At 72.2% G+C, this 115,343-nt stretch carries 92 protein-coding genes and 2 pseudogenes (2 of these 94 only partly in view); 46 read left to right on the forward strand and 48 right to left on the reverse strand.

The genetic code is table 11. The features are described from left to right. Both ACH4VO_RS07250 and ACH4VO_RS07255 read right to left on the reverse strand, forming a co-directional pair. Window positions 1–329 carry the start of a SpoIIE family protein phosphatase gene (locus ACH4VO_RS07250; protein WP_360988892.1) on the reverse strand. The gene continues 2,377 nt to the left of window position 1, outside the view, so only the first 329 of its 2,706 coding nucleotides appear in the window; it begins with the start codon at window positions 327–329; its stop codon lies off the left edge, out of view. Between the two features lie 83 nt (window positions 330–412). Next, entirely contained in the window at window positions 413–1,177 is a 765-nt protein-coding gene (locus ACH4VO_RS07255; RefSeq protein ID WP_360988889.1) for a DUF2071 domain-containing protein, read from the reverse strand. Between the two features lie 672 nt (window positions 1,178–1,849). Here ACH4VO_RS07255 and ACH4VO_RS07260 point away from each other — a divergent pair. The 6 genes from ACH4VO_RS07260 (at window position 1,850) to ACH4VO_RS07285 (ending at window position 8,608) form a co-directional block, all read left to right on the forward strand. Next, on the forward strand, window positions 1,850–2,764 hold the full coding sequence (locus ACH4VO_RS07260; protein WP_360988886.1) for a diiron oxygenase: 915 nt from the start codon (window positions 1,850–1,852) through the stop codon (window positions 2,762–2,764). 9 nt (window positions 2,765–2,773) lie between these two features. Beyond that, window positions 2,774–4,423: an FAD-dependent oxidoreductase gene (locus ACH4VO_RS07265; RefSeq protein ID WP_360988883.1), complete on the forward strand. Its 1,650-nt coding sequence runs from the start codon at window positions 2,774–2,776 to the stop codon at window positions 4,421–4,423. 359 nt (window positions 4,424–4,782) lie between these two features. Then, on the forward strand, window positions 4,783–5,538 hold the full coding sequence (locus tag ACH4VO_RS07270) for a ZIP family zinc transporter (RefSeq protein ID WP_360988880.1): 756 nt from the start codon (window positions 4,783–4,785) through the stop codon (window positions 5,536–5,538). Between the two features lie 197 nt (window positions 5,539–5,735). Next, window positions 5,736–7,181 (forward strand): glyceraldehyde-3-phosphate dehydrogenase, encoded by a 1,446-nt coding sequence (locus tag ACH4VO_RS07275; RefSeq protein ID WP_360988877.1) that lies wholly within the window; start codon window positions 5,736–5,738, stop codon window positions 7,179–7,181. 229 nt (window positions 7,182–7,410) lie between these two features. Next, complete coding sequence (locus ACH4VO_RS07280; protein WP_360988874.1) at window positions 7,411–7,923, forward strand: hypothetical protein; 513 nt, start codon at window positions 7,411–7,413, stop codon at window positions 7,921–7,923. 112 nt (window positions 7,924–8,035) lie between these two features. Continuing rightward, a complete protein-coding gene (locus tag ACH4VO_RS07285; protein ID WP_360988871.1) occupies window positions 8,036–8,608 on the forward strand; it encodes a hypothetical protein in 573 nt (190 codons plus the stop codon). Between the two features lie 494 nt (window positions 8,609–9,102). Here ACH4VO_RS07285 and ACH4VO_RS07290 read toward each other — a convergent pair whose 3' ends face one another. After that, window positions 9,103–9,585: an MSMEG_6728 family protein gene (locus ACH4VO_RS07290; RefSeq protein ID WP_360988869.1), complete on the reverse strand. Its 483-nt coding sequence runs from the start codon at window positions 9,583–9,585 to the stop codon at window positions 9,103–9,105. 104 nt (window positions 9,586–9,689) lie between these two features. Here ACH4VO_RS07290 and argG point away from each other — a divergent pair, with 104 nt between their 5' ends. Beyond that, complete coding sequence (gene argG / locus ACH4VO_RS07295; protein ID WP_360988866.1) at window positions 9,690–11,141, forward strand: argininosuccinate synthase; 1,452 nt, start codon at window positions 9,690–9,692, stop codon at window positions 11,139–11,141. Between the two features lie 117 nt (window positions 11,142–11,258). Here argG and ppk2 read toward each other — a convergent pair whose 3' ends face one another. Continuing rightward, complete coding sequence (gene ppk2, locus ACH4VO_RS07300) at window positions 11,259–12,209, reverse strand: polyphosphate kinase 2 (RefSeq protein WP_360988863.1); 951 nt, start codon at window positions 12,207–12,209, stop codon at window positions 11,259–11,261. A gap of 222 nt (window positions 12,210–12,431) precedes the next feature. Between ppk2 and ACH4VO_RS07305 the strand changes: the two genes are divergently transcribed. The 5 genes from ACH4VO_RS07305 to argB all read left to right on the forward strand — a co-directional run bounded on the left by ACH4VO_RS07305 (window position 12,432) and on the right by argB (window position 20,760). After that, the gene (locus tag ACH4VO_RS07305) at window positions 12,432–14,642 is read left to right on the forward strand and encodes a helicase (protein WP_360989386.1); all 2,211 of its coding nucleotides are present in this window, start codon (window positions 12,432–12,434) and stop codon (window positions 14,640–14,642) included. A gap of 352 nt (window positions 14,643–14,994) precedes the next feature. Continuing rightward, window positions 14,995–15,534, forward strand: a complete 540-nt coding sequence (locus ACH4VO_RS07310) for a tellurite resistance TerB family protein (protein WP_360988860.1) — start codon at window positions 14,995–14,997, stop codon at window positions 15,532–15,534. 1,059 nt (window positions 15,535–16,593) lie between these two features. Continuing rightward, on the forward strand, window positions 16,594–18,033 hold the full coding sequence (locus tag ACH4VO_RS07315) for a glycosyltransferase (RefSeq protein WP_360988857.1): 1,440 nt from the start codon (window positions 16,594–16,596) through the stop codon (window positions 18,031–18,033). Between the two features lie 45 nt (window positions 18,034–18,078). After that, entirely contained in the window at window positions 18,079–19,644 is a 1,566-nt protein-coding gene (locus tag ACH4VO_RS07320) for a DUF6056 family protein (protein ID WP_360988854.1), read from the forward strand. A gap of 318 nt (window positions 19,645–19,962) precedes the next feature. Continuing rightward, complete coding sequence (gene argB / locus ACH4VO_RS07325) at window positions 19,963–20,760, forward strand: acetylglutamate kinase (RefSeq protein ID WP_398440903.1); 798 nt, start codon at window positions 19,963–19,965, stop codon at window positions 20,758–20,760. Between the two features lie 81 nt (window positions 20,761–20,841). Here the strand turns inward: argB and ACH4VO_RS07330 are convergent, their stop codons facing one another. Then, entirely contained in the window at window positions 20,842–21,357 is a 516-nt protein-coding gene (locus tag ACH4VO_RS07330) for a GNAT family N-acetyltransferase (protein ID WP_398440889.1), read from the reverse strand. 104 nt (window positions 21,358–21,461) lie between these two features. Next, window positions 21,462–21,674, reverse strand: coding sequence for an MbtH family protein (locus ACH4VO_RS07335; RefSeq protein WP_360988848.1), 213 nt, complete (start codon window positions 21,672–21,674; stop codon window positions 21,462–21,464). Between the two features lie 244 nt (window positions 21,675–21,918). Here ACH4VO_RS07335 and ACH4VO_RS07340 point away from each other — a divergent pair, with 244 nt between their 5' ends. After that, entirely contained in the window at window positions 21,919–23,031 is a 1,113-nt protein-coding gene (locus ACH4VO_RS07340; RefSeq protein ID WP_360988845.1) for an alpha/beta hydrolase-fold protein, read from the forward strand. A gap of 95 nt (window positions 23,032–23,126) precedes the next feature. Here ACH4VO_RS07340 and ACH4VO_RS07345 read toward each other — a convergent pair whose 3' ends face one another. The 8 genes from ACH4VO_RS07345 to ACH4VO_RS07380 form a co-directional block, all read right to left on the reverse strand. Continuing rightward, window positions 23,127–24,824, reverse strand: coding sequence for an ABC transporter ATP-binding protein (locus ACH4VO_RS07345; RefSeq protein WP_360988842.1), 1,698 nt, complete (start codon window positions 24,822–24,824; stop codon window positions 23,127–23,129). Then, on the reverse strand, window positions 24,814–35,820 hold the full coding sequence (locus ACH4VO_RS07350; RefSeq protein ID WP_398440890.1) for an amino acid adenylation domain-containing protein: 11,007 nt from the start codon (window positions 35,818–35,820) through the stop codon (window positions 24,814–24,816). The genes ACH4VO_RS07345 and ACH4VO_RS07350 overlap by 11 nt, the downstream gene beginning before the upstream one ends. A gap of 56 nt (window positions 35,821–35,876) precedes the next feature. Further along, the gene (locus ACH4VO_RS07355) at window positions 35,877–37,664 is read right to left on the reverse strand and encodes an ABC transporter ATP-binding protein (protein ID WP_360985042.1); all 1,788 of its coding nucleotides are present in this window, start codon (window positions 37,662–37,664) and stop codon (window positions 35,877–35,879) included. Window positions 37,665–37,707: 43 nt separating this feature from the next. Further along, the gene (locus tag ACH4VO_RS07360; protein WP_360985039.1) at window positions 37,708–38,757 is read right to left on the reverse strand and encodes an iron-siderophore ABC transporter substrate-binding protein; all 1,050 of its coding nucleotides are present in this window, start codon (window positions 38,755–38,757) and stop codon (window positions 37,708–37,710) included. 102 nt (window positions 38,758–38,859) lie between these two features. Further along, window positions 38,860–39,711 (reverse strand): ABC transporter ATP-binding protein, encoded by an 852-nt coding sequence (locus ACH4VO_RS07365; RefSeq protein ID WP_360985036.1) that lies wholly within the window; start codon window positions 39,709–39,711, stop codon window positions 38,860–38,862. Between the two features lie 42 nt (window positions 39,712–39,753). Continuing rightward, window positions 39,754–40,815 carry an iron ABC transporter permease gene (locus ACH4VO_RS07370; protein WP_360985096.1) on the reverse strand — a complete coding sequence of 354 codons (1,062 nt, stop codon included), beginning with the start codon at window positions 40,813–40,815 and terminating at the stop codon, window positions 39,754–39,756. 17 nt (window positions 40,816–40,832) lie between these two features. Then, window positions 40,833–41,891 carry an iron ABC transporter permease gene (locus tag ACH4VO_RS07375; RefSeq protein WP_360985033.1) on the reverse strand — a complete coding sequence of 353 codons (1,059 nt, stop codon included), beginning with the start codon at window positions 41,889–41,891 and terminating at the stop codon, window positions 40,833–40,835. A gap of 55 nt (window positions 41,892–41,946) precedes the next feature. Next, the gene (locus tag ACH4VO_RS07380; RefSeq protein WP_360985030.1) at window positions 41,947–43,353 is read right to left on the reverse strand and encodes a SidA/IucD/PvdA family monooxygenase; all 1,407 of its coding nucleotides are present in this window, start codon (window positions 43,351–43,353) and stop codon (window positions 41,947–41,949) included. A 251-nt stretch (window positions 43,354–43,604) separates the two neighbouring features. Between ACH4VO_RS07380 and ACH4VO_RS07385 the strand changes: the two genes are divergently transcribed. After that, window positions 43,605–44,549 (forward strand): methionyl-tRNA formyltransferase, encoded by a 945-nt coding sequence (locus ACH4VO_RS07385; RefSeq protein WP_360985027.1) that lies wholly within the window; start codon window positions 43,605–43,607, stop codon window positions 44,547–44,549. A gap of 541 nt (window positions 44,550–45,090) precedes the next feature. On the opposite strand, the gene ACH4VO_RS07390 is transcribed toward ACH4VO_RS07385, so the two are convergent. The 3 genes from ACH4VO_RS07390 to ACH4VO_RS07400 form a co-directional block, all read right to left on the reverse strand. Further along, window positions 45,091–46,356 carry a lectin gene (locus tag ACH4VO_RS07390; protein ID WP_360985024.1) on the reverse strand — a complete coding sequence of 422 codons (1,266 nt, stop codon included), beginning with the start codon at window positions 46,354–46,356 and terminating at the stop codon, window positions 45,091–45,093. 485 nt (window positions 46,357–46,841) lie between these two features. Continuing rightward, window positions 46,842–47,375, reverse strand: coding sequence for a DoxX family protein (locus tag ACH4VO_RS07395; protein ID WP_360985021.1), 534 nt, complete (start codon window positions 47,373–47,375; stop codon window positions 46,842–46,844). Window positions 47,376–47,979: 604 nt separating this feature from the next. Further along, window positions 47,980–48,168, reverse strand: a complete 189-nt coding sequence (locus tag ACH4VO_RS07400; protein WP_360985018.1) for a hypothetical protein — start codon at window positions 48,166–48,168, stop codon at window positions 47,980–47,982. A gap of 199 nt (window positions 48,169–48,367) precedes the next feature. On the opposite strand from ACH4VO_RS07400, the gene ACH4VO_RS07405 reads away from it, so the two are divergent. From ACH4VO_RS07405 to ACH4VO_RS07415, 3 genes are all read left to right on the forward strand, one after another. After that, window positions 48,368–49,174, forward strand: a complete 807-nt coding sequence (locus tag ACH4VO_RS07405; protein ID WP_360985015.1) for a protein phosphatase 2C domain-containing protein — start codon at window positions 48,368–48,370, stop codon at window positions 49,172–49,174. Next, on the forward strand, window positions 49,174–50,283 hold the full coding sequence (locus tag ACH4VO_RS07410) for a CapA family protein (protein WP_360985093.1): 1,110 nt from the start codon (window positions 49,174–49,176) through the stop codon (window positions 50,281–50,283). The genes ACH4VO_RS07405 and ACH4VO_RS07410 overlap by 1 nt, the downstream gene beginning before the upstream one ends. 207 nt (window positions 50,284–50,490) lie before the next feature. Further along, entirely contained in the window at window positions 50,491–51,021 is a 531-nt protein-coding gene (locus tag ACH4VO_RS07415; RefSeq protein WP_360985012.1) for a GNAT family protein, read from the forward strand. Window positions 51,022–51,084: 63 nt separating this feature from the next. On the opposite strand, the gene ACH4VO_RS07420 is transcribed toward ACH4VO_RS07415, so the two are convergent. The 3 genes from ACH4VO_RS07420 to ACH4VO_RS07430 form a co-directional block, all read right to left on the reverse strand. Next, window positions 51,085–53,211, reverse strand: a complete 2,127-nt coding sequence (locus ACH4VO_RS07420; RefSeq protein ID WP_360985090.1) for a heavy metal translocating P-type ATPase — start codon at window positions 53,209–53,211, stop codon at window positions 51,085–51,087. A gap of 449 nt (window positions 53,212–53,660) precedes the next feature. Continuing rightward, complete coding sequence (locus ACH4VO_RS07425; RefSeq protein ID WP_360985009.1) at window positions 53,661–54,692, reverse strand: alcohol dehydrogenase catalytic domain-containing protein; 1,032 nt, start codon at window positions 54,690–54,692, stop codon at window positions 53,661–53,663. Window positions 54,693–54,697: 5 nt separating this feature from the next. Next, on the reverse strand, window positions 54,698–57,406 hold the full coding sequence (locus ACH4VO_RS07430; RefSeq protein WP_360985006.1) for a cation-transporting P-type ATPase: 2,709 nt from the start codon (window positions 57,404–57,406) through the stop codon (window positions 54,698–54,700). 453 nt (window positions 57,407–57,859) lie between these two features. Between ACH4VO_RS07430 and ACH4VO_RS07435 the strand changes: the two genes are divergently transcribed. Together ACH4VO_RS07435 and ACH4VO_RS07440 are read left to right on the forward strand one after the other, a co-directional pair. After that, window positions 57,860–58,444 (forward strand): hypothetical protein, encoded by a 585-nt coding sequence (locus ACH4VO_RS07435; RefSeq protein ID WP_360985003.1) that lies wholly within the window; start codon window positions 57,860–57,862, stop codon window positions 58,442–58,444. A gap of 72 nt (window positions 58,445–58,516) precedes the next feature. Continuing rightward, the gene (locus ACH4VO_RS07440) at window positions 58,517–59,200 is read left to right on the forward strand and encodes a CBS domain-containing protein (RefSeq protein WP_360985000.1); all 684 of its coding nucleotides are present in this window, start codon (window positions 58,517–58,519) and stop codon (window positions 59,198–59,200) included. A 70-nt stretch (window positions 59,201–59,270) separates the two neighbouring features. Here the strand turns inward: ACH4VO_RS07440 and ACH4VO_RS07445 are convergent, their stop codons facing one another. Next, complete coding sequence (locus tag ACH4VO_RS07445; protein ID WP_360984997.1) at window positions 59,271–60,164, reverse strand: universal stress protein; 894 nt, start codon at window positions 60,162–60,164, stop codon at window positions 59,271–59,273. Window positions 60,165–60,449: 285 nt separating this feature from the next. Here ACH4VO_RS07445 and ACH4VO_RS07450 point away from each other — a divergent pair, with 285 nt between their 5' ends. From ACH4VO_RS07450 to ACH4VO_RS07460, 3 genes are read left to right on the forward strand one after another with little or no spacing between them, the layout of a single operon-like run. Then, window positions 60,450–61,811, forward strand: coding sequence for a nicotinate phosphoribosyltransferase (locus ACH4VO_RS07450; protein ID WP_360985087.1), 1,362 nt, complete (start codon window positions 60,450–60,452; stop codon window positions 61,809–61,811). 53 nt (window positions 61,812–61,864) lie between these two features. Further along, window positions 61,865–62,770, forward strand: a complete 906-nt coding sequence (locus ACH4VO_RS07455) for a universal stress protein (protein WP_360984994.1) — start codon at window positions 61,865–61,867, stop codon at window positions 62,768–62,770. Continuing rightward, window positions 62,770–63,768: an Acg family FMN-binding oxidoreductase gene (locus ACH4VO_RS07460; RefSeq protein ID WP_360984991.1), complete on the forward strand. Its 999-nt coding sequence runs from the start codon at window positions 62,770–62,772 to the stop codon at window positions 63,766–63,768. The genes ACH4VO_RS07455 and ACH4VO_RS07460 overlap by 1 nt, the downstream gene beginning before the upstream one ends. A 15-nt stretch (window positions 63,769–63,783) precedes the next feature. On the opposite strand, the gene ACH4VO_RS07465 is transcribed toward ACH4VO_RS07460, so the two are convergent. From ACH4VO_RS07465 to ACH4VO_RS07475, 3 genes are all read right to left on the reverse strand, one after another. After that, a complete protein-coding gene (locus ACH4VO_RS07465) occupies window positions 63,784–64,467 on the reverse strand; it encodes a pyridoxamine 5'-phosphate oxidase family protein (RefSeq protein WP_360984988.1) in 684 nt (227 codons plus the stop codon). 261 nt (window positions 64,468–64,728) lie between these two features. After that, on the reverse strand, window positions 64,729–67,422 hold the full coding sequence (gene ppdK / locus ACH4VO_RS07470) for a pyruvate, phosphate dikinase (protein ID WP_360984985.1): 2,694 nt from the start codon (window positions 67,420–67,422) through the stop codon (window positions 64,729–64,731). 63 nt (window positions 67,423–67,485) lie between these two features. Beyond that, window positions 67,486–68,361: a universal stress protein gene (locus tag ACH4VO_RS07475; protein ID WP_360984982.1), complete on the reverse strand. Its 876-nt coding sequence runs from the start codon at window positions 68,359–68,361 to the stop codon at window positions 67,486–67,488. Between the two features lie 272 nt (window positions 68,362–68,633). Between ACH4VO_RS07475 and ACH4VO_RS07480 the strand changes: the two genes are divergently transcribed. After that, on the forward strand, window positions 68,634–69,092 hold the full coding sequence (locus tag ACH4VO_RS07480; protein ID WP_360984979.1) for a universal stress protein: 459 nt from the start codon (window positions 68,634–68,636) through the stop codon (window positions 69,090–69,092). Window positions 69,093–69,202: 110 nt separating this feature from the next. On the opposite strand, the gene ACH4VO_RS07485 is transcribed toward ACH4VO_RS07480, so the two are convergent. The 3 genes from ACH4VO_RS07485 to ACH4VO_RS07495 all read right to left on the reverse strand — a co-directional run bounded on the left by ACH4VO_RS07485 (window position 69,203) and on the right by ACH4VO_RS07495 (window position 72,834). Further along, complete coding sequence (locus tag ACH4VO_RS07485) at window positions 69,203–69,874, reverse strand: CBS domain-containing protein (protein ID WP_360984976.1); 672 nt, start codon at window positions 69,872–69,874, stop codon at window positions 69,203–69,205. Continuing rightward, the gene (locus tag ACH4VO_RS07490; protein ID WP_360984973.1) at window positions 69,871–70,785 is read right to left on the reverse strand and encodes a universal stress protein; all 915 of its coding nucleotides are present in this window, start codon (window positions 70,783–70,785) and stop codon (window positions 69,871–69,873) included. The genes ACH4VO_RS07485 and ACH4VO_RS07490 overlap by 4 nt, the downstream gene beginning before the upstream one ends. A gap of 306 nt (window positions 70,786–71,091) precedes the next feature. Beyond that, window positions 71,092–72,834: a GAF domain-containing sensor histidine kinase gene (locus ACH4VO_RS07495; protein WP_360984970.1), complete on the reverse strand. Its 1,743-nt coding sequence runs from the start codon at window positions 72,832–72,834 to the stop codon at window positions 71,092–71,094. A 193-nt stretch (window positions 72,835–73,027) separates the two neighbouring features. Here ACH4VO_RS07495 and ACH4VO_RS07500 point away from each other — a divergent pair, with 193 nt between their 5' ends. After that, a complete protein-coding gene (locus tag ACH4VO_RS07500; RefSeq protein ID WP_360984967.1) occupies window positions 73,028–73,726 on the forward strand; it encodes a response regulator transcription factor in 699 nt (232 codons plus the stop codon). Between the two features lie 105 nt (window positions 73,727–73,831). Here ACH4VO_RS07500 and ACH4VO_RS07505 read toward each other — a convergent pair whose 3' ends face one another. From ACH4VO_RS07505 to ACH4VO_RS07525, 5 genes are all read right to left on the reverse strand, one after another. Next, window positions 73,832–74,902, reverse strand: coding sequence for an alcohol dehydrogenase catalytic domain-containing protein (locus ACH4VO_RS07505; RefSeq protein WP_360984964.1), 1,071 nt, complete (start codon window positions 74,900–74,902; stop codon window positions 73,832–73,834). A 229-nt stretch (window positions 74,903–75,131) separates the two neighbouring features. Beyond that, entirely contained in the window at window positions 75,132–75,530 is a 399-nt protein-coding gene (locus tag ACH4VO_RS07510) for a DUF302 domain-containing protein (RefSeq protein WP_360984961.1), read from the reverse strand. A gap of 307 nt (window positions 75,531–75,837) precedes the next feature. Beyond that, complete coding sequence (locus ACH4VO_RS07515) at window positions 75,838–76,605, reverse strand: FAD:protein FMN transferase (RefSeq protein ID WP_360984957.1); 768 nt, start codon at window positions 76,603–76,605, stop codon at window positions 75,838–75,840. After that, the gene (locus ACH4VO_RS07520; RefSeq protein ID WP_360984954.1) at window positions 76,598–77,026 is read right to left on the reverse strand and encodes an FMN-binding protein; all 429 of its coding nucleotides are present in this window, start codon (window positions 77,024–77,026) and stop codon (window positions 76,598–76,600) included. Before ACH4VO_RS07520 ends, ACH4VO_RS07515 begins: the two co-directional genes overlap by 8 nt. A gap of 11 nt (window positions 77,027–77,037) precedes the next feature. Next, a complete protein-coding gene (locus ACH4VO_RS07525; RefSeq protein ID WP_360984951.1) occupies window positions 77,038–78,402 on the reverse strand; it encodes a ferric reductase-like transmembrane domain-containing protein in 1,365 nt (454 codons plus the stop codon). A 171-nt stretch (window positions 78,403–78,573) separates the two neighbouring features. Here ACH4VO_RS07525 and ACH4VO_RS07530 point away from each other — a divergent pair, with 171 nt between their 5' ends. Beyond that, the gene (locus ACH4VO_RS07530; protein WP_360984948.1) at window positions 78,574–79,308 is read left to right on the forward strand and encodes a response regulator transcription factor; all 735 of its coding nucleotides are present in this window, start codon (window positions 78,574–78,576) and stop codon (window positions 79,306–79,308) included. After that, a complete protein-coding gene (locus ACH4VO_RS07535; RefSeq protein WP_360984946.1) occupies window positions 79,305–80,735 on the forward strand; it encodes a HAMP domain-containing sensor histidine kinase in 1,431 nt (476 codons plus the stop codon). The genes ACH4VO_RS07530 and ACH4VO_RS07535 overlap by 4 nt, the downstream gene beginning before the upstream one ends. 167 nt (window positions 80,736–80,902) lie before the next feature. On the opposite strand, the gene ACH4VO_RS07540 is transcribed toward ACH4VO_RS07535, so the two are convergent. Then, on the reverse strand, window positions 80,903–82,243 hold the full coding sequence (locus ACH4VO_RS07540; protein ID WP_360984943.1) for an MFS transporter: 1,341 nt from the start codon (window positions 82,241–82,243) through the stop codon (window positions 80,903–80,905). 288 nt (window positions 82,244–82,531) lie between these two features. On the opposite strand from ACH4VO_RS07540, the gene ACH4VO_RS07545 reads away from it, so the two are divergent. The 5 genes from ACH4VO_RS07545 (at window position 82,532) to ACH4VO_RS07565 (ending at window position 86,280) form a co-directional block, all read left to right on the forward strand. Next, window positions 82,532–82,846 carry a rhodanese-like domain-containing protein gene (locus ACH4VO_RS07545; RefSeq protein WP_360984940.1) on the forward strand — a complete coding sequence of 105 codons (315 nt, stop codon included), beginning with the start codon at window positions 82,532–82,534 and terminating at the stop codon, window positions 82,844–82,846. Window positions 82,847–82,956: 110 nt separating this feature from the next. Beyond that, the gene (locus ACH4VO_RS07550; protein WP_360984937.1) at window positions 82,957–84,348 is read left to right on the forward strand and encodes a rhodanese-like domain-containing protein; all 1,392 of its coding nucleotides are present in this window, start codon (window positions 82,957–82,959) and stop codon (window positions 84,346–84,348) included. Window positions 84,349–84,477: 129 nt separating this feature from the next. After that, complete coding sequence (locus ACH4VO_RS07555; protein ID WP_398440893.1) at window positions 84,478–85,059, forward strand: rhodanese-like domain-containing protein; 582 nt, start codon at window positions 84,478–84,480, stop codon at window positions 85,057–85,059. Further along, window positions 85,056–85,958, forward strand: a complete 903-nt coding sequence (locus ACH4VO_RS07560) for a sulfite exporter TauE/SafE family protein (protein WP_360984934.1) — start codon at window positions 85,056–85,058, stop codon at window positions 85,956–85,958. Before ACH4VO_RS07555 ends, ACH4VO_RS07560 begins: the two co-directional genes overlap by 4 nt. A gap of 58 nt (window positions 85,959–86,016) precedes the next feature. Next, a complete protein-coding gene (locus ACH4VO_RS07565; protein ID WP_069173986.1) occupies window positions 86,017–86,280 on the forward strand; it encodes a metal-sensitive transcriptional regulator in 264 nt (87 codons plus the stop codon). 86 nt (window positions 86,281–86,366) lie between these two features. Here ACH4VO_RS07565 and ACH4VO_RS07570 read toward each other — a convergent pair whose 3' ends face one another. The 4 genes from ACH4VO_RS07570 to ACH4VO_RS07585 all read right to left on the reverse strand — a co-directional run bounded on the left by ACH4VO_RS07570 (window position 86,367) and on the right by ACH4VO_RS07585 (window position 89,271). Continuing rightward, on the reverse strand, window positions 86,367–87,077 hold the full coding sequence (locus ACH4VO_RS07570; RefSeq protein ID WP_360984930.1) for a phenylalanine--tRNA ligase beta subunit-related protein: 711 nt from the start codon (window positions 87,075–87,077) through the stop codon (window positions 86,367–86,369). Window positions 87,078–87,638: 561 nt separating this feature from the next. Continuing rightward, entirely contained in the window at window positions 87,639–88,496 is an 858-nt protein-coding gene (locus ACH4VO_RS07575; protein ID WP_360984927.1) for an aldo/keto reductase, read from the reverse strand. Further along, window positions 88,493–88,927: a cupin domain-containing protein gene (locus ACH4VO_RS07580; RefSeq protein WP_360984924.1), complete on the reverse strand. Its 435-nt coding sequence runs from the start codon at window positions 88,925–88,927 to the stop codon at window positions 88,493–88,495. The genes ACH4VO_RS07575 and ACH4VO_RS07580 overlap by 4 nt, the downstream gene beginning before the upstream one ends. 71 nt (window positions 88,928–88,998) lie before the next feature. Then, window positions 88,999–89,271 (reverse strand): carboxymuconolactone decarboxylase family protein, encoded by a 273-nt coding sequence (locus ACH4VO_RS07585; RefSeq protein WP_360984921.1) that lies wholly within the window; start codon window positions 89,269–89,271, stop codon window positions 88,999–89,001. 228 nt (window positions 89,272–89,499) lie between these two features. On the opposite strand from ACH4VO_RS07585, the pseudogene ACH4VO_RS07590 reads away from it, so the two are divergent. Then, window positions 89,500–89,852 (forward strand): annotated as a pseudogene (locus ACH4VO_RS07590) (helix-turn-helix domain-containing protein); the annotation flags it as partial. Between the two features lie 40 nt (window positions 89,853–89,892). On the opposite strand, the gene ACH4VO_RS07595 reads toward ACH4VO_RS07590, so the two are convergent. Beyond that, window positions 89,893–90,768, reverse strand: coding sequence for a helix-turn-helix transcriptional regulator (locus ACH4VO_RS07595; RefSeq protein WP_398440894.1), 876 nt, complete (start codon window positions 90,766–90,768; stop codon window positions 89,893–89,895). A gap of 105 nt (window positions 90,769–90,873) precedes the next feature. Between ACH4VO_RS07595 and ACH4VO_RS07600 the strand changes: the two genes are divergently transcribed. Together ACH4VO_RS07600 and ACH4VO_RS07605 are read left to right on the forward strand one after the other, a co-directional pair. Further along, window positions 90,874–91,572, forward strand: a complete 699-nt coding sequence (locus ACH4VO_RS07600) for an SDR family NAD(P)-dependent oxidoreductase (protein ID WP_360984915.1) — start codon at window positions 90,874–90,876, stop codon at window positions 91,570–91,572. 96 nt (window positions 91,573–91,668) lie between these two features. After that, on the forward strand, window positions 91,669–92,484 hold the full coding sequence (locus ACH4VO_RS07605) for a DUF3592 domain-containing protein (RefSeq protein ID WP_360984912.1): 816 nt from the start codon (window positions 91,669–91,671) through the stop codon (window positions 92,482–92,484). Window positions 92,485–92,566: 82 nt separating this feature from the next. Here ACH4VO_RS07605 and ACH4VO_RS07610 read toward each other — a convergent pair whose 3' ends face one another. Both ACH4VO_RS07610 and ACH4VO_RS07615 read right to left on the reverse strand, forming a co-directional pair. Next, the gene (locus ACH4VO_RS07610; RefSeq protein WP_360984909.1) at window positions 92,567–92,800 is read right to left on the reverse strand and encodes a hypothetical protein; all 234 of its coding nucleotides are present in this window, start codon (window positions 92,798–92,800) and stop codon (window positions 92,567–92,569) included. Window positions 92,801–92,954: 154 nt separating this feature from the next. After that, window positions 92,955–93,104, reverse strand: a pseudogene (locus tag ACH4VO_RS07615) (IS3 family transposase); the annotation flags it as partial. Between the two features lie 117 nt (window positions 93,105–93,221). Between ACH4VO_RS07615 and ACH4VO_RS07620 the strand changes: the two are divergent. After that, on the forward strand, window positions 93,222–94,619 hold the full coding sequence (locus ACH4VO_RS07620; protein ID WP_360984906.1) for an MFS transporter: 1,398 nt from the start codon (window positions 93,222–93,224) through the stop codon (window positions 94,617–94,619). A 61-nt stretch (window positions 94,620–94,680) separates the two neighbouring features. On the opposite strand, the gene ACH4VO_RS07625 is transcribed toward ACH4VO_RS07620, so the two are convergent. From ACH4VO_RS07625 to ACH4VO_RS07640, 4 genes are all read right to left on the reverse strand, one after another. After that, window positions 94,681–95,160, reverse strand: coding sequence for an NUDIX domain-containing protein (locus ACH4VO_RS07625; RefSeq protein WP_360984903.1), 480 nt, complete (start codon window positions 95,158–95,160; stop codon window positions 94,681–94,683). 9 nt (window positions 95,161–95,169) lie between these two features. Continuing rightward, window positions 95,170–96,792 carry an apolipoprotein N-acyltransferase gene (lnt, locus tag ACH4VO_RS07630; RefSeq protein WP_360984900.1) on the reverse strand — a complete coding sequence of 541 codons (1,623 nt, stop codon included), beginning with the start codon at window positions 96,790–96,792 and terminating at the stop codon, window positions 95,170–95,172. Window positions 96,793–96,946: 154 nt separating this feature from the next. Next, window positions 96,947–97,522 (reverse strand): hypothetical protein, encoded by a 576-nt coding sequence (locus tag ACH4VO_RS07635; RefSeq protein ID WP_360985081.1) that lies wholly within the window; start codon window positions 97,520–97,522, stop codon window positions 96,947–96,949. A 71-nt stretch (window positions 97,523–97,593) separates the two neighbouring features. After that, entirely contained in the window at window positions 97,594–98,379 is a 786-nt protein-coding gene (locus tag ACH4VO_RS07640; RefSeq protein WP_360984897.1) for an aspartate/glutamate racemase family protein, read from the reverse strand. A 58-nt stretch (window positions 98,380–98,437) separates the two neighbouring features. Between ACH4VO_RS07640 and ACH4VO_RS07645 the strand changes: the two genes are divergently transcribed. Further along, window positions 98,438–99,619, forward strand: coding sequence for a glycosyltransferase (locus ACH4VO_RS07645; protein ID WP_360984893.1), 1,182 nt, complete (start codon window positions 98,438–98,440; stop codon window positions 99,617–99,619). An 18-nt stretch (window positions 99,620–99,637) separates the two neighbouring features. Here ACH4VO_RS07645 and ACH4VO_RS07650 read toward each other — a convergent pair whose 3' ends face one another. Both ACH4VO_RS07650 and ACH4VO_RS07655 read right to left on the reverse strand, forming a co-directional pair. Next, window positions 99,638–100,954, reverse strand: coding sequence for a TerD family protein (locus ACH4VO_RS07650; RefSeq protein ID WP_360984891.1), 1,317 nt, complete (start codon window positions 100,952–100,954; stop codon window positions 99,638–99,640). 367 nt (window positions 100,955–101,321) lie between these two features. After that, entirely contained in the window at window positions 101,322–102,035 is a 714-nt protein-coding gene (locus ACH4VO_RS07655; protein ID WP_360984888.1) for a hypothetical protein, read from the reverse strand. Window positions 102,036–103,099: 1,064 nt separating this feature from the next. Here ACH4VO_RS07655 and ACH4VO_RS07660 point away from each other — a divergent pair. The 4 genes from ACH4VO_RS07660 (at window position 103,100) to ACH4VO_RS07675 (ending at window position 108,023) form a co-directional block, all read left to right on the forward strand. Continuing rightward, complete coding sequence (locus ACH4VO_RS07660) at window positions 103,100–103,585, forward strand: DUF6643 family protein (protein WP_360984885.1); 486 nt, start codon at window positions 103,100–103,102, stop codon at window positions 103,583–103,585. A 46-nt stretch (window positions 103,586–103,631) separates the two neighbouring features. Then, window positions 103,632–104,456, forward strand: coding sequence for an MOSC N-terminal beta barrel domain-containing protein (locus tag ACH4VO_RS07665; RefSeq protein ID WP_360984882.1), 825 nt, complete (start codon window positions 103,632–103,634; stop codon window positions 104,454–104,456). A 267-nt stretch (window positions 104,457–104,723) separates the two neighbouring features. Then, window positions 104,724–105,362 carry a hypothetical protein gene (locus tag ACH4VO_RS07670; protein WP_398440895.1) on the forward strand — a complete coding sequence of 213 codons (639 nt, stop codon included), beginning with the start codon at window positions 104,724–104,726 and terminating at the stop codon, window positions 105,360–105,362. Window positions 105,363–105,587: 225 nt separating this feature from the next. Beyond that, on the forward strand, window positions 105,588–108,023 hold the full coding sequence (locus ACH4VO_RS07675; RefSeq protein WP_360984876.1) for a right-handed parallel beta-helix repeat-containing protein: 2,436 nt from the start codon (window positions 105,588–105,590) through the stop codon (window positions 108,021–108,023). On the opposite strand, the gene ACH4VO_RS07680 is transcribed toward ACH4VO_RS07675, so the two are convergent. Further along, window positions 107,993–110,452, reverse strand: coding sequence for a hypothetical protein (locus ACH4VO_RS07680; protein WP_360984873.1), 2,460 nt, complete (start codon window positions 110,450–110,452; stop codon window positions 107,993–107,995). The genes ACH4VO_RS07675 and ACH4VO_RS07680 overlap by 31 nt on opposite strands. A 194-nt stretch (window positions 110,453–110,646) precedes the next feature. Here ACH4VO_RS07680 and ACH4VO_RS07685 point away from each other — a divergent pair, with 194 nt between their 5' ends. Then, window positions 110,647–111,477 carry a DeoR/GlpR family DNA-binding transcription regulator gene (locus ACH4VO_RS07685; RefSeq protein ID WP_360984870.1) on the forward strand — a complete coding sequence of 277 codons (831 nt, stop codon included), beginning with the start codon at window positions 110,647–110,649 and terminating at the stop codon, window positions 111,475–111,477. A gap of 57 nt (window positions 111,478–111,534) precedes the next feature. Further along, a complete protein-coding gene (locus ACH4VO_RS07690) occupies window positions 111,535–111,969 on the forward strand; it encodes an SRPBCC family protein (protein ID WP_360984867.1) in 435 nt (144 codons plus the stop codon). A 54-nt stretch (window positions 111,970–112,023) separates the two neighbouring features. Here ACH4VO_RS07690 and ACH4VO_RS07695 read toward each other — a convergent pair whose 3' ends face one another. Further along, the gene (locus ACH4VO_RS07695; RefSeq protein ID WP_360984864.1) at window positions 112,024–113,157 is read right to left on the reverse strand and encodes a PLP-dependent cysteine synthase family protein; all 1,134 of its coding nucleotides are present in this window, start codon (window positions 113,155–113,157) and stop codon (window positions 112,024–112,026) included. Window positions 113,158–113,386: 229 nt separating this feature from the next. On the opposite strand from ACH4VO_RS07695, the gene ACH4VO_RS07700 reads away from it, so the two are divergent. The 4 genes from ACH4VO_RS07700 to ACH4VO_RS07715 all read left to right on the forward strand — a co-directional run. Beyond that, a complete protein-coding gene (locus ACH4VO_RS07700; RefSeq protein ID WP_360984861.1) occupies window positions 113,387–113,701 on the forward strand; it encodes a hypothetical protein in 315 nt (104 codons plus the stop codon). 218 nt (window positions 113,702–113,919) lie between these two features. Then, entirely contained in the window at window positions 113,920–114,444 is a 525-nt protein-coding gene (locus ACH4VO_RS07705; protein ID WP_360984858.1) for an ATP-binding protein, read from the forward strand. A 254-nt stretch (window positions 114,445–114,698) separates the two neighbouring features. Next, window positions 114,699–115,268: a TetR/AcrR family transcriptional regulator gene (locus tag ACH4VO_RS07710; protein WP_360984855.1), complete on the forward strand. Its 570-nt coding sequence runs from the start codon at window positions 114,699–114,701 to the stop codon at window positions 115,266–115,268. Between the two features lie 10 nt (window positions 115,269–115,278). Continuing rightward, window positions 115,279–115,343: the 5' portion of a DUF4865 family protein gene (locus ACH4VO_RS07715; RefSeq protein ID WP_360984852.1), read on the forward strand. It continues 529 nt past the right edge of the window; the window shows 65 of its 594 coding nt (coding positions 1–65); the start codon lies at window positions 115,279–115,281; its stop codon lies off the right edge, out of view.

Raw genomic sequence — 115,343 nt, forward strand, 5'->3', positions numbered from 1 at the left:
TGGGTGTAGCGGATGGCGTTCCGGTTCACCACGACGATGAAGTCGACGCCGGACCCCTTGCGGGCGGCTTCGGCCTTCGGCTGGAGGACCGCACTGGGATCGGGGCTCTTCAGCGCCGCTTCCATGCCGGGGGCGTTGGCGAAGGTCTCGGCCACGGCGACCGAGCGGTTGCGGGCCTCCCGCTCACTGTCGGCTCTGGACTGGAGCACGAGCGCGGCCATGGCGGCGGCCACGAGCAGCACCACGATCGCCACCTGCAGGAGAAAGACCTGACCAGCGACGGTTCTCATCGGGAGAAGCGAGCGCGGGCGGCCGTAGCGTCCGGCCATGCCCCCCTTTCTACACCCTCCTCCTACGGCGGGCGAACCGGTGCGTCCCACGTCTAGGGGCCGGTCCGTCCCGGCGCGAGGGGTCACGGGGTGGGGATACCCCCGGGGCGGGCGGGGCGGCCGAAGCGTACGGGTACTCCCGGGGAGTACAGGACACTCACCGGCTCGCCCACGGGTGCGGCGAGGCCCGCGGCGCTGACCAGGTTCTCGTCGCACTCGAGGAGCCGGGCCCGGTGCAGGGGCCAGCGGGGGTGGGTGTTCGGCATGTACATCTGCTGCCCGAAGAAAGTACTGTGCATGCCCCAGCGGGCGGTCAGGAAGTGGTCGAGCGGGCCGGGGGCGGTGACCGGGTCGCCGATCCGCAGCACGATCCGGCTGTGGGCACCGCGCGGCCCGGGCAGGCGCCGGCTGCTGGTGTAGGTGACGGTGCCGGCGCCGTGCCGGATCGACATGCGGGACCACACGTAGGGCAGCCGGAACAGGGTGCGCGCCACGGCCACGGGTATCAGCCGGGAGGCGTCCAGCGAACGGAAGACCACTCCGCGCCGCCCGTGGGAGTCCCGCGAGTACAGGCGGACGTTCGTCTCGGGGAAGGTGCCGAGATAGGGGACGCCGGGGAGCCGGAACCAGCCGACCCGGTGCATGCGGAAGGCGACGAGCCCGACGTAGGTGACGCCGTCCAGGGTGTCGGGCACCGTTCCGGCGGGAAGGAGCGGCGCCACGTCGGCGGGGTCGGCCGCCCAGTGCAGGAACGCCAGGTCCAGCCAGGACTGGGTCATCAGGGGGCTCAGCCCGGGATGGGGCGAGTCCGGGGTGATCTCCTGGGGCGGACGGAGCGGCGACGGCACTTCACCAGCATGGCAGAGCGGGCCCGGCCGTACCTGGCGGGGGTGCGCCGGGGGACGCGGGTGGCGTACGTCCGGAGGGCGGTCCGTACGCACGCCACCTCCCGGCTCCCTACTGGCGGGCGAGTCCGGTGTGCGTGACACCACGCACGGTCCGGCGCCGGACGAGCGCGAGGACGGCCAGGAGGGGCAGCCCCGCGAGCGCCGGCGAGCCATGATGCGCGCGTGGCACGCACCCTGGGGGACGGCTGGACGGGAGTGGCGTGGGCCCGTCGGCCCGCTCCCCGCCGACCGGGCGCCCGAAGGCGACCCGACGAGGAAAGGGGAGAACCCGCGAAGGATCGCGCGCAATTCCTACCGAGGGGTAGGCCCGTCGGCCTCCTTGCTATACCTTGCGTCTAATAAGCCGGGGGCAGGGCGCTGCCCCCAGTGGTCCACCGGAGGTGTCGGTCATGGCGGGCAGAGCGGGACGAGCACGGCACGGCACCGTGGGCGACGGCGTGAACAGCCGGGGCTGACCACCACCACCCTCTCCCGCACGGCGTTCCGCGGACGGCGGTCGTGTCACCGCGGCCCGCACACCTCCCGGCGCCCGGTCCGGAGCGCCCGGCCCGCCTCACCGTCCCACCCCCGCATTCGCTCGAAGGAACCGCACGCGAACCGAGGAGCCGCACCATGGCAAGCAGCACTGTCCGGCCGGACGCCCAGGACCGGCCCGAAGACCACGAAGTGGCCCGCCGCCTGCTCGACTCGGCGGCGACGCTGGCGTACGACCCCGCCACGGAGGTCGACTGGGAGTCTCCGCTGGACAAGGACTTCCACGGCGCCAGCCCCGAGTGGAGCACCCTGTACGGCACCGCGTACTGGCAGGAGATGAGCGAGGCCCAGCGCAGGGAACTGACCCGCCACGAGGCCGCGTCCGTGGCCAGCACGGGCATCTGGTTCGAGATGATCCTGCAGCAGATGGTGCTCCGCGACATCTACGCGAAGGACCCGACAGGGGCCGACGTGCAGTGGGCGCTGACCGAGATAGCCGAGGAGTGCCGGCACTCGATCATGTTCGCCCGCGGGGCGCAGAAGCTGGGTGCGCCCGCCTACCGGCCGCACCGGCTCGCGGTCGAGCTGGGGCGGGTCTTCAAGACGGTCGCCTTCGGCGAGGCGGCCTACGCGGCCATCCTGGTCGCGGAAGAGGTCCTCGACGTCATGCAGCGCGACTGGATGCGCGACGAGCGGGTCGTGCCGTTCGTACGGACCATCAACAACATCCATGTCGTCGAGGAGTCCCGGCACATGAAGTTCGCCCGCGCCGAGACGCGCCGGCACCTGAGCGGGGCCGGCCGGGTGCGGCGCCAGATCCACGCCCTCGTCATCGCGATCGCCTCCTACGTCATCGTGACCAGCATGGTCAACAAGAACGTGTACGCCGAGGCCGGACTCGACCGGAAACGGGCCCTCGCCGAGGCGAAGGCCAACGAGCACCACAAGTCGATGATGCGTTCGAGCTGTGCGGGGCTCATGGACTTCCTCGCCTCGGCCCGCCTGCTCACCAAGCCGGCGCTGATCTTCTACAAGCGTGCCCACCTGATCTGAGCGGACGACATGACCTACGCCATCACCCAGCCGTGCTGCAGCGACGCCACCTGCGTCGCGGTGTGCCCCGTCAACTGCATCCATCCGGCGCCCGGGGAGAAGGACTTCGGGAGCACGGAGATGCTGTACATCGACCCGAAGTCCTGCATCGACTGCGGGGCCTGCGCGGACGCCTGCCCGGTCGACGCGGTCTTCCCCGTGGACGGTCTGTCCGGGTCGCAGAGGGAGTACGGGCCCATCAACGCGGCGTACTTCGCCAGCCGGGAGCCCGCACCGGCCGACCACACTCCGAACTTCCACGCGTGGGGCGAACCGGCCTTCGACCGCAGCCTCCCCTCCGACTTCCCGCCGATCCGGGTCGCGGTGGTGGGCACGGGCCCGGCCGGCATGTACGCGGCCCAGGACCTGCTGCTGCACACCAGTGCCGAGGTGACCTTGATCGACCGGCTGCCCGTCGCGGGTGGGCTCGTACGCTACGGCGTGGCACCTGACCACCTGTCGACCAAGAAGGCGGGCGACGCCTTCGCCAGGTTCCACACCCACCCGCGCGTGCGCATGTGTCTCGGCCTCGACGTGGGAGGGGACATCACGCCGGAGGAACTCGCCGAGCACCACGACGCGGTCGTCTACGCCGTCGGCGCCTCCACCGGGCGCCGGCTCGGCATCCCGGGCGAGGACCTGGACGGCAGCCTCTCGGCGACCACGTTCGTCTCCTGGTACAACGCCCACCCCGAGACCCCGCCGGACACCGTCGTTCCGTCCACGGACCGGGTGGTCGTGGTCGGCAACGGCAACGTCGCCCTGGACGCGGCCCGCATCCTCGTGTCGGACCCGGACACGCTGGCCGGCAGCGACATCGCCGCCCACGCCCTCGACGCCCTGCGCTCCGGCGGGGTGCGCGAGGTGGTGGTGCTCGGCCGGCGGGGCCCGCAGGAAGCGGCGTACACCCGCTCCGAACTGCTGGCCCTCACGCACCTGCCCGGCGTCGAGCTGGTCGTCGACGACCACGACCCGCGGATCGGCGCGTCCGTCGACGCGGCCGGCGAGGGCGACAAGGCGGCGGTCCTGCGGGGAGTCACCCGCGAGCAGGTGGACTGGTCACGCGCCCCCGGGCCGGGCCGGCGGATCGTGTTCCGCTTCCACTCCGAAGCGGTGGAGCTGCTGGGCGAGGGCGGTGTGCGTGCCGTACGGGTCACGGGCGGGCCCACGGGGCCGGAGATCGCGGCAGGCATGGTGCTACGGGCCGTCGGCTACCGCGGGGTACCGGTCGCGGGGCTGCCGTTCGACGAGTCGACGGGCACCGTCCCGCACGAGGGCGGCCGCGTGACGGGCCGGCCCGGTACGTACGTCGTGGGATGGATCAAGCGGGGCCCTTCGGGTGGTATCGGCGCCAACCGCGTCTGCGCCGCCGAGACCGTCGGCACCCTGCTGGCCGACGCGGTGGAGGGCGCGCTGCCCATCCCCCGGCACGAGCCGAAGGCCTTCCGGCGGCTGGTGCGGCGCCGCACGCGTGCGGTCGTCGACGCCCGCGGCCTGGCGGAGATCGAGCGGGCCGAGCTGGCCAGGGGGCGCCTGGAAGGGCGGCCGCGGGTGAAGTTCGCGACGGTGGCGGAGCTGGTGGCGGCGTCGAAGGGCAACCGCCGGCGCCTCAGCCGCTGACACCGGGCTCCGGCCCCGCCGCCGTCCTCGTACCGGCCGAAGACCCGTGCCGCGACTCCCGGCGGGCGCGCGCCGAGAGCTACGGCACCTCGCCGCGTGGCCGGAGCGTCCGTCTCCCTCCCGAATGCGGACGTCCCCGCACCGCGCGACGCACCACATCCGACGTGGCGCGCTGATCCCACCGGACGCCACGGAACAGCTGCGAAGGCGGCGGGCGTTCCCGCCCGCGCCCCCGGGGAGTTCCGCGCCCGAGCAGCAGGGCAGGGGGTCCCGCCGGCCGCGGGCAGGTGTCCGCAGCCTGTGACAGATGCCGTTCGCCGCAGGACTGTGAGCGCGGCCGTACGGGGTACAGAGGCTGCATGAACGAAGTGACACAAGCAGGCCTGTGGGGGCTGGTGGCCGGATCGGCGCTGCTCCTCGGCGCCGCGGCCGGTTACGGCGTGCGCGTGCCGCAGTGGGTGATCGCTACCGTCATGGCCTTCGGGGCGGGCGTCCTGATCTCCGCCGTCTCCTTCGAACTGGTCGGGGAGGCGTACGACCAGGCGGGGCTGGCGCCCGCCGCCGTGGGGACGCTCGGCGGGGCCGTCGCCTACACGGCGGGGAACATGTGGCTGGCCCGCCGGGGGGCGCGTCACCGCAAGAGGTCGGGGCACGGGCAGGCTCAGCCGTCCGAGGCCGAGCAGGGCGGGTCCGGGCTGGCGCTCGCCCTGGGGGCGCTGCTCGACGGCGTGCCGGAGTCCGCGGTCATCGGGGTGAGCCTCCTCGACGGCGGTGCGGTGAGCCTGGTGACCGTGGCGGCCGTGTTCATCAGCAACGTGCCGGAGGGGCTGTCGAGCGCGGCCGGTATGCGGAAGGCCGGCCGCGGCAAGACGTACGTCTTCGGCGTCTGGGGGGTGATCGCCGCGACGTGCACCGTGTCCGCGGTCCTCGGCTACACCGTCGTCGGCGGTTTCTCACCGGCCGTGATCGCCGCGGTCACCGCCGTCGCGGCGGGGGCCATCCTCGCCATGATCGCGGACACGATGATTCCCGAGGCCTTCGAGGAGACGCACCTCGCCATGGGACTGATCATCGTCAGCGGCTTCCTGGTGTCCTTCGCACTGTCCCACGCCTGACGTGCCCGGCCCGGCGCCGGCCAGCCTGAGCTGCCCGTTCGGCCCGACCGACTCCCGTTACCCCTGCCCCCGCTCGGCTCCGGATCCGGCTCCGGGCGTCTTCGGCCCGGCCGGGGAACCACTCGGCAGGACCGTTCGAATGACCGGAATACCGAGGGGCTAACATATGAGCACCGCCTAGCTCGAAAGATGGACCTGTGACTGTCAACGAAGACGCGTTCACGAACTGGAAGAACCGCGAGGAGATCGCGGAGTCGATGATCCCGATCATCGGGAAGCTGCACCGGGAGCGGGATGTCACGGTGCTCCTCCACAGCCGGTCCTTGGTGAACAGGTCGGTGGTCAGCCTCCTGAAGATCCACCGGTTCGCCCGCCAGATAGCCGGTGAGGAACTTTCCGTCACGGAGACGCTGCCTTTCCTGCAGGCGCTCACCACCCTGGACCTCGGCCCGGCCCAGATCGACATCGGCATGCTCGCCGCCACCTACCGGTCCGACGGCCGCGGCCTCTCCGTCGCGGAGTTCACCGCCGAGGCGGTCGCCGGCGCCACGGGCGCCAACAAGATCGAGCGCCGGGAGCCGCGCGACGTCGTGCTCTACGGATTCGGCCGCATCGGCCGCCTCGTCGCCCGGCTGCTGATCGAGAAGGCCGGTTCCGGCAACGGCCTGCGGCTGCGCGCCATCGTCGTCCGCAGGGCGGCCGGGCAGGACCTGGTCAAGCGTGCCTCGCTGCTGCGCCGCGACTCCATCCACGGCCAGTTCCAGGGCACGATCACGGTCGACGAGGCGAACAGCCGGATCGTCGCCAACGGCAACGAGATCAAGGTGATCTACTCCGACGACCCGGCCTCGCTGGACTACACGGAGCACGGGATCAAGGACGCCATCCTCATCGACAACACCGGCAGGTGGCGCGACCGCGAGGGCCTGTCCCAGCACCTGCGCCCCGGGATCGCCAAGGTCGTGCTGACCGCGCCGGGCAAGGGTGACGTCCCCAACATCGTGCACGGCGTCAACCACGACACGATCAAGCCGGACGAGCAGATCCTGTCCTGCGCGTCCTGCACGACCAATGCCATCGTGCCGCCGCTGAAGGCGATGGACGACGAGTACGGCGTCCTGCGGGGCCACGTGGAGACCGTCCACTCGTTCACCAACGATCAGAACCTGCTGGACAATTACCACGCGTCCGACCGCCGTGGCCGTTCGGCGCCGCTGAACATGGTCATCACCGAGACCGGCGCCGCCTCCGCCGTCGCGAAGGCGCTGCCCGACCTCGACGCGAAGATCACCGGAAGCTCGATCCGCGTTCCCGTGCCGGACGTCTCGATCGCGATCCTCAATCTCCAGCTGGGCCGGGAGACCACCCGCGAGGACGTCCTCGACTACCTCCGCAACGTGTCGCTGACCTCGCCGCTCAAGCGGCAGATCGACTTCATCAGCGCCCCCGACGCCGTTTCGAGCGACTTCATCGGCTCGCGCCACGCCTCGATCGTCGACGCCGGCGCCACCAAGGTCGAGGGCGACAACGCGATCCTCTACCTCTGGTACGACAACGAGTTCGGCTACTCCTGCCAGGTCATCCGTGTCGTCCAGCACGTCTCGGGTGTCGAGTACCCCACCTACCCGGCGCCCGCTCTCTGAGCCCGCTCGCGGCCCTGCCGGCCGGTGTTCCGCCGGCAGGGTCCGCGTACGGCCGCGCGGCGTCGCCGCCGTCCCCCCACCTCGGCACAGCCCAGGCACGCCCGGCCCGCACCCCGGTCCCGCAGTGGCGGATGACACGACCCGTCTGTGGTGTGCGTCATGCGGGGTACGAAGACCCCGGGCGTAGCGTCGGCACCTCCGATTCCGTGGCGACTACGGGTGGCCGGCAGTGCACGTTGATCTCTCTCCGCTGATTTCCGCGACCGCGCAGTGGCTCACGCGCGCCTACCCGGCAGGCGGCGCCTTCTCCTCGGCACTGTCGGAGGCGCAGGCGCGGCAGGCCGTCACGGTCGCAGCCTGGCTGCGCTACCCGAGCGCGATGGACGCCGCTCTGGTCGCCATGGCCGGGCCGGGCGGCTCGGCCCGGCTCGACCGGGTGGCGGGCGCGTCGGGCTCGGAAGTGGTCCACCCGTGGTGTTCGTGGGTGGACGAGGTCGTGGCCAGCTGGGCCGCCTGCCTGCTCGCCCGTCCGGCGCTGGCCGAGGCCGCGGTGGCGGCGCTGGCCGACGGCGAGCACACGGCCGGCGGGCCGGTGGACTTCCGGCGCCTGGTCTCGCCCGACGTCCATGACCTCCAGGCGGCGGCCCTGCTGCGCCACCCCGACCTTCTGCAGCCGATAGCGGTCCTCCACCGGGCCGGTCTCCTCGACCGGCTCGGCCAGGACTCCGCCGTCGCCCACTGACCCGCGACGCCCGAGCCGGACCGGTGGCGTCCACGCGCGGCGCGGTCGCCTGTGCTCCGGGGTCGCGCCGTCGGTCCCGGCAACCTCCCAGGCCGGCCAGGCGGCCGGCGAAGTGGCCGGGACCGCCGCCGAACAGGCCAGGGCGGTGGCCGGTGAGGCGCGTCGGCAGGCCGGCAGCACGGTCCACGGTCTCAGGCAGCGCCTGAGGGACGAGGGCCAGGGGCAGACCGAACGCCTGGCCGGAGCGGTACGGCAGTGGGCCGACGACCTCGAAGGACTGGCGAGGGGGGCGCCGGGAGATTCCCCGGCCCGCAGCCTCACGGCCCGCACCGCGGACCAGGGCCACCGGGCCGCGGACTACCTCGCCGCCCACCGCCTCGACGGCATGCTGGGCGATCTGCAGGACTTCGGCCGCCGTCGGCCCGCCGCCTTCCTGGGCGGGGCGGTACCGGCCGGACTCGTCGTCGGCCGTCCGGGCAAGGCGGCCGCATCCACGGACGGCGGCGGGCCGACTGCGCACAGGGTCATGGGCGCCGCCTCGGACACGGGCGGCCACGCCGCCGGCCGGACACGGCAGGCGGCACACGCCGTACCGGAGGGCGCCGGGCAGCTGGGCGAGGCGGTGAAGCAGGCCCCCGGGAGGCGGTACGCCGGACCGAGGGCAATCCCCTGGCCGCCGGGCTGATCGCCTCCGGCGCGGGACTGCTGGCGGCCTCCCTCCTTCCGGGGTCCGACGCCGAGGAGCAGGCGGCGGGCCGGCTCTCCGAGCAGGCGAGCGGAGCGATCGAGCCGGTCAAGCAGGCCGCCGCCGAATCCGCGCCGAACGTGAGGGAGGACGCCACCGGGGCTGCCAGGCAGGCGGCGGAGCAGGTGGAGGAGACCACGGCGGACGCCGCCCGCACCCCCCGCGACGAGGGGCGGGCCAGGCCGGACAGGTCACCGACCAGGCCCGCGAGTCCGGACAGCAGCTGGCCGGCGAGGCCCGCAAGCAGGCCCCGGGCAACCCTTGGGGACCGATACGTCGATGCCGCGGGGCCCGGTGACGACCCGGGCTCCGCGGCATGCCCGGGGAGGGCGGGCCGCGGCGGGGATCCCCCGGGCCCCGCCCGGCGGCGTCCCTTCAGCGGGTCCGACGGGGATCTCCGGCGCGAGGGAGCGTGTTCTCGAGTACGGGGTGGATCAGCCCGGCCTCTGTTCGGGGTCGCGGTCCGATCCGGGCCAGACGTAGGGCATGTCGTCGGGTACGTCGGGAAAGCGGCCGCGGTAGAAGTCCGGGTCCTTCCGCAGCAGCGCCGACCGGTGACTGCGATGGAACTCCGGGACGCCGAGCCAGGACGGGAGCTCCCCCGCCGCGGCCAGCTCGTCCTGGCTCCGGACGGCCGCACCCGGGCGCCAGGCGCCGTAGTCCCGGGTCAGGGTGGCGGCGCATGTGTCGGAGCGCCCCTCCCCCGTCCACGCCGCGCAGATGTCCAGCCCGTACCGTACGAGCGCTTCCTCGTAGCCGGTCCACATGCGCACGGCCGGGTGCCGGCGCCAGCCGTAGCCCGGGACGGTCAGCCCGCGCAGCACCTGGAGCGCTTCCACCCGCTGTTTGCCGAGCCGTCGCGGGTCCAGGGTCACCGCCGATTCCGCGAAGGACGCGAAGGGGAGAAAAGTCTGCATATGACCTTCCTACCCCGTGCGGCCCCGCCCGCGGAGGCCCGCCAGCCCACGCCGCCACACCGGGCGACTTTGCATGATCATGCGATCTGGCGCATACTCTTCCTATGTCTAAGGTTCTCACCTCCCTGCCCACCGGCGAGCGCGTCGGCATCGCTTTCTCCGGCGGCCTCGACACCTCCGTCGCGGTCGCGTGGATGCGCGACAAGGGTGCCGTCCCGTGCACCTACACCGCCGACATCGGCCAGTACGACGAGCCCGACATCGCGTCGGTGCCCGGCCGCGCCACGGCGTACGGCGCCGAGATCGCGCGTCTGGTCGACTGCCGCACGGCGCTCGTCGAGGAAGGCCTGGCGGCGCTCACCTGCGGCGCGTTCCACATCCGCTCGGGCGGACGCGCGTACTTCAACACGACCCCGCTGGGCCGGGCCGTCACGGGCACCCTGCTGGTGCGGGCCATGCTCGAGGACGACGTGCAGATCTGGGGTGACGGATCGACGTTCAAGGGCAACGACATCGAGCGGTTCTACCGCTACGGGCTGCTCGCCAACCCGCACCTGCGCATCTACAAGCCGTGGCTCGACGCCGACTTCGTCTCCGAACTCGGTGGCCGCAAGGAGATGTCGGAGTGGCTGCTCGCCCACGGCCTCCCCTACCGGGACAGCACCGAGAAGGCGTACTCCACCGACGCCAACATCTGGGGCGCCACCCACGAGGCGAAGACGCTGGAGCACCTCGACACCGGTGTCGAGACGGTCGACCCGATCATGGGAGTGCGGTTCTGGGACCCCTCGGTCGAGATCGCCGCCGAGGACGTGACGATCGGCTTCGAGCAGGGCCGCCCGGTCACGATCAACGGCAAGGAGTTCGCCTCGCCGGTCGACCTGGTGATGGAGGCCAACGCCATCGGCGGCCGGCACGGCATGGGCATGTCCGACCAGATCGAGAACAGGATCATCGAGGCGAAGAGCCGCGGCATCTACGAGGCCCCGGGCATGGCACTCCTGCACGCCGTGTACGAGCGCCTGGTCAACGCGATCCACAACGAGGACACGGTCGCGCAGTACCACAACGAGGGCCGGCGCCTCGGCCGGCTCATGTACGAGGGCCGCTGGCTCGACCCGCAGGCCCTGATGGTCCGCGAGTCGCTGCAGCGGTGGGTGGGCGCGGCCGTCACCGGAGAGGTGACGCTGCGGCTGCGGCGCGGTGAGGACTACTCGGTCATGAACACCTCCGGCCCGGCGTTCAGCTACCACCCGGACAAGCTGTCCATGGAGCGCACCGACAACTCGGCCTTCGGCCCGGTCGACCGGATCGGCCAGCTCACCATGCGCAACCTCGACATCGCCGACTCCCGCGCGAAGCTGGAGCAGTACGCCGGTCTCGGGATCGTCGGCACCACCCACGCGGCGCTTCTCGGTGCCGCCCAGACCGACTCGACGAAGCTGATCGGCGAGATGCCCGAAGGCGGCGCCGAGGTCATCGCCTCCCGCGGCCCGGCCGAGGGCGACGCCGACCAGATGCTCGACCGCGCCGCGATGGAGTTCGGCACCGACTGACCCGGTCCGGCGTCCCGCACGCCACGGGGTACCGACGGCGTCGCCGCCTGTCCCCCACCCCCGGCACGAGAGCGCCCGGTGGCCGAACGGCCACCGGGCGCTCTCGCGGTCGCAGCCTCAGGGGTGCTCGCCCGGACCCTCGGCATGGGAGGCGAGGCGGGTCGGCGAGAGCGCCGTGTCCTCCTCACCCGGCTCCAACAGCGTGGCGGCGGCCCCGACGATCAGCGGGTCCGGCCTGCCGACGGCGTCCGGGTCCTTCGCCGCATAGTCGATCCGGGCGAGGATGCTGCGCATCGCTTCCAGACGGGCGCGGCGTTTGTCGTTGCTCTTCACCACCGTCCACGGCGCGTGCTGGGTGTCGGTGGCGCGGAACATGTCGATCTTCGCCGTGGTGTAGGCGTCCCAGCGGTCGAGGGAGTCGATGTCGGTCGGCGAGAGTTTCCACTGGCGTACGGGATCGACCTGGCGGATGGCGAAGCGCGTGCGCTGCTCGGCCTTGGAGACGGAGAACCAGAACTTCACCAGGATGATGCCGTCGTCGACGAGCATCTGCTCGAAGTCCGGCGCCTGACGGAGGAACAGTTCGTACTCGGCCTGGGTGCAGAACCCCATCACACGTTCGACGCCTGCCCGGTTGTACCAGGAGCGGTCGAAGAAGACGATCTCGCCCGGCGCCGGAAGATGGGCCACGTAACGCTGGAAGTACCACTGGCCACGCTCACGGTCCGTGGGCTTGTCCAGGGCGACGATGCGGGCGCCGCGCGGGTTGAGGCGTTCCGTGAAGCGCTGGATGGTGCCACCCTTCCCGGCCGCGTCCCGCCCCTCGCACACCACGACGATCCGCGCGCCGGTGTCCTTCGTCCAGCGCTGCAGCTTGAGCATCTCGATCTGGAGCACGCGCTTGACCCGCTCGTACTCCCTGCGGCTGACCTTGCGTTCGTACGGATAGTTCTCACGCCAGGTCTTGATCGGTTCGCCCGCCTCGTCGAGCAGGATCGGCTGCTCCGGCCTGCTCGCGTCGACGGTCAGACCGTCCAGCAGCTGCTTGCCCACCTGATCACGGTCCACGGAGCGGAGCCTTTCACTCGTTCGCCCGGCGCGCCACCCGGCGATCGGCGTCGCGCGGCCGCGCCGGACAGCGGAAATCCCCGGCCCGCACGTGCGGGTCGGGGATATCCTCGCGTATATTTGTTGTTTCTGTGCGCACACAAAGAAACCCCCGTGACGGGGGCCAACAAGGTTCACCATATCGGGCAGGGAGCCACTTTGTCAACCCGCGAAAATGCCGAACTGCAGGCGGAGCAGGAATTCGTCCGGCGGCTCCACGACCGTGTGGACGTGCTGCGCGGTACTGCCGCGCAGCAGGTGGAGGACGCGTTGACACCGGTCGGGACCGGTTCCCAGGCGCGCCTGGAACGCGATGTGCTCGTCGCCGAACGGTCGGGGCTGCTGGCCGCGCTGAATGCGGTGGACGGCTCACTGTGTTTCGGCCGGATCGACCTCTCCGACGGCACCGCACACCATATCGGCCGGGTCGGAATTCGGGAGGAAGGCACCGAGCACACGCCTCTTCTGATCGACTGGCGGGCACCGGTCGCCCGCCCCTTCTACCTCGCGACCGGATACACGCCCATGGGGCTGCGCCGGCGTCGGCACATCACCACCGAGGGCCGCCGGGTGACCGAGTTGCACGACGAGATCCTCGACCTCGGAGACCGCGAGCGCAGCGGTTTCGAGGACCCGAGCGGCGACGCCGTCCTGCTCGCCGCGCTCGGCGCCGCCCGCACGGGCCGCATGAGCGACATCGTGCGCACCATCCAGGCGGAGCAGGACCGCCTCATCCGCGCCCCGCACCGCGGTGTGCTCGTCGTGGAGGGCGGCCCCGGCACGGGCAAGACGGCCGTGGCACTGCACCGGGCCGCCTACCTGCTCTACGAGCACCGTGAACTGCTGGCCAAGCGTGCCGTCCTGGTGGTGGGCCCCAACCCGGCCTTCCTGCGCTACATCGGCGAGGTGCTGCCGGCGCTCGGCGAGACCGGCGTCATGCTGGCCACCCAGGCCGAGCTCTTCCCCGGGGTCCACGCCCGCGGTACGGACACGCCCCGCGCCGCCGCCGTCAAGGGCGGTGCGCACATGGCGGAGGCCCTCGCCCTCGCCGTACGCGACCGGCAGCGGCTGCCCGAGCCCGGTGCCCCGCTGGTCGTCCCGCACGACGACGGGGACCTCGTCCTGGACTGGGAGATCGCCTACGAGGCCCGGCAGGCGGCCCGCGACACGCACCTGCCGCACAATCTCGCCCGCCCGTACTTCGCCTTCCACGTCGTCGACGCCCTCACCGCGCAGCTCGCCGACCGCATCGGGGCCGACCCGTACGGGGGCCCCAACTTCCTCGGCCCCGACGACATCGCCCAGCTCGGCAAGGCCGTCGCCGCGAGCGAGGAGGTGCACGCCTGTGTCGCCGACCTGTGGCCCACGCTCACCGCGGAGGAGTTCCTCGGCGACTACCTGGCCGAGCCCGTGTACGTACCGGAGGAGGACGCCGACGCGATCCGGCGCCCGTCCGGGGACACGCAGTGGACCCCCGCCGACGTGCCGCTGCTCGACGAGGTGGCCGAACTGCTCGGCGTCGACGACAGTGCCGGACGGGCGGCCGCCGAGGCCGAGCGCCAGGAGCGGATCGCTTACGCGCAGGGGGTGCTGGAGCTGTCGCGCGGGTCGCAGACGTACGAGTTCGAGGACGAGGAGTCCGAGATCCTGTCCGCCCACGACATCGTCGACGCGGAGCGGATGGCGGAGTGGCACGGGGAGCCCGATCACCGCAGCGCGGCCGAGCGCGCCGCCGCCGACCGGACGTGGGCCTTCGGGCACATCATCGTCGACGAGGCCCAGGAGCTGTCCCCGATGGCCTGGCGGCTGCTGATGCGCCGGTCACCCACCCGGTCGCTGACCCTGGTCGGCGACCCCGCGCAGACCTCCGAGGAGGCCGGTGTCGGCTCGTGGGAGCGCATCCTGGAGCCGTACGTCGGTGACCGTTTCGAGCACGTGAGGCTCGGGGTCAACTACCGTACCCCTGCCGAGATCATGGAACTGGCCGCGAAGGTCGTCCGGGCCGCCGACCCCTCCTTCGAGCCGCCGGGCTCGGTGCGGTCCACCGGTGAGGTGCCGTGGACCCGGGACGCGGGGGCGGACCTGGCGGGCGCGGTGGCGCGCGCCGTCGAGGAGCTGACGCCCGGGGAGGGGCGCCTCGCGGTGATCGCACCGCGCGCTCTGCACGAGGAGATCGCCGCCCCGCTGCCTGGCGTCACGGCCGGGGCCGCGCCCGACCTCACCCTTCCGGTGGTGCTGCTCGACCCGCGCGAGGCCAAGGGGCTGGAGTTCGACAACGTGCTCGTCGTGGAGCCGGGCCGGTACGGGACCAGCGACCTGTACGTGGCGCTGACCCGGGCCACCCAGCGTCTCGGCATCGTCCACCGGGAGCCGCTGCCCGAAGCACTGCGCTGACGGAGGCCGGGCGCCCTGTGTCCTCGCCTGCGGCCGTCACCGTCAGGGCGGGGGCGTGGGACGCAGGACGGGGAGGGCGATGCGGTCGGCGCCGTGGCTCCCGGTCGATGAGCGGTTCTTCGCAGAACACGTCGCCGGGTTCGCCCACCGTGCCCCGCGCTGTGCGGGCGGAGGAGTGCGTTCGGTGTACAGCAGCAGCGCGCCTGCAGGGCTCTGAGCCGCCGGTCGAGGCGGGACGACGAGCTGCGGCTTTGCGGAACCTTTACCCGTGGTCGGTCGTTGGCCCGGTGGGTACGCGCGGACTCGCGCGGACCGCGACCGATGTATCGGACGACTACCGAGGTGACGTCACATGGCGGTGTGGGACCGGCTCAAGGACCAGGCCAGAACGCTGCAGCAGTCCTCCCAGGGCGGGAGCGGGCGGAGCGGACGCACCGGATCGGGCGGTGGTTCGCGCGCCCAGCTCGTCAGCACGTTGAAGACACAGCTCGGTTCCCTCAAGACCGAGCTGAAGAGCGGCGCGTACCGGGACGCGAGCATGGCGATGTGCGCGCTGGTCGCGGCGGCCGACGGGCACGTGGACCCGGCCGAGCGGCAGCACGTGGAATCGATGATCCTCAGCAACGACGTGCTGCGGAACTTCCCGCCCGAGCAGTTGACGCAGCGCTTCAACAAGCACGTGGACGCGCTGACGCGCACCTTCCCGCAGGGGAAGGCCGAGGCGATGCAGGACATCGCGAAGACCGTCAAGAAGCCCGCGGAGGCACGGGCGGTGATCCAGACCGGCATCGTCATCGCCGGGGCCGACGGGGACTTCTCACCGGCCGAGCACGCTGTCCTCGGGGAGGCGTGCATGGCGCTGAACCTCTCCCCTGAGGAGTTCCAGCTCTGACCACCTGGGCCCCGGGGCCGGTGCGTCTCCCCGACGACCCCGCAGTCGGCGGACTGCCGCGATGGCGGGGCCGGCCCCGGTGCGTTGCCTTCCACCCCGCCTCCGGCCGGTCCGGAGCACGACTTGGGCTCCCTGGGCCCGGCAGGGCGGCGGAGCCCGGCCGGCAGGGCCGTGCGGCGGGCCGGCAGGCCTCCGGGGCACGGCGCACGCAAGGCCCCGGACCTCGGCTTCCCTCAGGAGCGCGGGCTGCTCGACGGGCTCAGCGCCTCGCCGGTCAGCATGACCAACACGGGGAACGAGCCCGTCTTCGCCGACGCCACGCCGGCCCGCCGACGCGCCGATCGTCCTGACGGACAAGGTCTTCTCGGCCTACCTCCCGGTCGCCGACCGGGACCAGCCGGTGACCCGCTCCGTGGGCGTCCGGGTGCCGCACGGCACGGCGCCGGGAACGTACGGCCTGACCGTGGCCCGCGGCAAGCAGCGCGTCGTCGAGCCCCTCACCGTCGAAGCTGTGCCGGAGCCCGCCCCCGGAACGAACACGCCCACGCCCACGCGATCAGGATCACCACGGGACACCTCCCCGGTCGGCACGGCGCTCGCTCCTCAGTCACCCGGCAGCCGATCCCGGGCGGGCCCGCCTCGCAGGGAATGCCGGCGGCCCTCCCATGCCACCGTGACCGCGGCCCCCGCGGGACGCCGCTCGCCGCTCGCTGCGCGCCGCTCGCCGAGTCCGTGGGATGCGTCGCCCGGCGGATCACCGGAACCGCCACCGGTCCCCTCGCCGACCGGATGGTGACCGATGAACAACGACCGGCGCGCCACGGCGGTCCGCCGGCCCGGGAGGACGACGGCGCACGCCAGGGCACGCGTGTGCGCTGTTCGCATGAAAAGGAGGGACGTTTTCCGCGTCCGGCATCCGAGGTAGCGGTACGGACAGGCGGAGCCCCGCACAGTGGTCGGGGGCGCGGAACGGGACCACGCGGTCCGATGGGGGTCCGGGGGGGCCGGGGCGCTGCCGGTCACCAGGGACGGGCGTCAGCCGATGTCGGAGAGCGTGGAATGACTGCCTTTCAGCTGTCGGTCGTAGTGCCGTGTTTCAACGAGGCCGAGGCGATCGAGACCTTTCACGCCACGCTGCTCTCCGTCCTCGAACCCCTCGGGGACGGGCTGGAGATCTGCTACGTGGACGACGGCAGCAGCGACGGGACACGGCTGCTGCTGCACGGTTTCGCGGCAGCGGACGAACGCGTCCGGTACACCGCATTCAGCCGGAACTTCGGCAAGGAGGCCGCCATGCTGGCCGGACTCCGTATGTCCAGGGGGGCCGCGGTGGTGCTCATGGACGCGGACCTCCAGCATCCGCCCGAGCTCATCCCCCGCATGCTGGAACTGCACCGGCACGGATACGACCAGGTGATTCCCCGGCGCGACCGGCGGGGCGACGGGGTACTGCGCAACGCCCTCACCCACACCTACTACGCCCTGGTCCGCCGCTGCATGGACGTGGAGGTGATCGACGGTTCCGGGGACTTCCGGCTGCTGTCGCGGCGGGCTGTGGACAGCGTGCTCCTGCTGCCGGAGAGCAACCGCTTCTCGAAGGGGATCTTCTCCTGGATCGGCTTCGACACCGTCAGCTTCCGGTACCGCAACGGCGAGCGCGCGGCCGGGCAGTCGAAGTGGGGCAGCAGAAGACTGCTGAACTACGGCATCGACGGATTGCTCTCCTTCAACAACCGCCCGTTGCGTCTTGCCATCTACACCGGCTTCTGGGTCTTCTTCTCCGCCCTCGCCTACGCGCTGTGGACGGTCGTGAACGTCGCGCTGAACGGCGCCGAGACACCTGGTTACGCCACCCTCCTCACCGCAGTCGTGGCGCTGAGCGGAATTCAGCTGATGACGCTCGGCGTCATCGGCGAATACGTCGGCCGTATCTACCACGAGGCGAAACACCGCCCGCCGTACGTGGTGCGGGAGACCAGTGAGACGTGCCGTACGCTGCCGGCCGGACCCGAGCCGGCCGCACCGGGAGTCCTGAGCGAGCGCGCGGCCGGCCGGTCGCGCACCATGCGGCAGTTCGCGTCGTTCCTGTTGATCGGCTGCGCGAACACGGCGGTGTACCTGTCCGTCTACTACCTGCTGAACCGGTGGATGCCGTACCTGGCCGCTCATGTGGTGGGCTTCACGGTCAGCGTCATCGGCTCGTTCCTGCTCAACTCCTACATCACCGTGGGCACGAGGCCGACCTGGCGGGCCTTCGTGCGCTATCCCCTCTCCAGCGTGGTGAACCTCGTGGCCTCGGGCGTCCTGCTCTATCTCGCGGTCACCGGACTCGGCATGGACAAGAACCTCGCCGCCCTGGCCGCCGGGGTTCTGGTCACCCCGGTCTCCTTCCTGCTGGCCCGGTGGGCGATCACGTCGGGCCGGGCCGCCGGCGGCCCGCAGGACCGGCCGGCCGGCGCCCGGAACGAGCGGTCGATGAGCAAGTCCGACAGCATCTGAACGACGGCTCCGAAACCCCTCCCGCGACGAAAGGCGGTCCCGCACATGGGTGGCAGCGTCCCGGGAACAGCCGTTCCCGAACAACCGGAGGAGCAGGGACGGCCGAAGCGGAAGCGAGGACGACCGGACGGGGCAGGCCGTGGGGGCGACGAGGAGCGCCTCCCGCCGGGAGCGCGGAGCGGCCGTACGGACGCACGGCCGTGGACGGACCTCTGGAGGCCGGCCCTCGCGGTGCCGTTCCTCGTCCTGCTCGGCGCCGCCTCCTGGTTCGGGCGCTGGGTCCGTCCCGGCGCCGACGACTGGTGCTTCCTGCCCGTCGTACGGGACGAGGGCATCGCCGGTATCGTCGGCACGTTCTACCTGGAGGACAACGGCCGGATCGCGAACGGGCTGCTGGTGGGCGCGTACGCGGCGTTCGGGGTAGCCGGGCACCAGTGGTTCGCCCTGGTCACCGGCGCGCTGACGCTGGGTGTCCTCTGGGCGGTGACCGCCTCGGCACTGCGCAGGGCGGGCCTCACCGGGCCACGTGGCGCGGCCCTGCTGACCGCGTCCGTGGTCACCGCGCTCTTCCTCTTCGTGACGACCAACACCTACAAGACGTTCTACTGGCCCGCGGCCTCGGTCTCCCACACCCTGCCTCCTGTGCTCGCCTGCGCGGCGTTGCTCCCGCTCCTGTGGGCCCGTTCGCGCCGGGGCCGGATCGCCGCCGTGGGGGTGGCCCTGCTCGCGGGCCTGTTCATCGGCACCCTGTCGGAGGAGAGCGCGGTCGTCGTCCTGGTCGTCCTGTGCGCAACCATGCTGGTCGGCCGCCGTGTCTTCCCGGCCCGCGCCCGGCGGTTCGGTTGGGCGTGGTGTGCGGCGGGCATCGCCGGGACAGGGATCGGGGCGCTCGTCCTGCTCACCTCACCAGGCTCCCGGGCCCGGCGGGAGCGGTACGGTGCGCAGGACTCCACCCTGCTCTCCCCCGACTCGCTCATCGGGTCGCTGCGCGGGTTCGGAGAGATCATCGTCACAGTGGGCTCGACCTGGCAGTACCTCGGCGCGCTGGCCGTCGGGCTCCTGCTGGGCCCGGCCGTCCGCCGCTCCGACGGGCAGCCGCCGGGCGCGCCGGCGCACCGGTTCCTGATCGGTGCCACGGGCGTGCTCGCGCTGCTCGTCTCCGGCTACCTCTGCACGGTCATCACCTACCCGGCCTTCGGCGCGCGTGTGGGGACCACGAACCGGCTCTGGAACGACTACCTGCTGCTGTACATCGCCCTGCTCGTCGGCGCGGGCTTCCTCCTGGGACAGTCGCTGCGGCTGCGCACCCGGCACACCGGGCCGGCCACGGCGCTCTGCGCCGCGCTCTGCCTCCTGGTGTGCGTCGGGCCGGCCGTCTCGCTCAGCCACCTCGGGAGCAGCATGGAAGCGCGGGCCCAGCGGTGGGACCACCAGGACCGGTGGCTGCGCGAGCGTTCGGCGGCCGGCGCCGAGGTGCTGCCGTACAAGCCGGTCACGGTCAGCGGGATGCTGGAGCCGTTCGGGCGGCAGGGGCGCAACCCCTGGCCCGCTGGGTGCGTGGCCGACTACTACCGCCTCGAACGCGTCACGTACTCGACCAGGCTCCACTGAGGCCTGCCCCGCACCTCGTGCAGGGCCACGGAGACCGGCGGACGGGAGAAGCGCGCGGGATCCGCGGTTCCCCGCCCCGCCCGGGGTGTCGGGGCCGGGCTGCCGGCCCTGGAGCACCTCCGAATCCGGCGCATTAGGTTAGGCTAAGCTAACTCAACCGGCAGGGCGGACGTGCTGCGGCCGGTTCGTCCGGAAGCGGGGGCAGCGATGGGACCGGTCGTCACGGAGCGCGCGGACGCGGATCCGGCCGGCGGGTCACGCGTGCGGCCGGGGCGGCGGCGGGCCGGTACGGTCGTCGTCAAGTTCGGCGGCAACGTCATGGTGGACGTCACCCTTCTGCGGGCCTTCGCCCAGGACGTCGTGGAGATGCGGCAGTCCGGCCTGCGCCCGGTCGTCGTGCACGGCGGCGGTCCGCAGATCAACGCGATGCTCGAACGCCTGGGCCTGGAGACCCGGTTCGAGGCGGGCCTGCGGGTCACCACACGCGAGACCATGGACGTGGTGCGCATGGTGCTGACCGGCCGGGTCCAGCGGGAGCTGGTCGGCCACATCAACGCCCACGGCCCCTACGCGGTGGGGATGACGGGTGAGGACGCGCACACGATGACGGCCGTGCGGCGGCCGGCCGTGGTGGACGGACGGCCGGTGGACATCGGTCTCGTCGGCGACGTCGTGGACGTCAACCCGGACATGGTGCGGACACTCCTCGACCAGGGTCACATCCCGGTGGTCTCCCCCGTGGCCCGCGGCGAGGACGGAGAGGTCTACAACGTCAACGCCGATCTCGCGGCCTCGGCCCTGGCCGTGGCCCTCGACGCCGAGCACCTGGTGGTGCTCACCGACGTCGAGGGGCTGTACGCGAACTGGCCGCACAGCACCGAGGTCGTCGAGCGCCTGACGGCCGACGCGCTGGACGCCATGCTGCCGGAGCTGACCAGCGGGATGCTGCCGAAGATGGAAGGGTGCCTGCGGGCCGTCCGCGGCGGCGTGCGCAGTGCCCGCGTACTCGACGGCCGCAGGCCTCACGCGGTACTGCGGGGCGTTCTCGACGAAACCGGCTACGGCACCACGGTGGTCGCCGGGACCGCCGCGGACCACGGCCCCGGCACGGGGTGACCGCGGAGGGCGGGCGCCCTTCCCCGCGCCCGACGGCCGACAGCAGCGGGGGGCCGCCGCTTCGAGGCCCCGGCCGGACGGTCACAGGCGTCTGACGAGAACGCGGGCGTTGCGCCGCGGGTCGAGGGACTCGGTCCAGGGCCGGGGCGCCGAGGGAGCGGCCGAGGGGGCGAACCCGTAGCGGTGGAAGAGCCCGCCCTGGCCCGTCGTCGCTGTGAACAGGGCGTCCAGCGACCGGGCGCGCGCGCCGGCCAGGGCCGCACGCAGGAGTGCCGCCCCCACTCCGCGCCCCTGACTGTGCGCGGCCACGCAGAAGTTGTACAACACGCCCGCCGCCCCGGGGCGCTCTCCCGGTCCGGACGGGTACACCCGCAGCCCCACGCAGCCGGCGAGACGGCCTCCGGGCGCCTGCGCCACGAGGAAGTCGCCGGCCCGGGTGGCATAGAGGGAGACCGGGCGCGCCCGCAGGGCCCCGGAGCGCACGAAGGGCCGGGAGAGGCCGGCGAGGGCGCCGGCGTCCTCCTCGCGGGCGCGCCGCACGTGGGGCGGCGGGGACAGGGGTGCGTGCGGCGGCGGAGCGGACGCGGCCGTGAACAAGGCGTACCTTTCGTCGGTTCGGTGGTCGGGGGACGGATCGCGGGGGTGTCCCTCCGGCCGGGGCCACGGACGGGCGGCCCGGCCGGAGGGACACCCCGGCCGGCTCAGGCGTCCATGGACTCCGCCAGGGAACGGGGCCGCAGGTCGGTCCAGTGGGTCTCGACGAAGTCCAGGCACGCCTGACGGGTGTTCTCCTCGAGAACGGTCGTCCAGCCCCCGGGCACCTCGGCGAAGGACGGCCAGAGGGAGTGCTGACCCTCGTCGTTCACCAGGACCAGGAAACGGCCTTCGGGGTCGTCAAAAGGGTTGGTACTCATAGGTCGTCAGCTCCGTGTACGTCGCTCTCGGCAAGGAATGGGGCGGCCATCCCGGAACCACGCCCGGGGACAGCCTTGATTAGGTTAGGCTCACCTAACAATTGATGAGCTTAGCCTGCCGCTTTTCCCCTCACAAGGAGACGTCCATGCGCCTGGTGATCCAACGCGCCCCCGTGGCCCGCGACATGGCCGTGCCCGCCCGTGCGGGCAGGTGGACGGTGGGCGACGGCCTTCCGGGCCTGCGATGACGGGCCCCGCCTCCGGGTTCCGGGCGGAGGGGAAGCACGCCTTCGCCGCGTTCGGGCTGCCCGGCGAACCGGGGACCGACGCGTTCTGGGCGTCGGCCCGGACCCCCGCGTCGGTGCCCGCCGAAGGGGGCGGCTGGGTCACCCTGTTCCTCCGGCGCGGGTCCCCCGCGAGCATCGGCTTCGAGAGCTGGTCGCCGCCCGTACCCCTGCGCCGGTGGGGCGGGACGGACTGCTGGTACGCCGAGGTCCGCATGCCCCCACGGCTGCGGGTCACGTACCAGGTCATGGCGGGCGGCGAGGCGTACGCCGACCCGTTGAACCCGGTCGGGGCGGGCGGTGACCGGTCCATCGCCGCGACTCCGGACGCCCCGGCCCAGCCGCACTGGCCCGCCCTCGGCACCGGCGACGTCCTGCCCGTCCCGCGCGTCCGCGTCCGCTGGGCCGGCGAGCGGCTCGGCGGGCGCCGTACCGTGCGCGTCCACCCGGCCGGGGGCGGCGGGCCGGTGGTCCTCCTCCTCGACGGGGACGACTGGCTGTATCTGCACCCGGCCATGACCGCGTTCGACTCGGCCGTCGCCTGCGGCGACATGCCGCCGGTCACCCTCGTCTTCGTCCCGGCCGGGGACAGGGCCGCCGAGTTCGGGTGCGAGCCCGTGTTCTGGGAGGCCGTCCGGGACGAACTGCTGCCGCTGGTCGCGGAGTCCGGGGTGCCCGCCGACCCGGACAGGCTGGTGGTCGCCGGGCAGAGCCTCGGCGGTCTCAGCGCCATGTACGCGGCACTGGAGTTCCCGGACCTGGTGTCCCGGGTCGCCTGCCAGTCGCCGTCCTTCTGGTGGACACCCGAGTCCCGGGGACTGGCCGATCCCCTGGCCGGGCCGGTCGGCGGCGCCGTCGCCGCCCGCCTGCGGGAGCGTCCCGATCTGTCCGGTCTGCGGGTCGCGTTCGACGTCGGGGAACACGAGACGAGGATGCTGCCGCACTGCGAGCTGGCCGAGGAGCTGGCCGTACGGGCCGGGGCGACCGTACGGGTGTCCCGGTCCCCGTCGGAGCACGACCGGGCGGGCTGGCGGCATGCCCTGCTGAGGGATGTCGCCTGGGCGCTCGCCTGAGGGCTGTCCCGCGGTTCCCGGCGGGCGGGACGGGCGGCCGAAGGGGAGGGCCGGGTGTCCCGGGGGCCTCCCCCCGGGACACCCGGCCGGGCGGCTCAGCGAGCCACGGCCAGGCAGTAACCCTCGTCCGTGGCCAGGAGGTTGCGATGGGTGCCCTCCGCGATGACGGCCCCCTCGTCCAGGACGAGGACACGGTCGGCGGCGTCCAGGAGGGCGGGGCTGCTGGTGATCACCACGGTGGTGCGGCCCCGGCGCAGGGCGGCGATGTTGCGCGCGACGATCTGCTCGGTGACGGCGTCGACCGCCGTCGTCGGGTCGTGCAGGACCAGGACGTCGGTGTCGGCGGCGAGGGCGCGGGCCAGGGACAGGCGCTGGCGCTGACCACCGGACAGGTTCGCGCCGCGGTCACGGACAGCGTGGTCGAGCCCGTCACGGTGGAGGGCGACGACATCGGTGAGCATGGACGCCTCCACGGCCTCGGGGACCGTCCGGCTGGTGCCCGAGGGATCGATGTTCGTGCGGAGCGTGCCCGCGAAGATCTCACCGTCGTACGGGTTGACGAGCATGTGCGCGCGGACCGCCTCGACCGGCAGGTCCCCGATCTCCCGCCCGCTCACCCGGACCACCCCGTCGTACGCCTCCGGTGGGGTGTTCACGGCAAGGACCGACGCCAGGTCGGCCGCTGCGCGCGGCTGATAGGCGGTGATCGCCACGAACTCCCCTGCTTGCACCTGGAACTTCAGCCCGCGCAGGGAGCCGTACCGGACACCGTCGATCTCCAGGTCTCCCCCGGCGGCCGGCCGCCCGGAGCCCGGGGCGGATACCGGCGGCGCGGCCAGGACGAGGGCCATGCGGTCGGCCGACGCGCGCGCTGTCATCACGTACTTCGGCATCTCCGAGAACAGCTTGAGCGGCTCCATGATGAACTGCGCCAGCCCCACGGCCATCACGAGCGCCCCGAGGGTGATCCGGCCCTCGAACGCGAGCAGGCCCGCGCTCAGGGTCACGGCGGCGGCCAGGACCGCGTTGAGAGCCAGGGCCGTGCCCGCGTACACGCCGTTCACCCTGGCGACGGTGACCGCCTGGTGCTTCGCCTCGGTGCTGAGCGTCCGGTAGGAGCGGAACGCCGCGTGGTTGCCGCCGAAACCGTGCAGCGGGCGCAGGCCGGTGATCAGGTCGGCGACCTTCGCGCCGGCCCGGGCGACCCGTGCCTGCTGTTCGCGGGTGCTGGAGCCGATCCGCCGTGACATGACGCTCAGGACGGAGAGGATCGCGACGGTCCCCACGATCACGAGCAGGCCGAGCCGGACGTCGGCCAGGCCCAGCGCGACCGCCGCGACCAGCACCGCGACCAGGGAGCTGATCAGCAGAGGGACCACCTCGATGATGTCGGCCGTCTGGTCGGCGTCCTCGGTGGCGATGGTCAGCACCTCGCCGGACTTCAGGCCGACGTCCCTGGGCACCGGCTGGAGCCCGCAGGCCGCGACCCGTACCCGCCAGCGGTGTGCCTCGGTCGTGTTGGCCTTCTGCAGGATGCGCATCCCGAACCGCCAGGACAGCGACACCGTCGTGATGATCACGGCCAGCGCCGCGATCGAGAGTCCGAGCGAGCCCAGGTTCCGGTCCCGCATCGTGTGCTCGACGATGAGGCCGAGCGCGATGGGGAAGGCGGTCTCGGCGGCCTGGTACAGGCCCATGAGGGCGGTACCCGACGTCATCGCGCCGAGGTTCCGGCGCAGGGCGGTCCGCAGGATGTCGGAGCCCGTGCGGGGCCCTCGCGTGTCAGTGGTCATCGAGGTGACGGGCAATCGCTTCCGGGGTTCGCAGGGTGAGCAGGTCACGAATCGTGATCACGGGGCCGAACTCCCGGCGGAGCAGCCCGATCAGCCGCACCGCCAGCATGGAGTGCCCTCCGAGCAGCACGAAGTCGCTCACCGCGCTCACCTCCTCGTCGTCCAGGTCCAGCGCCTCGGCGAAGAACTCGCAGACCAGCGTCTCCGTACCGGTCCCGGGTCCGCGCTCGCCTCCCGTGGTCAGCACGCCCAGCGGTCTGGCCTCCGGCAGGGTCTTCGTGTCGGCTTTTCCGTTCACCGTCAGCGGGATGCCGTCGACCTGGGCGTAGTGCGTCGGGCGCAGGAAGTCCGGGAGCCCGGCGCACACTTCGGCCGCGACCGCCGCCAAGGGGGCGCCGTCCAGGACGAGGTAGGCGGCCAGCCGGTACGCGCCGTCGGCCTGCGGGTCGGGCTGGGCGACCGCGGCGGCGAACCGTACCGCCGAGTGCGCCGCGAACGCGGCCTCCACCTCGCCGGGTTCGACCCGGTGTCCCCGGATCTTGACCTGCTGATCGGTGCGGCCCAGGTACATCAGGTGCCCGTCGGGGCGCCGGACCACCAGGTCCCCCGTGCGGTACATGCGCTCGCCCGGCCCGCCGAAGGGGCATGCCACGAACCGGTCCGCGGTCCGGCCGGGCTGCCCGAGGTAGCCCCGCGCGATACCGGTCCCCGACACGTACAGCTCACCCGGGACGCCGTCGGGCAGCGGCCGCAGCCACGGGTCCAGCACGTACACGTCGGTGTTGTCGATGGGCACGCCCACCACCGGGTCGGCGCACTCGAAGGTGCCGGCCCCCAGGGTGTTGATGGTGTACTCGGTGGGGCCGTAGAGGTTGTAGCCGGCCGTCCCCTCGGTCTCGGCGAGCCTCCGCCACAGCGCCGGGGGGACGGCCTCGCCGCCGAGCAGCACCAGCGCCGGCCGCCGCGCGGGGTCGTCGAGCAGCCCCTCGGCCACCAGGTGCTGTGCGTAGGTCGGGGTCACGTTGACGACGTCGATCCCGTGCTCGGCGCAGTACTCGACCAGCCGGGGCGCGTCGCGGCGCAGTTCCTCGTCGCAGATGTGCACCTCGTGGCCGTCGGCGAGCCACAGCAGTTCCTCCCACGACATGTCGAACGCGAACGACACGGTGTGGGCGATCCGGAAGACCCGGTCGCCGTGCCCGGCCAGCACCGGCGCGAAGATCCGGCGCTGATGGTTGACCAGCATGTTGGTGAGTCCCGCGTACTCGGTCACCACGCCCTTGGGCTCTCCGGTGGATCCGGAGGTGTAGATCGTGTACGCGGGGTGCCGCAGGCGGTCCGGGTCGTCCGGGGCGAACGTCACGTACGGGCGGGCCTCGGGCAGCGGGCGGTCGAGCTCGATCAGTTCGCCGGTCAGCCGGGGGGACACGGCGCTGACGGTGAGGATCACGTCCGGCCGTGCGTGGCCGACGACGGCGGCGATCCGCTGGTCCGGGTGGTCCAGCTCCAGCGGCACGTACGCGGCGCCGACGCGCAGGACCGCGAACAGCGCCACGATGGAGTCGAGGGACCGGGGGATCGCGAGGCCCACCGTCGTCTCCGGCCCGAGGCCGCGGCCGGCGAGGACCCCGGCCAGCGCCCGGCTGCGGTCCCGGAGTCCGGCGAACGTCAGGGTCGATCCGTGGGCGACGAGGGCGATCCGGTGCGGGTCGCGGTCCGCGGCCCGGTCGAACCGGTCGACGACGGTGTCCGTGCCGATGTCGGTGCGCTCCGTCGGTTCGGGCTCCGGCCCCAGCCCCTTCAGCGCCCCCACCGGCCCGGTCGAGAGGGCCACGTCGTCGAGGACGCGCAGGTAGTCGTCGAGGAGACGGCGGGCGTGGGCGGTGTCGTCGTCGCGGTACTCCAGCTTGACCGTGAGCCGCTCGCCGGGGGTGACGACCCAGGTGAACGGGTAGTGCGTCGAGTCCTCCGCCGTCACGGAGGTGATGCCGTGGCGGGTGTGCATCTCGGCGAACGCCTCCAGGTCCAGGAAGTTCTGGAGGACGAAGAGGTTGTCGAACAGGCTGTCGTGCCCACTGGCCCGCTGGATCTCGCCGAGTCCCAGGTGCTCGTGCTCCATGGCCTCGACGCGGGCCGCCTGGACGGCCGACAGGTACTCCCCCACCGTGTCGCCCGGCCGTGGCCGGGTCCAGAGGGGCACGGTGTTGAGGAGCACACCGACGATGCCGGAGAGGCCCTCGCCCTCCCGGCCGGAGACCGTCACGCCGAACACCGCGTCGCCGCGGCCGGTGTGCGCGCCGAGCAGCAGGCCGAAGGCGCCGGTCAGTACGGTGTTCAGCGTGACGCCGTGCGCCTTGGCCGCGTCCCTCAGGAGCGTCGACCGCTCGGCGGAGAGCGTGTGCACGAGGGCGCGCGGCAGGTCGTCCGGGAGGGCGGGCTCCGGTCCGGCGAGCAGCGTGGGGCCGGTGAGGCCGGCCAGGTGCCCGGCCCAGAAGCGTTCCGCCGCGGCGGCGTCCTTGGCGGCGAGCGTACGGGCGTAGTCCTCGAAGCCCGGCGTGAGCGGGACCGGGACCAGTGGCTCGCCCGCCACGGCCGCCCGGTAGGCGTCGAACAGGTCCCGCAGCACGATCTCGCGGGACCACCCGTCCCACAGCAGCAGGTGGTAGCTGAGCAGCAGGCCGTCGCGGCCCTCGGGCAGCCGCAGTACGGTCAGCCGGATCAGGGGCGGTTCGCCGGGGTCGAATCCGGTGTCGCGATCCTGGGCGCGCAGGGCGTCGACGTCCGCCTCCGTCCGTGGGACGGCCGTGCGGACGGGCACCCGCCGGCCGGCTGCGAGGATCTGCACCGGGTTCCCGTCGTCGTCCGTGGTGAATCCGGCGCCGACGGCCGGGTGGCGCCCGGTCACGTACGCCATCGCCTCGGCCAGGGCGTCGGTGTCCAGGCGCCGGTCGAAGGTGAAGTAGCTCTGGGCGACGTAGTGTCCGGCCGTCCCCGCCATCTGTGCCTGGAAGTACAGGCCGCGTTGGAGCGGGGTGACGGGGGCGGTGCGCTCGGCGGTGGAGGCGTCCGCGATGCGTTCCAGCGCGTTCCGCCAGTGTGCGGTGATCGCGTCGGGGATGCCGTCCGCGAGGGTGAAGTCGGCGTGCAGGCTTCCGGTGGCGTCGTCGGTCCACGCGTTGACCTCGACGGCGTAGGGGCTGTCGCCGTCCCCGCCGGTCAGGCGCGGCGCGTGGGACTCGCTGCCCCGGCCGAGGTAGTTGAACAGCACCTGCGGGCGGGTGCGCAGCAGCGGGGCCGTCTGCGGGTTGAGGTATCTGAGCTGACCGTAGGTGACGTGCCCGCGTTCGTCCGGCTGGCGGGCGGTGACTTCGCGCGCCGCCGCCACGGGGTCGGTGTGCGCGGTGAGCCGTACGGGGGCGATGGAGGTGAACCAGCCGACCGTGCGGGTGTAGTCGTGGTGTTCCCGTACGGGGACCCGGCCGTGCCGTTCCAGCTCGACCGCGAGGTCGGTGGGTGAGGTCTGGATGTGTGTCAGCGCGGTCCGCAGCGCGCCGCACAGCAGCTCGGTGAGGCCCAGCCCGAGTACGGCCGGCGCGGTACGCGTCACCTGTCCGCTCACGTCGGGCGGGAGCACGACCGTGGTCGTGCGCAGCGGGCCGGGCTGGGCGCCGGGCAGCAGGGCGGGGGCCCCGAGGGTGGCCATCCAGTGTCCGAGACGGTCGGTCACCAGGGCGGACCCGGTGTGCAGGGTTTCGGCGTACTCGGCGTACGGCGTGGTCGGCGGTGCGAGGGCGGTGCCGCGCAGGGCGGCGGCCAGGTCGTCCAGCAGGATCAGCCAGGACACCGCGTCGACCGCGAGGTGGTGGACGGTGACCACCAGGGTGCGGCTCGCCTCCAGCCAGGAGAAGGCGATGACGTCGCCGGCCTCGGGATCGAGGCGTCCGGCGGCCTCCTCCGCGGCGGCCGCCGGGCCGGCCGCGTCCGTCCGGAGCACGGTCACCTCCCGAGCGGGCCCGGTACGCAGCGTCCACACGCCGTGCTCGACGTGCAGCCGCAGCCGCAGGACCGGGTGCGTGGCGACGACCGCGTCCGCGGCGCGCCGGGCGTCGGCCAAGCCGGTTCCCTCCGGTGCCACCAGAGCTCTGGCCTGGGCGAACCGGGCGAGCGGGCCGCCCATGTCCCGTCGGCGCAGGATGATGGGCGTCGGTGCCAGCGGCCCGTCCCCGGCGGGGGCGTGCGGCGCGGTGTGGGCCGCCAGGGCCTGTACGGAGTCGTCCCGCGGCGTCGCGGGACGACTCCGTACAGGTCCTAGGTGCGCGGCGAGCGCACGCGGTGTCCTGAGGAGGAACACGTCCCGTGGCGCGAGGGGCAGTCCGAGCGCCCTGGCCCGGTTGATCACGGTGATGGCGACGATGCTGTCGCCCCCGGCCACGAAGAAGTCGGTGTCGGCGTCGACGGGGACGGAGCCGGGCAGTGTGCCGGCGAAGACGCCGACGAGTGCGGCGAGCGCGGAGCCGGCGGGCGCCGCCGCCGGGGGCTCGTCCTCGGCGGCACGCTCGGTCAGGGCCGTGCGGTCCAGTTTGCCGTTGACCGTCAGGGGCAGGGCGTCGGCGCGCAGCACCCGGGCCGGCACCATGTGGGCGGGCAGGCGCGCGGACAGGAGACCGGTGAGTCCGGCCGGCGGTTCGCCCACGACGTGCGCGACCAGGTGGTCGCCGTCGGCGGAGACGGTGACGGCGGCGTCGGTCACCCCGTCGACCGCCCTGACGGCGGCCTCCACCTCGCCGAGCTCGATGCGGAAACCCTTGAGCTGCACCTGGTCGTCGGCGCGTCCGACGAACTCCAGCTCGCCGTCGAGCGTACGGATGGCGAGGTCGCCCGTGTGGTACATGCGGGATCCGTCACCGGCGAAGGGGTCGGCCACGAACCGGGCCGCGGTGAGCCCGTGCCGGCCGAGGTAGCCGAGGGAGAGCTGGTCCCCGGCGACGTAGAGGGCGCCCACCCGGCCCGGCGGCACCGGGCGGAGCCGGTCGTCGAGCAGATGGGTGGCAAGGCCGGGGATCGGGCCGCCGATCGGGCTGACGTCGTGGTCCAGGTCCTCGTCGGTGAGTACCCGGTGGGTGACGTGGACGGTGGTCTCGGTGATGCCGTACATGTTGACCAGCTCGGGCGACGCGGTGCCGTGCCGCTCGGCCCAGGGGCGCAGCCGGCCCGGGTCGAGGGCCTCGCCGCCGAAGATGATCCGGCGCAGTGCGGGGAGCGGCACACCGGCCTGCCGGTCGGCCTCGGCGAACTGGTGGAAGGCCGACGGGGTCTGGTTCAGTACGGTCACCCCCCGTTCCCGCACCAGCCGGTGGAAGTCCAGCGGGGAGCGCGTCAGTCCGTACTCCGGTACCAGCAGCTCCGCGCCGTGGACCAGTGCGCCCCACAGCTCCCAGACCGCGAAGTCGAAGGAGTACGAGTGGAACTGGACCCACACGTCGTGCGGGCCGAAGTCCATGTCCGGCCGGGTGCGCGCGAGCAGCGACACCACGGCGGAGTGCGGGACGACGACGCCCTTGGGCCGGCCCGTCGATCCGGAGGTGTAGATCACGTACGCGGGATCGTGCGGGCCGGTCTGCGGCCCGGTCGCCGCGGCCTGCGACGAGGGCCGGTCGGGCTGCGGGGGCTCGTCGCCGTGCGGCTGCGCGTCCCCGTGCGCGGGCACCTCTCCGTGCGCGGGCGCGTCCCCGTGCGGTTGTTCCTCTCCCAGCACGAGTACCCGGGCCGGCCCGCTCAGCAGCCGTGTGAAGCGGTCCCGCTGCTCACGGTCCACGAGGACGACCTGCGGAGCGGCGTCGGCGAGGACGTGGGCGAGCCGTTCGTCCGGGTACGCCAGGTCGAGCGGGACGTACGCGCCTCCGGCGGTGACGACGGCGACGAGGGCCACGACCTGTTCCGGCGAGCGGGGGAGGGCCACCGCGACACGGCCGCCCGGCCCGACCCCGGCGGCGCGCAGGACCGAGGCCAACGCGTCCTTCGCCCGGGCGAGTTCACCATAGGTCAGGGACCTCGTCCCGCCGTCGAGGCGGCAGAGGGTGACCGCGGTGGCGGCCGGGTCCCGGTCCGCCGCGGCGTCGAACAGCCCGCCCAGGGTCGTCGGTGCGACGGGGCCGGGGCGCGGGCTCTCCTCGGGCACCAGGTCACCGACCGGGGTGTCCGGCCGGGTGAGCAGAGCGGTGAGGGTACGGGTGAACGTGTGCAGGATCGCCCGGGCGCCCGCCTCCCGCAGGAGATCGCCGTCGTAGATCAGGCTGAAGCGCGGGCCCTTGCCGGGGGTGCGTCCGACCACCAGCGTCAGCGGGTAGTGCGGGGCGCCCTCGTTCGCGATGCCGGTGACGACCAGCTCGTCGCCGGTCCCGCGCAGCTCCTCCACCTCGGTGGGGACGTCGAACACCACCAGGGTGTCGAAGAGGCCGCCGGCACCGGCCAGGCGGCCGGTCCTGGACAGAGAGACGTGCTGGTGCGGCAGCACCGCGCTGCGATGTTCCCGCACCGAGGTCAGCAGGTCCCCGGCCGTGGTGGAGCCGGCCCACCGGGCGCGCACGGGGATCGTGTTGATGAACAGGCCCACCATGTCCTCGATGCCGGGCACCTCCGCGTCGCGTCCGGACACCGTCGAGCCGAACACCACGTCGCGGGTGTGCAGGAGGCCGCCCAGGGTCACCGCCCAGGCGCTGTGCACGGCCACGCTCAGCGGGACGCCGGCCGCACGGGCCGCCGTGTCGATGTCGTCCGCGGGCTCCACGGCCGTGTCGGCGAACCGGTCGGACGGGGTGTGGCCCTCGGCGACCAGCGACGGGCCGGGAAGCCCGGCGAGCTGGTCGCGCCACACCCGGTCGCTCTCGTCGTGGTCGCGGCCGGCGAGCCAGCGCACGTAGTCGGGGAAGCCACCGAGCGGGTACACGGTTCCCGGCGCGTGGTACTCGGCCAGCAGCGCGCGGAGCATCGCCGGCACCGACCAGCCGTCGGCGACGATGTGGTGCACGGTCTGCACCAGCACGGTGCGCCCCGGGCCCCCGCGGACGAGCGTGTACCGCATCAGGGGGCCGGCGGCCAGGTCGAACCCGGAGCGGCGGTCCCGCTCGGCGAGGTCGCGGATCCCGGCGTCGGTGATGCCGGGGCGTTCCAGTGTGGTGAAGGGTGCGCCGACGCCGGCCTCCAGGACGGAGACCACACGGCCGTCGGCGAGGGCGGTGAAGCGCGCGGCCAGGTTCGGGTACAGCGTGAGGAGCCGGGTGGCCGCCGCCGCGAGGCGGTCGGCGTCCACCTCGCCCTCCAGCGTCAGCACCTGCTGCTCGACGTAGCGGCCGGACGCGTCGTCGTCGAAGACGGAGTGGAAGTACAGGCCCTCCTGCAGGGGGGTCAGTGGCAGGATGTCGCGCAGTCCGGGGCCGTCCAGGGCGTCGACGTCGGCCTGGGTGAGCTCCACCAGGGGGAAGTCGCCGGGCGAGTGGCCGCCCCGCTCCAGTGCGGCCAGTCCCGCCAGTGCCTTGCGGAAGTACGCGCCGATGGCGGTGATGTCCTCGTCGGTGAACATGCCGTCGGGCCAGGAGATCGTGGTGACGAGCTCGTATCCGCCGGTGGGGGCGGGTTCGGCGATCGCGTTGAACTCCAGGGCGCGCGGCAGGCGCATCCTCGGGTCGCGCTTCTCCCCCAGCTGTCCTGTGGAACCGGCGAACTGCCAGTCCTCGGAGGTGCACGGGTCGAAGCGGCCCAGGTAGTTGAAGAGCACCTGCGGTGAGGGGACGTCGAACGCCGTGCCGGCCAGGTAGCGCAGTGCGCCGTAGGAGATGCCGTTGCCCGGCACGCGGGCGAGGTCGTCCTTGACCGCCTTGAGGGCGGCGGCCAGGTACTCGGGTGCGGTGGGATCGGTTGCCGGGCCGGGGTCCACCGTCACCGGGAAGAGGGTGGTGAACCAGCCCACGGTCCGCGACAGTTCCGGTTCGTAACCGGCGGTGTCCGCCACGAAACGGCCTTCGCGGCCGTGGCCCTCCAGTTCGATGTGGGCGAAGGTCTGGTCCTGCCCGAGGTCGCGCCGCCACCGCGTGAGGGTGACGGCGAGCGCGGTCAGCAGTACGTCGTTGACGCCCGCGTGGAACGCCGCGGGGATCTCGCCGAGCAGCGCGGCCGTGATCTCGGGGCCGACGGCGACGGTCCGGATCCGTTCCCGGGCCACGGTGTCGGCGGCGGACAGGGCGCGCCTGCCCAGCGGGGCGTCGGGTCCGGGCAGCGGGCGCTGGAAGCAGGCTCGGTCGGCGCCGAAGTCCGTGCGTTCCAGCAGTTGCGTCCAGCGCCGGAACGAGGTGCCCACGGGAGGCAGGCTGATCGGCTCGCCCGCCGCGAACTGCCGCCAGGCCGTGGCCAGGTCACCCGTGAGTACCCGCCAGGACACGCCGTCGATCACCACGTGGTGGACGACGACGACCAGCTGCCGTGACGCGCGCCGCCAGACGGCGCGCAGCATCACGCCGTTGTCCGGGTCGAGCCCGGCGGCGGCGAGCGCGGCGCACGCGTCCGGTTCCAGGTCGCTCTCCTGCCACCGCGCGCCGGTGCCGTCGGCCTCGGGGACGTCGAAGCCCCAGCGGTCGCCCCGCACCAGCCTGGCCCGCAGCATGTCGTGCCGGTGGACCACGGCGGTGAGGACCGCGTCGAGAGCGGCGGGAGTCAGCTCCGCCGGGGTGTTCAGCACCACCGACTGCACGAAGCCGTCGATGGCGTCCGTGGTCTCGCCGAGCCACTGCACGACGGGTGATCCGGCCACCGGACCGGTCGCCGTGTCGCCGTGTTCCACCGGGGACGGTTCCTCAGGGCTCGCCACCGCCGCGAGGGCGCCCACGACGCTGTGGGTGAAGATCTGCCGTGCCGTGACGTGGAGGCCCGCGTCGCGCAACGCGCTCAGCAACGAGATCGCCAGGATGCTGTCTCCGCCGAGCTGGAAGAAGTCCTGGTCCGCTCCGACCGCGTCCAGCCGCAGCACCGCGGCCACCGCCGCGCACACGAGGCGCTCGTTCTCGGTGGCGGGCGCGACGAGTGGGCCGGTGCCGGTCCCGGGCTCCGGCAGCGCCGCCCGGTCGAGCTTGCCGTTGGCGGTGAGCGGGAACTCCCGCATGACGACGAGGTGGGTGGGCACCATGTACTCCACCATGTGGGCGACAGCCCATTCCCTGATCTCGTCCGCGCCCAGGTCCTCGCTCCCGGCGGCCGGAATGGCGTAGCCCACCAGGTAGGTGCCGCCCGCGGTGTTCTTCTTCGCGACGACGCAGGTGTGGCGCAGCCCGGGGTGTTCCGCGAGTCCGGCCTCGACGTCCTCGATCTCCAGCCGCATGCCGCGGATCTTGACCTGGTTGTCGGCCCGGCCGAGGAAGTCCAGCGACCCGTCGGGGGCGAAGCGCGCGAGGTCACCGGTCCGATACAGCCGGGAGCCGTCCCCGGCGAAGGGGTCGGCCACGAACCGGGACGCCGTCAGGCCGGGCGCGTTGACGTACCCGCGTCCGAGGAGGAAGCCGCCGACGTACAGTTCGCCGCCCACGCCGACGGGTACCTGGCGCAGCTCGTCGTCCAGGACGTACAGCCGGGTGTTGGGGTTGGCCCTGCCGATCGAGGTCGACAGGCGTTCCGCCGCGCCCCGGTAGACGACGTGCGAGACCCCGATCGTCGTCTCGGCGGGGCCGTAACCGTGGTACAGGGGGATGTCGAGCCGGGTGCGGAAGCGCTCGTACAGCTCGGGGGTCAGCACCTCGCCGCCGCACCAGACATGGCGCAGGCTGTCCAGTTGCCCGGAGCCGCCGGTGATCTCCAGGAGCACGTCCAGCATGGACGGGACGAGGTAGGTGAAGGTGACGCGCTGTTCGGCGATGACGCTCAGCAGGTGGTGCGGGTCGCGTTCGCCGCCGGGCCGCAGGACCACCAGCCTGCCGCCGCGGACCAGGGGGAGGAATATCTCGTTGACGGAGATGTCGAAGGACAGCGGGGCCTTGAAGAGTGACGCGTCGTCAGTCCCGAAGCCGAGGACCTCCTGCGACTGCCACAGCAGGCGTTCGCTGATCGCCTCGTGCCGGATCATCGCGCCCTTGGGGCGGCCGGTGGAGCCGGAGGTGAAGATGACGTAGGCCAGGGCGGCACCGGGGACGGTGGCCTCGGACCCTTCCACGGGCTCGGCGCCGAAGCGCCAGTCGCCGAGGTCGACGGCCACGGCTTCCGGTTCGCCCTGCGCGCACGCGCCGGAGCCGTTGAGCTGCAGCACGGCGCCGGCGTCCTCGACGACGACGGTCCGGCGCGCGGCGGGCCATTGCGGGTCGAGCGGCACGAAGGCGCACCCTGCCCGGAGCACGCCGAGGAGTCCGATCACCATGTCGGCGGAGCGGGGCAGCGAGATGCCGACGATCTGCTCGGCGGTGAGCCCGCGGCGCACCAGATGGTGAGCCAGCTGGGCGGAGAGCTGGTCCACCTGGCGGTAGGTCAGCGTCCGCCGCTCGTCCACGACGGCGACGGCGTCCGGCCTCGCCCGCGCCTGCTCGCGGAACATCTCCATCAGGGTCGGGCGGACCCGCTCGGCGTACGTGTCGTTCCACTCGGCCAGCAGCCCGGCCCTCGCGGCCGCGCCGGCCGGGCCGACGGTGCCGAGCGGCCGGTCGGGGAAGTCCGCGAGGTCGTCGAGGGCGAGCTGCGCCTCGGCGGGTACGACCCCCGCGGGGACGGCGATGCTCCGCCCGTCCACGCCGGCCTCCCAGCCTCCGGGCGCGCGGCCGCCGTGGGCGGCCCAGCGGAGGACGTCGGCGAACAGGGTGGCGGGGTCGAGGTCCAGGCCGTCGGGGCTGAGCCCCGTCGCCCAGTACGACAGCCCGATGGCGCAGGCCTCGGCGACGGTCCTGTCGGAGTAGTCACCGATCCGTCGGCGAACGCCCGCCAGGCGTGTCGGGGTGAGCAGCACCTGACGAGTGGTCGGTTGCGTCATCGAAGACCCCTCACCTTTCCTGAATAGATGGTTAGCCTAACCTAAGTAAGGCTGGCCTAACTACCCTCGCGCCAGGCCTGCCACAGTCGCGCGTACCGGCCGCCGAGGGAGACCAGTTCCTCGTGGGTCCCCTCCTCCACGACGCGCCCCGCGTCCAGCACGGCTATCCGGTCCGCCGCCATCGCCTGGGTCAGCCGGTGTGCCACGAACAGCGTGGTCCGGCCCGCGCACGCCGCGAGTACGGCCCGCTCCAGCTCGGCGGCGCCCTCGCTGCCCGCCTCGGCGGTCGACTCGTCGAGCACCACCACGGGCGCCCGGCCCAGCACCAGCCGGGCCAGGGCGACTTGGGCGACCTTGGTGACGTCGAGCCGCTCGCCGCCCTCGCCCACCAGGGTGTCCAGCCCGTCGGGCAGGGTCTCGGCCCACCCGTCGGCGCCGACGACGCGCAACGCGTCCATCAGTTCGGCGTCGTCCACCTCCGGCGCGGCCAGCCGCAGGTCGTCGGCGAGCGAACCGGAGAAGATGTGCGTCTCCTGCGTCAGGATGCTCACCAGCGCTCGCGCCCCGGCCTCGTCGAGACCGGCGAGATCCCGCGTGCCGACGCGCACCGAACCCGCCTGCGGCGTGCCGATGCCCGCGATCAGCGCGGCCAGGGTGGACTTGCCGGCGCCCGTCGCCCCCACCAGGGCGAGCGAACCTCCCGCCGGAATGGTCAGACTGACGTCCCGCAGGACCGGCTCCTCGGCGTCGGGATAGCTGAACGTCAGCCCCCGCACCCGCACCGGGTACGGCTGGGCGTGCGCCGGCCTGACGGAGGTGTCCCCCACCAGCCGGTCGTCCGCGCGCTCCCCCAGCACCCCGACCAGGCGGGTCAGGCTCGCTCCCGACTTCTGCGCCTCGTCGAAGGTGAACATGATGGCGCCCAGCGGCGTGAACAGCCGGTGGAACATCAAAGGGGCCGCCGACACCTCACCGAGACTGGCCGCGCCGGCATCGAGCAGGGCGTACCCCACCACGAGGATCAGGACCAGCCCGATGAACTCGGCCCGGTTCTCCCGGCCGACGAACCGGCCGAAGAACCGGAAGACCTCGATGCCGAGATCCCGCACCCGCCACGACTCGGCCGTGACCTTCTCGCGGAAGGCGTTCTCCAGGCGGTAGGCCCGGACGGTGTCGATCCCGTTCAGTCCACTGATCAGCGCCTGCGCCCGGTCGGCCTGCGCCGCCCGCTGCTTCCGGTAGAGCGGGGCGGACCGGGGCAGGTACCAGCGCAGGGCCAGACCGTACGCGGGCAGCGCGCCGGCGCCCGCCAGACCGAGCCGCCAGTCCAGTCCGAACATGCCGATCGTGGCGACGGCGACCAGGACCCCTGCCGTGAACACGGTGGGGACCGCCGTCCGGACACCCCGGGACAGCACGGCCACATCGTCGCCGACCCGGGAGAGCACATCGCCCCGGCCGGCCTGCTCGATCCGCGCGCTCGGCATCCCGAGGACCGCCCGGACGGCGCTCTCCCGCAGCCGGGCGAGGAGATCCGCACCGAGCCGCCCGATCAGGTACGTCGACACGGCGGTGGCCGCCGCACCGAGCAGCGCGGCAGCCACCAGCCAGGCGCCGACCGTGCCCAGGACCGAGCGTGACGCGCCCTCGGCCACCGCGTCGACCACCCGGCCCAGGAGCAGCACCGGGAGCACCTGGAGGACGGCCCCAGCCACCGTGGTGAGCAGGGTGGCGGCCGTCAGCCAGGGCACCTGGCGGCAGTGTGCCGCGACCCACCGGGTGGCCACTCCTCCGGTCGCCGTGCCCAGGACCGCGGGGGCGGCGCGCGTGCCGGTGGTACTCATGGGCGGGCCCGGGCGGGGCGGGGGCGGGACGGTACGGACGACGTCACGGGCCGACCGACTCGACGAGTTCGTCGATCGCGTACGGCAGGGAGAGCAGGGTGCTCTGGGACATGGCGGCGCCCACCGCGGGACCCTCGCTGTCCAGCAGGTAGGACACCTTCCCGTTCCTGGCCGCGGACAGGTTGGCGAACAGCTCGAACTTCTTCAGCGCCTCCTGGTCCGCCCTGTCGTTGATGACGAAGACGCGGTCGACGTCGACCAGGTCGACGCGCTCGGGTGAGAGCCGGGTGTAGAACGTGCCGCCCGCGATCTCGTCGATCTTCGTCGCCCCCTTGAAGCCGATGCCGGTCACCAGACGCCCGCGCACGTCGGTGGTGGTGAAGGGCGCGACCGAGTTCTCGTACCAGGACAGGGCGACGGCGGTCTGGTCCGCGAACTCCGGGTGGGCCTCCCGGGCGTCGTCGAGCTTGGCCTGGATGCCCTTGACCAGCCCGGCGCCTTCGGCCTCCTTGCCGAGCGCCTTGGCGATGTGGACCGCGTTGTCCTGCCAGGGCGCGCTGAACGGTTCCTTCTCGGCCTTGGTGCGGCCCACCGTCGGGGCGATGGTGGAGAGCTTGTCGTAGGCGTCCCGGTCGATCTCGGAGTAGACCGCGACGATCAGGTCGGGCCGCAGGGCCGCGATCTTCTCGTAGTTGGGGCCCGCGTCGCCGTTGCTCATGACGACCTCGGGGCGGGTGCCGCCCCACTTGTCCTTGACCCAGGGCCACTGGGTGTTGATGTCGGGGGACGTGCCCGCCGGGTTCGGGTACTGGTCGACCATGCCGACCGGCTTGATGCCGAGCGCCAGGACGGCCTGGTCGTCGGTGTAGCCGACGGAGACGACCCGGCGGGGGGCCTCGGTGATCTCCGTGGAGCCGAAGGCGTGCTCCACCGTGACCGGGAACGCACCGCCGGCCGCGGCCGGGGCGCTGTCGTCCGCCGTGTCCGGGGAGCCGGAACCGCATCCCGCGAGGAGGCCGACGGCGAGGAGCAGGGCGGCCAGTGCCGCCGCCGGCCTCCGCGGCCGGGTGAACGTCGTTCTGTGGAGAGGCATCCGGAAGTCCCTTGCTTGCGCGCTGTCGGCGACGCCCCGGACCCGGGGCGGACACACCTCACGACAAAGTGAGGTTAGGCTAACCTAATCACATCATCGCCGTTACGGGGAAGGCGGGTTGAGCTGGACATGCGTCCGGCCGATGGGCACGACGAGCGGCCGGCCACCGACCGGATCCTCGATCACCCGGGCACGCAGCCCGAAGGCCTCCCGCAGCAGCTCGGCGGTGATCACGTCGCGCGGGTGCCCCTGCGCCAGGATCTCCCCCGCCCGCATCACGACGAGGTTGTCGCTGTAGCGCGTGGCCAGGTTGAGGTCGTGCAGCACCATGACCACGGTGCGCCCCGACTCGTGCAGGTCGTCCACGAGGTCGAGTACGTCGATGGCGTGCGCCAGGTCGAGATAGGTGGTCGGCTCGTCCAGGAGCAGCAGGTCGGTGCCCTGGGCGAGGGTCATGGAGATCCAGACCCGCTGGCGCTGCCCGCCCGACAGCGAGTCGACCGGACGGTCCGCCAGTTCGGACACCCCGGTCATGGCCAGCGCCCGCTCCACCACGGCCGCGTCGTCCGACGACCACTGCCGCAGCCAGCTCTGGTGCGGGTGGCGGCCGCGGGCGACCAGATCGGCGACCGTCAGCCCGTCCGGCGCGACCGGCGCCTGCGGCAGCAGCCCGAGCTTCCTGGCCACCTCCCGCGTCCTGAGTCTGCCGATGTCCTCGCCGTCGAGCACGACCGTCCCCCCGTCCGGCTTGAGCAGCCGCGTCAGGGTCCGCAGCAGGGTCGACTTCCCACAGCCGTTGGGTCCGATGATCGTGGTGACCACCCCCGGGGGAATCGTCACGTCGAGCTTCTCGATGACGGTCCGGCTGCCGTACCCGACCGTGACGGCCCTGGCCGCCAGTCGCGCCGTGTCGTCGGCCCCGGACCGGGTCCCGGTGATGTGCTGAGCGGCCACAGGCCCCCCTCTGTGTCGGTTGTTTCCGGCTGTTCGGTTGCTCTACCGCAGGTTCGCCCTCACCAGCAGGTACACGAGGAAGGGGCCGCCGATCCCGGCGGTGACCACGCCCACCGGGAGGGTGACGGGCAGCGCCGTACGCGCGACCAGGTCCGAGCCGGTCAGCAGCAGCGCACCCACCAGGCCGGAGGCCACCATGGGCGGGGTCGGGTACCTCGTCAGCCGCATCGCCACCTGGGGGGCCACCAGCGCGACGAACGGCACGGGGCCCGCCGCGCTCACCGCCAGCGCGGCCAGCAGCACCGCGCACAGCAGCAGGAGCGCCCGCACCCTCGCGTACCGGACGCCCAGGCCGGCCGCGACGTCGTCGCCGAGATGAAGCGGCTTGAACTGGAACGCGGCACAGGCCACCACGGCCAGGAGGACGAGGGTGCCCCGCAGTGCCACCCCGACCTCGTCCCACGACCGGCTGTCCAGCGAGCCGACCAGCCACGCCTGGGCCCGGGTGACGTCCCTGATGTCCGCGGTGACGAGCAGCCAGGTCGTGATCGCCTCCATCACGGCGCTCACCGAGATCCCGATGAGGATGAGCCGGAAGCCGTCGATCCCGCGCCGCCACGCCAGGAAGTACACCAGCAGTCCCGTTCCGAGCCCCCCGGCGAGCGCCGCCGCGGACAGTCCCACGGAGCTGACGACCGCCGCGGCGGCCCCGCCCGACACCGTCACCAGGAAGACCGCCACCGCTCCGGCGCCCACCGTGATCCCCAGGACGTCCGGGCTGGCCAGCGGGTTGCGCGCGACGGACTGCGTGAGGGCCCCGGACACCCCGAGCGCGATCCCGACGACGAGTCCGGCCAGGGCCCGTGGCATCCGCAGGTCCATGATGACGAACGCGTCGACCCGCTCGCCCCGGCCCAGGAGCGTGGCCGTCACCCGGGACAGACCCACGGGGAAGTCCCCGATGCTGAGGGACAGGCAGAACACCAGGAAGGTCGCCGCCAGCAGCAGCAGCGTGACGCACACCGGCCAGGGCCGCCATACGAAGGAGAGGGGGCCGACCCGCACGCCCGGCGGCATCGGCGGTCTCACGTCGGTCCCGTTCACGCGCACTTCGGTCCCGGTCACGCGCTCCTGAACCTTCCCCGCCACACCAGCACCGCGAAGAACGGGGCGCCGAGGAGGGCGACGACGACCCCGGCGTCCAACTCGCCGGGCCGCACGACCAGTCGGCCCACGATGTCGCAGACCAGCAGGACCAGTGCTCCGAGCAACCCCGCGTACGGCACGAGCCAGCGGTAGTCGGGCCCGGTCAGATACCGGGCCACGTGGGCCACCATGAGGCCGAGGAAGGCGATGGGACCGCACGCCGCCGTCGCGGCGCCCGCCAGCAGGGTGACGGCGACGATGCCGACGGTCCGGCTCGGCGCGAGGTTGACGCCCAGCCCCCGTGCCACGTCGACGCCCAGGTCGAGAAGGTTGAGGGAGGGCAGCGTGGTCAGTGCCAGGACCAGACCGACGGCGACGAACCCCGCCACCGGCCGGATCACGTCGAAGCCGACACCGGCCGGCGAGCCCGCGTTCCAGAACCTCAGCGCGTTCAGCGACTTCTGGTCCGACAGTGCGACGGCGGTGGTCATCGCCGCGAGGAACACCGTGACCCCCTGCCCCGCCAGGGCGAGGGTCAGCGGGTTGCCCGCCCCCCGCCCGATGCTCGACAGCCCGAAGACGACCACACCCGCGACCGCCGCCCCGAGGAAGGCGAACCAGACGTACTGGAAGGGGTCGGTGAAGCCGAACACGGCGATCACGGTCACCACGGCGAACGAGGCCCCGCTGTTCACGCCGAGCAGGCCCGTGTCCGCGACCGGATTGCGCGTGAACCCTTGGATCAGCGCCCCGCCGACGCCCAGGGCGATGCCCGCGACGACGGCGAGCACCGTGCGGGGCACCCGCACGGTCCGCACGATGAGCCTGATCCCCGTGAGCCCCTGGTCGGGATCAGGTGCCGCGAACAGCGCGTGCCACACCTCGGCGGGGCTCAGGGCGCGCGTGCCGACGGCCAGCGACACCGCGCCGGCGGCGGCGAGTGCCACCACCAGGCCGCCCAGGCCCACGACCCGCCGCCGGCGGGCCTCCGTCACGGCTCCCGGTGCCGGACGCTCCACCACAGCTGTGCTCATGTCGACGTACGCAGTCCCTCGTGATCCATGGGCCGGACTCGCCGGTGCGGGGTGCTCACGCCCGGGGAGGATGGGCCGCGGTGCGGTGGGAGGTGCCGCCGCCCCGGCCGGCGACCGGCCGGGCCTCGCCGGAGGCGGCCGTGACGGCCCGGTCCAGCAGCGAGTCCAGGATCTCGCCCACCCGGACAGCCGTGTTGGACAGCAGCGCCGAGGTGATGCCGTGTGTGTGCTCCGTACCCCCCTGGAGGTAGATGCCGCAGCGCAGGGCGGGGTCGGTCGCGATGCGGTAGTCGCGCTCGACGCGGACGCGGCCCTCCTCGTCCCGCAGGCAGCGGTCCCCGACCTCGTCCAGGAGGCCGAGGGGGTCGACGGGGCTGTAGCCGGTGGCGAGGACCACGACGTCGGCGTCCAGGACGGTCTCCTCACCCGTGACGAGGGACGTCACGGTGGCGCGGACCTTGTCCGGCGTCTCCTCGACGTCGGCGAGCCGCGACACGTTGAGGAAGCGCAGCCGTTCGGTGCCCAGGACCTTCTCCTGGTACATCAGCCGGTACAGGTCGTCGATCAGGTCGATGTCCACCACGGAGTAGTTGGTGTTGCCGTGGTAGTCCATCAGCCGGCGTTTGACGCTCTCGGGCGCGGCGAAGTACTCGTCGACGGCGCCCGGGTCGAAGATGCGGTTGGCGAATCCGCTGTCGTCGGCAGGGCTGTAGCCGTAGCGGGAGAAGACCGCGCAGATCTCGGCCCGGGGGAAGCGCCGGTGCAGGTAGGCGACGTTCTCCGCGGCGCTCTGACCGGCGCCCACGACGACGAACCGGGAGGGCGAGGTGCCTTCGAGGCTGTCGACCTTCGCCAGCAGTTCGGAGGTGTGCCAGACGCGCTCGCCGCGCTCCACGCCCTCCGGCAGGAGGGGGCGCAGCCCGGTTCCGATGACGAGGTTGCGGGCCCGGTGGACCGCCAGCCCCTGCGCGGAGCGGACGGTGACGTCCAGGTACTCCACGGCTCCGTCGCGGACGACGGGCGTGACGCCGACGACCTCGTGACCGTAGGAGACCGACGTGCAGACCTTGGCCGCGGCCCATTCCAGGTAGTCGTGGAACTCCACCCGCAGCGGGAAGAGGTTCTTGTGGTTGATGAAGTCGACCAGCCGGCCCCTGCCCTTGAGGTAGCAGAGGAAGCTGTAGTCACTGGTCGGGTTCCGCAGCGTCACCAGGTCCTTGAGGAAGGACACCTGCATGGTCGCGTCGTCGATCAGCATCCCCCGGTGCCAGCCGAAGCGCGGCTGCTGCTCGAAGAAGTGCGCGCTGACCGGCTCCGGTGTGCTGACATGTGCGCCGTCCTGCGTGCCGGTGCGGGCGTTGTGCTCGCTGATCGCGATCGCCAGGGCCACGTTGGACGGCCCGAAGCCGATGCCAATGAGGTCGTGGACGGGTGGTACGTCGCCAGGGTGAACCGGTGACATGTCACTCCCATCGTGCGGGGAAGCCGCCTGTCAGGCGCGCAAAGGGCGCAAGGGTACGGGAACTGAGCACGCCGATCGAGCGGCCCGCTGAACTTAGGTGAGCCTAAGCTAATCCCATGGAGCTGTCGACAGGGCGGCGCCGCGAGCGGCCGCCGAAAGCCTCTCAACTGCCTCCGGAGTCAGCTTCGTTGCGTAGTAAGGTAAGCCTTGCTTTACTGAGCGGGCCATTCCCTGCTCTGAGGAGGAACCCCATGCGGGTCGTCATGTTCGGATACCAGACCTGGGGCCACCGCACCCTGCAAGCCCTCCTGGACTCCGAGCACGACGTGGTGCTGGTCGTGACCCACCCCCGGAGCGAGCACGCGTACGAGAAGATCTGGAGCGACTCCGTCGCCGACCTGGCCGCCCGGCACGACGTCCCGGTGCTCATCCGCAACCGCCCCGACGACGAACTGTTCGCGCGCCTCCAGGAGGCCGAGCCGGACATCATCGTGGCCAACAACTGGCGGACCTGGATCCCTCGGCGGATCTTCGCCCTCCCGCGCCACGGCACACTGAACGTCCATGACTCGCTGCTGCCGAAGTACGCCGGCTTCTCCCCGCTGATCTGGGCTTTGATCAACGGGGAGTCCGAAGTGGGCGTCACCGCGCACCTGATGAACGACGAACTCGACGCGGGTGACATCGTCCGGCAGGAAGCGGTCCCGGTCGGACCGGCGGACACCACCACCGACCTCTTCCACAAGACCGTCGACCTGATCGCCCCGGTCACCCTCGGCGCACTCGGCCTCATCGCCGCCGGGCAGACGGAGTTCACCCCGCAGGACCGTTCCCGGGCCACCTTCTTCCACAAGCGGTCCGCCGAGGACGTCCGCATCGACTGGACCTGGCCGGCCGAGGACCTCGAACGCCTGGTCCGCGCCCAGTCGGAGCCGTACCCCAGCGCCTTCACCTTCCACCGGGGCAAGCGGCTGGAGGTCCTCGCCTCGGTGGTGTCCGAAGGCCGCTACGGCGGTACGCCCGGCCGGATCTTCTACCGCGAGGGCGACGGCGTGGTGATCGTCGCCGGGGCCGACGCCCGCACCGGCCGCAACCGGGGGCTGGCCGTCACCCGTGTCCGGACCGAGGACGGCCGGGAGATGCCCGCGACGGAGTACTTCACCTCCATGGGCGGCTATCTGACGGGCCGTCCCTGAGCCCGGCCGCTTCTGGCCCCCGCCGCTCCTGAGGGGCCGTCCGCGCCCGCCGACAGCGGGGACGGCCCTCAGGAGCGTCCGCCGCGTGCCGGCGGCGCGGGCAGAGCCGTGTACCGGGGGTACCAGGTCCGCGCGCGCGATCACGGCCTCAGTGACGTCCGGCTCCGGTGCGCAGGCGGACCCGGGCGGCCGACAGCCCCTGGCCGGGGAGAGGGGTGATCACCTTGACGGAACCCCGCGTGCTGACGGATTCCGGGGTCCTGGCACACCCCACCCCGGGCGCGGCGACGGCAGCGAACCCGCCGAGGGCCGAGGCGTCCGCCGGAGATGCCCTCGGGGCGCGGCCGGCGGTCCGTGTGCGGCCGGCGTCCCCGCCGCGGCGGTGCGCGGGTGAGGGCGCCGGCCGCCGCCGGGGACAGGTGTCCGCCCGGGGAGTCGCTTTCCTGCGGCCGGCCCGGAGGGCTGCGGTCACCGCCGCCACGGTCCCCGGGCCACCCCCTGCGGGTGCGGTCCGGGGACCGATGTCAGCCGGGCATCACGGTCACCGGGTCACCGTCCACTTCTGGTTGGCCGCGCCGGTGCAGGTCCAGATCTGCAGCCGGGTGCCGTTGGCGCTGCTGCCCCCGCTCACATCGAGGCACTTGTTCGCCTGCGGGTTCACGATGTCCCGGGCAGCCGGTGTCGCCCACTGCTGCGCTGCCGTCCCGTTGCAGTCCCACAGCTGCACCCGGGTGCCGTCCGCCGTACCGCCGGAAGCGACGTCCAGGCACTTGCCCAGTGCCCGTATCGTGCCGTCGGCACCCACCGTCCACTGCTGCGCGGCCGTCCCGTTGCAGTCGTACAGCTGCACCGCCGTACCGTTCGCCACCGCGCCACCGGCGACGTCCACACACTTGCCCGCGAGGCCGGTGATGGGACCGCCGCCGCCCTGCTGGCCGCTGCCGGAGCTCACCCGGACGTAGTCGACGAGGAGTTGCTGCGGGAACGCCGTGCTGGCGTCGGGGTCGCCCGGCCAGTAGCCGCCGACCGCCAGGTTGAGGATCACGAAGAACGGCTTGTCGAAGACCCACTGCTTGCCACCGAGGTCGGCGGGGGTGCGCCGCTGGTAGACGGTCCCGTCCACGGACCAGGTGATGGAGTTCGGGCTCCAGTCGACCGCGAACGTGTGGAACGCGTCGGCGAACGCCTGCCCGCCGGGCAGGGTGTAACCCGCGCCGATGCCCCCGCTGCCGGAGTAGCCGGGGCCGTGCAGGGTGCCGTGCACAGTGGACGGCTCGAAGCCGACGTTCTCCATGACGTCGATCTCGCCGGAGGACGGCCAGCCCACCTGGCCGATGTCGTCGCCCAGCATCCAGAAGGCCGGCCACATGCCCTGCCCGCGCGGGATCTTCATCCGCGCCTCGACCCGGCCGTACGTGGTGGTGAACCTGCCCGCCGTGTTCAGCCGGGCGGAGGTGTACTCGCACCGCCCGTACCAGCACTGGTAGTTACCGGGGTTCTCCTTGCGCGCGGTGACGACGAGATGGCCCTGCCCGTCGAGCGCGGCGTTGCTGTTGCCCGCGGTGTAGTACTGCCGTTCGTGGTTGTTGACGTTGTCGCCGGTCTCGGTCTGCCACTTGCCGCCGTCGACGGCCGAGCCGGCCGGGCCGTCGAACTCGTCGGAGAACGTGACGGCGGCCGGTACGGCCTCGGAGGCCGTACTCACCGGCGCGGGCGCGCTCTGCGCGAGTCCGGTGGACAGTGACGCGAGGCCGAGTGCCATGACGAGGGACAGGACCAGACGTCGGGGATGACGCGTGGAACTCATTCCTTCTCCCTTCGGGGAGCGTGGGGGGCATGGTCCGCGCCTGACGTGCACATGTCACATATGGACGAGTCGGACAGGGCGGACGGGAGGCGTGGGGCGGACCGTGGCGGTTACTTCATTACGTGATTTAAGGAATGAACGCCAGGCCTGTCAAGGCTTTGGTACGGACCGGAGTTGTGTTCATGTTCTGACGTCACGTCTCCCGGGCCCGGCCTGTCATCCCGCCTACCGCCCGGTCGGGAACGGGTGGAGCCGAGGCTCAACTGCTCGCCGCCCCGGGGCGTCAGGGCGGCGAGCAGTCCCCGCTCGCCGCCGACGACTTCACACCGGCCCCCGTCCCGGTGGACGCCGGTGCGCTGGCGGCCCGGCGGAGCAGGCAGGAAACGCCTTACGGTGACCTGTGCTCCCGAGCGCCATCGCACTCGCCGGGGGGCGCACCCACGTCCGCCGCGGCCCGGTCGGGACCACACGGGGACGGTGCCGTCTCAGACGCCCAGCTTGGCCCGGACCCCGCCGGCCACCGCCGCGGGACGTGCGGTGGCCCGGACCGAACGGCGCACCACGCGCGCGTCGTGCCGCAGGCCCCGGGCGGCGTGGCGGCTGCGCCACAGCAGCGACGGGGCGCCACCCGTGTCGCCGGCCGCGATCAGCAGACCGCCCAGCATGGACACGTTCTTGAGGAAGTGGATGCGCTGCTGGACCCGGTCGGAGGGGTCCTCCGCCTCCCAGAAGCGGTGGCCGGCCAGCGTGGTCGGCACCAGCGTCACGGCGAGGGCGAGCGCGGACAGCCGGGGCAGGCGGCCGAGCCCGAGCAGGACACCGCCCACCACCTGGACGGCACCGTTGATCCGAACGAGGTGTTCGGTGCGGTCCGGCAGCACCGCCACGCGGTCGGCGACCGGCCGGACGACCGATTCCGCCGCCGGGGCCACGGCCTCGGGACTGCGCAGGGAGTTCATGCCGCCTGCGACGAACATCGAGGCGAGCATCGGGCGGCCGGCGAAACGCAGAAGACTCATGGCGCTGCCTCCAGGATGAGCGGAAGGTGATCAAGGGTGCGGTGTCTGATCGATCCATCATCGGGTGCCCCGCGAACCCGGCGCCATTCGGCGCCGAGGACCCCGAAGGCCCGTCGGCGTGCGGGGGGACGCGCGCGACGCACGTGTGCCCGCCCCACCGCAGGCACGGGGAAGCGGTGGGGAGGACGACCCGCGGGATGACCGGCGGCGACGGTGAGCCCGTCGGGTACGTACGGTTGCGGTCACCGCTCCGGGACAGCCCAGGCCACTTCGCCGCGTACCCCGGCCCCTCGACCGCGGCCCCTCCGTTGACGACGATGAGGCCATCCCCGGCGCGGGCGCGTGGTTCCAGCCCTCGGCCGTACGGCCGCGGACCGCAGCACCCGGCGCCCGACAACCGGCAGCCGGCAGTCGACGCCGCGAGCGGCGGGAGTGTGCCGGGTCCCGAGGATCCCCGCACCGCGGCGCCCGGCGGTGGGATGCGCCTCACCGCCCGATCTCCCTGATCCTGCGTCAGGTGACCGCTGCCGGTCCGGCGCCGACGGCATCGGCCCACGGAGTCGGTCACCGTGGCGCGGGTCACGGCCTGCCGCGGCGCCGGTGGTCAGTCGCTGTCCGGGTGCGCCTGGGTCCGCAGCGCCCACGCACTGCCCGGGCAACCCGACGGCAGGGGCGGGAACCGGTGTCCCTTCACATCTGTGCTCCAGTGGTGCGCGGCACCGCAGTCACACTCGTAGATCCCGCTGTCCGGCACGATCTCTCCGGGATGCCACGACGTCTTCTCCTCACTCATGCCACCTGTCTACGACCATCCGGGTCGGCCCGCTACCCGGGCGACCGGTCCGGCAAGCCGATCGGCCGGTAGCCGGGCGGGAACGGCCGGACAGCGGGCAGGGCGGTCGCCGGCCACGGGCTCCGAGTGGGCCGGACGCGGCGCGCCGCGCGAGAATGGTGGTACGGAACACGCCCGCCGTGCGGAGAGGCGGCCGAACATGCCGTTCATCACGGTCACCGCCCTGAGCCACCCGGGGCTCATGCGCGATCACAACGAGGACAGTCTGGCCGCCGGTCCGTGGACGCTGTGCGGAACGGTGACCGAGAACCCTCAGACACTCGGGTTCCCGCTCGGTTCGCCGCTGGTCGTCGCGGTCACCGACGGCATGGGAGGGCAGCCCGCCGGTGAGGTGGCGAGCAGCATCGTAGTCCGCCGGCTGGCAGCGCTGGGCCCCGTACTGGACAGCGAGCAGGCCGTCCGGGACGCGCTGGACGTGTGCAATCAGGCTGTGTACGCGGCCGCCGGGCGCGACCCCGACCTCACCGGCATGGGGACGACGGTGGCGGGTGTCGTGGTCCTGGCTCGAGAGGTCCTCGTCTTCAACGTCGGTGACAGCCGCGTGCTCGACGCGCCCGCCACGCACGCGGGGTTGCGCAGGATCAGTGTCGACGACAGCCCTCCGGCGGCACCGGGCCGGCGCACCACGTCGGTCGTCACGCAGGCGCTCGGCGGTGCCTCACCGTTCAGCGCGATCACACCGCACGTCAGCACGGAGCCGCTCACCACGGGAGAGCGCTACCTCGTGTGCACCGACGGCCTGACCGACCCGGTGCCCGAGGACGTACTCGACACCGTGCTGCGCGCCCACGACGGCGGCCATGCGGCCTTCCGGCTGTGGAAGTCCGCCATCGACGCCGGCGGCCCCGACAACATCACCCTGGCCCTGATCGACGTCATCGACAACGCGAGCAGCCTGTCGGGCGGCGACGCCGACGGCCCGGCACCTTCCGGAGGGCGGGCGTGATCACGCTGGCCTTCTGCGGTGACGTCATGCTCGGCCGTGGCGTGGACCAGATCCTTCCGCACCCCGACGACCCGGAGCTGCACGAGAGTTACGTACGCGATGCCCGGGAGTATGTCCGCCTCGCGGAGAGGGAGAACGGGCCGGTCCCGCATCCCGTCGGCTTCGAGTGGCCCTGGGGGGACGCGTTGCAGGTGCTGGACGCGGCAGCACCCGACGCGCGCGTCATCAACCTGGAGACCGCTGTCACCCGCAGCGACTCGTTCGCCCCCGGGAAGGAGATCCACTACCGGATGCATCCCGCCAACCTTCCCTCTCTGGCCGCCGCCCGCCCTGATGTCTGCGTCCTGGCCAACAACCACACCCTGGACTTCGGCCGTCCCGGTCTGGCGGAGACCCTCGACTCACTCTCCGCCGCCCGGCTGCGGACGGCCGGCGCGGGCCGGGACGCCACCGCGGCGCGCCTCCCGGCGCTCGTCCCCCTCGCCGGAGACCGCCGTCTGCTGGTGTTCGCCTTCGGCATGCCGTCAAGCGGCGTCCCGCGGGACTGGGCGGCGACCGGGGACCGCAGTGGCGTGAGCTTCGTGGCCGGCCCGCACGACGCCGCCGCGGCCCACGTGGCGGAACAGGTGCGGCGGACGAAGCGCGCGGGCGACATCGCGGTGGTCTCGGTCCACTGGGGTACCAACTGGGGTTACCGCCTGCCCCAGGAGCAGGTCGCCCTCGCCCATGCCCTGGTCGATGCCGGAGCGGACGTCGTCCACGGCCACTCCTCCCACCACCCCCGCCCCCTGGAGACGTACCGTGGCAAGCTCGTCCTGCACGGCTGCGGCGACCTGATCAACGACTACGAAGGCATCACCGGTTACGAGCACTACCGCGACGACCTGCGGCTCCTCTACCTCGTCTCCCTCGAACCCGGCACCGGCAGACTCGCAGAGGTACGCATCGCCCCCTTCCAGGCCCGGCGCATGCGCTTGCACCACGCCTCGGCCCCGGACTCCCGATGGCTGCGGACGCTCCTGGACCGGCTCGCCGTGGGATTCCGGCCCTGTCTCGTCACGGAGCCGCAGGACTCGCGGGGAGGCACCCTGACACTCCGGGCGGCGTGACGGCCGGCCCCCGGCCGGTCTCCGGTTGCTCCTCGTGTACCGGAGGCGGTCTCCCGTACGAACTCCTGCGCCCCGGGGGCCGCGGACCGCGGGCGAGCCGTGACCACGGGACGGTTCGGCCGGGTTGAGCCCCCGGAGCGGTGCTCCTGCCTGCCTGCTTGCCTAGGCTGGCCGTCCCAGCCGACGCACCGCGATGAGGACTTAGCCATGCGCAGCACGACCACCAGGATCCGCCTGATCGAGCCCACCGACGCCGCGACGATCGCCGCGCACAGGGTGCGGGACGTCGAGGCCTTCCGGCGGTGGGAACCGGCGCAGCCCGCCGGGTTCTTCACCCCCGAGGGCCAGGCGAAGCGGATCGACGGTCTGCTGGCCGGACACCGCGCCGGTACGGCCTGGCCGGGCGTGGTGCTCGCCGACGACCAGGTTGTCGGGCAGGTCACCGTCGGAGGCATACTGCCGCAGCCGCACCTGCGCCGCGCCTCCGTCGGATACTGGATCACCGGGCTCGCCCAGAACCAGGGGCACGCGGGGCGCGCCGTCGCTCTGGCCCTCCGGGTGATGGAGGAGGAACTCGGGCTGCACCGCGTCGAAGCCTCCACCCACCTGGAGAATCTGCCGTCGCAGCGGGTGCTGCGCCGTAACGGGTTCAGCCCGTACGGCGTCGCTCACTCCTCGATCCTTCTCGACGGGAGCTGGCGCGACGGCCTGCTGTGGGAGCGGCTCCTCGGCGACTGACGGGGCACGGCGGTGTTGGCCGGCGCCCGCCACCCCGCCGTACGGAACGTCGAGGCCGCGCCCCTACGGCGCGAGCGAGAAGTAGTTCTCCTCCTCCTGGATGAAGTGCAGCCGCAGGACGCTGTGCAGACCGTAGAGGCAGGCGCGCAGGTCGTCGAGCTGTTCCGGGCGGAGGTGCCCTTCGGTGTCGACGAGTTCGAGATGGGTGCTGATGCGGTGGGCGAGGCGGTGGATCTCGGTGTGGGCGCGGCTCATGGTGGCGGTGGCTTCAGGGCCGCCGAGCGCGTGGCCCAGGGCCGGGTAGAGCTGCTCCTCCTCGGCACGTTCGTGTGGGAGCAGGCGTTCGGTCAGGAGCCGGTCGACGCGTCGGACCGTGTCCAGAACCGCCGGGTCGCCGGTGCCGGTGAGCTGGTCGGCGGACTCGCGGATAGCCTCGAGGACCTCCCGCAAGTCGGTGTGCTCCGCGGCGAAGCGCTGGATCATCTGTTCGGTGGCCGGCCCGACGGCGACCTGAGCGGTGCGTCCGAGCCGAAGCGCACGCAGTGCGTTGAGGATGACGGCGACGTCGATGGCTTCCTGGAGCAGGGCGCCGGCGGCTGGGGGCAGCAGGCCGAACGCGGCGGCGCCCATCGCTCCCAGGGACAGTGCCATGCCGCTCAGTGCGCTCTGGACAGCGATGGCCCGCGCGCGAACGGCGATGGCGGCGGCGTCGGCGAGGCGGTCGACACGGTCGGTGGTCAGGACGATGTCGGCGGCCTCGGAGGAGGCGCTGGAGCCGTGTGCCCCCATGGCGACCCCGACATGGGCGGCGGCGAGGGCGGGGGCGTCGTTGACGCCGTCTCCGACCATGACGGTGACCGCCTTCGCGCCCTCGCTGCGGACGGCGGCGACCTTGTCGGCCGGGCTCTGGCGGGAGAACACGTCGTCCAGGCCGAGCACGGCCGCGACTTCACGGGCCGGCTCGGGCCGGTCCCCGGTGAGCATGAGCAGACGCTGGAAACCCACCCCGCGCAGGCGCCTCAGGGCGCGCGGGGCGTCGGTGCGCAACGGGTCGCGCAGCAGGACCGCCCCGACGAGCGCGTCGTCCACGGTGATCCAGGCCACGGCGGCACCGTCCAGCGTGGCGCGGTTGTCGGCGGCGCGCGCCCAGTCCGGCAGCGCCGCGTCCTCGTGCTTGCCGACGCCGACCACGCTGGTACCGATCCGTCCGGTCGCGCCCCGCCCCGGCTCTTCCGCGACGTCGCGCACCGCGTGGAGGGTCAGGTGACGCGCGTGGGCCTCGTCGGTGAGGGCGCGCGCGAGGACGTGAGGGGAGTACTGGTCGACGGAGGCGGCCAGGGCCAGCATCTCGTCGGGAGTTCGGCCGGGAGCGGTGGCGATGTCGATGACGCCCGGGCGGCCGGTTGTCAGGGTGCCGGTCTTGTCGAGCACGAGGGTGCGGGCGCGTCCGAGGGTCTCCAGCGCGGCACCGTCGCGGATCACCACGCCCTGGCGGGCGGCACGCGAAAGGCCGGAGACGATCGCGACCGGGGCCGCGAGCAGGAGGGGGCAGGGCGTGGCCACCACCAGGACCGCCACCGCCCGCACGGCCGACCCGCTGACCAGCCATGCGAGACCGGCCACGGCCAGCGACAGCGGCAGGAACCAGGCGGCGTAGCGGTCGGCCAGCCGGATGACCGGGGCACTCTCCGCGCCGGCCTGACGCGCCAGGCGGACGATCTCCGCGTACGTGCTGTCCTGCTCGGTCGCACCGGCCCGCAGTTCGAAGGCGGTGCCGGCGTTGACACCACCGCTGCGGACCGTCCGGCCCGCAGTGCGTTCGACGTGGACGGACTCGCCGGTCAGTACGGACTCGTCGAGAACGGCTGTGCCGCCCTCGACGCGCCCGTCGACCGGTACGACCTCGCCGGGGCCGACGATCAGCAGGTCACCCACCTGGACCTCGGAGAGCGGCACGAGGCGGACCTCGCCCGCGGTGCGGCGGCGAGCGGTTCGCGGGGCGTGCTCCAGAAGGTGACTCAGGTCGTGCGAGGCACGCCGTTCGGCTGTGGCGTCCAGCCAGCGGCCGGTGGCGAGCATCAGGGCGATCAACGCTCCGGCCAGGTATTCACCCGTGGCCAGGGTGCCGGCCAGCGCGAGGACGGCGATCAGGTCCACCCCGGCCCGCCGCCGACGCAGCGCGCCGATCATCCAGGCCACGGACGGCACGATCGCCGCGCCGGTGCCCACGGCCCAGATCACGTCCGCGAGGTCGTGGGCACCGGCCAGCCAGGACACGCCGCCCGCTGTCAGAGCCGCGGCCGTCACCGCGAGCAGCACCGGCTCCGGTGACCACCGGAGCGTGGTCGCTGGCGTCTTCACTCGCTCACCGCCCGTCCCTTGCGACGCTCCCCGCCCCTTACCACCATCGGCTGTCCGGCGCGCCCGGGCCAGTCGGTGCCGTCGTGTCCGGCGGACCCGCGGGTACGGCGGCGGATGTCCTGTACGCACCGGCGCGGTCGAACCCCTCCGTGCCGGTGGGAGGCCACTGGCGGCAGTGCCTCCCCACGCTCCCCAGGACGGAGAGGCGTGCCCCACCGGTCCGCAGGCCAGGACTCCCCTCGCGTCCGTTCGCCCCGGGCGGCTGTCACCGCACCTGCCTACGCCGGCTGCAGCAGTGTCTTCAACGCTCCGTCGTCAGCAGCGGTGGAGAGAAGCTCGTACGCGCGACCGGTCTCGGCGAGATCGAGTCTCCGGGTGACGATCCGCGACAGGCGCTCCAGCCGGTCGGGCGCGAGGGACTCCAGGAGCCAGTGCGTGGACGACGTGTCGACCTGGCCGATACTGATCGTGACGTTCTTGTGCCACAGCTCTTCCAGATGCAGGGTGACCGACGTGCCGTGCATACCTATGTTCGCGATGTGCCCACCCGAACGGACCGCCCGCGTACACAGCGTGAAACTGTCCGGGGTTCCCGCCGCGTCGATGACCACATCGGCCCCGGGACCTTCCGAGAGGTCCGCGATCAGTTGCCCCGGGAGTTCCGCGGCGTCGGCGCCCAGGTCGGCGGCGATCTCCAGCCGACGGGACGACAGGTCGACCGCTATGACCCTGGCCGGGGTGTAGAGCCCCGCGATGATCAGAGCGGCCACGCCGACGGGCCCGGCCCCGACCACGGCGACCGTGGTTCCGGGCCCGACCTTTCCGTTGCGTACCCCGAGTTCGAAGGCGGCGGGCAGGACTTCCGAGAACAGGACCGCGGTGCTCTCGGCCATGGCGTAGGGCAGTTTGTGCGTCGAGTGGTCGGCAAAGGGGATCCGGGCGAACTCCGCTTGTGTGCCGTTCACTTCGTGTCCGAGGAGCCACCCTCCCCCGTGCGCGCACCGGCCGTACGTGCCTTCCTTGCACGGTACGCAGCGGCCGCAGGCGGAGATGGACGACACGATCACCTCGTCCCCCGGGGCCACGGCATGTACTTCCGGTCCGACCTCCACGATCTCGCCGACAGCCTCGTGCCCCAGGACCGTGCCGGGCTTCACGTCCGCGGTGTCCCCGCGCAGCGTGCGAAGATCACCCGTACACACAGAGGTCGCCGTCACCCGCACGAGCGCGTCGGTCGGCTGCTCGACGGCCGGATCGCCGATGGACTCCCAGCGGCCTTGGCCTGGACCGTGGTAAACGAATGCGTGCACCGTACTCACCTCTCTGAAGCCTGTTGACCGTGGACCCTCCGTCGCCGGGCGCGGCGCAGTTCGTCGGTCCCCCACACCACGAACGGGAAGGACATGATGATCAGAAGCACGTCGGGGGGCAGCGCGTCGGTACCGAACAGACTCTGCAGCGGCGGCAGATAGATCAGGGCGCCGGTGAAGCCGAGCTCGAAGGCGATGCCCCACAGCAGGAGTGGATTGGTCCACAGGCCGATGGCCCGCAGGGACGCGTGGTCCGTCCGGGCGGCGAAAGCCGTGCCCACCTGGCACATCACGATGCCCGCGAAGGTGCCGGTGGTGGCGGTCACGTACGCTCCGTGCAGCTCGCTCCCCGAGGCGGTGGGACTGCCGGGATGCCAGCCCGCGCGCCACAGGACGTAGAAGAAGGCCCCCATGGAAAGAGCCGCGGAAACCACCCCCAGATACCCCCAGCTGCGAATCAGCATGTCCCGGGAGATGACGCCCTGGGTGCTCTCCCGCGGCGGTCTGCTCATGACTCCGGGCTCGGCCTTCTCCCGTCCCAGCGCCAGGGCGGGCAAGGTCTCGGTCCCCAGGTCCACGGCGAGTATCTGGAGGACGGTCAGGGGCAGCGGAACGGCGCCGCCGGACAGAGCGAAGACAGCGAAGGGCACCACCTCGGGCACCAGATGGGCGAAGATGTAGACGATGAACTTACGGACGTTGTCGTACACGCGCCGGCCCGACTCGACCGCCGTGACGATGGTGGCGAAGTTGTCGTCCGTGAGCACCATGGTGGCGGCCTCACGGGCCACGTCGGTCCCGGAGAGCCCCATGGCGACGCCTATGTGGGCGCGGTGGAGTGCGGGAGCGTCGTTGACACCGTCGCCCGTCATCGCGACGATCCGGCCGTGATGACGCAGGGTGTCCGCGATCCGCAGCTTGGTCTCGGGCGACGAGCGGGCGAAGACCGTCTCCGCGCTGCTCTCCGGTCCGAGCAGTTCGTCGAGTTGCTGTTCGGTGAGTCCTTCCGCCTCGGCCGCCACCCGTAGTTCCGGCCGGCCGATGCCGACCTGGCGGGCCACCGCCGCCGCGGTCGAGCCGTTGTCACCCGTGACGATGTGAACCCGGAGTCCGGCGTCGTGGCACCGGCCCACCGCCGCGGCCACCTCCGGGCGGGGAGGATCGTACAGACCGACCAGTCCCTGGACCTCCAGCTCGGATTCCGCCTCCTCCCGGCCGAGCGGCAGGGCGCCGGGCGAGAACGCGCGGGTGGCGACCGCCAGGACGCGCATACCCCCGCGTGCCATGTCCTCGGCCGCCGCCCGTGCCGTGCGGACGACCTCTTCGGAACGCGCACCTCCGCTGCCGGTGGCTCGGGCCAGTACGGCCTCGGGCGCGCCCTTGGTGATGAGGAGGAACCGGTCGTCCGGGCCGGGCAGCGAGGTGAGGACGCTCATCAACCGGAGCCGTGGGTCGAACCGGTACAACGCCCGCCTGCGCTCGTCCCGCTCGCCGAGGTCCGGGCCGGCCCCCAGGGCCGTGGCTCCGTCGACCAGCGCCGTTTCCGTACCGTCGCCGTGCAGCACGCCTTCGGCGTCCCGGCTGACCGTCGTGCAGTTCGCCGTCAGGCGCATCAGGTTCTGCGCGTCCGCTCCCGTCCCCGTCCCGGACTGCGGGGTCCACAGGCGCTGCATCCGCATTCTGTTCTGGGTCAGGGTGCCCGTCTTGTCCGTACAGATGACGTTGGTGGATCCCAGGGTTTCCACCGCGCTGAGCCGCTTGACGACGGCGCCCTGCCGCGCCAGTGCGCGTACGCCCACCGCCAGAGCCAGCGTGATGATGGGCAGGAGTCCCTCGGGTACGTTCGCCACGAGCAGCCCGATGGCGAACGTGAGCGCGTCGGAGAGGGGCAGCCCCACCGCGACGCCGACGACGAGGAACACCGCACCCATCACGACGGCTGCCGCGGCGATGAACCAGGCCACCCTCTTGACCTGGTGCTCCAGGGGACTCTGCTCCCGGTGCGTGCGCTGGCTGAGCGCCGCGATGCGGCCCAGTTCCGTCCGGCTTCCGGTGGCGTAGACGATGCCCCGGGCCCGGCCACCGGTGCACGTCGTACCGCTGAACACCAGATCCGGTTCCTGCAGCAGCGGCACATCCTGTACTGCTGGGCTCGCCACCCTTTCCGCAGGCGCCGACTCCCCCGTGAGCATCGACAGATCGGCTTGTATGCCGCCCTCCGTCAGCCGGGCGTCGGCGGGGACCTTGTTCCCCTCGTCGAGGATGACGAGGTCTCCCGGTACGAGGGTGCGCGCCTCGACGCTCTGCTCCCGACCGTCCCGGACCACCTCGGCGTGCTCGGGCAGGTAACGGGCGAGCGTCTCCACCGCGCGTTCGGCCTGCCGCTCCTGCATCAGGGCGAAGCCCGCGTTCACCATGATCACAGCGATGATGGCCCAGCCCAGCACCGCGATTCCGGCCAGGAAGGCCAGGAGGGAGGCCGCCCAGAGCAGGAGGGCGAGCGGATGTGCCAACTGCCGGACGAGTTCCCGCCCGATGGACGACTCCGACTTGACCGGGACCTCGTTGGCTCCGTACACGGCCAGTCGCCGAGCCGCCTCCCTGCTGGACAGCCCCCGGTCGTCGGTGCCCAGCTCCTCGCGGAGCCTGGGCAGGGACTCGCGGGGATCGGGCTCCCTCTCCGCGGTAGGGCTCGGCTCCCGGCCGTGCGCCATGCGCCACCTCCGGACGTGCGTCGTCAGGCTCGCGCCGGCCCCCGGTCGGCCGCGGCCGAAGGGGCCGGCGGGCTCGGGCCCGGCCGTGGGGACTCACAGCCGCTGCGCCGTCGTAGGCCTCGGACCCTCCAGTCTCGGGAGGCGTCCACTCCCGTGCGAGAGACATACGGGGTAACCGACCGGGTCGTTCGGTCCCTTCCCGGACGACGACCCGGCGGTCCAGCGGCGACGAGGGACCGTTCGGCCCCCTCGGATGCATCGGACGGCCCTTCGACGTCTCCCGGTGAACGCCCACACTGGACAGCGGAGCCCGGCGCCTCGCGGGGAGCGGACGGAACAAACGCAGTCCGGGGAACGCGGGTCCGATGGACGGCCACCGGCACCGTCGGGTTCCGGGGAGCAGGTCAGGGATCGGTTCAGCGATCGGAGCATGGTCAGAAGGACTGGGAGCCCATGCGCGGAGTGATGTGGCACTGCGGACGGAATGCCCACCCCCTGCGTCGGCGCGTCGACGTCCTCGAGGCACGCCTGCTGCTCGTCCTGTGCCTCCTGGTGTTCGGATGTGGCTCGGTGTTCGGCGTGACGAAGGGCTGGGCGGCCTACGACCACGAACGGTCGGTGGCCGCGGAACAGCGCGCCACGCGCCATCCCGTCCGGGCCCTGGTCCTCCGGGACGCTCCCGGATCCGCGCCGTGGGCGGACGAGTCGGGCCGCACGGAGAAGGTGCTGGTACCGGTCCGCTGGACGAATTCCTCCGGGGCCGCCACCACGGGAAGGGCCCTGGTGGCCCCCGGCACCCGACGCGGGGAGCACACCACTCTCTGGGTGGACCGGCGAGGCAGCACCACCTCCGCTCCGTCCGGGGGCCGGGACGCCTGGACCGGAGCGCTGACGGCGGGGCTGAGCGGCGCGGCCGTCGTCGCGGGCGCCGGAGCCGTGGCCGGTGTCGGTGTCCACCGGGTGTGCAACCGGCGCCGCGCGGTCAACTGGGAAACCGAGTGGAGCAGAGTGGAACCGGAGTGGAGCCGCCGTGTCTGAAGCACGTCCCGCGAACCCGGACGACGCGGTAACCAGCCCATGTGCCCATGCGCTGTACCGAAGGAGCCGAAGATGACGACCTCGCCTCACACCGTGAGCGACCTCATGACGCACACTGCCATTGCTGTCGGCAGCCGGGCCTCGTACAAGGACATCGTCAGACTCCTGGACGAGTGGAAGGTGAGCGCCCTGCCGGTGCTCGCCGGCGAAGGGCGTGTCGTAGGGGTGGTGTCGGAAGCGGACCTCCTGCCCAAGGAGGAGAACCGTCCCGACGAGACCTCCGCCCCCGGCGACCGGCCGTTCGCCGACGTCTCCAAGGCCGACGCCCTCTACGCGGAACAGCTCATGTCCAGCCCGGCCGTCACGGTGCACGCGGACGCGACGGTGACCGAAGCGGCCCGGATCATGGCACGACGGCAGGTGAAGCGCCTGCCGGTGGTGGACAGTGGCGGACTGCTGCAGGGGATCATCAGCAGAGCCGACCTTCTCAAGGTGTTCCTGCGGTCGGACGAGGACATCGCCGACGAGACACTCGCGGTCCTGGGCGAAATCTCCGCAGCCGCCGATATGGCCGTTCACGTCGAGGACGGAGTGGTCACCCTGGGAGGCAGTCTGTCCGATCGGTCCCTGGTCCCGCTGATCGCTCGTGCCGTGCGGGCGGTGGAAGGCGTCGTGGACATACGCCTCGATCTTCTCGGCCACCGTGAGGATCCCCCGGTGGAACGCGGTGAGCGGGGCGGGGGAGGCGAAGTGTAAGGGGCGGAGGGCGGGGGGAGCCGGCACCTCGGGACGCCGGAGCGGGCCATCCCCGGCCCGCTCGCCGCGCTCAGGACGCTTCGCCGGGCACGGTGATCACCGGACACTCGGCCCGGTGCAGGAGTCCGTGGACCACCGACCCGAGCCGCATGCCTGTGTACCCTCCGCGGCCGCGCCGTCCGACGATGACCGCGTGCGCGGTCGACGACGCACGGGCGAGCTCCTCCACCGGATGTCCCCGACGCACCTCCTGCGTCAGCCGCACGTCCGGGTACCGGTCGGACCACCCGGCGAGCACCTCGGCGAGGAGGCGCGTACGCTCCTCCGACTCGGCTCCTCCCTCGCCGAGCGAGACGGTGGGCCGGGTCCCGCCGAAGACGGTGGGCCGAGGCCACACCCACACCGCGTGTACGGACGCCTTCCGCACGTCAGCCTCCTCGAACGTGAATCTCACGGCCTCCTGCGAGGAGGCGCTGCCGTCCACACCGACGACCAGGTAAGGAGGGTGCTGCGCCGTGTGCTCGGGTGCCCGCACGACGACCACGGGGCAGTTCGCCTGGGCGCTGAGCGGCGCGGCCACCGACCGGGTGCTGAGCAGCTCAGCCGGGCGGCTGAGCCGCCGCGAGCCGACGACGATCATGGGGGTGCGGCCGGTCGCGCGCCGGCCGAGTACCACCGCCGGCTGCCCGTCGACGAGTTCGGTCACCACGTGGGCGTGGGGGCTGAGCCGGAAGATCGTCTCACCGGCGGCGGCAAGCGCCTCCCGCCCCTGCGCCTGGAGGAACATGCGGTGCGGCGTCGCGTCCACGTGCTGAGTGTCATGCAGGAGCGGGACCGCCAGGACGAGCCGCAGAGGCAGGTTCCTGCGGTCGGCCTCGTCAGCCGCCCAGGCGAGCGTGGGGACCGACGGGTCGCTCGGATCGATGCCTACCACGATGTGCTGATCCGCGAACGGCTGCGTCATCGTTCCTCCTCAACCGAGCACCGGGGGCGGCGTCCCCACCGGACACCCCTCCGGGCCGGGTACGCCACGTCTCCACTCCACGCTCCTGTCCGCGGTGCCGCGCGCGGAAGGGGCACGGCGGCCCCTCCCGGGGGCCGAAGGTCCCCGGGAGCCACACGGCTCAGCTGCCCGAAGTGCCCCACTCGGCCCTTTACGCGACCGGAACCCCGCGGAACCCTGATAGTGCACGGAACCCCCGGCCTGGACGGCACACCGTGACCCGGGCGAGAAGAGGTGATGAGCGCCGTGTCGCACGTCACGACCACGGACCTGTACGAGGTGTCGATGGCTCTCTCCTACCTGCGGGAAGGTATGACCCGCAACGCCACGTTCAGCCTGTTCGTACGCGATCTGCCTCCGGGACGCGGCTTCCTCGTGAGCGCGGGCCTGGAACCGGTCCTCGACTTCCTGACCGATTTCCGCGTCACCCCGGACGACGCGCGGGACTTCGCCGTGGCCCTCGGCTGCGAGCCCCATGACGTGCTGCCGCTGGTCGGTATGGGCTTCGACGGCGAGGTGAGAGCGGTGCCGGAGGGGCGGACGATTCTACCCGGTGAGCCTCTGCTCGAGGTCACCGCCCCGCTGCCCCAGGCGCAGCTCGTGGAGACCTGGCTGCTGAGCCAGGTCAGTCACCAGACGGCCGTCGCGTCCAAGGCGGCACGGTGCGTGAGCGCCGCGGCCGGCCGTCCCGTCATCGATTTCTCCCTGCGCCGCGGACACGGCCCGGCGGCGGGGATGCAGGCGGCCAGGGTGGGGGCGATGGTCGGCTTCGCAGGAACCAGCAACGTCGCCGCGGCCCTCCGGTGGAACATGACCGCCTCCGGCACCATGGCGCACTCGTACGTCGAGGCCTTCGGCGACGAGCAGGCCGCGTTCGAGGCGTTCGCGCGCAGCCGTGCCGGCCCGGTGACCTTCCTGGTGGACACGTACGACACGGCCAGCGGTGTCACGACCGCCGCTCGCGTGCTCCGTGACCTGCGGCGCGGCCCGGGGTCCGCGATCAGACTCGACAGCGGCGATCTCGCGGGCCTCGCACGGCAGTCCCGCGGCATCCTGGACGACGCGGGGCTGCAGGACGTCGCCATCATCGCGAGTGGCGGTCTCGACGAGTACCGCATCGACCGCCTGGTGCGTTCCGGCGCCCCTGTCGACGTGTACGCCGTGGGCACCCGGGTGGGGACCTCGTCCGACGCCCCCTACCTCGACACCGCCTACAAGCTGGTGGAGTACGACGGCCGGCCGATGATGAAGCTCTCGGCCGCCAAGGTGACCGCGCCCGGACGCAAGCAGATCCTTCGCTCCCAGGAGCTGGGAGACGTGATAGCGCTGGCGGACGAGAACGTACGCGCGGACCAGGAACCCCTTCTGCGGACGGTCATGACCGAAGGACGGCGCACCGGGGCGCCCGACACCCTGGCCGCGGCTCACGAGCGGTTCGTCAGCGATCTGGCCGCCCTGCCCCGTTCCGCTCGTGAGATACACCGGCCGGAACCGCCCGTCCCGGCCGTCTCCCCCCGTCTCGCGAAGCTGACGTCCGAGGTCCGGCGCCGCCTGGAGGAGGACGTCGGGGAGCGGCGGGCGGCATGGGACCGCGGAGGAGCACGCTGAGGCCCGACCTCTCCGGTACCCGGACCGGTACCCGGCAACGCGAGGAGACCACCATGGCAGGCAACGTGACGGTAGGACTCAACGGGACGCCGGAGAGCCTCGCGGCCGTGAGATGGGCTGCGCGGGAGGCCGCTCTCAGGCAGCTGCCCCTGCGGATCGTTCATGTCCGCGAGTGGCCCTTCACGCCGGAGATCCCCGTACCTCCCGAGCAGACCGACGAGGACGAGGACACGCTCGGGGAGGCGGCCCGGCTGGCGGAACGGGACCAGCCGGGCCTGGCCGTCACCACGGAGAACCTGTCGGGGCATCGCCCCACCCAGGTGCTCATGGCCGAGGTCGACGCGCCGGGGCGGGTGGACCTGCTGGTCCTCGGTTCGCGCGGGCTCAGTTTCGCCGGCTTCCTCGTCGGTTCCACCTCACTGCCGCTCGCCGCGGCGTCCGGACGACCGGTCGTGCTCGTCCGCCCCCTGACGCCGCGGGAGGAGGAGCGGAACGCCCCTCTCGACACCGACGACGTGCTCGTCGGTGTCGAACTGAAGGATGGGGGCGACCAGGAGGTACTGGAGTTCGGCTTCGCCGAGGCCGCCCTGCGGCGCAGCCGCCTGCGGGTCGTGCACGCCTGGTCCCTGCCGGCCATGTACTCCTACGCCCAGACCGCCGATCCGGGACTCGGGAGCGAACTCGCCGGCCATGTCTCGCGGGATCTGGAGCGCGCCGTCGCTCCCTGGCGGACGCGATTTCCCGACGTGACCGTCGAAACGAAGGCCGTCGTGGGCACGCCCGGTGCCGAACTCGTCTACGCCTCGCCCCATGCCGGGCTGCTGGTTGTCGGCCGGCGTCCGCGTAAACACCTGGGTGGTCCCCGGCTCGGGCACGTGGCGCACGCCGTCATCCATCATGCCGCCTGTCCCGTCGCGGTCGTCCCCGCGCGTGCCCCCTCGTCCGGGAAGGAACACTGATGCCGACTCGACACCCTGATGTGGCGGTGATGACCGCATGGGTCGAGGACGCCACGATGGCACCCTCCATGCACAACGCACAGCCCTGGCGTTTCCGGTACACACCGGCGGTGCACGCACTCGATCTGCGTATGGAAACGGCGCGCTACATGCCCGAGACCGATCCCACCACCCGCGGCATGCACATCAGCTGCGGCGCCGCACTGTTCAACCTCCGGGTGGCCGCCGCCCACACCGGCTGGTCGACGGAGGTCCGCCTGCTGCCCGATCCCGCCGATCCCGAACTGCTCGCCACCGCCGTGTTCACCGAGTCCGACGGACCCGACGCCGAAGCCGCTCTCCACCCGGCGATCACCCGTCGGCGCAGCAGCCGTCAGCCCTTCACGGACGAAGCGATCCCCGACGCCGTGCTCGACAGGCTCAAGAGCGCAGCCCGGTCCGAGGGCGCGGGCATGGCCGTCCTGAGCGACTGGCAGGTCGACGCGGTCCTCGACGTGGTGAAGGAGGCCGAGGAGGACGAGTCCCTGTCCCCTGCCGTCCGCCAGGAGATCGCCCGGTGGACGGGGACCGGCGCCGGCGCGTCCGAGGGGATACCCGATTACGCCTTCGGGCCTCAACGGCACGACGGCAGGGCGCCCGTGAGGGACTTCGCCCTGGGCCGCCCGGTCCCCGGCCGCGGGTCGGCGGTCTTCGAACAGTCCCCCCGCCTCGTCGTGCTCGGAACCTCGGACGACCGCCCGCAGGACTGGCTGCTCGCCGGACAGGCTTTGGAACGGCTTCTGCTCCAGGCCACACTGGACGGACTGTCCACCTCGCTCAATTCTCAGGCCATCGAACGAGCCGAACTGCGGTGGCTGTTGCGGGATCCGGTTTCTCCTTCGGCGACGGCGTTCCCCCAGATGCTGCTCAGGCTGGGATACGGACCCCTCGTCCCGCCGACCCCGCGCCGAGCGGTGAGCGACGTGCTCGAAGTCGAACAGCCTCCGCCGCCCGGCTGACGCGCGGGCCAGGGCTCAGGTGTCGCGGACGACGATGCGGCGTCCCGTCACCCTGTGGGGTGTCACGACGACCCAGCGGTCCCGTTGCCCGCCGGCCCAGGGTGTGGCGGGGCGCGGCAGGGTCTCGAGCCGTTGGACCGTCTCCGGGTCGGTGACCGTGCGTGCCGGGCCCACGAGCAGTACGCTCCATCCGCGGCTGAAGGCCTCGTCGATGTGGTCCACTTCGAAGGCTGTCTCGTGTCCCGCCGCGTGCAGCGGGCCGGAGTCCGGGGCGGTCCGGTAGGCGATCGTTCCCTCGATGGTCACGTAGTTGACCGGGAAGACGGCCGGCCCCCGCTCGCCGGTGACGACCACGCGGCCCACTCCGTGACTGCCGACCAGTCTCCAGCACTCCTCATGGCCGAGCTCCACCAACTCGGGGTGATAGGCCGCTCTGCCCACACCGGGAGGGAGGTCGACCGTGCCACCGGAGAGTTCGTCCACCGTCGTCTCGAGGGCGTTGGCCAGGCGCAGCATGAAGCCCGTCCCGTGGGTTCCCGGCTGCGTCTCCACGTACTCGATGTAGCCAGGTGCGGAGCCGGTGCGGAGTGCGAGATCCTTTCTGGTCAGTCCGAGCTGTTCACGGCGCGCGGCAACCCGTCTGCCGATGTCCCCCACCGCCTCGGGCTCGGTGGGCTCCTTGTGTGACCTGTCGGCCATGACGGTTCACCTTCCTGGTCGAGGGAGGGTCGTGGCGGCTTCCGCACCGCTGCGGAAGGCGCGAGGACCGGGACGCGGACGCGCGGTTGCGCGCTCACGCTAAGGGCTGGCCCGCACTTCCCGGTGGATCAGCGCGCAGCGTCGGACGCGGCGCATCGCGCGGCGGAGGGGGTACCGCACACCGGACGCGCGGGGACGATCCGGCGATGCGGGCGGTGTGGCCCTGGGGTACGGCTCGACGGAGCCGCGTCGTGGCAGCACTCAGTCGCCTTCGCCCTCCGACTCGGGGCGGAGCGCGGCGCGTCCCGCCTCGAGTCGTGCGACGGGGACACGGAAGGGCGAGCACGAGACGTAGTCCAGGCCGGCCCGGTGGAAGTAGTGCACGGACCGGGGGTCCCCTCCATGCTCTCCGCAGACACCGACCGTGAGGCCGGGCCTCTCCACCCGGCCCTCGGACACGGCGATCTCGATGAGCCGCCCCACTCCCTCACGGTCGATCGTCTCGAACGGCGAGACGTCGAAGATGCCCTTGTCCAGGTAGGCGGAGAAGAACGCGGCCTCGACGTCGTCCCGTGAGAATCCCCAGGTGGTCTGGGTCAGGTCGTTCGTCCCGAAGGAGAAGAACTCGGCGCTCCGCGCGATCCGGCCGGCGGTGAGAGCCGCCCTCGGCAGTTCGATCATCGTGCCGACCGGGCAGGCGACGTTCGTACCGGCCTCGGACATCACCGAACCCCATACCCGCTCCACTTCCTCGCGCACGAGGGCGAGCTCTTCCACCGTTCCCACCAGGGGAACCATGATCTCGGGCCGTGGATCTCCGCCGGCCCGTACGCGCGCCACCACCGCTTCGGCCACGGCACGGGTCTGCATCTCCACCAGTCCGGGAACCACCAGGCCGAGCCGTACGCCACGCAGCCCCAGCATGGGGTTGCTCTCGGCCATCCGGGTGACCGCCGCCAGCAGCTTCCTGTCGTACTCCCCGACCGGCTCTCCTCGTTCCTCCCGCAGCGCGGCCTTCACCGCCACGTCCGTGCGATCGGGCAGGAACTCGTGCAGGGGCGGGTCGAGGAGGCGAATGGTCACGGGGGCACCGTCCATCGCCTCGAATATCCCGGTGAAGTCCAGCCGCTGGTGAGGCAGCAGCGCTGCCAGCGCGGTCTTCCGTTCCCCGTCGGTCTGCGCGAGGATCATCGCTTCCACCAGGGGGCGCCTCTCCCCGAGGAACATGTGCTCGGTGCGGCACAGTCCGATGCCCTGCGCCCCGAATCGCCGGGCCCGGGCCGCTTCCTCGGGCGTGTCGGCGTTGGCCCGCACCTCCAGCCGACGTGCGGCGTCAGCCTGTGTGAGCATCCGGTGCACGTCCCTGACCACCTGGGGAGAGTCGTCGTCAGGCGTCGGGGAGCCTGACTCGAGGTGGTGCATGACGGTGGACTCCACCAGCGGTGCCGCCCCGAGGTACACGACGCCCTCCGAACCGTCGACGGAGATGACCGTCCCTTCGCGCACCGTGCCGCTCGCCGTGAGGAACCGGTGTTCCTCCACGGTGAGGCCGTCGGCCCCGCAGACACACACCGTGCCCAGGCCGCGCGCCACCACTGCGGCGTGGCTGGTCTTTCCTCCGCGGCTCGTCAGCACCGCCTCGGCCGCCATCATGCCCGGCAGGTCGTCGGGGCTCGTCTCCTGGCGGACCAGCACCACCTTCTCGCCCTCGGCGGACCGGCGGACGGCCTCGGCGGAGTCGAACACCGCGGCTCCCACCGCGGCTCCCGGCGAGGCGGGGATGCCCCGCGCCAGCACCTCGGTGGTGGCGGACGTGGCGAATCGGGGGAACATCAGCCGGGACAGCCCTTCCCCGTCCACCCGGAGCAGCGCCTCCTCCATGGTGATCAGGCCCTCCTGTGCCAACTGCACGGCTATCGCGAAGGCCGCACGGGAGGTGCGTTTTCCGACTCGGGTCTGCAGAAGCCAGAGCGTTCCGCGCTCGATGGTGAATTCGATGTCGCACAGATCCCGGTAGTGGGCTTCCAACCGCCGCATGTACGCGAGCAGCAGGGCGAAGGAGCCGGGGTCGGTCCGCTCCAGTTCCTGTACGGGCACGGCGTCCCGCACGCCCGACACGACGTCCTCACCCTGGGCGTTGGCGAGGTAGTCGCCGTAGACGCCCGGCCGCCCGGAAGCGGGATCACGGGTGAAGGCGACACCGCTGCCGGAGTCGGGGCCGAGGTTCCCGAACACCATGGCCTGAACGGTGACCGCCGTGCCCAGATGGCCGGGAATGTGTTCGCGGCGTCGGTAGAGGCGCGCTCTGTCCCCGTTCCAGGAGGCGAACACGGCGCGGATCGCACGGCGGAGCTGTTCGGTGGGTTCCTGGGGGAACGCCTCTCCCGTGCTCTCCTCTATCAGGTCCTTGTACTGCTGGACGAGCCTGACGAGTCCGGGTGTGTCCAGACGGGTGTCGTCGGCCGCGCCGCACTCCTCCTTGAGGCGGGCGAGGGCGTCCTCGAAGCGTGTGCCGTCGACGCCCATCACCGTGCTGCCGAACATCTGCACGAGGCGTCGATAGGAGTCCCAGGCGAACCGTTCACTGCCGGCGGCCCGGGCCAGTGCGAGGACGGAGTGATCGTTCAGTCCGATGTCGAGGATGGTTTCCATCATGCCCGGCATGGAGTACCGGGCGCCTGAGCGGACGGAGAGCAGGAGCGGGTCGAGGTCCTGCCCGAGGCGCCGGCCGGCGGAACGCTCGAGCGCGGCAAGGTGCTCGTGGACCTGCCGGTCGAGTTCTCCGGGCATCCGGCCCGTCTCCAGGTACTCCCGGCAGGCCTCGGTGGTCACCGTGAAGCCGGGAGGCACGGGCAACCCCATCCGGACCATCTCGGCCAGGTTGGCCCCCTTGCCGCCGAGCAGACCTGCCATGTCCTTGCTGCCCTCGGCGAAGTCGTACGCGTACGTGGTCATGGAGTGCACCCGCCGTCTCTCGAGGTGGTCACGGCCGGTCCGCCGGAGTCCGCGGCGTGCCGGTCATCCGTGCGGAACGACCACCACCGGCGCCGCCGTGTGGTGCAGTACGGAGTGGACGACCGGACCCACATGGCCGCCCAGACGTGAGGCACGTTGCCGCAGACCCACGACGACCAGCCTCGCTCCGGGCGACGAGTCGACCAGGATCTGCGCCGGATGCCCCTGGACGCACTCACGGCTCACGCGTACTCCTGGATCGGCCGCGGTCCACGGTGCCAGCGCCGCGTCCAGCTCCTTCCGTCGCGCCTCCGCCGTCTCGTCCATGAGCACGGGCACCACATCTGTCGTTCCCGGCCCGTACATCGGCGGCAGGGACCAGCTGTGGACCACCCGCAGTCCGCATCCGTACCGCTCGGCGGCGGCGAAGGCGAAAGCGAGGTGGTCCTCCCGGCCCGTCCCCGGAAGATCCAGCCCGACGATCACGTCACCGGCCGATGACGGCGGGGCGGAGCCGTCCGGGGGTCCGGCCCGGACCAGGACGAGGGGACACCGGACCCGGGCCAGCACCGCCAGGGAGACGGAGCCGACGACGAAACCCTTGACGCTGCCGAGTCCACGGGAGCCGAGGACCAGGATCTCGGAACGGTCGCTGACCGCCCTCAGCTCCTCCACGGGCGCGCCGGGTCTCTGCTCTGTCTCGATCCGCAGATCCGGATGGTTCCGTCGCACCTGCCCGGCCGTCTCGTCCAGCAGCGCTTCGGCCGATCGCCGCCTCGTTTCGAGGTCGGCGTAATGGGCCGCGGAAGGGTCGTCGTCCCTCCATACGTGTACGAGGCGGAGGGGACATCCGCGGATCAGGGCCTCGCCGGCTGCCCAGTCTGCAGCCGCGAGACCCTCACGGGAGCCGTCGATTCCGGCCGTGACGATGCGGGACATGGTGCGCTCCTCACGAGAACAGTTCCTCCCTCAAGGTGTACCGAATCCCGCGGCCCTCAGAAGGGGCCGGACGGGCCCGGGCACGGACCGGTCGGCCCCGCCGCGAGGGGGCCTGCGCACATCGGCCCGGCCTACGGGTCGCGCTCCCGGCTCCGGGTCGCAGGCGCGGCGTGCTCCTGGCCGCCCGGCCGGACGGTGCCTGCCTGACTGGCGCGGCTCTCCGAGCCCGGGCAGGGTGGTCGGGCGGGGTTACCGAGAACGGTGAGGCGGTCATGGACAGCAGCAACAGGGAAACCACCCCTCGTGTCGTGGTGGGTGTCGACGGCTCCGACGCGTCTCGGGAGGCGCTGCGCTGGGCAGCGCGCCACGCCGAGCTCACCGGCGCCGTCGTCGAGGCGGTGTGCGCCTGGGACACCCCGTCCGAGATCGGGTGGGCCGGGCCGGCCACGGAAGCCGGTTTCGACCTGGAACGCGCCCGTCTCCGCTACGCCGAAGGACTCCGCGAGGTGTTCGGCGACAGCGAGCCGACCGAGGTGCGCCAGATGATGGTGCAGGGCGATCCCTCCGAAGTGCTGGTGAGGGCTTCCGAGGGAGCGGAACTGCTCGTGGTCGGCAACAGGGGGCGCGGCGGCTTCGCCCGGGCCATGCTGGGCTCCGTCAGCCAGCGATGTGCTCAGCACGCCAAGTGCCCCGTGGTCGTGGTGCGGGCGACGACCACGGGTGGCCACTGACGCCCTTCGCGCCGCCGACGCCCTTCGCGCCGCCCCGCCCGCGGCCGCACACCGAGGCCCGCGCGGGACGGGCCGTCACGCGGCCCGTGGGACGGTGCCGGGCTCGGGGGTCATGGGGCCGCCGTAGCGGTGGGCTCCGGTCCGGTGAGGTGGCACTGCACGTCCACGACGCCCTCCACCGCCCTCGCCAGCCGTTCGGCGACGGGGATCAGGCCGCCGTCGCGGACGTTTCCCGCGAGGGACACGCGGCCCTCGGTCACATCGACGCTGATGCCCCGGTGCGACACGGGGAAGAGACGCTGGACGACTTCCCGCCGCACTTCTTCGGCAAGGTCCGCGTCCGTCCGCAGAAACACCTTCAGCAGGTCGGCCCGGCTCACGATGCCTTTGAGAACACCGTGCTCGTCGACGACCGGAAGCCGCTTGAGCGTGTGCTGGGCCATGAGCCGGGCGGCTTCGGGAAGAGTGGCGTCCACGGAGACGGTGACTGCGGGAGAGGACATCAGGTCCCGCGCGGTGACGGCCCCGGCCTTGGCGTAGTCCGCCAGGCGCTGCTTCTGGCCGATCATGGTCGAGTCCTGGCCGCGCAGTTCCTCCTTCACCAGCAGATCCGCTTCGGACACCACCCCCACCACCCGGCCCTCGCCCTCCAGCACGGGCACAGCGGTGACCTGCCACTGCTCGATGGTGGTCACGATCTCCTTGAAGAGTGCGTCGAGACCAACCGCGACGACCGTCCGCGTCATCACGTCATCCACGCGGTGGGGCGACCGGTGACTCATGGCCCTGTCCCTTCCGATGTGCTCGTGCCGCTGCGCGGGATGACGGCTACGGGGCAGGCGGCGTGGTGCAGGACGGCGTGAGCGACCCTGCCGAGTTGCATGCCGACCCGGCTGTGCCGCCGCTGTGCTCCGACGACGAGCAGGTCGGCCACCGCGGAGCGTGTGACGAGTACCTTCCGCGCGGCCCCCTCCGCGGTGACGCGCCGCACCCGCACATCGGGATGTGCGGACACCGCCGCGGCCAGAGCCTCGTCGAGCAGGGCGGATGCCTTCTCCTCGTGACGGTGTGCGGGCTCGCCGGTCAGGAGCGGATGGTCGGCCGTCTCCTGGGACGGGCAGCGCCACGCGTGCAGCACGTCCAGCCCGCACCCCCGCAGCCGGGCCTCCGCGAAGGCGAATCGCACGGCCTCGGAGTCGATGTCGCCCTCGCCGACGCCGAGCAGGATCCGTTCGTGCGCCCTTCCCAGGCCCGCCTTGTCGCCCCGCACGACGACGGCGGGGCAGCGGGCTCTCGCAGCGACGGCGAAACTGACCGAGCCCAGGAGCATCCCGGTGAACTCGCCCCGTCCTCGGGAGCCGGTCACGAGTGCGAAGGCGTTGTCACCTTCTCTGAGCAGCGCGTCGACGGCGTCCTCATGAGGTACGTCCGTCGTCACGTGCACCTCCGGCGTACGCCGGCGTATGCGTTCCTCGATGGAGCCGACGATGTTCTCGGCCATCACCTGCCCGTCCGGACGGGACAGCCGGGTCGCGAGCGCTGCTCCCTCGTAGCGCTGCCACAGAGCGGCGTACACCACGCGCAGGGGCACACCGTGGAGCAGCGCTTCGTCCGCCGCCCACTCGGCGGCGGCGAGGCTGGGCTCACTCCCGTCGACACCGACAACCAGAGGAGGAAAAGCCATGGTCCTCATCGTCCTTTCCGCTCACGGTGTCCGCTTCCACCACCGTTCCATCGGCTTCGCGCCCGTCCCAGGGCCGACCGGGCCCCTACGGTGCCCGGTCGGCCTCGCGCCGGAGACCGACCGGCGGGGGCCACGGCCGCGCTCCCCGCACGCCGCTGCCGGAGACCGCGGGCCACGGACCTCCGGGCGCCCGGATCACCACATGGCCCGCCCCCAGGGATTCCGCCTGCCGGGGCGCAACCTGAACGGCGGCCTGGTGCGGGATCCGCGCGGGCCGCCCGTCCGGCGGAAGATCCCGAGGGCCACCCTGGGCAGTCAGCTTCCGGGCTCAGCATCCGGGTGGTCATCCATGGGTCGTGTACGCGCGCCCTCCGAGGCCAGGGGCACGGCCCAGGTCAGTCGGGTGCCACCGCCGTCGGGGACTCCGATCTCCAGGGTTCCCCCTGCCGCCCGGGCACGCTCGTCCAGGTTGCGCAGCCCGCTGAACTCCGCGTCTGCCGGGATTCCCACGCCGTCGTCGGTGACCGTCAGCGTGAGCCGGTCAGGAGTGACGCGCAGATGTACGTCGACCCGGTCCGCCCGCGCGTGCCGTGCGGCGTTGCTCAACGCCTCGGCGAGTACCGCCACCGCGTGATCGGCCGTGGCCGCCGGAACGCGGGTGTCGGCGAGCCCTTCGACCCGCAGCGCGGGCGCGAAGCCCAGAGGCGCAGCGGACGCTTCGGCCGTCTGGGCGAACCGGCAGCGCAGACCCTGCGGGCCCGTATCGGCGGTCCCGTGGGTGCGGAGGCCGAAGATGGTGGAACGGATGATCTTGATCGTGGTGTCCAGGTCGTCCACCGCCCTGCGGAGCCGCTGCTCCGCCTGCGGATGGGTCACGAACCGCTGTGCGCTCTGGAGCGTCATGCCGGTGGCGAACAACCTCTGGATCGCCAGGTCGTGCAGATCCCGGGCGATGCGGTCCCGTTCCTCCAGCAGCACCGTCCGTTCCGCTTCCCTCCGGCGCTCGGCCAGTTCCATGGCCAACGAGGCCTGACGGGCGAACGCCCGCAGGGGCTGGGCTTCTTCGGAGGAGAAGGGATTGCCCTCCTTGTTCCTGATGAGCAGCAGGACGCCTCGCGCGACGTCTCCCGACCCGACGGGGACCGCCACAGCCGGCCCGTACCCACACCATCGCGCGACGTCCTGCGCGCTTCGCGGATCATTCTCGATGTCGGGGCTTTCCGACAGCCCGGCGTGCGTGAAGGCGGAGCCGAGATAGCCCCCGTGCCTGGGCACGATGGCCCCATGATGCCGTTCCGCCCCGTCCCCGGTCGCCAGAGCGATACGCAGCTTGCCCGACCCCTCCACGGGAACCGCGATCATGCCCAGGTCCGCGGAGACGTTCGCACGGGCGCGCTCGAGGATCAGGGCCAGCACCTCGGCGCGAGGGCTGCCGGAGAGCAGACTGTTCGTGACTTCGGAGCCGGCCGCCAGCCAGCTGCTACGGCGACGGGACTCCTCGTAGAGCCGTGATTTCTCGACGGCGATGCCCGCAGCCCCGGCCAGGGTCATCAGAACGGACTCGTCCTCCGCGTCGAACTCGCCGGAGCCGCGCTTCCCGGTGAGATAGAGGTTGCCGAAGATGTGTCCCCGCACCCGGACGGGGACGCCCACGAAGGAACGCGTCCGGGAACGACCCGGTGAGAGACCGTGCGACGCCGCAGGCTCGGACAGCTCTGCCGGCCGGAGCGGCCCGGGGCGGCGTACCAGTTCCTCCAGGAGCCCGTGTCCCACGGGAAGCGCGCCTGGGACGGCCTCCGGCTCGTCACTCACGCCCACCTGTATGAACTCCGAGAGCCGGTGATCCTCGCCGACCACGGCGAGGACACCGTACCGGGCGTCCACGAGGGCGGTGGCCTCCTCGACGGTGCGCCGCAGCACCTCGGAGAGTTCGAGCTCGCGGTCGACGGACAGAACCGCATCGAGGAGGCCGCGGACCCGGTCCCGGGAGCCGGGGGCGTGGTGCCGGCTCGGCAGCTCGTACGTCCTCGGCTCGGCCTCCGTATCACGTTCGCTCACGAGAGACACCCTCCTGCCACGGCGCGAACAGGCCTCACCCCCACCGTATGGCCGCCGTCGGCAGCCCGCCCGTCCCGGTCGCCGGCCCACCGCGGTCCGCGCGCCGAGCCGGACGCACCACGCGGAGGGATACTGCCCCTGTAAGCGGTCACACCTGGTGTGTGGCGGTGCCTCGATCGGAACAGGGGCGGCGATGACTGATACACCCCTCAGCACTGCTACCGAGAAGGGGCCCACCCGGGTCTTCGTCCTGGACGATCACGAAGTCGTCCGCTGCGGTCTCCGGGACCTGCTGGACTCCGAACCGGACCTCACGGTGGTGGGCGAAGCGGAGTCCGCGCAACAGGCCGTAGCGCGTGGTCCGGCATTGCGGCCCGATGTCGCCGTACTCGACGTCCGGCTGCGGGACGGTGACGGGATCACCGTCTGCAGAGAGCTGCGTGCGCGCATGCCGGGGCTCGCCTGCCTCATGCTGACCTCGTTCGACGAGGAGGAGGCCTTGCTCGACTCCATCATGGCGGGCGCGGCGGGCTACGTCCTCAAGGAGATCAAGGGCGCCGACCTCGTGGCGGCCGTCCGGACGGTGGCCACCGGAAAGTCGATGCTGGACCCGGCGACCACGGCTCGGCTCATGCGCTCGCTGCGTTTTCCCGCGTCGGCGGCCTCTCAGGGGGACGGGGAGTTGTCCATGCTGTCCGATCGGGAACGGGCGGTACTGGACCTCGTGGGCGAGGGTTTCACGAACCGGCAGATCAGCAAGAAGCTCTATCTCTCCGAGAAGACGGTCAAGAACCACATCTCCCGTGTTCTGGCGAAGCTGGGAGTGGAGCGCCGGGTCCAGGCGGCGGTCATCGCGACCCAGGCGCACGACCGTGAGCAGTCGGGCCGCTGACGCCCGCACCGACTCCCCGTACCGGGCCGGCTCCCCGTACCGGGCCGGCTCCCCATACCGGGCCGGCTCCCCATACCGGGCCGGCTCCCCGTACCGGGCGGGGCATCAGGCGGGCAGGGACACCACGTCGTGAGCAGGCTCCCCGAGCACCACCTTCAGTGCTCCTGTGCCGGCGGCGCGCGAGAAGGTGTCGTACGCCTCCTCCATCTGCGGCAGGGCGAAGCGGTGGGTGACCATCGCGGACGCGGCCGGCAGCCGGCCGGCCGCCACCATCTCCAGCAGCAACGGAGTCGAGAAGGTGTCCACCAGTCCGGTGGTGATGGTCACGTCCTTCGACCAGAGACTTTCGAGGTGGAGTGCCGCCGGTTTGCCGTGCACGCCTATGTTCGCGACCCGGCCACCCGGCCGGACCATCCGGGTGCACTGCTCGAAGGCCTCCGGGACACCGACCGCTTCGGCGACGACGTCCGCGCCCAGACCACCGGTGAGGTCGGCGATCAGCGTCTCGGGATCTTCATCCGCGCCGACGGTGACGTCCGCGCCCACGCCTCGCGCCGCCTCCAGCCTCTGCGGCGCGAAGTCGACGACGATGACCCTGCCCGGGGTGTACAGGCGGGCCGTCGCGACGGTGGCGAGCCCGATGGGTCCCGCCCCGACCACGACCACCGTGTCCCCCGGCCCCACGCGCCCGTTCAGTACGCCCACCTCGTACGCCGTCGGGAAGATGTCCGCCAGCAGGACGGCGTCCTCGCTGCTCACGGCGTTGGGCAGGGGGTGGACGGAGAGGTCGGCGAACGGCACACGGACGTACTCCGCCTGGGTGCCGTCGATGGTGTGCCCGAGGACCCAGCCTCCGCCCCCGAGACACTGCCCTTGGCGGTTCTCGCGGCAGAACCGGCAGCGGCCACATGCGGTGATGCAGGAGATCAGGACGCGGTCACCAGGGCGGACGGTCCGTACGTCGCCTCCCGTCTCGACGACTTCGCCCACCGCCTCGTGTCCGAGCACGGTGCCCGGCCGCACCTCGGGCACGTCTCCTTTCAGGATGTGCAGGTCCGTTCCGCAGATGGTGACGGCATCGACGCGGATCACCGCGTCGCCCGCCTCCTGGATGCCAGGGTCCGGGACGTCCTGCCAGGACTTCTGCCCCTTGCCGTGGAAGACCAGTGCCTTCATGACGCGTCCTCTCCGGTGTCCGAGTGCCTGGCACCAGACTCGCAACGGTACGAGCTGCGGCGCTTGGGCCGTTCGGTATCCACCGGGGGCCTTCATGGCCGGCCTTCATGGCCCCCCCGGGGCGTCCGGCGCCGGCGCCGTCGCGCACGGCACGGGCGCCTCCGCCCCACGAGGCTTCCTGTCCTGCCGCTCCGTCGAGGTCGCCCCGGCGGTCAGTCGTCAGTCGGTGTCACACGGGGATGTCGGTGAGGGCGGCGAGAGCGGCGTCGAGGCGACGGGTGGCTTCTTCGGCGACGGGCGTCATGGCGTCGAGTCCGGTGAGAGTGACCATGGTCCCGGGGTCGAGGGCCTGCACGACGGTCCGGTCCCCGTCGGCTCGGACGACGACGTTGCAGGGCAGCAGCAGGCCGATGGAGCGGTCGGCGTCCAGCGCCTGGCGGGCCAGGGGCGGGTTGCAGGCGCCCAGGATCAGGTACGGCTCCATGTCGTGATCGAGCTTGGCCTTGAGGGTCGCCCGCACGTCGATCTCGGTCAGGACCCCGAATCCCTGGTCCGCCAGGGCCTGCCGGACAGCCTGCTGCGCCCGCTCGAACGGGACCCCCAGAGTCACGGTGCGGTCGTACGGCACGGTCTCCCACCTCATTTCTCGTGCGGCCCGCTTCGGCGGGCGCGAAACGCCCGTGGCTGTTGCCACCTGGGAAATATGCCCCGGGGGTGCGTGGGCTGTCGTGACCGACGCGCCCCGGCACCGTGAAGAGCGCTGACCTTCGAGGGGTGACGGTGAGCGTGGCCCCGCACGTCGTGACCGGGCGTGACCGGGCGTCACCGGTCCAGGGGGCGCGAGGTGTCCCGCCGCGCGCCGAGTCCGCCGGACCGTTGCCTACGCGCAGCGGGGACTTCGCCGGGTGCCGGCTGGGTCCCTGGTCCCTGGTCCTTCACGAGCCGTAACGGTGGAATCCCCGTGTCCGCCATGTGCGGCCGTCGGGCAGGATGGCCAGCGCTTCGTAGCCGTCGAGTGCTTCGATCCATTCCCGCGCGCCGTCGCCCCGGGCGAAGGCGGCGGTGGCGTAGGTGTCGGTCGGTGTCAGCCGGGGTCCGACGACGGTGAGCGAGGCGAAGGCGGCGGCGGGTGTGCCGCTGTGCGGGTCGATGATGTGTGCCCCGCGTTCGGCGGTACCGGAGGTGGCGACGGCCAGGCCGTCGGCGGCGGTGATGACGGTGGCCAGTTCCCCGGGGCGCAGGGGGTGGGCGATGCCGATGCGCCACGGGGTGCCGGGGCCCGCCCGGCCGCGGAGCTGCAGATCGCCGCCGCCGTTGACGCAGGTGTCGTGCGCACCCGCTTCGTGGAGGATACGGGAGGCGGCCTCGGTGGCCCAGCCCTTGACGAGTCCGGAGGGGTCCAGGCTTCCCGCGGGGGCGGCACTGAACCAGCCGTCGCTGTCGCGGGTGGCCCGTGCGCACAACGACAGGACTTCGTCGACCTCCGGCGGACAGTCCTTGAGGCGGATCTCGCCGCGGCCGAGGCGGCTGATGTGGCTGTCGTGCCGGTAGGTGGAGAAGACGGCGTCGACCTGGTGGAGATGGCGTACCGCCTCGGCGAGGGCGTGGCGGATGGCGGGGGTGGGCCGGTCGCGGATGTCGAAGGAGAACACGGTGCCCATCACGTGCTCGATGTGGCGCAGTCCGGTTCCGGTGTCAGACATGGGCCTGGTCCAGGGCGCTCTGCAGGGACTGCATGTAGCCCTGGCTCGTGTAGCTCGCTCCGGAGACGGCGTCGATGTGCGCGCTCTGGGCTCCGAGCGCCTCCTGGGTGAGGCGGGGCAGGGCGTAGGAGGCGATCTCCCGGTCGCGGCCGTTCTGGTCGGGGGCCTGAAGGATTCTGACGGCGGTGATCTTCCCCTTGACCAGGGTGGCGGCCACCTGCACCGTCCCGTACTCGGTGTCGACGGGACTTCCGGTGAACGTGCCCGTCCCGGGGGTCGCCCCCGGCGCGGCGCTCACGGAGTGCGAGGCCGCGGGGGGACGGGGTGCCGCCCCGAGGGAGGCGAGGTGGTGGGGTTTGAGGGCGAGCAGGGCGACGACCAGGGCGCTGGCCCCGGTGGTGGTGAGGACGGCTCGGCGCATGAAGGTACTCCTCAGAACGCGAACGACTCGTGGTGGATACGCCGTGCCGGGACCCCGGCATCGCGCAGGGCGGTGATCGCGGCCCGCGTCATGCCGGGCGGACCGCAGAGGTAGACGTCGTGCGCGGCCAGGCCCGGAACGAGGGCGCGCAGGGCCTGGGCGGTGAGGGGGGAGGAGTACCCGGCCGGCTCGTCGACGACGTAGTGCACGGTGGCACGCCGACGGGCGGCTATCGCGTCGAGTTCGCCGCGCAGCGCGAGGTCGTCGGCGCGGCGCGCCCGGTAGACGAGGGTCACCTGGCCGGGCAGGGTCTCGAACAGGGTGCGCAGGGGTGTGATGCCGACGCCGCCGGCCAGCAGGAGCACCTGGGGGGCGGTGCGGCGGTTCGCGGTGAACCCGCCGTAGGGGCCCTCGGCCCACACCCGGGTGCCGGGCCTCAGACGGGTGAGTGCCGTGCTGTGGCCGCCGGCCGCCTTCACCGTGATGCGCAGGTGCCCGGGCCGGGCGGGGGCGGAAAGGGAGTAGGGGTTGGCGGTCCACCACAGGCCGGGGGCCAGGAAGCGCCAGCGCAGGAACTGTCCCGGCTCCCCTCCCAGCTCTTCGAGGTGCTCGCCGGTGAGGTGGACGGAGACCACGCCCGGCGCCTCCGGATGGACCGCGGTGACGCGGAGGCGGTGGCGCAGGCCGCGCCGGACGGGTACGGCGAACCGGTACCAGGCCAGCAGCGCGGCGACTCCGAGGAACAGCGTGTACCAGGCCACCTGCGCGGGGCGGTTGCCGACGAAGTCGGCCCCGTTGGAGAGCTGGTGCCCGAACGCGAGGAAGACCGCCAGGTAGGTGGCGAAGTGCAGGTAGTGCCAGGTCTCGTAGCTCATCCTGCGGCGTGCGGCGCGGGCCGAGAGGATGCCGGTGGCCAGGAACAGCAGGAAGCCGGCCGTTCCTTTGAGCAGGTCGGGGTAGTGCAGGACGAGCGTGGAGGTCTGGCTCACCACGTTCGTGTGCGAGGTCAGCGAGTAGCCCCAGATGATCAGCAGGGTGTGGGCGAGTGCGAGGGATACGGTGCAGCGGCCGCCCCAGGCGTGCCAGCGGGCGAGCCGGTCGGTGCCGACGGTGTGGTCCAGGAGCGGTACGCGGGCCATCAGGGCCAGCAGGACCGCGCAGGCGTAGCCGGCCAGGAGACCGGTGATGCGTCCCGCACCGGTGAGCCAGCCCGCCGGGCCGACGACCGAGGCCGTGTCACTCCACCAGAGGGCCAGCACCCCGGCGGCACCCCCCCAGATCAGCAGCTGGGCCACGAGCGGCACGAGGTTGCGGCGCGGGCGCCGGTGGCGCACGCTCCGGCCTGCGTCCGCGGTGGTGGTGTACGTGCTGGTCATAGGCTCCTCCGGATGGGGATCACTTCCGGTGATGAACGGCCAGCCTCACAGTCCGGCCTCTGAGTACCCTCTGAAAGCACCTCTGCGGGCCGGTCCGCGAGCGGATTCAGAGGAAACTCAGAGACGTGGCTGACCCTGCCTCGACCCGCGCCGGGGGATGCTGAAGGAACCATGGACGAACCACCCACGCCCTCATCCCTGCACCGCCCCGACGGAGGACCCGTGCGGGTCCTCGTCGTGGACGACGAACCCGACGTGACCGATGTCCTGTCCGGAGTCATGGCCGGTGAGGGGTGGCGGGTCCGCACGGCCTCCGACGGTACGACCGCGGTCGCCACGGCCCGTGACTTCCGGCCCGACGCGGTGGTCCTGGACTGGATGCTGCCCGACCTGGACGGTCTGCAGGTCCTGCGCGCCCTGAGGCGTGAGGCACCGAGCGTGTGCGTGTTGTTCCTGACCGCCCGCGACGCGGTCGAGGACCGTGTGGCGGGCATCACCGCGGGCGGCGACGACTACGTCGTCAAGCCGTACAGTCTGGAGGAGGTCCTGGCCCGGGTGCGCGGACTGCTCAGGCGGGCCGGTATGACGGCGGAGCCGGGCGCGAACTGGCTCACTGTCGGTGATCTCGCCATGGACGAGGAGGCCAGGGAGGTCCGGCGCGGCGGAGTCACCATCGAGCTGTCCCGTACCGAGTTCGAACTCCTGAGGTTCCTGATGCGCAACCCGCGCCGTGTGCTGTCCAAGGAGCAGATCCTCGACCGGGTCTGGGCCTACGACTTCGGGGGCCGCGCCCACGTGGTCGAGCTCTACATCAGCTATCTGCGCAAGAAGATCGACGCCGGACGGAACCCGATGATCCACACGGTGCGCGGCGTCGGTTACGTCCTCAAGCCGGACTCCCCGTGAGGCGCCCGCCACCCCGCACCCTGCGCGGCCAGCTCACCGCGGGACTCGTGCTCCTGCTCGCCCTGGCCTGTGTCGCCGTCGGCATCAGTACCGCCCTCGCGCTTCGCGGCTTCCTCCTGGGACGTCTGGACGAACAGCTCGCCGCCTCCGGCGGCCGGTTCGCCGCCAGCCTGGAGCACGAGAGGGAGTCCGATGCCGACAACAGCTCGGACACCCGGGGGCAGGCCGAATCGACCTTCGGCGCCCGGCTGATGAACGGCGTCGTCACCCAGGCCGCCGTCGTCGACGACGCCGCGGATCGCCCGGTTCAGCTCACCCGCGAGGACCGGCACGCGCTGGCCGGAGTCCCCGCGGACGGGGACGGGGACGGGTACAGCATCCACCTCTCCTCCCTGGGGAAGTACCGCGTCTCGGCTGTCCGGGGCGACGACCGGGACACGCTGATCACCGGCCTTCCCCTGCACCCGGTGGAAGAGACGGTTCACCGGCTCGCGGCGGTCGAGGCGGTGCTGTTCGGCGCCGCACTCGTGGCCACGGGCTTCGCCGGGGCCCTGTGGGTGAGGGTCTCCCTGCGCCCGCTGCGGAGAGTCGCCGCCCGGGCCACCGAGGTAGCCGGCCTGCCGCTCGCCAGCGGCGAGATCGCCATGCCCGGACCGCTGCCGGACACCGACCCGCGCACCGAGGTCGGCCAGGTCGGCGCCGCCCTCAACCACATGCTCGGCCACGTCGAGAACGCCCTCACGAGCCGCCAGGCCAGCGAGGAACGCCTGCGGCACTTCGCCGCGGACGCCAGCCACGAACTGCGCACCCCCGTCGCCAACATCCGTGGCCACGCCGAACTCGCCCTGCGCCACCACGGCCCCGTCCCCGCGGCAGTGCGCCACGCCCTGGAACGGATCGACGGTGAGTCACGGCGCATGACCCGCCTGGTCGACGACCTCCTGCTCCTCGCCCGCCTGGACGCCGGGCGCCCCCTGGAACACGAGCCGGTGGACCTGACCCTGCTGATCCTCAACGCGACGGACGACGCTCGGGCGGCGGGCCCCGAGCACCACTGGTTCCTCGACCTGCCCGGAGAACCCGTCACCGTGACCGGCGACGCGCACCGCCTCCAGCAGGCCATCGGGAACCTCCTCGCCAACGCCCGCACCCACACCCCGCCGGGCACCGACGTCACCATCGCCCTGACCACCGGCCGGAGCGGCGTGACCGTGGAGGTGAGCGACAACGGCCCCGGCATTCCCGAGGAGATCCTGCCCGAGGTCTTCGGCCGCTTCGTGCGCGCCGACCACGCCCGCTCCCGCGCCACCGGCAGCACGGGTCTGGGCCTGGCCATCGTCCACGCCGTCATCACCGCCCATGGGGGGACGGCGACGGTCACCAGCGCCCCCGGACGGACGACCTTCCGCCTCGCCCTCCCCCGCTGACACCACCGGTATCCGCCCTCGGTCAGGGCGTACGGCCTGCTGTCCGGGGCCGGCCGCGACGCCGTCCCACCCGGTTCCGTGCCGTGCTCGCCGAGTACGGCCGCTCCTGGCGCTGCCGGGCACCGGGCCGCACGCGGCCGGTTCGGTCGGCCGACCGCGGCAGCCGTTCAGGCGGCAGAGCCGTCTCCCTCTCCCCCGTCGGTGCCCCGGGGGCCGCCCTTCAGGGGGGCGGCGGGCCGGCGCTCGGTGATCCAGCGGGCGGCGAGGAGTCCTGATCCCGCGGTGAGGACGGCTGCCGCGATCACGGTGGCGTTCAGGCCGAGCCGGTCGGCGAGGACTCCGGCCAGGAGGGCGCCTGCGGCGTAGCCGATGTCGCGCCAGAAGCGGTAGGTGCCGAGGGCGTTGGCGCGCCATGCGGGGTGGGCGTGATCGGAGACGGTCGCGATGAGGGCCGGGTAGACCATGGCGGTGCCCAGGCCGAGGAGGACGGCGGAGAGGACCCCGGCGAGCAGGGGGCGGTCGAGCAGGGCGAGGACCAGGACGAAGCCGCCCGCTTGGACGAACATGCCGGTGACGATGAGGGGCTTGCGGCCGACGCGGTCGGCGAGGTGGCCGGTCGGGATCTGGCCGAGGCCCCACAGGACGGGGTAGAGGCCCTTGATCAGGCCGACGGCGGCCAGCCCGAGACCGTGGTCGGTGAAGAGCAGGGGGAAGACGCCCCAGGTGAGGCCGTCGTTGAGGTTGTTGACCAGACCGGCCTGACCGGCGCCCCGCAGGGAGCGGTTGTGCCAGGAGGTGCGGGTGAAGGTGGCCTTCCAGCCGGTGTCCTCGCCGGTGGCCAGCGGCTCGGCGTGGTGGGCGAGTTCGAGGGCGACGTGGGCGGCGGTGTCGCGTACGACGAGGGCGAGAGCGAGGCCGGCGACGACGAAGACGATGCCGATGAGCTCAGGGAGGGGGCGCAGGCCGTAGCCGGTGGCGAGGTAACCGGTGACCAGGGCGGTGACGCCGACGGCGGTGTATCCGGCGGCCTCGTTCAGGCCGGTGGCCAGTCCCCGGCGGGCGGGGCCCACGAGGTCGATCTTCATGTTGACGGTCATCGACCAGGTGAGGCCCTGGTTCAGGCCGAGCAGGACGTTGGCGGCGACGATCCAGCCCCACGACGGCGCGTACGCGAGAGCGAAGGGGACCGGTACGCCGATCAGCCAGCCCGTCACGAGCAGCCGCTTGCGGCGGTAGCGGGCGGTGAGCGCCCCGGCGGCGAGGTTGGTCAGGGCTTTGGTGAGTCCGAAAGCGATGATGAAGGAGAAGACGGCCAGGTCACTGGTCAGGCCGAACGTCTCGGAGCCGATCAGCGGCACGGTGGTGCGCTCCAGGCCGACCAGAGCGCCCACAGCCGCGTTCACGACGACCAGCAGGGTGAACTGGAGCCAGTTCTCGCGCAGCCCCAGCCGCACGGGACGGACGGGGTCGCCGGCCGGTGCGGCAGCCGCGGTGGGGATGGTTCTCACGGGCGGGTGTCCTCGCAGCCTGGGTCGGAGCAGCGGCCGCTGCCGGGTGGGCGGTACGCGGTGGCGAGCAACTGAGGGTCCAGTCAGGGAGAAGACCGCACAGCCCTGCAGCTTGGCGCGCATACATGCAGGCCAATATACCCCCACCCGTATATTTTGCCTCCATCGGAGCCCTCGGCTCCACTTGCGAGCCAGGATACCCCTGGGGGTATTTGACATCCCGGACGGAGCCCCCTTACCGTCGAGTACGTAAATACCCCCGGGGGTACCGGAAGCGAAGGAGCTCCCATGCGCGAAGTAGACCTGGACGTCTTCGCCGCCGCACTGGCCGGCGGTGCGTTCGTCATCGACGTCCGTGAGCCCGACGAGTACGCCGCCGGTCATGTACCGGGCGTGCACAGCGCACCGCTGTCCACGTTCGGCTCGGCCCTCGGCGCCCTGCCCGCCGGCCGGCAGATGTACGTGATCTGCGCGAGCGGCAACCGGAGCCTCCGGGCCGCCGAGCATCTCGCGACCCGCGGCGTGGACGCGCTCTCCGTCGCGGGCGGCACCGCCGGCTGGGCCCGGAGCGGCCGGCCCCTGGTGAGCGGATCGCCCGCCTGACCGCCGGACCGGAAGGCCGGTCCCCGGCCCGCCGGGCGCACCACCGCCCCGTATCCCCCCTTCCGCGCCCCGCAGTTGCAGGGTGCACCTTGCACCAGGAGGAATTCGCCGTGTTCTTCACCCAGTACTACCTCGACTGCCTCTCCCAGGCGTCGTACATGATCGCCGACGAGACGACAGGACAGGCCGTGGTCGTCGACCCGCGCCGGGACGTCTCGGAGTACCTGGCCGACGCCCGCGCCCGGGGCTTCACCGTGGTCGGCGTCATCAACACCCACTTCCACGCGGACTTCGTCGCCGGCCACCTGGAGATGGCGGACGCGACCGGTGCGTGGATCGGCTACGGCACCCGCGCCGAGACCGAGTACCCCATCCGCAAGCTGACCGAGGGCGAGCGGCTCCCACTCGGCGACGTGACTCTGGAGATCATGGAGACCCCGGGGCACACCCCGGAGTCGATCAGCGTCCTGGTGTACGAGAAGGCAGGTGACGCCGTTCCCTACGGCGTGCTGACCGGCGACGCGCTCTTCATCGGCGATGTGGGCCGGCCCGACCTGCTCGCCTCGGTGGGCGTGACCGCCGAGGAACTGGGCGGGATGCTCCACGACAGCGTGCAGCGCAAGCTGATGGGCCTGCCGGACGAGGTCCGGGTCTTTCCCGCTCACGGCGCCGGATCGGCCTGCGGCAAGAACCTGTCCACGGAGAAGCAGTCGACCATCGGCGAGCAGCGTGCCACCAACTACGCCTGCGCCCCGATGAGCCGCGAGGAGTTCGTCGCCCTGGTCACCGCCGGCCAGTCCTCCGCGCCCGGCTACTTCGCCTACGACGCGGAACTCAACCGCAAGGACCGCGTCCGCTACGACGCGACGGCGACGGCAAGGCCGCTGACGCTCGAGGAGTTCACCGGGCTGCGGGAACGGGGCGCGGTCGTCGTCGACGCCCGCGATCCGCAGGAGTTCGCCGCCGGACACCTGGGCGGCGCGGTCAACGTGCCCGCCGACGGCCGGTTCGCCGAACAGGCCGGCACCGTCCTCGACCCGGCCGACGAGCTCGTCGTCATGGCCGCGCAGAACCGCGAGGAGGAGGTCGTCACCCGCCTCGCCCGCATCGGCTTCGACCGGGTGGTGGGTTACCTGCGCAACCCCGAGGACGCCCTCAGGGTGATGGAGAGCGAGGTAGTCCCGGCCAGCCGTCTCACCGCCGCGCAGCTGAAGGACGCCCTCGCCGGGGACAACCCGCCCGTCGTCGTGGACGTCCGCACCTGCGGCGAGCGCGAGGCCAACGGCTTCATCCCCGAGGCCCTGCACATCCCCCTGAGCGAACTGACCGCGCGCACCGGCGAGCTCCCCGCAGACCGGCCCCTGGTCCTGCACTGCGCCGGCGGCCACCGCTCCTCCATCGCGGCCAGCCTGCTGCGGAGCCGCGGCGTGCAGGACGTGTCGGACATCCTCGGCGGCTACGCGGCCTGGGCACTTTCACGGCAGCCGGCCGACGCGGCCTGAGCGCGGCGCCCCTGCTCCTGGTGCCTGCTTTCCGGGGACCGGGCGGGGGCCTGTGACCGAAGCCGCCTCGACCACCACACTCACCACGCGCATATCCCCGCATACGGGGACGACCTGAAACGGAATACCGTGAACAACACGTCCACCCCCCTCTCGATCGGCCCCGCCGTGCTCCACCGGCTCGCCCAGGAAGGGCGTGCGCCGCGCCTGCTGGACGTGCGCACGCCCGGCGAGTTCCGCACGGCGCACATCCCCGGCTCGTACAACGTGCCTCTGAACACCCTGCGCGAGCACCGGGCCGAACTGCTGAACCACCTCGACGAGGACGTGGTGCTCGTCTGCCGCTCCGGCCAGCGTGCCGCCCACGCCGAGAAGGCCCTGTCCGAAGCCGGTCTGCCGAACCTGCGCGTGCTGGAGGGCGGGATCGTCGCCTGGGAGACGGCCGGTGCCCCCCTCAACCGGGGGCCCGAGCGCTGGGACATGGAGCGCCAGGTGCGTCTCGTCGCCGGTTCGATCGTCCTGACCACCGGTCTCGTCGGGGTCTTCGTCCCCGGGGCGCACCTGATCGGCACCGCGATCGGCGCCGGCCTGACGTACGCGGCGCTCAGCAACTCCTGCGCCATGGGCGTCCTGCTGTCGAAGCTCCCGTACAACCGCGGCCCGCGAGCCGACATCCGTACGGTCATCGCGGAGCTGCGGAGTACGCCGTGATCGCCCTGGTCGTGGCCGCTTCCCTGCTCGTCGGCGTGAGCCTCGGCGTGCTCGGCGGCGGCGGGTCGATCCTGACGGTGCCGATCCTGGTCTACCTGGCCGGGCAGGACACCAAGGAGGCGATCGCCACCTCGCTGTTCGTGGTCGGCGTCACGAGCCTGGCCGCGCTGATCCCCCACGCCCGGGGGCGCCGTATCCGCTGGCGGACCGGCCTGCTCTTCGGCGGGTTCAGCATGGTCGGCGCGTACGGCGGCGGACGTGTCGCGGAGTACATTCCGGGCACGGTGCTCCTCGTGGCCTTCGCCCTCATGATGCTGGCCACCGCGGTCGCGATGCTCCGCAAGCCGCGTGAGGGCCGGAGCAGGAAGCGGCCCGCCCCCCGTGATCTGCCGGTGAAGCACATCGCGGTGGAGGGCCTCGTCGTCGGCGCGGTGACGGGTCTGGTCGGCTCCGGCGGCGGATTCCTCGTCGTCCCGGCCCTGGCCATACTCGGCGGTCTCCCCATGAGTATCGCGGTGGGCACCTCGCTCCTGGTCATCGCGATGAAGTCGTTCGCCGGCCTTGCCGGGCACCTCTCGGGCGTCGAGATCGACTGGCGCCTGGCCCTGACCGTGACGGCCGTCGCGGTGGTGGGCAGCCTGCTCGGCGGCAGGGTGGCGGGGCGCATCCCGCAGGAAACACTCCGCAAGGCGTTCGGCTGGTTCGTCGTCGTCATGGGCGTCTTCGTCCTCTCCCAGCAACTGGACACCGCCGTCTGGAGCCACCCGGCCACCTGGGCGGGACTCGGAACCGTACTGGCCGCCGCAGCGGCGGTACGGGTACGGCGGGCTTCCAAGGTCCGTGAACCTGATCCGGTGGTCATTGCTCACAGACACGAGAACATTTCGTCGAAGTCGTGATTTATACCCCTTAGGGTATCGTTGGGATCGTTGGGCAGGGGGTGAAGGAGGAACTGTCATGCAGGTGGACGAAGAATCGGTCAGGCCGGTCCTGAACCGTCTGCGCCGGGCTCAGGGACAACTGGCCGCAGTGATCACCGCAGTCGAGAGCGGCCGCGACTGCAAGGACGTCGTCACCCAACTGGCTGCCGTCTCCCGCGCCCTGGACCGGGCGGGGTTCAAGATCGTGGCGAGCGGGATGCGGCAGTGCCTCGCCGAGGGTTCCGACGCTCCGCCCATGACGCAGGAGGAACTGGAGAAGCTCTTTCTCGCCCTCGCCTGACAGGAGGGCGCGCGCGGAGCCGGTCCGCTGCCGAGGACCGTACGGCTCAACGCGGTGGGCGAGCAGCCGCGTGCGTGGGCTGGGGCTCAACTGATGGTGGCCTGCGGGTGCGACGGGTCGAGGTAGTGGACGGTGCTCTGCGCGGAGTGCCCCTCCAGCAGTCCCTGCAGTTCGCCGACGGCGGCCTTGAGGAGGTGGCCGTCGGCGGTGCCGCGGAGGGTCTCGAGGACGAAGGCGACATGGGTGGAGTCCTCGGTGACGCGCGTGCGGTGGGCGTCGCGGTGGTTCCAGTGGCGGGTGAGTACGTCGGTGCTGTCGGTGCAGATGATCTCGCCCGCCCTGGGGTGCTCGATGGCGTCGGGTTCGCCGAGGGGGGTGAAGGCCTCGCTGCCGTCGGCACAGCGGATCTCGACGTCGCCGGTGATCCGGTCGAGGTCGAAGGCGCCGATGGGCACGCCGTGGCGGACGGAGACGACGTTGTAGGAGTCGACGGCGGGGTTGATGCGCGGCAGGGTGCCCTTCTTCGCCAGACGGCGGCCCAGGGCGTCGACGCTGGGCCGGACGCGGCGGGGATTGGTCCCGAAGGAGCGGTAGGCGGTGTGCCACGCCTCGATGCGGGGGTCGGTCTCGTCCGCGGGCTGCCAGGTGCCGCCGGCGAGCTGCTGCTCCAGTTCCCGCTGGGCGGTGGTGGTGGCGGGCCAGGGCTCCCGGCCCCGCAGGGCGGTGGCGGTGACGACGGCGATGAGCGTGTCGGGGAAGGCCTCGACGACGGCGGCGTTGATACGGAAGATGGTCATCAAGTCCGTTCCATGGTGGGTACCGGCGGTGCTGCGGGCGGGGAACCAATACTTCCAGGTGCCGATGCCGTCGGGCGGCGCAACTGGTGTTTCGCACCAGGCTTTTGCCGTACGCCACACCAACCGGACCGGCACCCACCTGTACCCGTCGTCCGGCGCGTACTCCTGGTGCGAGCTCGGCGAACACACTGCCGAAGTGTGCGCGGGAGACACCGGGGAGGACAGGACGGGAACAGGCTGCGCGCACACCCGACCGGGACGACCACCATGTCCGCCGAGAACGTAGCAGAAGTCGGACCGTCGCGACCGGGACCACCCGATCCTTGCGGAATCCGGTACGGACAGGCTGACAGTCGAAGGGGGCGGGAGTTACCGCGCGTCCTACCTGGCTGCCGTGGTAGGCGCCCACGTACACCTCGCCGTCGACGGGTCAGCCCCGGGGCGGGTCCCCGGGGTTGAGACCGTCGTCCCGGTACGGGAGCGTGGAGGGCGTCGGTCGACGCATCACTTCGAGCCGCCGCTCATGGCGTCAGGCCGTCGCCGACGGGCGCTCGTCCGGCGTCACTTGCCGCTGTAGACAGGGAAGACGCGATGCTCGCCGTAGTCCACGTCGCGCAGGTCCCGCAGGACCTGCATGTCCTCGCCGGAGATATCGAAGTCGACCTCGGCATTGGACCGCATGTGGTCGGGGTTCGCCGTCTTGGGCAGCGACACCGTGCCCAGCTGCAGGGTGTAGCGGATGCACAGCTGCGGGACGGACACACCGTACTTGTCTGCCATCGCCTGGACCTGGGCGTTCTTCAGGATCGCGCCGTGGGCGATCGGCGAGTACGCCTCGACGAGAATCTGCTTGCTGTCGCAGTAGGCCAGCAGCTCGGAGGGCGTGTTGCCCGCGTGTACGAGCAGTTGGTTGACGTGCGGGAGGACGGTCGCGCCCCGCAGGATGTTCTCCACGTCGTGCTGCTGGAAGTTGGAGACTCCGATGGACCGGATCCTGCCGGCCTGATGGGCCTCCTCCAGGGCACGCCATGCCGCGCGGTTGCCCTGGTCGTAGTCGCCACCACGGAAGTCGTCCCACGGCTGCGGGCTGTGGATCAGCATCAGGTCGATGCGGTCCAGGCCCAGCTTCTCGAGGGAGCCGTCGATCGCGGCCAGCGCCTGGTCGTAGTCCTTGATCTCCGCGGCGAGCTTGCTCGAGACGAACAGCTCGTCGCGCGGCACTCCCGATGTGCGCACGCCCTCGCCGACGCCGCGCTCGTTGCCGTACGCCTGGGCGGTGTCGATGTTGCGATAGCCGATCTCCACGGCCGCGCGGACCGCGTCGGCCGCCTTGTCGTCGTCGATGAACCAGGTGCCCAGTCCCAGCTTGGGAATCTCGACACCGTTGGACAGCGTCCAGGTCTCGTCAAGGATGGTCATGCGTTCGCTCCGTTCTCGGGCAGCTTGCCGTACACCTCGTCGGTGACGGGCTCGAGCCATTCGTTGCTGACGTCCTCGCCCGGGGTGATGAAGGCGATGTGGGAGAACCACGAGTCGGCCTTCGCGCCGTGCCAGTGCTTCGTGCCCGCCGGGACGCGGACCACTGTTCCCGGTTCCATGCTGACGGGATCCTCGCCCTCGGCCTGGTACCAGCCGCTCCCCGCCGTGCACAGCAGGATCTGGTCACCGCCCCCTGCGGTGCCGTGGTGGATGTGCCAGTTGTTGCGGCAGCCCGGCTCGAAGGAGACGTTGCTGACGGGAACGCTCCCCGCGGCGAGCGGAGCCAGGTAGCTCTGGCCGACGAAGTACTGCGCGTAGGCGTCGTTCTCCCCTCCGAGGGGGAACATCTGATCGAATCTGTTCTCAGTCATCTCGCTCTTTCCTCTGCTTTGATCCGACCCACCGGCCGTGCGGGGCCTCGTTGAGCTGTTCACGCCGGTGATCAGGCGGAGCGCTCGTCCGCGATCTTCTTCAGCTGCGTGATCGCCTCGGACAGCTCCTCCACCGTGAGCCCGTTGTCCAGCGCCACACCCAGGTGGTACGGCAGCTGCTCGCTGCGGTAGAGGGCGGCCAGCACGCTGACCGTGACCAGGCTGCGGTCCCGCGGGGCGAGCCCGGGACGTTCCCACACATCCCGGAAGAGAACGTCGTCGGTGAGCTCGACCAGCTTCGGCGCGATGCCGACCAGGTCCTGAGGCGCGGACTGCTGTGCCATAAGGCGGCTACTCCCTGCAAAGGTGCGAACATGAGGACGCGACGCTGCCCACTGTCGGCCAGATGAGGCCGACGGGCATCCGCAGGAGGGTCGTCCCGCTTCGCGGACGTGGACCGCATCCGCTGCCACCTTCGAGGAAACCGCAGCTCACAGCTGTGTGGAAGGCACTGCTGTGACAGGTACTGGCAGGGCCCCCCAGAGCTGTTCCAGCCGGCCTGGCCTGGACGCATGGACACCGCCCACGAGATCCGAGAGTTCCTCGCGACCCGCCGCGCGAAGATCACCCCGCGGCAGACCGGTCTGCCGGCTGTCGGCGGCGCGAACCGCAGGGTGCCCGGGCTGCGCCGCGAGCAAGTCGCCATGGTCGCCGGTGTCAGCCGCCGGTGTCAGCCGCCGGTGTCAGCATCGACTACTACGCCCGCCTGGAGTGCGGCCGGCTCGCCGGCGCCTCCGGGGAGGTCCTCGGTGCCCTCAGCCGGGCACTCCAGTTCGAGGACGCCGAACGCGCCCGTCTGCAGGACCTGGCCGCCGCCCAGCGCCGACGCCCGGCGCGCCGCGCCGCCCGCAAGGCCAGGACGCCCGCCGCGCACAGGCAGCCGGCCGATCGCCGCGTGGGCCGGATCAGTTGTGCGTGGTGGCCGGTGGACCGGCGATGGCGGTCAGCCGGAGCTTGGTCTCGTCCTCGCTGCCGGGCACAGCAGTCATGATCACGATCTTGAGGTCGCAGTCGCCGTCGGTCAGGGTGTCGCAGTCCACCGTGACAGGTCCTACCGAAGGGTGGTCGATCGTCTTGTGGTCCTCGCGGTGTGCGGCCACCTCTCCGGTCGCCCACAGCTCGGCGAATCCGGTGTTGCCGGCGATCAGTTCACTGATCAAAGAGGCAAGGCGCGTGTCGTGGGGGAAGCGGCCGGTGGCGCGGCGCAGGTCGGAGACGACGGCGGCGTCGGTGGCGCGCCGGTCCGTCTCGGTCACCGGCCACCGTGCGAGGCGGGCGGGGCTTTCGTCGACAGGAAACCTGTCGCGGGCGAAGTTGCGCAGGCGCGGCGGCAAGGCGGTGGGATCACCGAGAAGTGCGGCCCATCCGCGATTCCACCAGATCAGCTGCCAGTCCGCGGCGAAGACGGCGACCGCGACGTCCCCGAGACGGGCGAGCACCCTCTGAACTCCGGGCGGGAGATGGTCGGGGACCGTTCCGAACGCCGGTGGGACCAGGTCGGCCAGCCGGTACAGGTGGTCCCGCTCGGCCGTGGACAACTGCAGGGCGCGCGCCAGGGATGCCACCACGCTCGCTGAGGGTGTGGTGGCGCGGCCCTGTTCCAGGCGCACGATGTAGTCGACCGACATTCCCGCGAGGTCGGCCAGTTCCTCGCGCCGCAGCCCGGCCGTGCGGCGCCCTCGCGCCGTCGGCAGCCCGGCGGCCGACGGGGGCAGCCGGTCACGCCACGTGCGGATCATCGTGCCCAGTCCGCTCCCGGATCTTGCCGTCATGTTCCTCATTCTCCCGCGTTCACGGTCGTCGGGGCGGGCGCGAGGGTGGTACTGCTCTTCCTACCGTCGAAGTCTCCCTGGCCCGCACCTTCCGGCCGCAGGAGGATCGAAGGCATGACGATCACTTTCATCACCGGAGCCAACAAGGGTCTCGGCCGCGAGACCGCCCGTCGCCTGATCGAGTGCGGGCACACCGTGCTCGTCGGAGCCCGTGACCGCGAGCAGGGCGAGGAGGCCGCCGCGGCGCTCGGCGCACGCCACGTTCCCATCGACGTGAGGGACGACGCGTCCGTGGCCGCAGCCGCCACGAATGTCGCCGAACACGAGGGCAGGATCGACGTCCTGGTCAACAACGCCGGTGTGCACGGCGCCGCCGGCGATCCCAGCGGCCTCACCTCCGCCGACGCCCTCGCCGTCTTCGACGTCAACCTCATCGGTGTCATCCGCACGACCACCGCTTTCCTGCCGTTGCTGCGCCGTTCGGACGATCCTGTGATCGTCAACGTGAGCAGTGGCATGGGCTCCTTCGCGCTCACCCACGACCCCGACCGGCCCGAGTCGCACGTCGTCGCGCCGCTGTACACCTCGTCGAAGGCGGCGCTGACGATGCTGACCACGCAGTACGCCAAAGGGCTCAAGGGCATCCGCGTCAACGCCGCCGACCCCGGCTACACCGCGACCGACCTCAACGGTCACAGCGGCCCCCAGACCGTCACCGAGGGCACGGACGCCATCGTCGCCCTCGCCACCGAGGGGCCCGGCGCCGGAACCGGGCGCTTCGTCTCCCGCCACGGCGAGATGACCTGGTCCTGAACTGTCCGGGTGTAGCGCTGACTACGCCCGGAGTCCATGACGTGCGCCTGCCGCGGTGGTGGGCAACCCTTTGTTGATCTCAGCTGTCACATGCACATGACGACGATGCCTGGCCTCCCTTCCCTCGTGCTGCGCGGCACCAGCGCCACCGCCCGCTTCGGGGACGGATTCGACTATGTGCAGTGGGAACAGGACAGGCGCGTGATGCGGATTCCGTTGGAGGCCATCGAATCGGTCCGCAGCCTCGACCGCTCGTTCGAGGTCATGCTGACGACCTCAGAGGCCGACCGCCCTGCCGTCGTGTACGCCGTCCACAATGCCAGCGCCGCCGCCGTGACCACGTTCTGCGCCGCCCTGCGGGCCCGCCTGTCCGAGAGACCGGCCGAAGAATCGCGCGTCGACGGCCAAGAACTGATCACCGAAGTCTCCGAGGGGGATCCCCGGAAGCCGTCGAGGCGCATTCTCGTTGTCACCTTGATCGCCGTCTTGGCTGTGATCGATGTGACGGTCGGTGTGCTCCGGGAGCCGGCGTGGATGGTCGCACTGCCGTTCCTTCAGCTCTTCGCATGCACGGGAGCGTTCATGGCACTGACGTTGGGACGAGGCTTGTACGACGCGCTGCGCCTCTCCAGGCACGGCATTACGGTGATGGCCGAACTCGACCACTACACCGATAGGACGAAGGTGTACCGGTACGCGGACCAGGACGGAAGGCTGCACTTCTACCGGGAGTCGACCGGCGGGAACCAGCTGGAGCTCAGCTATGACCCACGCAACCCCAGCCGCGCCTCCGCACGCCAGCCTCTCTATGGCCAGGTCGTGATGGCGCTGGTGGCAGTCGTCGGCCTCGGTATGGCCTGCGGCGGAATTGGGCTCACCGGTTACCAGCTCTTCGTCGCATCGCGTGGTTGACCCCGAACGCCGCGTCTGCCGAACCTTCACACGCGTGCCACCGCACATGATCGACACTGCTTGAGGCATCTGAGTGACACTTTCAGGCCATCACGCCGACGGCTGTCAGGACCACCATTGCCAGTTCCACCGCGAGCAGGCACAGGAGATAACTGCGCCGACGCCTCACATTCTCCGGCATGCCGTCGGTGAAGTCCGCGCGCTCAGGTTTCTCGGGATCGTAGACGATGCCCGTCAGCACAGCTGGCTCAATCGGCATACCACGCCGCCACAGGGTGTGTTCATCCCCGTTCGCCACCCGGTAGCCGTACTGCACGTCGATCCTCCTCTCGCGTGGAATTCTCCGGCTCACCTCCCCGCCCACGACCTGGATACCGCACTTGCGCAGCGGAGCCTGGATCAGGAAGGGCACACCTGAGACGAGGAGGACCAAAGAGGTGAGGACGAAGACGGTGAAGTTCCCCCCGCGGGCCCACGATGCTGCCCGAGCGGACGTCCTTGACCGCGCACAGATACAGCTTGCCCTCGCCGGTGGCGTGTTCGGTGATGTCGGTCAGCCACAGCCGGTTCGGCCCGTCCGCGACGAAGCAGCGCCGGACGCGGTCCAGTCGGCGTGGTGGCGGCGCGCATAACCGACCCTCAAACTATGTTGCCCCGCCACATGTGCCCCTGACCTGCGGATTCCTACGGTGTGGCGACACCCGAACGTCCCCGTCACACCCCAGGAAGTGGTGCCGATGTCGTCGCCCGCAGCCGCTCCACCAGCCCCCGCCAGCCTCAAGCGCATCGTCGCCGCGTCCCTCATCGGCACCACCATCGAGTGGTACGACTTCTTCCTCTACGGATCGGCCGCCGCGCTGGTCTTCAACAAGCTGTTCTTCCCCGACTCCGACCCGCTCGTCGGCACCCTCCTCTCCTTCCTCACGTACGCGGTCGGCTTCGCCGCCCGCCCTCTCGGAGCCCTCGTCTTCGGGCATTACGGCGACCGGCTCGGGCGCAAGAAGCTGCTGGTACTGAGCCTGCTGATGATGGGCGGCGCGACGTTCGCCATCGGGCTCCTGCCGACGCACGCCACCGTCGGCGCCGCCGCCCCCGTCCTGCTCACCGTCCTGCGACTGGTCCAGGGCTTCGCCCTCGGGGGCGAGTGGGGCGGAGCCGTTCTGCTGGTGTCCGAACACGGGGATGCCCGGCGGCGCGGCTTCTGGGCGTCGTGGCCTCAGACGGGCGCGCCCGCCGGGCAGTTGCTCGCCACCGGGGTGCTCTCCGCCCTCACCGCGCTCATGTCCGATTCCGCCTTCGCGTCGTGGGGCTGGCGCATCCCCTTCCTGCTCTCCGGGGTGCTGGTGATCCTCGGCCTGTGGATCCGTCTCTCCGTCGATGAGTCACCTGTCTTCAAGGCCGCGCTGGCCCAGGCCGAGCAGCGCAAGGCCGACGCCGCACCCGCCGAGAAGATGCCGCTGGTGGCCGTGCTGCGTCATCACTGGCGCGACGTACTCATCGCCATGGGCGCGCGCATGGCGGAGAACATCAGCTACTACGTGATCACCGCGTTCATCCTCGTGTACGCGACGACAGCCGCCGACCTGAGCAAGCAGACGGCGCTCAACGCCGTACTCGTCGCCTCCGCCGTGCACTTCGCCGTGATCCCGCTGTGGGGCGCGCTGTCCGACCGGGTGGGGCGCCGTCCCGTCTATCTGATCGGGGCGGTCGGTGTGGGGCTGTGGATGTTCCCGTTCTTCGCGCTGATCGACAGCCGGAGCTTCGGCAGCCTGCTGCTCGCCGTCACCGTGGGGCTGATCTTCCACGGCGCCATGTACGCACCGCAGGCGGCGTTCTTCGCGGAGATGTTCGCGACGCGGATGCGTTACTCGGGCGCGTCCATCGGCGCCCAGTTCTCGTCGGTCGCGGCCGGGGCCCCGGCACCGCTCATCGCCACCGCCCTCCTCGCCGACTTCGACAGTTCGACGCCGATCTCCCTGTATGTGATCGCCGCCGCACTGATCACGGTGCTGGCGATCGTGTGCGCCAAGGAGACCAGGAACCGGGACCTCGAGGACCTGGAAGCGGACTCCGGCACGGGCACCGGCGCCGCGGGGGACCGGGCGACGCTGCCCGCCGACGCCCGTCCGGTCTGACGCCGGCCGCCCGCACGGGCCTGCGTCCGCCGTACGGGCGGAGGCGGGCCCGCCCCGGGCTTCAGGAGCGGGGCGTCGGCTCGAACCAGGTGGGCCCGTCGGTGAGCGACTGCTTGATCCGGAACAGCGAGAACTCGCTGAGCGGCGGCAGGGCGTCGACGGAGAACCACGCCACGTCCAGCGACTCGTCGTCGTTCACCCGCGCCTCGCCGCCGGTCGCCCGGCAGCGGAAGGTGACGTCCAGGTACTGGCACCGGTCCCCGTTGGCGTACTGCACCGGCTTCAGGGCCTGGGTGAGCACGACCCGTTCGGCGACGCAGCGCACGGCCGTCTCCTCGTACACCTCGCGCTCCGCCGTCGCCGCGGGCTCCTCCCCGGGCTCGGAGATGCCGCCGATCACCGACCACGTGCCGCTGTCGGACCGGCGGCCGAGGAGGACCCGGCCTTCGTCGTCGAACACGACCGCGGTGACGCCCGGCAGCAGGAGCAGCTGGTGGCCGGCGGTCGCTCGGATGGCGCGGATGAAGTCGGGGGTAGCCATGCGGCGAGCCTACGTGGCCGCCGGGACCTCACCCGGTCCTGTCCGCCGGTCCTTCGCGGCGCGCACCGCCCGGGCGGTCCCCAGGCCGAGTCCGGCAACGGCGACCAGCGCGAGGACTCCTTCGGGCAGGGCGCCCAGGCGGGTGGCGGGCGTGAGCGAGGAGCGCAGCGGCACCTCGTCGACCAGGGCGTCCGGGGTGAACATCCTGGTCTTCCGCACGATCGTGCCGTCCGGCCGGATGACCGCGCTCACGCCGCTGGTGACGGGCACGACGACGGAGCGCCCGTGCTCGACCGCCCGGACCTGGGACATCGCCAACTGCTGGTAGGTCATCTCGCTGCGCCCGAAGGTCGCGTTGTTGCTCGGTACGGCGATCAGCCGGCCGCCGTGCTCGACGGTGTCCCGTACGGCGTCGTCGAACGCGGCCTCGTAGCAGGTGACGAAACCGACCTTGGTGCCCGCGAGGTCGAACACGCCGACCTTGGTCCCTGAACCGAAGTCCCGCTGGACCCGGTCGACGTCCTTGCTGAACAGTCGTACGAACGACCGCATCGGCATGTACTCGCCGAACGGCTGGATGTGCCGCTTGTCGTAGGTGTCGACCGGACCGCTCTCGGGGTCCCACTGGATCAGGGTGTTGCGGAGGGGCCCCGTGTCCGGCGTCACGACGGCGCCGACGACCGTGGGGACGCCGATGGCCCGGACGGCCCTGTCGATCACCTCACGGGCGTCGGGATTGCGGTACGGATCGAGGTCGGAGGAGTTCTCCGGCCACAGGACGAAGTCGGGCTGGGGCACCTTGCCCGCCTTGACGTCCTGGGCGAGCTGCTCCGTACGGCGGGCGTGGTTGTCCAGGACGGCCCGGCGCTGGGAGTTGAAGTCGAGCCCCAGGCGCGGCACGTTGCCCTGGATCGCGGCCACGGTGGCGGTGCCGCCCTCGGCCGAGTCGTCGACGAGCGGGAGGGAGGCGAGCGCGGCGACGACGGGGGCGGCGACGGTGACGACGGCCGCCACCGCCGCGGTCCGGACGACGGTGCCGTCGGCCCGGTAGGACCGGATCTGGCGCAGGACGGCGAGGAGACCGAAGCCGCACAGCACCACGGCGAAGGACAGCAACGGCGTGCCGCCGAGCGCGGCGACGGGCAGGAACGCGCTCTCGGCCTGGCCGAAGGCGATCTTGCCCCAGGGGAAGCCGCCGAACGGGACGCGGGCGCGGACCGCTTCGTCCAGGGTCCAGACGGCGGCGGCCCAGACGGGCCAGTACGCCAGGCGGGACACCGCGGCGATACCGACGCAGCCCACGGCGATGAACAGGGCCTCGGCGAAGGCGAGCGCGAGCCACGGGACCGGGCCGACCTCCTCGCCCGTCCAGTGGAGCAGCGGGAGCATGAAGCCGAGGCCCGCGAGGAGGCCGAGGCCCAGCGCGGCCCGCAGTCCACGGGCGGACAGGACCCAGCCCAGCAAGGCGAAGCCGGGCAGGACCAGCCACCACAGCGGCCGGGGCGGGAAGCTCGCGTAGAGCAGCACGCCGGCCAGGACGGCTGCGGCCGGCCGGGCGAGCCGCTGCCACGGCTTGCTGCCGCGCGGCGCGGGGGCGGACGGCGGCTCGACGGTGGTGATGGTGGCGCTCACCTGCCGGAGTCTACGGTGGCCGGCTGTGCGGGTGGCAGCCGCTCCGACGCGGCCGGGCCGCCGGGGTCGGCCGGACCGCCGGGGTCGGCCGGACCGCCGGGGTCGGCCGGACCGCCGGGGTCGGCCGGACCGCCGGGGTCGGCCGGACCGCCGGTCAGGCGCTGGTTCCGCCGGTGGACTTCCCGGTGGCGGCCGGCAGGTGCAGCCGGTCGCGGATGAACCGTACGGCCGCCTCGGCGTCGTCCACCGTCACGGTGAAGGTGCGGCCGTCCCCCAGTCTCAGCACGAGGGCCTCGCCCCGGCGTACGACGACCGCGCTGCCCTGCTCGGGACGCCAGCGGTACCCCCAGCCGCCCCACTGGCGCGGGGTGACCCGGGGAACGAAGTCCGCGTCCACGACATGGGTGAGCAGGATCCGGCGCCGCGGCAGTCCGATGTGGCCGCAGCGCACCTCGAGGGCGTCCCCGTCGACCTTGACCGCCACATGGACGAAGGCGAGGGTGCCGAAAAGGATCAGGAGCCCCGCGGCGAGACAGCCGATGACGGACATGAGCAGCGGGGCGATCCCGGTGTTCCACGCCGAATCGACGGCGAGCGTGACACCGAGCGCCAGACAGCCCGCCCCCGCGGCGGCGAGCAGCCACTGGAAGCGGTTGGTGGCCCGGCCCGTCCAGACCGCGGGCGAGGCCTGGCTCGAACCGTGCCGTGCGTTACCGGGGTGGTCCTCCATGCCCAGCAGCGTACCCATGTTCGCGGCTCCCGGCCGGGTGTCCGCGGGCACACCGGGGTCGCCGGTGCGGATCAACGCACTGGGCTGACGGCCTTCAGCAGGAGGCCCTCGGCATAGGCCAGAGCGGCTTCGGGCAGGGCGGTGGCCTGCCCGCCGTGGAGGACGGCGAGGCTGCCGCAGGGTTGGGCCGACGGAGCGGGTACGGCACCGATGCGGCGCAGCGCCTGCGCGGCGACCGCCCCGGCGGAGCCGTACAGGTGGACCGGCGCGCGGCCGGGCCGCCGTACGGCGGCCCGGATGCGTTCGGCGACCAGTTCGTAGTGGGTGCAGCCGAGGACGACGTGCTCCACGTCGTGCGGGGTCAGGGCGGCCGCTGCGGCGACGGCACGGTCGATCGCCGCTTCGTCGGCGTGCTCCACGGCGTCGGCGAGCCCGGGGCAGGGCACCTCGGTCACGCCCACGGAGCCGGCGAAGTCGCGGATCAGCCCGCGCTGGTAGGGGCTCCCCGTGGTGGCCGGGGTCGCCCAGATGGCGAGGGGACCGCCGCCCGCGGCGGCGGGCTTGATCGCGGGAACGGTGCCGATGACCGGCAGTCCCGGTTCCAGCTCGGCCCGCAGGGAAGGCAGGGCGTGCACGGAGGCGGTGTTGCACGCGACGATCAGGGCCTGGGGGCGGTGGTCCGCGGCGGCGCGTGCCACGGCGAGGGCGCGGCGGGTCAGGTCCTCGGGCGTACGCGGACCCCAGGGCATCGATCCCGGGTCGGACGACAGCACCAGATCGGCGTCGGGCCGCAGGCGGCGTACTGCGGCCGCGGCCGCCAGGAGGCCGATTCCCGAATCCATGAGTGCGATCTTCACCCGGTCACCATAGTCGACCACCCTTGCGCTCCCGCCGGAGTGGTGCAGACTTCGGCGGATGAGCGCCGTTGCCTGGATCGCCGTGGTTTCCCTGGTCGTGTGGGTGTGGTTGCTGCTGGGGCAGGGGTTCTTCTGGCGGACCGACCAGCGGCTCCCGAGCCGTGCCGACCCGGTGCGCTGGCCGTCGGTGGCCGTGATCGTGCCCGCTCGGGACGAGGCCGAGGTGCTGCCGGTGAGCCTTCCGTCGCTGCTCGCCCAGGACTATCCGGGGAACGCGGAGATCGTCCTCGTCGACGACTGCAGCACCGACGGCACAGGCGAGCTCGCCCGCGCGATGTCCGCACGGCTCGGGGGGCTGCCGCTGACCGTGGTGACGCCGGGTGAGCCCGAACGTGGCTGGACGGGCAAACTCTGGGCCCTGCGGCACGGCATGGCGCTGGCCCGGCGGCGGAGGCCCGAGTTCTTCCTGCTGACGGACGCCGACATCGCCCATGAGCCGGACAGCCTGCGGGAGCTGGTGGCCGCGGCCGGGACACCCGGTGAGGGGGGCTTCGATCTCGTGTCGCAGATGGCGCGGCTGAGGGTGACGAGCGCCTGGGAGCGGCTGGTCGTACCGGCCTTCGTCTACTTCTTCGGACAGTTGTACCCCTTCCGCCGGGTGAACCGCGCGAGGTCCCGGACGGCGGCTGCGGCGGGCGGCTGCGTACTCCTGCGGGCCGGGGCGGCCGAGCGGGCGCGGATCCCGGCGTCCATCCGGCAGGCGGTGATCGACGACGTGTCACTGGCGCGCGAGGTAAGGCGCGGCGGCGGGCGGATCTGGCTGGGGCTCGCGGAGCACGTGGACAGCGTCCGGCCCTATCCCGGTCTCGGCGACCTGTGGCGGATGATCTCGCGCAGCGCGTACGCCCAGCTGCGGCACAGTCCGGTGCTGCTCACGGGCACGGTCCTCGGCCTGGGGCTGGTCTACGTGGCACCGCCCGTCACCCTGGTCACCGGGCTGCTGACGGGCGACGCGCCGGCGGCGTGGGCGGGCGGGGCGGCGTGGGCGGTCATGGCGGGGACGTACATGCCGATGCTCGGGTACTACCGGCAGTCGCTCTGGCTGGCACCCCTGCTGCCGTTCACCGCTGTGCTCTACCTCCTGATGACGGTGGATTCCGCCGTGCGGCACCACCGGGGCCGCGGGGCGGCCTGGAAGGGGCGTACGTACGCCCGTCCCGAGGCCGCCCCGGAGCCCTGAGCCGGGCCGAAGGCGGGATCACTTGCGGCCGGGAGTCCAGTTCATGCCCCAGCCGTAGGCGGCGTCGACGGTCCGCTGGGGGCTCACTCCGCGCTGGGGGACGAGGTAGCGGGCCTCGCGCTGCACGGTGAGCTCGTGGCCGTTGTTGGTGATCAGCGCGAGCGCGCAGACGGTCGAGGGCACCGTGCACCCGTCGAGCGAGAAGTCGATCGCCGCGCCGTTCTGCGGCTGAAGCGTCACGGAGGCGTGCAGATCGGCGAAACTCCGGGCGCCTTCGTAGATGGTCACGAAGATCAGGACGCGGCGCAGCCGGTCCTTGTGGTCAAGGTTGACGGTGAGGTTCTCGCCCGTGGTGAGAGCGCCGGTGCGGTCGTCCCCGTCGAGGTGGATATAGGGCGGCCGGCTGAGAGAGCCGAAGGCGTTCCCCAGAGCCTGCACCACTCCTTTGCTCCCGTCGGTGAGTTCGTAGAGAGCGCAGAGATCGAGGTCGAGGTCAGCGTGCATGGCGACGGCCCGGCCGAGTTTCGCGCCCCAGCCCTTGAACTGCTTGCGCACCTCCCACGTGAGATTGACGCGCAGCGCTCCGGACGTGCCGCCCTGTTTCGTCAGCGAGACGGAAGGGGTCTCCTTCGTGAGAGTGACCTTGGTCAGCCTCACCGGCGGCGCGCCGGGGGGAGCCGTCGGGGGTGCGGGCGGCGGGGCGGGGGCGGCCTGGGGTAGCGGGCGGGGCGCCGGGGCCGGGCGCTGCGGTTGCGGCGCCGGTCGCCTCGACGCCGGTTGACCGAGGGCCGTCTGCCGGGGTTCGTCGACGGAGATCCCGAAGTCCGTGGCCAGGCCTTCGAGCCCGGTGTCGTATCCCTGCCCCACGGCCCGGAACTTCCAGGCGCCCTGGCGCAGGTACAGCTCGCCCAGGATGAAGGCGGTCTCGACCGTGGCGTCCGTGCTCTCGAAGCGCGCGATCTCGGCGCCGTTCGCCGTGTCCACGATCCGCACGTACAGGCCGGCGACCCGGCCGAAGGTGCCGCCGTCCGCCGAGGCGGCGACGACGACACGGTCGATCGCGGGCTCCATGCGGGAGAAGTCGACGGTGAGGGTGTCGGTCACCCCGTCCGCAGCGGGCCGCTTGCCCTCGTGGCGCACCGCTCCGGACGAGTGGGCCGGCTGGTTGTAGAAGACGAAGTCCGCGTCGCCGCGTACCTTCCCCGAGACGAGAAGAAGTACGGAGGCGTCCACGTCGGGGGTGCCTGGAGCAGCGTGCCAGCCCAGTTCGACCCGGACGGCCCGAGCCGGAACCGCGACGTTGGTGCCCTTTTGCATGATCATGCTCGCCCCCATCTCGAGTCCGGCCGCCCGGAGAGTTCGACGTCACGTTCATGCCCGAACTCCGGGGAGTTCACCGTCAGGACGGCGACGGCCGGCGGCGGTCCGCCGGTGGTACCGCCCTCGCTCTTCATTCGATCATAGGGGCGTTCGGTGCCCGTTCTCCGGGCGTGGCGCATGCTGTCCGGCAGCTCGATGGCCTCGACCCGGACGCCTCGACCGTCCCGAGGGCGCCGAGTGCCCGCCTCTGATCGATCGGCGCGGACGCCGGCGCCCGGGGGCGTCCGCGGATTCCCGGGGCGTTCCCGCGCTGGGGGCGGCCTCCGGCGTCCGCGCGACGACGAAGGTGGTCAGCCGTCGGCGGCCCCGGGAAGTGGTCGGGTCACCGGCCGTGCAGCCAGACCCGCAGGGGGCCGAGCGGCTCGAAGCCGTGGCGGACGGCTGCCGCCAGGTCGTCACCCTGTTCGTAGCCGACCACCGGCAGGGCGGGGAACAGCGTGTGCAGCGCGTCCAGCACGACCGGCCAGGCCAGGTCCACGTCACCGCCGCGCGCGAAGACGTTCGAGACGCCGACCACTCGGCGGCTGCGGCTCGCCACCGCACCGGCGGCCACCCGGCCGTCGGCGGTGCGTCCGGCGAGCACGAACGTGGCCGGGTCGTGGAGCAGGTCGGGCCGGAAGAGATCCGCGTTCCCCTCCCCGTCGTCCCAGGCGAGCGCCCAGGCGCGCAGCGCGTCCGGGTCGTCCGCAACGGTCCAGGAGAGCCCAGGCGGGGTTGAGGGTGCGCTCGCCGGGCGGTGGATCCACTGGGCGTCGAACAGCAGTCGGAAGCCGGCCGCCGTCAGGTCGAGATCGGCGAAACTGTCCTTGACCGAGGCGCCGGGCCGGGTGGTGTCGATGCGGGCCGCCAACGCTGTCCCGTCGGCGCCCGGCGCCAGCGTCACCGCGTCGGGGTGGTAGAGCGGCGTGCGCGAGGGGGCGGCCCACGTCTGTGGCCCGAACTCGCCCTCCACGCCGTGCGACCGGCTCATCGCCGCGCACCACTCGGCGTTGTTGCGGGCGGCGGCCGGTACCAGGAACTGATCAGGTTCTGTCACGAGGTCGGATCATGACGGCCCGGGCTCGGCCGGTCGAGTGCTTTTCTGTCCTCACGGTCGGGCGCGGTCGGCCCACGTCCCCCGAGCGCCCGCGGGACTCCCGACGGAAGCCGCGGGTCGAGGATGCCGCCGCAGAGGAGCGAGGGCCGGTCAACAGGGTTTCTTACCACGTCCGTTGCCGGACAGCTCGGGGAATGTGGCCGGGCCGGGGGCGGCGGTCCCGACCGGGTGCACCAGGTGGTCCGGCTCCCGCTCGTCGCGCGCCGGGCACTTCGCCGATCTGGGGGCGGGTTTCGGCCGGTCCGGACTCCCCCGCGTCCGCCGGGTCCCCTTCCGGGCGCAGTGCCGGGCGCCGCGTTCACGGGGGGCCCGCTGAACTCCGCCGGTACCGGCAGGTCGACGCCATTCTCCTATGCGGCCGTAAACGCTCTTACCGCTTACACGTGCCGTTTGCCGTGGGCGGCTGGCACCGACTATCCGGCACCTCCGGGCCGGCGGGCCTGGCCGGTGCGCCCGGGGCGTGTTCGTGGAACTCCCTGCGGCTCCGAAACGTTTTGCGACCCAGGCAATGGCGTGATCCATCGGCAGGAAGAAGCGGAGTGATCGCCCAGAGACCGGGGCGCAAGTGGCGGCCTAAGGGCGGACGCTTTCCCGGAACCCGGTGGAAACTTTACCGAAACCGGTGCGCGGCGCCGCCCGCCCGGCCACTGATCATCGTATGCGCTGCGCGGGTGGCGGACGGGTCACCCGACGCGCCGCACGGCGTCCGGGGAGCGGTAAGTCGCCGTGGTACGCGGCGTTCTCAGGGTGATCCTACGGCCTGCGGTCTCGTGCACCCACGAGCGAAGCGCATCCCGCCCAGCAGGTGACACGTGGATGTGGCCCTTTGTAGCCTCTCCACCACTTCCCGTCAGCCGAGGGCAGTCGTCCGACGGAAAAGCCCTCGTTGTTAACGGGGGCTTTAGCGGTCTTTCTGAAGGCCGGGCAGACAGAACCAGCATAAAACGGATAACCCCAAAACTGGGACTCCCCAATCAGCACATCGTGGGCTTAACTTATGTGTCATGACCTCCCCCCGCTCCACCTACGGCGGCGGCTACTACGCCGCGCCGTCGTTCCCCGACACCCCGATCTACGACTCCCTGGTCGCCGAGCGGGGTACCCCTCAGATCGCACCGATCCGAGTCCCCGCCGCCTACGACACCGGCAACAGCTACCTGCCGGCCCTGCCGTCGTCGCTCCCGGCGCTGCCCGCCGCCCCTTCCCAGCCCACCGGGTCCTACGGCTACCCGCAGCAGCCGGCACAGCCGCAGTACCAGAACGCGGGGATGCAGCAGGCACCGATGATGCAGCCCGCACAGCTGCAGCACGCGCCGGCGCCGTACATCCCTCAGCAGCCCGCCGCCCCCCGCGGCTACCAGCCGCAGCCCCAGCAGCAGCGGCCCGGTACGGGGTACGAGGCGATGCGCCCCGCCGCGCCGAGGCCCGCGCCCGCGCCGTCCACGTACGAGGACCCGTACAACCGCCCGTACCAGGGCCGGGGGTACTGAGCGGGGGCGACGGCCCCCTGTCGGAGGTGACCGGCAGAATGGGCGCATGATCTCTCCCGTGGTCAGGGGCGTCTGCGTCCACCCGGTGAAGGCGCTTGCCGCGTGCGCGGTCGACGAGGCCGCGGTCGAGCCATGGGGACTCGACGGCGACCGGCGCTGGATGCTTGCCAACAGGGACGGCAAGGTGATGACGCAGCGTCAGGAGCCCCGGCTGGCTCTGCTGTCGGCCCTGCCCCTGCCGGGCGGCGGAGTGACGTTGTCCGCGCCCGGGAGCGCGTCGCTGACAGTGGACGTGCCGGATCCGGTCCGCACGGTGGTCGCGGAGTTGTTCGGGAGCAAGGTCGAGGTCGTGGAGGCCGCCGAGGCAGCGCACGCCTGGTTCGGCGCCCGCCTGGGGGCGGAGGTCCGGCTGGTCCATCTCGACGCGCCGGCCCACCGCAGGCCCGTCGATCCGGCGTTCGCACGCCCGGGCGAAACCGTGTCGTTCGCCGACGGCTTCCCTCTGCTGCTGACCACGCGCGCGTCGCTGGAGTCCCTGAACTCGCTGATAGCACAGGGCGCTTACCCGGACGAGGGCCCGCTGCCGATGAACCGCTTCCGGCCGAACGTGGTCGTGGACGGCACGGCGCCCTGGGCGGAGGACGCGTGGCAGCGGATCGCCATCGGGGAGGTGGCGTTCCGCGTGGTGAAGCCGTCCGGTCGCTGTGTCGTCACCACGATTGACCAGCGGACGGCGGAGCGGGGCAGGGAGCCCCTGCGTACGCTCGCCCGTCACCGGCGGTCGGACCAGGGCCTGCTGTTCGGTCAGAACCTCGTTCCCGACACCACGGGCGTGATCCGGGTGGGGGACGCGGTGCGTGTCCTGGACTGACCGCCGGGGTCGCGGCCGCACGCGACACGGTACGTACGAGACCGGCACGTACGACACCCGAACGGGAGGCCGGGCACGGCGCGACAGCCCGCACCCGGGAACACCCGGGCGAGTGCGGGACGTTGAAGGGCCGGGGCATGTTCCGCAAGCAGCGTCGTGTGCCCGCCCGGCGGACGGGACCTTCGCGACACGACCCAGGGGTTCCGGCCGCGTGAGGCCGTTTCTCTCTTGGCCGCTCACGCGTGGATGCCGGTGCCGTATCGGGTCATGACGGACACGGAAGGGGGCGTGGCAGTGCGAGCGCTTCTCGGACTGCGCCGGTGGCGGCACAATCCCCTGTGCAGGCCCACCGACCGCCATGAGGCATGGGCGGCGCTGGCCGCTCTGCTCCTGGTGCTGCTGGGGGCTCCCGCTCTCGGGTGGCTCTGCGGATCCCTCACCGACGACGCCCTCCAGCAGGCGGCGCGTGCCCAGCGCGCACACCGGCACGTCACCACGGCCGTCGTGGTACGGGAGCCCTCCGAGGCGTCGCGCTTAGCCCAGGACCCCGAGTCCGCGGTCGCGGGAGACGCCACGCGCACTTCCCTGGTGGCCGCCTGGAAGGCCCCGGACGGTTCCGGCCGTACGGGCAGGGTGTCGACGGCCTCCCGGAACACCGCGCCCGGCGACCGGATACGGATCTGGACCGACGACCGGGGCAGCCCCGCGCTGCGTCCCATGGACGCGTCCACCGCCCGCACCCACGCGGTGCTGGCGGGCATCGGCGTCACGCTGCTCGCCGCCTCTCTGGTGGAAACCGTCCGCAGGCTGGCCGTATGGCGCATGATGCAACAGCGGTACGTCCGGCTCGACAGGGCGTGGGCCGCGGCGGGACCCGACTGGGGCAGGACGGGCACGGGCAGCTGACACCTCGGTGTGCGGCAGCCGTCACCCGGCATCATCCTCGCGAACCGTCCGAAGCGGACTCGACGGCAGCCGCCGCGTCAACCCGTGTCCCTCACGCGCGCTACGGTGGACCGGCCCGCCCGACTCCTCGGCAGGCGGACCCGGAACCGCCGGTACACGGCGGCTTCGGCATGCGGGCGGGCACGAGGCAGCGCACACGGCACGAGGCGGGGGCACATCAGCACCATGGCACAGGGCACGGTCCAGGTGACGCACACCGGCACATCGCGATGGCGGCGCCGCACGGGCGAATACGCTTCCCTCACCGCAGCCCTGGAGGCCGCAGCGGACGGTGACGTCCTGACCGTCGCGCCCGGCACCTACCGGGAGAATCTCGTCCTCGACCGCGCGGTGACGTTGCGCGGCCCCGAGGGTTCCGTCGGTTCGGTGCGGATCGCGCCGGTCGACGGCGTACCCCTGACCGTCCGGGCCTCCGCCGTCGTCCAGGACCTCCACCTGGAGGGCCAGGACTCCGCGGCTCCGGCCCTCCTCGTCGAGGACGGTGCGCCCGAGCTGTCGGACCTGCGCATCGTGACGAGGTCGGCCGTGGGAGTGGAGGTACGGGGCGCCGCCAGGCCCGCCGTGCGCCGCTGCACCGTGGACAATCCGGCGGGGGTGGGCATCGCCGTACTCGACGGCGCCGGAGGCGTGTTCGAGGAGTGCGAGATCGTCTCGGCCGGGCAGTCGGGCGTCTCCGTACGGGACGGCGCACACCCGAGGCTGGAGCGGTGCCGCGTCCACCACGCGTCCGGAGCGGGCCTGAGCGTCACCGGGGAGGGTAGCGGCCTGGAGGCCGTCGGCTGCGAGATCTACGAGATCAAGGGCAGCGGGGTGCAGGTCACCGCCCGCGGTGCCGCGCACCTCACCGAGTGCACGGTGCACCGCACGTCCGCGGACGGCATCACGCTGGACACCGACGCGGTCCTCACCCTCGCCGACTGCGACATCCACGACATCCCGGAGAACGCGGTCGATCTGCGGTCGCGTTCCGTCCTCACCCTGACCCGGTCCACCGTCCGCAGGTTCGGCCGTAACGGCCTCTCGGTGTGGGACCCGGGCACCCGGGTCGACGCCAACCAGTGCGAGATACACGACAGTACGGGCGACTACCCGGCGGTCTGGGTCAGCGACGGCGCGACGGTGATACTCGACTCCTGCCGCGTCCACGACGTCCCCGACGCCCTCTTCGTCCTCGACCGCGGCTCGCGCGCCGACGTCGTGGACAGCGATCTCTCCCAGATCCGCAACACCGCCGTCTCCGTGAGCGACGGAGCCACCGCCCAACTCGACGACTGCCGGATCCGCGAGGCGTCCACCGGTGCGTGGTTCCGCGACCACGGGAGCGGCGGCACCCTGAACAACTGCACCATCGACGCCGCGCAGACCGGCGTCATCGTCACCAAGGGCGCCGATCCGACCATCGAGCGGTGCACGGTCACCTCGCCCGCCGAAGCCGGTTTCTACGTGTCCGCCGAGGGCCGGGGAACCTTCGACAGCTGCCGTGTCACCGGCAGCGAGGGCTACGGCTTCCATGTGATGGACGGCTGCCGCTCCACCCTCACCCGCTGCCGCACCGAGCGATGCGCCCGCGGTGGCTACGAGTTCGCCGACGGCACCACGCTGCACGGTGCGGGACGCCCCGGTGGTCCGGTGGTGGAGGAATGCACCAGCGACGAGAGCGGGCTGCGCACCGCTCCCCCGGCCCCGCCGGTCCTGACGGCGACGCAGTCGGCACCCGGTCTCCTGGGCTCGGTGCCGGGGCAGCGGCCCGCCTCCCCGGCCCCCGCTCCCGCCCCTCCGGCCGAACCGGTGCGCGATTCGAGTGCCGTCCTCGGCGAGCTGGACGCGCTGGTCGGCCTGGACAGCGTCAAGCGCGAGGTCCGGGCGCTGACCGACATGATCGAGGTCGGCCGCCGCCGCCGGCTGGCAGGCCTGAAAGCGGCCTCGGTGCGCCGGCACCTCGTCTTCACCGGTTCGCCCGGCACCGGCAAGACGACGGTGGCCCGGCTGTACGGCGAGATCCTGGCCTCGCTCGGTGTGCTGGAACACGGCCATCTCGTGGAGGTGTCCCGGGTCGACCTGGTCGGTGAGCACATCGGTTCCACGGCCATCCGCACCCAGGAGGCGTTCGACCGGGCGCGCGGCGGAGTGCTGTTCGTCGACGAGGCGTACGCGCTGTCGCCCGAGGACTCCGGACGTGACTTCGGCCGTGAGGCCATCGACACGCTGGTCAAGCTGATGGAGGACCACCGGGACGCGGTGGTGGTGATCGTGGCCGGCTACACGCACGAGATGGAGCGCTTCCTCACCGTCAACCCCGGTGTGGCGTCCCGCTTCTCACGCACGATCACGTTCAGCGACTACCTGCCCGAGGAGCTGCTGCGGATCGTCGAACAGCAGTCCCAGGAGCACGAGTACCGCCTGGCGGAGGGGACGGGGGAAGCGCTGCTCACGTACTTCACGGAGCTTCCCAAGGGCCCCGCCTTCGGCAACGGCCGGACGGCCCGGCAGACCTTCGAGTCGATGGTCGAGCGGCACGCAGGCCGGGTCGCCCAGCTCCCGGAGCCGAGCACGGACGACCTCACCATGCTCTATCCGGAGGACCTCCCCGGGCTTTCCTGAGCCTCCTCCCCGGGCAGCCGGGCCTCCTCCCCGGCCTGCCCGGCACCGGCGGCCGCCTGCTGCGGCACCACGGGCGGCCCGAGGCGTTCCAGGAGAGCCGCGCGCTCCACGGCGAAGACGGGGTCCGCCTGGTAGGCCGAGTGCCCCAGTACCGGTTCCGGCAGCGGGTGTTCGGGGGTCCGGCCGTAGACCAGCGGGTCCCTCAGCGGGCCCCGGTCCACCTCCGGCCCCTGGCCCTCGTCGATCAGGACCGGGCCGCCGATCGGGTCCGTCGCACGCCACAGGTTGCGCCAGCAGTGCACGGAGCGGTGCAGGCCGTCCAGGGGGCCGGGCCCGAAGTAGGCCGGGAACCAGCGCCCGTACAGCCGCTCGATGGGCGAGCCGTAAGTGAGGAGCGCGACGCGTCGGCGTGCCGTGGCGGGCAGCTGCCAGACCGCGGCGGCGGCGAGCACACTGCCCTGTGAGTGACCGGAGATGACCAGCCTGCCGCGGGTGCGGGCCGTCCAGGCGCACATCCGGGACGAGAGGTCGGGAACGGCGCGCTCGGCGTAGCAGGGGGGCGCGAAGGGGTGTGCGGCGCGCGGCCAGAACGTGCCCACGTCCCAGAGGATGCCGATCGTGCGCCGGGCCGAGACGTCGCGGTAGGCCCTGCGCCCCCAGGTGACGAACAGTATGAAACCGAAGCCGATCATCCACGAGCCGGTCGACTGCGCGGCGTCGGCGAGCGACTCGACGAGCGGTCCCGCCCCCTCCATCGCCAGACCGGGGACCTGTCCGCTGAGCCAGGAGCCGGCCGTGGCCAGGGCACCGAGCAGCAGGGTGGCACCGGAGAGCAGTCCCACGATCCTGGGCGCGGAGTCGGTGAGCGCGGCCGTGGCCGTGATGCGGGCGATGTGCCGGGTGCGGCCGTGGTCGGGGCGGTTCTCCCCGTACTCCGCCTCGATACGGGGACCCATCCGGCGGGCGCGCCGCGCGGTGCGCACCGCGAGCCAGGTGACGGGGACGAGCAGGAGCAGCAGCAGGACGGGGATGACGGACGCCTGCCAGCTGAGGAGTACGGGCGGGCCGGGTATGGCGGAGCCGCTGCCCATGCCGGGGGTGCCGGGACCGTCCAGCCAGTCGGCGACGCGCTGGGCGACCCCGCCGGTCATCACCCCGCCGAGGGCGCAGGCGAGCATCGCCACCGCGGGTCCGCCGAGGCCGTGGAGGGTGGTGCGCGGCTCGGGCGCACCGCGGTACAGGGTCAGCGCCACGACGGCGAGTACGACGACGAGGACGCCCTGCCCCAGCGCGAGGAGGCGGAACACCGTCTCTCCGGGCAGGGTGCCGGAGGAGGTCCACCCCGGACGCGACCAGGCGGCGTACACCGCGGAGACGAGCAGCAGGGTCAGCGCGGCGCCGGGCAGGAAGGAGATGGCGGCGCGGTCGACCCGGGTGTCGAGGCGCCGCTCGCTGCGGCCGCGGCGGCACACCACCGCGACCACGACGAGTCCGCACAGGACCAGGGCGGCCTCGAACAGTCCGCCGACCACCGCGGGCACGGGCCCGTCGACGGCCCGGTCGTGCCGGGCGGCGGCTCCCCCGACAGCCGCCGCGATCGTGAGGAACCCCGCCGCGGTGTGCGCGGCCCGCAGCCGGGCCACGAGCCGGCGGCCGTACCAGAATCCGGGCCGTCCCAGGGCGGGCCGGACGAGGGGGGCGCCGGGCGGGGCGGGCTGCGGCGCCGGGTCCTCGTCGGGTTCGTCCCAGCCCAGCGGGCGCTGCGACTCGTAGGCGCTCCAGGTGCGGCTGGAGAGGTACCACAGGAGTCCCACCAGCGCGGCGGGTGCGAGGGAGGCGAGCGCGAGCCGGCGGCCGGGCTGGGACCACCAGCCGTCCTGCCGGGCGGAGAGGAAGCCCAGCCAGGAGTACTCCTCCGCGCACCGGTCCACGCCCGCGCACTGCCAGGCCACCAGGTCGAGGGCCACCTCACAGGCCGCGGCCGTCAGCAGCACGGTGAGGCTGAGGGCGACGAGCCGTACGACCGTCCCGTACAGCCGGACCGCGACGGTGTGCTCGCGGGCGGTGGGCCGCATCCAGTGGGCGAGGTTGACGACCATGAAGGGGAGCAGGAGGAGCCACAGGGCGCGGGAACCGTTGCCCGAGGTGAGGTTGGACCAGCAGTAGGCCTCGGCGACGGGCCCCTCCCGCCGCCGGTCCGGGTGCTGCTCCGCCTCGATGTCCTCGGTGCGCCGGTAGATGGCGGCTGTGGCGTCGCCGCTGACCCTCGTGGTGCGGCAGTCGCCGAGCATCTCCGAAGGGGTCGTTCCGCCGACGCCGTGGACGAGGAGTTCCAGGGCGGGACCGGTGCTCTGCGGGTCCTGGGAGGCAGGGGGCAATGGAGGTGTCTCGCTCTCTGGTCCGTCCGGCTCCGCGGTCCGCGGGGACATGGCCGGGGGTCGGTCGGCGCCGGGCCGGGCTCCGGGCTGATGCGCAGTCACCACTGTCCCGGACGGGAGGCCCCCGGCGCACCGCTCTCACCGAATCTCCCCAGTGGCACCTGCGCCGGGGGTGCGTGGGAGGATGACGACGTCCTGCAGGCCGCTGCCGGACCGTGCGGACTGAAGGAAGGACCGGGCCGGCGTTGAGCGAGAACCAGAACCTGCTCGCGGAGCAGCGGCGTGCCCTCATTCTCGACGAGGTGCGCAAGCGCGGTGGGGTCCGCGTCAACGAGCTGACCCGGAAGCTGAACGTCTCCGACATGACCATCCGCCGGGACCTGGACGCGCTGGCACGCCAGGGGGTCATCGAGAAGGTGCACGGCGGTGCGGTCCCGGTCGTCGAGGCGAGTACGCACGAACCGGGTTTCGAGGCGAAGTCCACGCTGGAGCTCGGCGCCAAGGAGGAGATCGCCCGGGCCGCGGCCGTGATGGCGGTGCCCGGCAGCGCGATCGCGCTGTCCGGGGGTACGACGACGTTCGCGCTGGCCCGGCACCTGCTGGACGTACCGGGGCTGACGGTGGTGACGAACTCGGTGCGGGTCGCCGACGTGTTCCACGACGCGCAGCGTCCGTCTGCGGCCGGCGGCCCGCGGCCGGGGGCCGCGACGGTGGTGCTGACCGGCGGGGTCCGTACGCCGTCGGACTCGCTCGTCGGGCCGGTCGCGGACCGCGCGATCGGTTCCCTCCACTTCGACGTGCTCTTCCTCGGGGTGCACGGGATCTCGGTCGAGGCCGGGCTATCGACCCCGAACCTGGCCGAGGCGGAGACGAACCGCCGTCTGGTCCACGCCGCCCGCCGGGTCGTGGTGGTCGCCGACCACACCAAGTGGGGCACGGTCGGGCTGAGTTCGTTCGCCTCCCTCGACCAGGTGGACACGTTGGTCACGGACGCGGGGCTGCCTGCCGGTGTGCGCCAGGAGATCGAGGAACAGCTGCCCGGTCTGGTCGTGGCGGGCGGCGCGGCGGACGAGTAGTCCGTCCGGGCGTTCCGCTCAGCGGCCCGTGGGCCTCGGACGTCCTACTATCGGAGGGTGGCCATCTTCCGGATCGAGCGTTTCACTCCCCTCCCCGTCGCCGAGGCATGGCGCCGGGTGACCGACTGGGAGCGGCACGCCGGAGCGGTTCCGCTCACCTCGGTCAGCGTCCTGACGGATCCACCCACCCGCACGGGCACGGCTTTCGTGGCGCGTACAGGAGTGGGGCCGCTCGCCTTCGACGACCCGATGGAAGTGGTGCGGTGGTCGGCGCCCGCCGCGGGCCGGGCAGGAGTGTGCGAGCTGGAGAAGCGCGGTTCCGTGGTGCTGGGCCGGGCGTCGATCGACGTCCGCCCGACCGGCTCCGGATCGCATGTCATCTGGGTCGAGGAGGTGCGGGTGCGCCTGCTGCCGCGGTGGGGCGATCCGCTGCTCTCGGCGGGGGGACGACGGGTCTTCGGTCGTGTGCTCGACACCCTGCTCGGGGACTGAGGTCCGGCCGGACAGGGGCGGGCCGGCCGGAGCGTGTCTCCCCGGTCCGGGGCTTCAGCCGGACCAGGCGCCGGTGGCGAGGAAGCGCTCGATCGTCTCCGTGTACGGCCGGATGTCGAGGTCCTGCTCGCTGAGCCAGGCGTCGGAGTAGTACTTGTCGAGGTAGCGGTCGCCCGGGTCGCAGAACAGCGTGACGACGCTGCCGGTGCGGCCCTTCTCCACCATCTCGGCCACCAGCCTGAGCGCGCTCCACAGGCCCGTACCCGTCGAGCCGCCCGCTCTGCGGCCGATGGCGCGCTCCAGTACGCGCACGGCGGCGACGGAGGCCGCGTCCGGCACCTTCATCATGCGGTCGATGGCACCGGGCACGAAGCTCGGCTCCATCCGGGGCCGGCCGATGCCTTCGATGCGTGAACCGCAGTCGCTGGTCGCCAGCGGGTCGTGGCGGGTCCATCCGTCGAAGAAGCAGGAGTTCTCCGGGTCGGGTACGCAGATCAGCGTGTCGTGCTGCATGTAGCGGACGTAGCGTCCGATGGTCGCGGAGGTGCCGCCGGTTCCGGCCGTGGCGACGATCCAGGCAGGCTCCGGGTACCGCTCCAGCCTGAGCTGCTGGTAGATGGATTCCGCGATGTTGTTGTTGCCCCGCCAGTCGGTGGCCCGCTCCGCGTAGGTGAACTGGTCCATGAAGTGGCCGCCGGTCTCGGCCGCCAGGGCCGCGGACTCCTCGTAGATCCTGCGGGCGTCGTCGACGAAGTGGCCCCGCCCGCCGTGGAATTCGATCAGCCGGCACTTCTCGGGGCTGGTGGTGCGGGGCATGACCGCGATGAAAGGTACGCCGATGAGTTTGGCGAAGTACGCCTCCGACACGGCGGTCGAGCCGCTGGACGCCTCGATGACCGGCTTGTCCGGGCGGATCCAGCCGTTGCAGAGCCCGTAGAGGAAGAGCGAGCGCGCCAGCCGGTGCTTGAGGCTGCCCGTGGGATGCGTCGACTCGTCCTTGAGGTAGAGGTCGATGCCCCATTCCTCGGGCAGCGGGAAGCGCAGGAGGTGGGTGTCCGCGGAACGGTTGGCGTCCGCCTGGACCTTGCGCACGGCCTCCTTGAGCCAGGCCCGGTACTCCGGGTCGCTGCGGTCGACGTCGACCGTGGCCTCGGGCCCGCCGTCACCTCTGTGCTCGCTTGCGTCCATCACGGGTCTCCTTCTCACGACGGCGGTCTCCGGTACCGCCCACGGTATTCCCCCCACCTGCACAAACCTTCACTTTGATGCCCCATAGCCCCTCCTTGGCGTCCGCGTACCGGGTCCACGCCCCCCGGCCGGGAGACCGGGCCGACAGGGGGCCGACAGGCCCTGGTGGGGCGGTCCGGCACAGGGCACACTTCTCAGGAGATACCGGCACGAGGGGGGCTGAGTCGTCATGGCCGAGGCAGAGTTCAGCGCGAGCGACGTCAGGATCGAGCGGTGGCCCCGCTCCCTCACCAGGGCGGGTCAGGTGATCGTCAAGGACGGCCAGGTGGCCCTGCTGACCAGTAACGGCCGGGAGATCGTCAGCGCGCCGGTGGCCAGGGTGAGGGCCGGGCGGCGGTGGTTCCTGGCGGCCGATTCGGCGGTCGCGCGGATCGACGGCGTGCGGTACCGGCTGACGATGGGCCAGCGCAACCGCAGGCCGGGCGGCGCGGCGGTCCGCAGGTTCCTGGAGGCCCTGCGGGCCCGCCCGGCCGGGCGGAGCTGACCCAGCGGTGCCCTACGCACACCGCGAGTTGCGGAGCCCAACCCCCTGAGTCACGCTGGTCACACGTCACTGAAGGTGTACCGGTGGTGACCGCGCGAGCCGCTCCGCCGGGGCCGTCCAGGGCGGACCACGCACGACCAGAACCACACACAGCAGTCAGCCATCTGCTGGATCCGTTCCTTCGTCTTCTTCCGGACCTACTTCGGGGAGTCGCAGCCGTGATCAGCGAGCCAAGCAGGCACTGCACGGTGGAGCTCCAGGCCCTGCCGTCGCGGATCGGTCAGGTCCGCAGAATCATCTCGGCGCAGTTGCGCTACTGGCATCTCGATCCTCTGATCGACCATGCGGCGCTCGGCGTCACCGAACTGCTGACCAATGTCCACCGGCATGCACAGCCGGACAAGTCGTGCACCGTCAAGATCGAGCTGCTGCTCGACCGCCTGACGGTCTCCGTCCACGACCGCGACCCCCGCCTGCCGACCGTGAACGACGCCGACGCGTCCGCCACCTCCGGGCGCGGACTGGCACTCATCGCCGCGGTCAGCGAGAACTGGGGCGTTCGGCCGGGCGACGGCGCGGGAAAGGTCGTCTGGTTCACCCTCCAGGCCCCTTCCTTCGCCTCCGCTCTGCCACCCCTGCCGGTGTACGGGTCGACGACCGACGGTCCGTTCGGCTCCGGCCCCGGGATCCTCACGGAGCCGGCGGCGGCCCGCACCCGGTTCCGGTCGACCGTCGGCGGCTGACGACAACGGCCGGGACGTGTCCTCCGGCCGGCCACCGCGCGGAACTACCCGCGGTGGCCACCGTGCGGGGCGCGTCGGCCACTTGTGACCGGCACGCTCCCCGCACCGGTGCACTGCGCCCCGGGCGGTCACGGTCACCGTCCTTGCCGTGGCGCCCGGCCGGGTCTGCCCCGGAGGGCGCGGGCCCACCTGCGTCCGGGCGGGGGGAGCCCGCCACCGTAGATTTTGTACCTACTGGTATGTACAGTGCGCCCATGAGCACTCCGGACCGTTTGATCGAGGCCACCCGGGAGCTGCTGTGGGAGCGCGGTTACGTGGGCACCAGCCCCAGGGCCGTCCAGCAGCAGGCGGGCGTGGGCCAGGGCAGCATGTACCACCACTTCGCGGGCAAGCCGGACCTGGCGCTCGCCGCCGTCGCCCGCACGGCCGCGGAGCTGCGGGAGGCGGCCGCAAGCGTCCTGGACGGCCCCGGGTCGGCGTACGAGCGGATCTCCGCCTATCTGCTGCGCGAGCGCGATGTGCTGCGGGGCTGCCCGGTGGGGCGGCTGACGATGGATCCGGAGGTCGTGGCGAGCGTCGAACTGCGCGCACCGGTGGAGGAGACGATCGCCTGGCTGCGGGCACGGCTCACCGGGATCGTCCAGGAGGGCCTGGACGGGGGCGAGTTCACGCCGGGGCTGGTTCCCGAGGAGATCGCGGCCGCCGTCGTCGCCACCGTGCAGGGCGGCTATGTCCTGGCGCGCGCCTCCGGCTCACCCGCCGCGTTCGACTCCGCGGTCAGGGGTCTGCTCGCCCTGCTCACCCCTCGTACACCGACAGTCTGAGGAGTACGCGATGCATGCGATGCAGTACGAGATCACCCTGCCCGCGGACTACGACATGGAGATCATCCGCAGGCG

The sequence above is a fragment of the Streptomyces sp. NPDC020780 genome (genome assembly GCF_044334475.1).
GTDB lineage: Bacteria > Actinomycetota > Actinomycetes > Streptomycetales > Streptomycetaceae > Streptomyces.

What these genes read in the sequence shown, in the direction of transcription:
- ACH4VO_RS07260 (WP_360988886.1), top strand. Translation starts at nt 1,850, where the DNA reads ATGGCAAGCAGCACTGTCCGGCCGGACGCCCAGGACCGGCCCGAAGAC.
- ACH4VO_RS07265 (WP_360988883.1), top strand. Translation starts at nt 2,774, where the DNA reads ATGACCTACGCCATCACCCAGCCGTGCTGCAGCGACGCCACCTGCGTC.
- ACH4VO_RS07270 (WP_360988880.1), top strand. Translation starts at nt 4,783, where the DNA reads ATGAACGAAGTGACACAAGCAGGCCTGTGGGGGCTGGTGGCCGGATCG.
- ACH4VO_RS07290 (WP_360988869.1), bottom strand. Translation starts at nt 9,585, where the DNA reads ATGCAGACTTTTCTCCCCTTCGCGTCCTTCGCGGAATCGGCGGTGACC.
- argG (WP_360988866.1), top strand. Translation starts at nt 9,690, where the DNA reads ATGTCTAAGGTTCTCACCTCCCTGCCCACCGGCGAGCGCGTCGGCATC.
- ACH4VO_RS07310 (WP_360988860.1), top strand. Translation starts at nt 14,995, where the DNA reads ATGGCGGTGTGGGACCGGCTCAAGGACCAGGCCAGAACGCTGCAGCAG.
- ACH4VO_RS07315 (WP_360988857.1), top strand. Translation starts at nt 16,594, where the DNA reads ATGACTGCCTTTCAGCTGTCGGTCGTAGTGCCGTGTTTCAACGAGGCC.
- ACH4VO_RS07320 (WP_360988854.1), top strand. Translation starts at nt 18,079, where the DNA reads ATGGGTGGCAGCGTCCCGGGAACAGCCGTTCCCGAACAACCGGAGGAG.
- argB (WP_398440903.1), top strand. Translation starts at nt 19,963, where the DNA reads ATGGTGGACGTCACCCTTCTGCGGGCCTTCGCCCAGGACGTCGTGGAG.
- ACH4VO_RS07335 (WP_360988848.1), bottom strand. Translation starts at nt 21,674, where the DNA reads ATGAGTACCAACCCTTTTGACGACCCCGAAGGCCGTTTCCTGGTCCTG.
- ACH4VO_RS07340 (WP_360988845.1), top strand. Translation starts at nt 21,919, where the DNA reads ATGACGGGCCCCGCCTCCGGGTTCCGGGCGGAGGGGAAGCACGCCTTC.
- ACH4VO_RS07345 (WP_360988842.1), bottom strand. Translation starts at nt 24,824, where the DNA reads ATGACCACTGACACGCGAGGGCCCCGCACGGGCTCCGACATCCTGCGG.
- ACH4VO_RS07350 (WP_398440890.1), bottom strand. Translation starts at nt 35,820, where the DNA reads ATGACGCAACCGACCACTCGTCAGGTGCTGCTCACCCCGACACGCCTG.
- ACH4VO_RS07355 (WP_360985042.1), bottom strand. Translation starts at nt 37,664, where the DNA reads ATGAGTACCACCGGCACGCGCGCCGCCCCCGCGGTCCTGGGCACGGCG.
- ACH4VO_RS07360 (WP_360985039.1), bottom strand. Translation starts at nt 38,757, where the DNA reads ATGCCTCTCCACAGAACGACGTTCACCCGGCCGCGGAGGCCGGCGGCG.
- ACH4VO_RS07375 (WP_360985033.1), bottom strand. Translation starts at nt 41,891, where the DNA reads ATGAGCACAGCTGTGGTGGAGCGTCCGGCACCGGGAGCCGTGACGGAG.
- ACH4VO_RS07380 (WP_360985030.1), bottom strand. Translation starts at nt 43,353, where the DNA reads ATGTCACCGGTTCACCCTGGCGACGTACCACCCGTCCACGACCTCATT.
- ACH4VO_RS07385 (WP_360985027.1), top strand. Translation starts at nt 43,605, where the DNA reads ATGCGGGTCGTCATGTTCGGATACCAGACCTGGGGCCACCGCACCCTG.
- ACH4VO_RS07390 (WP_360985024.1), bottom strand. Translation starts at nt 46,356, where the DNA reads ATGAGTTCCACGCGTCATCCCCGACGTCTGGTCCTGTCCCTCGTCATG.
- ACH4VO_RS07395 (WP_360985021.1), bottom strand. Translation starts at nt 47,375, where the DNA reads ATGAGTCTTCTGCGTTTCGCCGGCCGCCCGATGCTCGCCTCGATGTTC.
- ACH4VO_RS07400 (WP_360985018.1), bottom strand. Translation starts at nt 48,168, where the DNA reads ATGAGTGAGGAGAAGACGTCGTGGCATCCCGGAGAGATCGTGCCGGAC.
- ACH4VO_RS07405 (WP_360985015.1), top strand. Translation starts at nt 48,368, where the DNA reads ATGCCGTTCATCACGGTCACCGCCCTGAGCCACCCGGGGCTCATGCGC.
- ACH4VO_RS07415 (WP_360985012.1), top strand. Translation starts at nt 50,491, where the DNA reads ATGCGCAGCACGACCACCAGGATCCGCCTGATCGAGCCCACCGACGCC.
- ACH4VO_RS07420 (WP_360985090.1), bottom strand. Translation starts at nt 53,211, where the DNA reads ATGATCGGCGCGCTGCGTCGGCGGCGGGCCGGGGTGGACCTGATCGCC.
- ACH4VO_RS07430 (WP_360985006.1), bottom strand. Translation starts at nt 57,406, where the DNA reads ATGGCGCACGGCCGGGAGCCGAGCCCTACCGCGGAGAGGGAGCCCGAT.
- ACH4VO_RS07435 (WP_360985003.1), top strand. Translation starts at nt 57,860, where the DNA reads ATGCGCGGAGTGATGTGGCACTGCGGACGGAATGCCCACCCCCTGCGT.
- ACH4VO_RS07440 (WP_360985000.1), top strand. Translation starts at nt 58,517, where the DNA reads ATGACGACCTCGCCTCACACCGTGAGCGACCTCATGACGCACACTGCC.
- ACH4VO_RS07445 (WP_360984997.1), bottom strand. Translation starts at nt 60,164, where the DNA reads ATGACGCAGCCGTTCGCGGATCAGCACATCGTGGTAGGCATCGATCCG.
- ACH4VO_RS07455 (WP_360984994.1), top strand. Translation starts at nt 61,865, where the DNA reads ATGGCAGGCAACGTGACGGTAGGACTCAACGGGACGCCGGAGAGCCTC.
- ACH4VO_RS07460 (WP_360984991.1), top strand. Translation starts at nt 62,770, where the DNA reads ATGCCGACTCGACACCCTGATGTGGCGGTGATGACCGCATGGGTCGAG.
- ACH4VO_RS07465 (WP_360984988.1), bottom strand. Translation starts at nt 64,467, where the DNA reads ATGGCCGACAGGTCACACAAGGAGCCCACCGAGCCCGAGGCGGTGGGG.
- ppdK (WP_360984985.1), bottom strand. Translation starts at nt 67,422, where the DNA reads ATGACCACGTACGCGTACGACTTCGCCGAGGGCAGCAAGGACATGGCA.
- ACH4VO_RS07475 (WP_360984982.1), bottom strand. Translation starts at nt 68,361, where the DNA reads ATGTCCCGCATCGTCACGGCCGGAATCGACGGCTCCCGTGAGGGTCTC.
- ACH4VO_RS07480 (WP_360984979.1), top strand. Translation starts at nt 68,634, where the DNA reads ATGGACAGCAGCAACAGGGAAACCACCCCTCGTGTCGTGGTGGGTGTC.
- ACH4VO_RS07485 (WP_360984976.1), bottom strand. Translation starts at nt 69,874, where the DNA reads ATGAGTCACCGGTCGCCCCACCGCGTGGATGACGTGATGACGCGGACG.
- ACH4VO_RS07490 (WP_360984973.1), bottom strand. Translation starts at nt 70,785, where the DNA reads ATGAGGACCATGGCTTTTCCTCCTCTGGTTGTCGGTGTCGACGGGAGT.
- ACH4VO_RS07500 (WP_360984967.1), top strand. Translation starts at nt 73,028, where the DNA reads ATGACTGATACACCCCTCAGCACTGCTACCGAGAAGGGGCCCACCCGG.
- ACH4VO_RS07505 (WP_360984964.1), bottom strand. Translation starts at nt 74,902, where the DNA reads ATGAAGGCACTGGTCTTCCACGGCAAGGGGCAGAAGTCCTGGCAGGAC.
- ACH4VO_RS07515 (WP_360984957.1), bottom strand. Translation starts at nt 76,605, where the DNA reads ATGTCTGACACCGGAACCGGACTGCGCCACATCGAGCACGTGATGGGC.
- ACH4VO_RS07520 (WP_360984954.1), bottom strand. Translation starts at nt 77,026, where the DNA reads ATGCGCCGAGCCGTCCTCACCACCACCGGGGCCAGCGCCCTGGTCGTC.
- ACH4VO_RS07525 (WP_360984951.1), bottom strand. Translation starts at nt 78,402, where the DNA reads ATGACCAGCACGTACACCACCACCGCGGACGCAGGCCGGAGCGTGCGC.
- ACH4VO_RS07530 (WP_360984948.1), top strand. Translation starts at nt 78,574, where the DNA reads ATGGACGAACCACCCACGCCCTCATCCCTGCACCGCCCCGACGGAGGA.
- ACH4VO_RS07545 (WP_360984940.1), top strand. Translation starts at nt 82,532, where the DNA reads ATGCGCGAAGTAGACCTGGACGTCTTCGCCGCCGCACTGGCCGGCGGT.
- ACH4VO_RS07565 (WP_069173986.1), top strand. Translation starts at nt 86,017, where the DNA reads ATGCAGGTGGACGAAGAATCGGTCAGGCCGGTCCTGAACCGTCTGCGC.
- ACH4VO_RS07570 (WP_360984930.1), bottom strand. Translation starts at nt 87,077, where the DNA reads ATGACCATCTTCCGTATCAACGCCGCCGTCGTCGAGGCCTTCCCCGAC.
- ACH4VO_RS07575 (WP_360984927.1), bottom strand. Translation starts at nt 88,496, where the DNA reads ATGACCATCCTTGACGAGACCTGGACGCTGTCCAACGGTGTCGAGATT.
- ACH4VO_RS07580 (WP_360984924.1), bottom strand. Translation starts at nt 88,927, where the DNA reads ATGACTGAGAACAGATTCGATCAGATGTTCCCCCTCGGAGGGGAGAAC.
- ACH4VO_RS07585 (WP_360984921.1), bottom strand. Translation starts at nt 89,271, where the DNA reads ATGGCACAGCAGTCCGCGCCTCAGGACCTGGTCGGCATCGCGCCGAAG.
- ACH4VO_RS07595 (WP_398440894.1), bottom strand. Translation starts at nt 90,768, where the DNA reads ATGAGGAACATGACGGCAAGATCCGGGAGCGGACTGGGCACGATGATC.
- ACH4VO_RS07600 (WP_360984915.1), top strand. Translation starts at nt 90,874, where the DNA reads ATGACGATCACTTTCATCACCGGAGCCAACAAGGGTCTCGGCCGCGAG.
- ACH4VO_RS07605 (WP_360984912.1), top strand. Translation starts at nt 91,669, where the DNA reads ATGACGACGATGCCTGGCCTCCCTTCCCTCGTGCTGCGCGGCACCAGC.
- ACH4VO_RS07620 (WP_360984906.1), top strand. Translation starts at nt 93,222, where the DNA reads ATGTCGTCGCCCGCAGCCGCTCCACCAGCCCCCGCCAGCCTCAAGCGC.
- ACH4VO_RS07625 (WP_360984903.1), bottom strand. Translation starts at nt 95,160, where the DNA reads ATGGCTACCCCCGACTTCATCCGCGCCATCCGAGCGACCGCCGGCCAC.
- ACH4VO_RS07635 (WP_360985081.1), bottom strand. Translation starts at nt 97,522, where the DNA reads ATGGAGGACCACCCCGGTAACGCACGGCACGGTTCGAGCCAGGCCTCG.
- ACH4VO_RS07645 (WP_360984893.1), top strand. Translation starts at nt 98,438, where the DNA reads ATGAGCGCCGTTGCCTGGATCGCCGTGGTTTCCCTGGTCGTGTGGGTG.
- ACH4VO_RS07650 (WP_360984891.1), bottom strand. Translation starts at nt 100,954, where the DNA reads ATGGGGGCGAGCATGATCATGCAAAAGGGCACCAACGTCGCGGTTCCG.
- ACH4VO_RS07660 (WP_360984885.1), top strand. Translation starts at nt 103,100, where the DNA reads ATGACCTCCCCCCGCTCCACCTACGGCGGCGGCTACTACGCCGCGCCG.
- ACH4VO_RS07665 (WP_360984882.1), top strand. Translation starts at nt 103,632, where the DNA reads ATGATCTCTCCCGTGGTCAGGGGCGTCTGCGTCCACCCGGTGAAGGCG.
- ACH4VO_RS07670 (WP_398440895.1), top strand. Translation starts at nt 104,724, where the DNA reads ATGACGGACACGGAAGGGGGCGTGGCAGTGCGAGCGCTTCTCGGACTG.
- ACH4VO_RS07675 (WP_360984876.1), top strand. Translation starts at nt 105,588, where the DNA reads ATGGCACAGGGCACGGTCCAGGTGACGCACACCGGCACATCGCGATGG.
- ACH4VO_RS07680 (WP_360984873.1), bottom strand. Translation starts at nt 110,452, where the DNA reads ATGTCCCCGCGGACCGCGGAGCCGGACGGACCAGAGAGCGAGACACCT.
- ACH4VO_RS07695 (WP_360984864.1), bottom strand. Translation starts at nt 113,157, where the DNA reads ATGGACGCAAGCGAGCACAGAGGTGACGGCGGGCCCGAGGCCACGGTC.
- ACH4VO_RS07700 (WP_360984861.1), top strand. Translation starts at nt 113,387, where the DNA reads ATGGCCGAGGCAGAGTTCAGCGCGAGCGACGTCAGGATCGAGCGGTGG.
- ACH4VO_RS07710 (WP_360984855.1), top strand. Translation starts at nt 114,699, where the DNA reads ATGAGCACTCCGGACCGTTTGATCGAGGCCACCCGGGAGCTGCTGTGG.